This window comes from Nocardia sp. NPDC049220 (assembly GCF_040647855.1).
Taxonomy (GTDB): Bacteria; Actinomycetota; Actinomycetes; order Mycobacteriales; family Mycobacteriaceae; genus Nocardia.
Map to the genome: position 1 here is coordinate 1,124,250 of NZ_JBEZDA010000001.1, position 106,259 is coordinate 1,230,508.

At 66.7% G+C, this 106,259-nt stretch carries 89 protein-coding genes, 4 tRNA genes and 3 pseudogenes; 67 read left to right on the forward strand and 29 right to left on the reverse strand.

Going from position 1 to position 106,259, the window contains the following annotated elements:
- Together AB0C34_RS04970 and AB0C34_RS04975 are read right to left on the reverse strand one after the other, a co-directional pair.
- On the reverse strand, positions 1-1,449 hold a 1,449-nt coding region (locus AB0C34_RS04970; protein ID WP_357067513.1), incomplete at its 3' end, for an alpha/beta hydrolase.
- 31 nt (positions 1,450-1,480) lie between these two features.
- Positions 1,481-2,242, reverse strand: a complete 762-nt coding sequence (locus AB0C34_RS04975; RefSeq protein WP_357067515.1) for a pyrimidine reductase family protein — start codon at positions 2,240-2,242, stop codon at positions 1,481-1,483.
- 35 nt (positions 2,243-2,277) lie between these two features.
- On the opposite strand from AB0C34_RS04975, the gene zapE reads away from it, so the two are divergent.
- Positions 2,278-3,294, forward strand: a complete 1,017-nt coding sequence (gene zapE, locus AB0C34_RS04980; RefSeq protein ID WP_357067517.1) for a cell division protein ZapE — start codon at positions 2,278-2,280, stop codon at positions 3,292-3,294.
- A gap of 182 nt (positions 3,295-3,476) precedes the next feature.
- On the opposite strand, the gene AB0C34_RS04985 is transcribed toward zapE, so the two are convergent.
- Positions 3,477-4,016, reverse strand: coding sequence for a GNAT family N-acetyltransferase (locus tag AB0C34_RS04985; RefSeq protein ID WP_357067519.1), 540 nt, complete (start codon positions 4,014-4,016; stop codon positions 3,477-3,479).
- Between the two features lie 817 nt (positions 4,017-4,833).
- Here AB0C34_RS04985 and AB0C34_RS04990 point away from each other — a divergent pair.
- Positions 4,834-4,968 (forward strand): annotated as a pseudogene (locus tag AB0C34_RS04990) (RNA polymerase sigma factor); the annotation flags it as partial.
- A gap of 42 nt (positions 4,969-5,010) precedes the next feature.
- Here the strand turns inward: AB0C34_RS04990 and AB0C34_RS04995 are convergent.
- Positions 5,011-5,313 carry a hypothetical protein gene (locus AB0C34_RS04995; RefSeq protein WP_357067521.1) on the reverse strand — a complete coding sequence of 101 codons (303 nt, stop codon included), beginning with the start codon at positions 5,311-5,313 and terminating at the stop codon, positions 5,011-5,013.
- A 366-nt stretch (positions 5,314-5,679) separates the two neighbouring features.
- Between AB0C34_RS04995 and AB0C34_RS05000 the strand changes: the two genes are divergently transcribed.
- Entirely contained in the window at positions 5,680-7,236 is a 1,557-nt protein-coding gene (locus AB0C34_RS05000; RefSeq protein ID WP_357067523.1) for an NAD(P)/FAD-dependent oxidoreductase, read from the forward strand.
- A 404-nt stretch (positions 7,237-7,640) separates the two neighbouring features.
- The gene (locus tag AB0C34_RS05005) at positions 7,641-8,603 is read left to right on the forward strand and encodes a LysR family transcriptional regulator (protein ID WP_357068509.1); all 963 of its coding nucleotides are present in this window, start codon (positions 7,641-7,643) and stop codon (positions 8,601-8,603) included.
- Here AB0C34_RS05005 and AB0C34_RS05010 read toward each other — a convergent pair.
- A complete protein-coding gene (locus AB0C34_RS05010) occupies positions 8,570-9,568 on the reverse strand; it encodes a hypothetical protein (protein ID WP_357067525.1) in 999 nt (332 codons plus the stop codon). The two genes, AB0C34_RS05005 and AB0C34_RS05010, sit on opposite strands and share 34 nt — an antisense overlap.
- Before the next feature lie 475 nt (positions 9,569-10,043).
- Here AB0C34_RS05010 and AB0C34_RS05015 point away from each other — a divergent pair, with 475 nt between their 5' ends.
- Positions 10,044-10,988 carry a hypothetical protein gene (locus AB0C34_RS05015; RefSeq protein WP_357067527.1) on the forward strand — a complete coding sequence of 315 codons (945 nt, stop codon included), beginning with the start codon at positions 10,044-10,046 and terminating at the stop codon, positions 10,986-10,988.
- Here AB0C34_RS05015 and AB0C34_RS05020 read toward each other — a convergent pair.
- On the reverse strand, positions 10,954-12,183 hold the full coding sequence (locus AB0C34_RS05020) for a sigma factor-like helix-turn-helix DNA-binding protein (RefSeq protein ID WP_357067529.1): 1,230 nt from the start codon (positions 12,181-12,183) through the stop codon (positions 10,954-10,956). The genes AB0C34_RS05015 and AB0C34_RS05020 overlap by 35 nt on opposite strands.
- 240 nt (positions 12,184-12,423) lie before the next feature.
- Between AB0C34_RS05020 and AB0C34_RS05025 the strand changes: the two genes are divergently transcribed.
- On the forward strand, positions 12,424-13,842 hold the full coding sequence (locus tag AB0C34_RS05025; protein WP_357067531.1) for a cytosine permease: 1,419 nt from the start codon (positions 12,424-12,426) through the stop codon (positions 13,840-13,842).
- Positions 13,843-14,305: 463 nt separating this feature from the next.
- The gene (locus tag AB0C34_RS05030) at positions 14,306-14,512 is read left to right on the forward strand and encodes a hypothetical protein (protein ID WP_357067533.1); all 207 of its coding nucleotides are present in this window, start codon (positions 14,306-14,308) and stop codon (positions 14,510-14,512) included.
- Positions 14,513-15,199: 687 nt separating this feature from the next.
- Here AB0C34_RS05030 and AB0C34_RS05035 read toward each other — a convergent pair.
- The 3 genes from AB0C34_RS05035 to AB0C34_RS05045 all read right to left on the reverse strand — a co-directional run bounded on the left by AB0C34_RS05035 (position 15,200) and on the right by AB0C34_RS05045 (position 15,464).
- Positions 15,200-15,274: transfer RNA gene (locus AB0C34_RS05035), tRNA-Val, on the reverse strand.
- A 1-nt stretch (position 15,275) separates the two neighbouring features.
- A tRNA-Cys gene (locus tag AB0C34_RS05040) sits at positions 15,276-15,346 on the reverse strand.
- A 45-nt stretch (positions 15,347-15,391) separates the two neighbouring features.
- A tRNA-Gly gene (locus AB0C34_RS05045) sits at positions 15,392-15,464 on the reverse strand.
- 455 nt (positions 15,465-15,919) lie between these two features.
- Here AB0C34_RS05045 and AB0C34_RS05050 point away from each other — a divergent pair.
- The 12 genes from AB0C34_RS05050 to AB0C34_RS05105 all read left to right on the forward strand — a co-directional run bounded on the left by AB0C34_RS05050 (position 15,920) and on the right by AB0C34_RS05105 (position 29,503).
- Positions 15,920-15,991: transfer RNA gene (locus tag AB0C34_RS05050), tRNA-Val, on the forward strand.
- Between the two features lie 982 nt (positions 15,992-16,973).
- A complete protein-coding gene (locus AB0C34_RS05055) occupies positions 16,974-19,223 on the forward strand; it encodes a bifunctional SulP family inorganic anion transporter/carbonic anhydrase (protein ID WP_357067535.1) in 2,250 nt (749 codons plus the stop codon).
- Positions 19,224-19,329: 106 nt separating this feature from the next.
- Positions 19,330-19,761 (forward strand): TIGR02611 family protein, encoded by a 432-nt coding sequence (locus AB0C34_RS05060; RefSeq protein WP_357067537.1) that lies wholly within the window; start codon positions 19,330-19,332, stop codon positions 19,759-19,761.
- A complete protein-coding gene (locus tag AB0C34_RS05065; RefSeq protein ID WP_357067539.1) occupies positions 19,734-20,390 on the forward strand; it encodes a (2Fe-2S)-binding protein in 657 nt (218 codons plus the stop codon). Before AB0C34_RS05060 ends, AB0C34_RS05065 begins: the two co-directional genes overlap by 28 nt.
- 217 nt (positions 20,391-20,607) lie before the next feature.
- Positions 20,608-22,671: a threonine--tRNA ligase gene (gene thrS, locus AB0C34_RS05070; protein ID WP_357067541.1), complete on the forward strand. Its 2,064-nt coding sequence runs from the start codon at positions 20,608-20,610 to the stop codon at positions 22,669-22,671.
- Positions 22,668-23,270 (forward strand): HIT domain-containing protein, encoded by a 603-nt coding sequence (locus AB0C34_RS05075; RefSeq protein WP_357067543.1) that lies wholly within the window; start codon positions 22,668-22,670, stop codon positions 23,268-23,270. Before thrS ends, AB0C34_RS05075 begins: the two co-directional genes overlap by 4 nt.
- 20 nt (positions 23,271-23,290) lie before the next feature.
- Positions 23,291-23,986, forward strand: coding sequence for a phosphatidylinositol phosphate synthase (pgsA, locus tag AB0C34_RS05080; protein ID WP_357067545.1), 696 nt, complete (start codon positions 23,291-23,293; stop codon positions 23,984-23,986).
- A gap of 88 nt (positions 23,987-24,074) precedes the next feature.
- Positions 24,075-25,043 (forward strand): phosphatidylinositol mannoside acyltransferase, encoded by a 969-nt coding sequence (locus AB0C34_RS05085; RefSeq protein ID WP_357067547.1) that lies wholly within the window; start codon positions 24,075-24,077, stop codon positions 25,041-25,043.
- A complete protein-coding gene (locus AB0C34_RS05090; RefSeq protein ID WP_357067549.1) occupies positions 25,040-26,164 on the forward strand; it encodes a glycosyltransferase family 4 protein in 1,125 nt (374 codons plus the stop codon). Before AB0C34_RS05085 ends, AB0C34_RS05090 begins: the two co-directional genes overlap by 4 nt.
- Entirely contained in the window at positions 26,164-27,207 is a 1,044-nt protein-coding gene (locus AB0C34_RS05095) for an NUDIX domain-containing protein (RefSeq protein WP_357068511.1), read from the forward strand. The genes AB0C34_RS05090 and AB0C34_RS05095 overlap by 1 nt, the downstream gene beginning before the upstream one ends.
- A 419-nt stretch (positions 27,208-27,626) precedes the next feature.
- On the forward strand, positions 27,627-28,547 hold the full coding sequence (gene pdxS, locus AB0C34_RS05100) for a pyridoxal 5'-phosphate synthase lyase subunit PdxS (protein WP_357067550.1): 921 nt from the start codon (positions 27,627-27,629) through the stop codon (positions 28,545-28,547).
- Between the two features lie 464 nt (positions 28,548-29,011).
- Entirely contained in the window at positions 29,012-29,503 is a 492-nt protein-coding gene (locus AB0C34_RS05105) for a hypothetical protein (RefSeq protein WP_357067552.1), read from the forward strand.
- Between the two features lie 137 nt (positions 29,504-29,640).
- On the opposite strand, the gene AB0C34_RS05110 is transcribed toward AB0C34_RS05105, so the two are convergent.
- Positions 29,641-30,267, reverse strand: coding sequence for a hypothetical protein (locus AB0C34_RS05110; RefSeq protein WP_357067554.1), 627 nt, complete (start codon positions 30,265-30,267; stop codon positions 29,641-29,643).
- A gap of 135 nt (positions 30,268-30,402) precedes the next feature.
- On the opposite strand from AB0C34_RS05110, the gene AB0C34_RS05115 reads away from it, so the two are divergent.
- Positions 30,403-31,224: an acyl-CoA thioesterase II gene (locus AB0C34_RS05115; protein WP_357067556.1), complete on the forward strand. Its 822-nt coding sequence runs from the start codon at positions 30,403-30,405 to the stop codon at positions 31,222-31,224.
- A gap of 204 nt (positions 31,225-31,428) precedes the next feature.
- Here the strand turns inward: AB0C34_RS05115 and AB0C34_RS05120 are convergent, their stop codons facing one another.
- Positions 31,429-33,120, reverse strand: coding sequence for an APC family permease (locus AB0C34_RS05120; protein ID WP_357068513.1), 1,692 nt, complete (start codon positions 33,118-33,120; stop codon positions 31,429-31,431).
- Between the two features lie 219 nt (positions 33,121-33,339).
- Here AB0C34_RS05120 and pdxT point away from each other — a divergent pair, with 219 nt between their 5' ends.
- Both pdxT and AB0C34_RS05130 read left to right on the forward strand, forming a co-directional pair.
- The gene (gene pdxT / locus AB0C34_RS05125; protein ID WP_357067558.1) at positions 33,340-33,990 is read left to right on the forward strand and encodes a pyridoxal 5'-phosphate synthase glutaminase subunit PdxT; all 651 of its coding nucleotides are present in this window, start codon (positions 33,340-33,342) and stop codon (positions 33,988-33,990) included.
- 112 nt (positions 33,991-34,102) lie between these two features.
- Positions 34,103-34,855 carry a YebC/PmpR family DNA-binding transcriptional regulator gene (locus tag AB0C34_RS05130; protein WP_357067560.1) on the forward strand — a complete coding sequence of 251 codons (753 nt, stop codon included), beginning with the start codon at positions 34,103-34,105 and terminating at the stop codon, positions 34,853-34,855.
- Between the two features lie 200 nt (positions 34,856-35,055).
- Here AB0C34_RS05130 and AB0C34_RS05135 read toward each other — a convergent pair whose 3' ends face one another.
- Together AB0C34_RS05135 and AB0C34_RS05140 are read right to left on the reverse strand one after the other, a co-directional pair.
- The gene (locus AB0C34_RS05135) at positions 35,056-35,451 is read right to left on the reverse strand and encodes a metalloregulator ArsR/SmtB family transcription factor (protein ID WP_357067562.1); all 396 of its coding nucleotides are present in this window, start codon (positions 35,449-35,451) and stop codon (positions 35,056-35,058) included.
- Between the two features lie 110 nt (positions 35,452-35,561).
- Complete coding sequence (locus tag AB0C34_RS05140; RefSeq protein WP_357067564.1) at positions 35,562-35,768, reverse strand: DUF5988 family protein; 207 nt, start codon at positions 35,766-35,768, stop codon at positions 35,562-35,564.
- A 368-nt stretch (positions 35,769-36,136) separates the two neighbouring features.
- Between AB0C34_RS05140 and AB0C34_RS05145 the strand changes: the two genes are divergently transcribed.
- A complete protein-coding gene (locus AB0C34_RS05145; protein WP_357067566.1) occupies positions 36,137-37,153 on the forward strand; it encodes a helix-turn-helix domain-containing protein in 1,017 nt (338 codons plus the stop codon).
- Positions 37,154-37,246: 93 nt separating this feature from the next.
- Here AB0C34_RS05145 and AB0C34_RS05150 read toward each other — a convergent pair whose 3' ends face one another.
- Complete coding sequence (locus AB0C34_RS05150; protein WP_357067568.1) at positions 37,247-38,686, reverse strand: alpha/beta hydrolase-fold protein; 1,440 nt, start codon at positions 38,684-38,686, stop codon at positions 37,247-37,249.
- Between the two features lie 263 nt (positions 38,687-38,949).
- On the opposite strand from AB0C34_RS05150, the gene AB0C34_RS05155 reads away from it, so the two are divergent.
- From AB0C34_RS05155 to ruvB, 4 genes are all read left to right on the forward strand, one after another.
- Positions 38,950-39,465: an O-acetyl-ADP-ribose deacetylase gene (locus tag AB0C34_RS05155; protein ID WP_357067570.1), complete on the forward strand. Its 516-nt coding sequence runs from the start codon at positions 38,950-38,952 to the stop codon at positions 39,463-39,465.
- A 291-nt stretch (positions 39,466-39,756) separates the two neighbouring features.
- Positions 39,757-40,326 (forward strand): crossover junction endodeoxyribonuclease RuvC, encoded by a 570-nt coding sequence (gene ruvC / locus AB0C34_RS05160; RefSeq protein WP_357068515.1) that lies wholly within the window; start codon positions 39,757-39,759, stop codon positions 40,324-40,326.
- The gene (gene ruvA, locus AB0C34_RS05165; protein ID WP_357067572.1) at positions 40,323-40,928 is read left to right on the forward strand and encodes a Holliday junction branch migration protein RuvA; all 606 of its coding nucleotides are present in this window, start codon (positions 40,323-40,325) and stop codon (positions 40,926-40,928) included. Before ruvC ends, ruvA begins: the two co-directional genes overlap by 4 nt.
- Positions 40,929-40,933: 5 nt before the next feature.
- Positions 40,934-42,016 (forward strand): Holliday junction branch migration DNA helicase RuvB, encoded by a 1,083-nt coding sequence (ruvB, locus tag AB0C34_RS05170; RefSeq protein ID WP_357067574.1) that lies wholly within the window; start codon positions 40,934-40,936, stop codon positions 42,014-42,016.
- Between the two features lie 64 nt (positions 42,017-42,080).
- Here ruvB and AB0C34_RS05175 read toward each other — a convergent pair whose 3' ends face one another.
- Positions 42,081-42,674 (reverse strand): DivIVA domain-containing protein, encoded by a 594-nt coding sequence (locus AB0C34_RS05175; RefSeq protein WP_357067576.1) that lies wholly within the window; start codon positions 42,672-42,674, stop codon positions 42,081-42,083.
- A 130-nt stretch (positions 42,675-42,804) separates the two neighbouring features.
- Entirely contained in the window at positions 42,805-43,470 is a 666-nt protein-coding gene (locus AB0C34_RS05180; RefSeq protein ID WP_357067578.1) for a TetR/AcrR family transcriptional regulator, read from the reverse strand.
- 38 nt (positions 43,471-43,508) lie between these two features.
- Here AB0C34_RS05180 and AB0C34_RS05185 point away from each other — a divergent pair, with 38 nt between their 5' ends.
- The 7 genes from AB0C34_RS05185 (at position 43,509) to AB0C34_RS05215 (ending at position 52,906) form a co-directional block, all read left to right on the forward strand.
- A complete protein-coding gene (locus tag AB0C34_RS05185) occupies positions 43,509-44,999 on the forward strand; it encodes an NAD(P)/FAD-dependent oxidoreductase (RefSeq protein ID WP_357067580.1) in 1,491 nt (496 codons plus the stop codon).
- Positions 45,000-45,171: 172 nt separating this feature from the next.
- A complete protein-coding gene (gene yajC, locus AB0C34_RS05190; RefSeq protein ID WP_357067582.1) occupies positions 45,172-45,588 on the forward strand; it encodes a preprotein translocase subunit YajC in 417 nt (138 codons plus the stop codon).
- Positions 45,589-45,708: 120 nt separating this feature from the next.
- On the forward strand, positions 45,709-47,529 hold the full coding sequence (gene secD, locus AB0C34_RS05195; RefSeq protein ID WP_357067583.1) for a protein translocase subunit SecD: 1,821 nt from the start codon (positions 45,709-45,711) through the stop codon (positions 47,527-47,529).
- A 7-nt stretch (positions 47,530-47,536) separates the two neighbouring features.
- On the forward strand, positions 47,537-48,775 hold the full coding sequence (gene secF / locus AB0C34_RS05200) for a protein translocase subunit SecF (RefSeq protein WP_357067585.1): 1,239 nt from the start codon (positions 47,537-47,539) through the stop codon (positions 48,773-48,775).
- A gap of 19 nt (positions 48,776-48,794) precedes the next feature.
- Entirely contained in the window at positions 48,795-50,516 is a 1,722-nt protein-coding gene (locus tag AB0C34_RS05205) for an ABC transporter substrate-binding protein (protein ID WP_357067587.1), read from the forward strand.
- A gap of 41 nt (positions 50,517-50,557) precedes the next feature.
- On the forward strand, positions 50,558-51,130 hold the full coding sequence (locus tag AB0C34_RS05210) for an adenine phosphoribosyltransferase (RefSeq protein WP_357067589.1): 573 nt from the start codon (positions 50,558-50,560) through the stop codon (positions 51,128-51,130).
- A gap of 186 nt (positions 51,131-51,316) precedes the next feature.
- Positions 51,317-52,906 carry an ATP-binding cassette domain-containing protein gene (locus AB0C34_RS05215; RefSeq protein WP_357067591.1) on the forward strand — a complete coding sequence of 530 codons (1,590 nt, stop codon included), beginning with the start codon at positions 51,317-51,319 and terminating at the stop codon, positions 52,904-52,906.
- Between the two features lie 84 nt (positions 52,907-52,990).
- Here the strand turns inward: AB0C34_RS05215 and AB0C34_RS05220 are convergent, their stop codons facing one another.
- Positions 52,991-53,323 (reverse strand): YnfA family protein, encoded by a 333-nt coding sequence (locus AB0C34_RS05220; RefSeq protein ID WP_357067593.1) that lies wholly within the window; start codon positions 53,321-53,323, stop codon positions 52,991-52,993.
- Positions 53,324-53,869: 546 nt separating this feature from the next.
- On the opposite strand from AB0C34_RS05220, the gene AB0C34_RS05225 reads away from it, so the two are divergent.
- From AB0C34_RS05225 to AB0C34_RS05310, 18 genes are all read left to right on the forward strand, one after another.
- Positions 53,870-56,272, forward strand: a complete 2,403-nt coding sequence (locus AB0C34_RS05225) for a RelA/SpoT family protein (protein ID WP_357067595.1) — start codon at positions 53,870-53,872, stop codon at positions 56,270-56,272.
- 311 nt (positions 56,273-56,583) lie between these two features.
- A complete protein-coding gene (locus AB0C34_RS05230; RefSeq protein ID WP_357067597.1) occupies positions 56,584-58,179 on the forward strand; it encodes a cutinase family protein in 1,596 nt (531 codons plus the stop codon).
- A gap of 57 nt (positions 58,180-58,236) precedes the next feature.
- The gene (locus tag AB0C34_RS05235) at positions 58,237-59,193 is read left to right on the forward strand and encodes a hypothetical protein (RefSeq protein WP_357067599.1); all 957 of its coding nucleotides are present in this window, start codon (positions 58,237-58,239) and stop codon (positions 59,191-59,193) included.
- Positions 59,194-59,208: 15 nt separating this feature from the next.
- Positions 59,209-60,087 (forward strand): hypothetical protein, encoded by an 879-nt coding sequence (locus AB0C34_RS05240; RefSeq protein WP_357067601.1) that lies wholly within the window; start codon positions 59,209-59,211, stop codon positions 60,085-60,087.
- Entirely contained in the window at positions 60,084-60,743 is a 660-nt protein-coding gene (locus tag AB0C34_RS05245) for a hypothetical protein (protein ID WP_357067603.1), read from the forward strand. Before AB0C34_RS05240 ends, AB0C34_RS05245 begins: the two co-directional genes overlap by 4 nt.
- Before the next feature lie 55 nt (positions 60,744-60,798).
- Positions 60,799-61,095 (forward strand): hypothetical protein, encoded by a 297-nt coding sequence (locus tag AB0C34_RS05250; protein ID WP_040692318.1) that lies wholly within the window; start codon positions 60,799-60,801, stop codon positions 61,093-61,095.
- A gap of 8 nt (positions 61,096-61,103) precedes the next feature.
- A complete protein-coding gene (locus AB0C34_RS05255; protein ID WP_357067605.1) occupies positions 61,104-61,379 on the forward strand; it encodes a hypothetical protein in 276 nt (91 codons plus the stop codon).
- 31 nt (positions 61,380-61,410) lie between these two features.
- Positions 61,411-62,067: a hypothetical protein gene (locus AB0C34_RS05260; RefSeq protein WP_357067607.1), complete on the forward strand. Its 657-nt coding sequence runs from the start codon at positions 61,411-61,413 to the stop codon at positions 62,065-62,067.
- A complete protein-coding gene (locus AB0C34_RS05265) occupies positions 62,064-62,876 on the forward strand; it encodes a hypothetical protein (protein ID WP_357067609.1) in 813 nt (270 codons plus the stop codon). Before AB0C34_RS05260 ends, AB0C34_RS05265 begins: the two co-directional genes overlap by 4 nt.
- Positions 62,870-63,709, forward strand: coding sequence for a hypothetical protein (locus AB0C34_RS05270; protein WP_357067610.1), 840 nt, complete (start codon positions 62,870-62,872; stop codon positions 63,707-63,709). The genes AB0C34_RS05265 and AB0C34_RS05270 overlap by 7 nt, the downstream gene beginning before the upstream one ends.
- Positions 63,710-63,747: 38 nt before the next feature.
- Positions 63,748-65,172: a hypothetical protein gene (locus AB0C34_RS05275; protein ID WP_357067612.1), complete on the forward strand. Its 1,425-nt coding sequence runs from the start codon at positions 63,748-63,750 to the stop codon at positions 65,170-65,172.
- Positions 65,169-66,659: an SCO6880 family protein gene (locus AB0C34_RS05280; RefSeq protein ID WP_357067614.1), complete on the forward strand. Its 1,491-nt coding sequence runs from the start codon at positions 65,169-65,171 to the stop codon at positions 66,657-66,659. The genes AB0C34_RS05275 and AB0C34_RS05280 overlap by 4 nt, the downstream gene beginning before the upstream one ends.
- Positions 66,660-66,666: 7 nt before the next feature.
- Positions 66,667-68,874 carry a hypothetical protein gene (locus AB0C34_RS05285; protein WP_357067616.1) on the forward strand — a complete coding sequence of 736 codons (2,208 nt, stop codon included), beginning with the start codon at positions 66,667-66,669 and terminating at the stop codon, positions 68,872-68,874.
- A gap of 76 nt (positions 68,875-68,950) precedes the next feature.
- Positions 68,951-69,259: a transposase gene (locus tag AB0C34_RS05290; RefSeq protein ID WP_357067618.1), complete on the forward strand. Its 309-nt coding sequence runs from the start codon at positions 68,951-68,953 to the stop codon at positions 69,257-69,259.
- Between the two features lie 37 nt (positions 69,260-69,296).
- The gene (locus tag AB0C34_RS05295; protein ID WP_357067620.1) at positions 69,297-70,961 is read left to right on the forward strand and encodes a peptidoglycan DD-metalloendopeptidase family protein; all 1,665 of its coding nucleotides are present in this window, start codon (positions 69,297-69,299) and stop codon (positions 70,959-70,961) included.
- Positions 70,958-71,599, forward strand: a complete 642-nt coding sequence (locus tag AB0C34_RS05300; protein WP_357067622.1) for a hypothetical protein — start codon at positions 70,958-70,960, stop codon at positions 71,597-71,599. Before AB0C34_RS05295 ends, AB0C34_RS05300 begins: the two co-directional genes overlap by 4 nt.
- A gap of 42 nt (positions 71,600-71,641) precedes the next feature.
- Positions 71,642-73,477 carry a TraM recognition domain-containing protein gene (locus tag AB0C34_RS05305; protein WP_357067624.1) on the forward strand — a complete coding sequence of 612 codons (1,836 nt, stop codon included), beginning with the start codon at positions 71,642-71,644 and terminating at the stop codon, positions 73,475-73,477.
- The gene (locus AB0C34_RS05310; protein ID WP_357067626.1) at positions 73,474-73,860 is read left to right on the forward strand and encodes a DUF4913 domain-containing protein; all 387 of its coding nucleotides are present in this window, start codon (positions 73,474-73,476) and stop codon (positions 73,858-73,860) included. Before AB0C34_RS05305 ends, AB0C34_RS05310 begins: the two co-directional genes overlap by 4 nt.
- Positions 73,861-73,941: 81 nt before the next feature.
- Here AB0C34_RS05310 and AB0C34_RS05315 read toward each other — a convergent pair whose 3' ends face one another.
- A complete protein-coding gene (locus tag AB0C34_RS05315) occupies positions 73,942-74,493 on the reverse strand; it encodes a hypothetical protein (protein ID WP_357067628.1) in 552 nt (183 codons plus the stop codon).
- Positions 74,494-74,906: 413 nt separating this feature from the next.
- On the reverse strand, positions 74,907-75,800 hold the full coding sequence (locus tag AB0C34_RS05320) for a peptidylprolyl isomerase (protein ID WP_357067630.1): 894 nt from the start codon (positions 75,798-75,800) through the stop codon (positions 74,907-74,909).
- Between the two features lie 139 nt (positions 75,801-75,939).
- On the opposite strand from AB0C34_RS05320, the gene hisS reads away from it, so the two are divergent.
- From hisS to AB0C34_RS05335, 3 genes are all read left to right on the forward strand, one after another.
- Positions 75,940-77,211, forward strand: coding sequence for a histidine--tRNA ligase (hisS, locus tag AB0C34_RS05325; protein ID WP_357067631.1), 1,272 nt, complete (start codon positions 75,940-75,942; stop codon positions 77,209-77,211).
- Positions 77,212-77,360: 149 nt separating this feature from the next.
- Positions 77,361-78,008, forward strand: a complete 648-nt coding sequence (locus AB0C34_RS05330) for a hypothetical protein (protein ID WP_357067633.1) — start codon at positions 77,361-77,363, stop codon at positions 78,006-78,008.
- A gap of 191 nt (positions 78,009-78,199) precedes the next feature.
- Entirely contained in the window at positions 78,200-79,210 is a 1,011-nt protein-coding gene (locus tag AB0C34_RS05335) for a malate dehydrogenase (protein ID WP_357067635.1), read from the forward strand.
- A 71-nt stretch (positions 79,211-79,281) separates the two neighbouring features.
- On the opposite strand, the gene AB0C34_RS05340 is transcribed toward AB0C34_RS05335, so the two are convergent.
- From AB0C34_RS05340 to AB0C34_RS05355, 4 genes and pseudogenes are all read right to left on the reverse strand, one after another.
- Positions 79,282-80,361 carry a 2-oxoacid:ferredoxin oxidoreductase subunit beta gene (locus tag AB0C34_RS05340; RefSeq protein ID WP_357067637.1) on the reverse strand — a complete coding sequence of 360 codons (1,080 nt, stop codon included), beginning with the start codon at positions 80,359-80,361 and terminating at the stop codon, positions 79,282-79,284.
- Positions 80,358-82,331, reverse strand: a complete 1,974-nt coding sequence (locus AB0C34_RS05345) for a 2-oxoacid:acceptor oxidoreductase subunit alpha (protein ID WP_357067639.1) — start codon at positions 82,329-82,331, stop codon at positions 80,358-80,360. Before AB0C34_RS05345 ends, AB0C34_RS05340 begins: the two co-directional genes overlap by 4 nt.
- Before the next feature lie 118 nt (positions 82,332-82,449).
- A pseudogene (locus AB0C34_RS05350) lies at positions 82,450-83,467 on the reverse strand (Rv2578c family radical SAM protein).
- 31 nt (positions 83,468-83,498) lie between these two features.
- The gene (locus AB0C34_RS05355) at positions 83,499-84,500 is read right to left on the reverse strand and encodes an NAD-dependent epimerase/dehydratase family protein (RefSeq protein ID WP_357067641.1); all 1,002 of its coding nucleotides are present in this window, start codon (positions 84,498-84,500) and stop codon (positions 83,499-83,501) included.
- A 203-nt stretch (positions 84,501-84,703) separates the two neighbouring features.
- On the opposite strand from AB0C34_RS05355, the gene AB0C34_RS05360 reads away from it, so the two are divergent.
- Together AB0C34_RS05360 and AB0C34_RS05365 are read left to right on the forward strand one after the other, a co-directional pair.
- Positions 84,704-85,033, forward strand: a complete 330-nt coding sequence (locus AB0C34_RS05360; protein WP_357067643.1) for a type VII secretion target — start codon at positions 84,704-84,706, stop codon at positions 85,031-85,033.
- On the forward strand, positions 85,030-86,592 hold the full coding sequence (locus AB0C34_RS05365; RefSeq protein WP_357067645.1) for a hypothetical protein: 1,563 nt from the start codon (positions 85,030-85,032) through the stop codon (positions 86,590-86,592). The genes AB0C34_RS05360 and AB0C34_RS05365 overlap by 4 nt, the downstream gene beginning before the upstream one ends.
- A gap of 78 nt (positions 86,593-86,670) precedes the next feature.
- On the opposite strand, the gene AB0C34_RS05370 is transcribed toward AB0C34_RS05365, so the two are convergent.
- Both AB0C34_RS05370 and AB0C34_RS05375 read right to left on the reverse strand, forming a co-directional pair.
- Complete coding sequence (locus AB0C34_RS05370) at positions 86,671-87,216, reverse strand: hypothetical protein (RefSeq protein ID WP_357067647.1); 546 nt, start codon at positions 87,214-87,216, stop codon at positions 86,671-86,673.
- 118 nt (positions 87,217-87,334) lie between these two features.
- Positions 87,335-88,261, reverse strand: coding sequence for a neutral zinc metallopeptidase (locus AB0C34_RS05375; RefSeq protein ID WP_357067649.1), 927 nt, complete (start codon positions 88,259-88,261; stop codon positions 87,335-87,337).
- A gap of 170 nt (positions 88,262-88,431) precedes the next feature.
- Between AB0C34_RS05375 and aspS the strand changes: the two genes are divergently transcribed.
- Positions 88,432-90,225 (forward strand): aspartate--tRNA ligase, encoded by a 1,794-nt coding sequence (aspS, locus tag AB0C34_RS05380; RefSeq protein WP_357067651.1) that lies wholly within the window; start codon positions 88,432-88,434, stop codon positions 90,223-90,225.
- A 168-nt stretch (positions 90,226-90,393) separates the two neighbouring features.
- Here the strand turns inward: aspS and AB0C34_RS05385 are convergent, their stop codons facing one another.
- A complete protein-coding gene (locus AB0C34_RS05385; protein WP_357067652.1) occupies positions 90,394-91,401 on the reverse strand; it encodes a hypothetical protein in 1,008 nt (335 codons plus the stop codon).
- A 184-nt stretch (positions 91,402-91,585) separates the two neighbouring features.
- Between AB0C34_RS05385 and AB0C34_RS05390 the strand changes: the two genes are divergently transcribed.
- From AB0C34_RS05390 to AB0C34_RS05420, 7 genes are all read left to right on the forward strand, one after another.
- Positions 91,586-92,755: a kinase gene (locus AB0C34_RS05390; RefSeq protein WP_357067654.1), complete on the forward strand. Its 1,170-nt coding sequence runs from the start codon at positions 91,586-91,588 to the stop codon at positions 92,753-92,755.
- A 608-nt stretch (positions 92,756-93,363) separates the two neighbouring features.
- A complete protein-coding gene (locus AB0C34_RS05395) occupies positions 93,364-94,653 on the forward strand; it encodes a replication-associated recombination protein A (RefSeq protein WP_357068517.1) in 1,290 nt (429 codons plus the stop codon).
- A 107-nt stretch (positions 94,654-94,760) separates the two neighbouring features.
- Positions 94,761-97,427, forward strand: a complete 2,667-nt coding sequence (gene alaS / locus AB0C34_RS05400; RefSeq protein WP_357067656.1) for an alanine--tRNA ligase — start codon at positions 94,761-94,763, stop codon at positions 97,425-97,427.
- The gene (ruvX, locus tag AB0C34_RS05405; protein WP_357067658.1) at positions 97,427-97,993 is read left to right on the forward strand and encodes a Holliday junction resolvase RuvX; all 567 of its coding nucleotides are present in this window, start codon (positions 97,427-97,429) and stop codon (positions 97,991-97,993) included. Before alaS ends, ruvX begins: the two co-directional genes overlap by 1 nt.
- On the forward strand, positions 97,990-99,516 hold the full coding sequence (mltG, locus tag AB0C34_RS05410) for an endolytic transglycosylase MltG (RefSeq protein ID WP_357067660.1): 1,527 nt from the start codon (positions 97,990-97,992) through the stop codon (positions 99,514-99,516). The genes ruvX and mltG overlap by 4 nt, the downstream gene beginning before the upstream one ends.
- Positions 99,506-100,321 carry a shikimate dehydrogenase gene (locus AB0C34_RS05415; protein WP_357067662.1) on the forward strand — a complete coding sequence of 272 codons (816 nt, stop codon included), beginning with the start codon at positions 99,506-99,508 and terminating at the stop codon, positions 100,319-100,321. The genes mltG and AB0C34_RS05415 overlap by 11 nt, the downstream gene beginning before the upstream one ends.
- 91 nt (positions 100,322-100,412) lie before the next feature.
- Positions 100,413-100,883, forward strand: coding sequence for a B-4DMT family transporter (locus AB0C34_RS05420; RefSeq protein WP_357067664.1), 471 nt, complete (start codon positions 100,413-100,415; stop codon positions 100,881-100,883).
- Positions 100,884-100,968: 85 nt separating this feature from the next.
- Here AB0C34_RS05420 and aroB read toward each other — a convergent pair whose 3' ends face one another.
- The 3 genes and pseudogenes from aroB to aroC form a co-directional block, all read right to left on the reverse strand.
- Positions 100,969-102,093, reverse strand: a complete 1,125-nt coding sequence (gene aroB / locus AB0C34_RS05425; protein WP_357067666.1) for a 3-dehydroquinate synthase — start codon at positions 102,091-102,093, stop codon at positions 100,969-100,971.
- Between the two features lie 248 nt (positions 102,094-102,341).
- Positions 102,342-102,986, reverse strand: a pseudogene (locus AB0C34_RS05430) (shikimate kinase); the annotation flags it as partial.
- Positions 102,983-104,206, reverse strand: coding sequence for a chorismate synthase (gene aroC / locus AB0C34_RS05435; RefSeq protein ID WP_357068519.1), 1,224 nt, complete (start codon positions 104,204-104,206; stop codon positions 102,983-102,985). The gene aroC and the pseudogene AB0C34_RS05430, both read right to left, overlap by 4 nt.
- 292 nt (positions 104,207-104,498) lie before the next feature.
- Here aroC and AB0C34_RS05440 point away from each other — a divergent pair, with 292 nt between their 5' ends.
- The gene (locus AB0C34_RS05440) at positions 104,499-104,939 is read left to right on the forward strand and encodes a response regulator transcription factor (RefSeq protein ID WP_357067668.1); all 441 of its coding nucleotides are present in this window, start codon (positions 104,499-104,501) and stop codon (positions 104,937-104,939) included.
- A 12-nt stretch (positions 104,940-104,951) separates the two neighbouring features.
- The coding region (locus AB0C34_RS05445; RefSeq protein WP_357067670.1) for a HAMP domain-containing protein at positions 104,952-106,259 on the forward strand (1,308 nt) is incomplete at its 3' end.

A 106,259-nucleotide genomic window follows, 5' to 3' on the forward strand; every position in this document is an offset into this window, starting at 1 on the left:
ACCGGGGAGCGGTCCCGCCGGCGGGGCCCCCCCCGCGCCGCGCGCCCGGCACCCCGGCGCCCGCCCCCCCGCCCCCCCCCCGGGGGCGGCCACGGCGCCGAGCACGAGCACCGGGATTCCCAGCTTCTCCGGCATCGGCGGCGCGGTTGACACCGGCCAAGCCGTACACGCCATCAGCGCGATCGCCGCCGACTTGCCGAAGACGGGATACTTGCCCGCCCAGGTTCCCGCGAGCTCGGTGGCTTTCGTGGGAGTCGGCGGCAGTTGGGTGTCGCTGCATCGGTTGACGAACTGGCCATCGCCCGCGGTGGCGGCAGACTCGCGCAGGATCAGGTTGCTCAGCGCGCTGCGATCGCCGCGCCCGGCCGCGGCGAGCGCGTCGGCGAGTTCGCCGGTCCGGTTGACCTGATCGGCGCGCGGGCTGCCCAGAAACCCCGACAACGCCGTGCGCAACGCGTTCGCCGAGATATCGCCGAGATTGCCGGATCCAGCCTTGTTCACCAGGTCGGTGACCGCTGTGCGCGGATCGGGGCCGAGTGAGCAGCCGATGCCGACACAACGCTGGGCGAACGCGGTCAGCGCTGCCTCCGCGCCTTGCACGGCTTGTTCGGCACGGGTGACGGCGTCCGTGCCGACCGGCTCAGGAGAGTCGAGCACCAGCCGCGCGACATGGTCGCCGTATCTGCGGGCATAACTGAGCGCGACCTTCGCCCCGTTGCCCGTACCGAGCAGCGTGATGTGCTCGACCTGCCATTGCCTGCGTAGTTGCTCGATGTCGTCGGCGGCGTGTGGTACGTCGAAGGTGTTCTCGTAGGGCTGCAAGAAGTCGCGGCAGGCGATGGTGCCATCTTGACTGACCGTGGTCATCGCCGCAATCGGGTTGCCCGGCTCCGGACCGAACTGGGCGTTGTCGGCCAGGCCGCGACGGATCTCGGACGGCAGGCAGTCGATCGGCTGCGAGGTTCCCATCCCGCGCCGGTCGACGGCGACGATCGGACGGGCGGCCAGTAGCCCACCGGCTGGGCCGGCGGCCAGCCCCGCGAGGGTTGCGGTCGACGAGCGGTCCGAGCCGGAGGTGAGCACCAACGGCGGCACGTCGGCGGGGGTCTGCGCGAGCCGGGCCCGCATCGCGCCTGCGCGGAAATTGCCAATCACCGCTCCCGCCGCGTCGATCGGAGTCGAGTACTCGGCGCAGTCGAGCACCAGGCCCGCGGGCGCGGGACCGAGCCCGAGCAGATCCAGAGTCGGTTGGGTGCAGTCGCGCCAACTGAGATCGGTCTTGGGTAGTTCGGCGTCGACCGGTGGGGGCGGCGGTGCTGAGGTCACCGCGCCACCCGCGGCGGGCGGGCGCTGCACCGCGACTCCAGGGCGGTCCGACGGTCCCGCACCGCAACCGGCGATCATGATCGAGAGTGTCGAGGCAAGCACGGCGGCCCGAGTCCAGCGCATTGCTACAGCCTGCCAGGTTCGGGCGGTTGTTTCATCGACGGGCCCACCGGGTGAGCACCGTGCCATCGTCGCCCAGCACGACGTGTGCGCGAGTCATGCGGGTGCGGAACTCGTGCGTGGAGAGCGAGATTCGCCGTGCCGTACCGCCGACCAGCAGCGGAGCTGTGGTCAGGCAGAGTTCGTCGACCGCGTCGGCCGCGAGCAACTCGCCGAACAGGTGGGGGCCGCCCTCGGTGAGCACCCGCGGCAGACCACGCTCGCGCAGCACGCGTAACAGGTCCTCGGGGGTCACTGCGGCACCACCTGCCTCGATTACCTCGGCGCCGGCGTCGGCGAGCCGCTGCTTGCGCTCGTGGGGCGCAACGGTGGTGGTGATGATCAACGGCGGCACCTCGGTGTCGGTGAACAGGCGGGCGCTGGGCTCGATCGCGGCGCCGGCCGTCACCACCGCGATCGGGGGTGGCGAGCCGTCGGGATGGCCGCCGATTCCCTGGTCGTGCAGCGTCCGCCGGTGTCTCGGGTCGGTGCGTGCTCCGCCATAGTTCTCCGCGCGTACGGTGCCCGCACCGACCAGGATGACGTCCGACAGCTCGCGCAACAGCCCGAACACCGTCCGATCGGCGGGGGTGCCCAGTCCCTCGCTCAGGTTTCCGCTGGTCGCTGCACCGTCGATACTGGAGACGAAATTGGCGCGCACCCAAGGCTGGTCGAGCTCGGCCGGGTATGCGTACAACTGCGCGAGATCGGTCGGGCTCAGCTCTGTGAGCTGGATCGCATTGTGGCTACGCTGCATGAGACCAGATCACACCCCGTCTTTAGGCTTCGTTCATGCAAGCACGCCTCGTCGATCGCCACCCGGAGGTTCCGGCCGATCAGCTCGTCGCCCAAATGGTGCCTCCGCCGATGTTCGACGAGGTGAGCTTCAGCTCCTATATACCCGATCCGAAGGAACCGAGCCAGGCTGCTGCGGTCGCCAAGGCCGAGGCGTTCGCCGGGCAGGTCGCCACAATCCACAAGGCAGCGGGCAAGAAGAACCTGTTCGGCAAGAAAAAGCAGGTGACCGGCGCGGGTCTGTATCTCGATGGCGGCTTCGGCGTCGGCAAGACCCATCTACTCGCCTCGGTATTCCACCGCGCGCCCGCCCCGAAGTCCTTCGGCACCTTCGGTGAACTGACCAATCTGGTCGGTGCGCTGGGGTTCGCCAGTGCGGTCGAACGGCTCTCGGTCAACAGCGTGCTGTGCATCGACGAGTTCGAGCTGGACGATCCGGGCGACACCATGCTGGTCTCCCGGCTGCTGACCGAACTGTCCGCGGCCGGAGTCTCGATCGCGGCGACCTCCAACACGCTGCCCGGGCAGCTGGGCGAGGGACGTTTCGCCGCACAGGATTTCCTGCGCGAGATCAAGAAACTCGGCGCGATCTTCGACGCGGTGCGCGTCGACGGACCGGACTACCGCCACCGTGACCTGCCACCTGCGCCTGAGCCGACTTCGCCGCAGGACCTCGTCGAACGCGCCGCTCGCGCAACAGGTTCCACGCTGGACGAATTCGACGCGTTGCTCGAGCACCTGAGCACACTGCACCCGTCCAAGTTCGGCGCACTGATCGCCGGGGTGTCGTCGGTGTTCGTCTCGAACGTGCATCCGGTCACCGATCAGGCCGTGGCGTTGCGCATCGTGGTGCTGGCCGACCGGCTCTACGACGCGAGCATTCCGGTCACGGTGTCGGGCGCGAAGCTCGACGAGATCTTCCCGGCGGAGATGCTGGAGGGCGGCTACCGGAAGAAGTACCTGCGCGCCATCTCGCGCCTGCTCGCACTGTCGCGGTTCGAAATCACGGTCTAACGGTCACCGGTTCGAGTTACTCGGTTTTCGATTGGTTCGCCGACGGGGCCGAAACCACGCGGGGAGGGCTGTCGACCTGTGCGTGCGGCAGCCGCTGACCCGGACGGATCGTCGATCATGGTTGGTAGCCGCCAGGTCGTGACGGTGCGGACGCGTAGCTGTGTTCGTCCGGCGCGCCCGCCCTAGAAGACCAGTCGCATCACGTAGTCGTGGTGCAGCTGCGTGCCGATGGTGAACGTCCTGGTGCCGACGGTGGTGAAGCCGTATTTGGCGTAGAAGCGCTGGGCGCGGGCGTTCTTCTGATTGACGCCCAGCCACACCCCGGGATGACTATCCTCCCGCGCCCGATCGAGTGCGGTGCGCATGAGCGCGGTCGACACCCCGGTGCCGTGGTGACCGGGCAGTACATACATCTTGCTGATCTCTACCCCCGTGTGCAGGTCGACTGCGTCGGCCATCGCCGGATCGGCGGAAGCTCCGGCGACCAGCATCGCGTAGCCGACGATGTCGTCGCCCGCAATGGCCTTGAGCACGATCCGCGCCGGATCGCTCAGATACTCACCGAAGCGTTCGCCCGACAGCGCGTCGGCGATGAAGATCTCGATGTCGTCGGGCGAGGAACCAGGCGGGCAGGCAAGTGGAAAGGTTGCGGCCGCAACATCACTGAGGGCTTCCGCGTCCCATAGACCGGCCCGGTCGACGGTGACTGGGATGTTGCTCATTCGTTTATAAAAACACACTTTTCTGAGCGAAAACGCACAAGGCGCGGTGGCTCCGCTGCTCGATGCCTGCTCTCGGAGGTCGAATGTACCGCCAGGTTTCGACACGCTGGACCAGGTTCTGCCCGGAAAACGATTGCCAAGATCGAGGCGTCGGAAGTTCGGCGGAGACAGACATGGCCGAGATCGACGACCAGCCCGCGGTGAGACTTGTCGTGCATTGCCGTCGCTGTCGCGCGGTTGACTGGTGTCGCCGCACTCGGTGCCTCAGGGCATCGGACCGATCTGTGCGATCCGCGAGTGCGCCGAACTGCGCGGCACCGCTGCACGACGGTCGCGAGGGTTGACCTTGTTCGACATCGCGGCATGAAACGATCACGTATGCGGCTCAGGTCGACAGTGTCGTTGGGTGGGTGCTCGCAGTCCGGTGTAGCCGGCGGCGTGGGGACGACGCGGTAGAGGCGGGCCGGCGCGACCACCCGACCATCCCGTAGCCTCGACTTTCGCAGTTCCGACGAACGGGTGTTCGAGGCGCAGGGCAATGCTCTCAGCCGATATTGGGATAGTCGTCAGGATCGACCGGCCATGGTCTGTTCGTTTTCGGCGAGGGCTTCGCAATGTCACCAGGTGACACGCCGATATGGGGGCCACTGCCCGCACGCGGCGTGCGGTTGATTATTGCATCAGTTGGACGCGTGGTCGGGCGTGGTCGGGCAGACCCGGATAATCTGGTTGTCTCCGCGTGCGATGAGGATCTTGGTCACTCCATGGGGATGTCCACGGCTTCGACGCCGAGTGGCCCATTGTGTCAGCGTTCCACGACAGTCTCACCCTGCTCCTGCTGTGCTGCCACCCCGCGCTCGGCCACACCTCCCAGGTAGCACTCACGCTCCGTGCGGTCGGCGGCCTTACCACCGCCGAGATCGCCCACGCCTACGGCACCACCCAGGCCACCATGGGCACAGGTGGTCCGGCTCGGTGACAACAGCCAGGACCGCTACCAGCGCAGCCGCTGCAGCAGCGACTGCCGCAACAGCCGCGATCGGCCGCCGCGGCCTGTCCGGCGATTCGGCCGGTACCTCATCGGAGGTGAAGGACGCGCGAACGCCACCGCGGTGCCGGTGATCGCGACGAGCAGCAGGCCGATCCGCACGGTGGCGCGGCTGGACCATCGCAGTGCCAGTCGATCGGCCGCCACGCTGCCGCCACCGGCCAGCAGCGAGACCAGTACCACCGAGGCGACGATCAGCCCATCGGAGAGGTCGAAACGTTCCTTTTGCTGCGGCGAGGCGGTCAGCACGACGGCGAAGAAGAAGCCCTGGATGCCGACCGCAGACGAGTTCGCGATCCGAGCGTCCCGCAGGAGGGTGCGGTCGACCTCATCCGCGCAGGAAAGCGGTCACGCGCGACTACGCGGGGCGAATTGGGCCGAGAGGTGGCGGCGATCGTCGCGGAATCGGCAAGCCCACAGATCCGCATCGCGTCGACCTGAGGCGTGGCGCTGCCCGTGGCCGCGTTTGGTCGTGGACACTTTGGCGCGAGTGCGTCCTGATCCCGTGATTTGCGCGATCCACCGGCGGCCCGCGGGGTGCGCGGGCAGTATGCTGAACCGCGATTTCGGCCCACCGACTTTGCTGCGCGGCGCTGGCGACGTAGTCTCCTGCGCATGACAAGCGGAAACCGCGTCGGGATCGTCGGTGCGGGTATCGCAGGTCTTGCCTGCGCGAAAGTGCTGAAACAGGCGGGTTTTCCGGTCGAGATTTTCGACCGCGCACCCGATGTCGGTGGCGTGTGGAGTGTGACCCGGCGATACCCGGGCCTGCAAACGCAGAACTCCAAGGACACGTATCACTTCTCCGACTTCCCGATGCCCGCGGACTATCCGCGGGTCCTCGACGGACAGCAGATGCAGGCGTATCTGGCTGCCTATGCCGAACGCTTCGGGCTGATCGAACATCTGCGGCTGGAGACCGAGGTGGTTGCTGCGGACCCGGTGGACAGCGGATGGTTGCTGGAAATTCGCGATGAGAGTGGAATTCATCGGACCTCGTGTGATCACCTGGTGATCGCCAACGGCGTGTTCAGCGACCCGGCGATGCCGGACTATCGTGGTGCCGATGTGTTCGCCGCTGCGGGTGGACGACTGTGCCACGCGTCGGAATTCCACGATCTGGACGCAGTGCGCGGCAAGTCGGTCGTCGTAGTCGGCTACGGCAAGTCCGCCTGCGACATCGCCACCGCGGTGAGCGAGGTCGCGGCTTCCACGTCGGTGGTGGCCCGGCGGTTGTTCTGGAAGATGCCGCGCACGCTGGCCAAAGTGATCGACTACGAGCGGCTGATGCTGACGCGTTTCGGGGAAGCCCACTTCCACTACCTTCGGCCCGGCTGGATGGACCGGTTTCTGACCGGATCCGGCGAATCGGTGCGGATCAGCAATTTCGATCTGATCCAGGAGTTGGCCACCAAGCAGATGCGGCTGCGCGAACTCGGTCTCGTGCCGAGCGGCCGTTTCGAGGAGATCGCCGAGAGCACCATCAGTCTCGCCACCGAAGGCTTCGCTGAGCAGGTCGCCAACGGACGCATCATCGTGCACCGGGACACGACCATCGCCGAGATGGGCGGCGGCCCCAAGGCTGCTCCCGCGGTGCGCTTGTCCACCGGAGAGGTGCTGCGGGCCGATGTCGTGATCTGTGCCACCGGTTTCCACCAGCGGGTGCCCTTCCTCACCCCGTATGTGCAGCGCAGGCTGACCGATGAGCGCGGAAACTTCCGTCTGCACCGGCAGATCCTGCCGCTGGATGTGCCGAATCTGACTTTCGCCGGCTACAACTCATCGGTGATCAGCACACTCAATGCCGAGGTCGCCGCGCATTGGACCGCCGCGCTGCTCACCGGCAGACTCGCGCTGCCGCCCGCCGAGCAGCTGAATGAGCAGATCGACGCCCGCCTGAGCTGGATGGAGGAACGCACGCACGGCCACCATGCCCACGGCACCGCGATCACCCCGTTCTCCATCCAGAACATCGACGAGATGCTGGCCGACTTGCGGTTCCGGCTGCCGCGTCGGACCCGGCTGGCTCAATGGTTCCGGCGGGTCAAGCCGGAGTCCTATCGCGGCCTGGCCCGATCGAAACCGGACACCGCACCTGTTGTGCCGCACCGGGCTCCTATCGAGGCGGAGCTGCTGCCGTTGGACGAGGAAAGCGATCGGATCAGCCGATAGACGGCAGGTGTGGTGGTCCACGCATCGTTCTGGCGCGTACCTCACGGCCAGGGGGGAGCCGCCGATCACTGCGGGTTCACCGCGCGGCATTCGGCCGCTGATCGTGCGCGCGGTTGCCGGACCGGAGGTGTCGGAAACCGTCGCTGATCGGGGCGCACTGCCGGTTTCATCGACCGGCACGTAAGAGGGAGGGTGGTACTGCGCCTGTGCGACCGGCCGTCGCGAAAATGGCGGTCGTTGCGTTGTGTGCAGCCCATCACCGCGCGATCCGCGAGCGGTCGTTTCCCGTAATAGGCGCCGAGGTCGATGTACTTCACAGGGTCTCCCATGACTCGCCCGGGATTGTCACCAGAGCAATGTCAGGAAACACCCATTGCGTTGGTGATAATCCATGGGTGGAAGCGCTGGACATGAATCTGCTCGTGGCCCTCGACGCGCTGCTGGATAGCAACAGCGTTACGCTGGCCGCCGAGCGCCTGCACACCTCACCGCCCGCGATGAGCCGGACGCTGGCCCGGCTACGCCGAGTGCTCGGCGATCCGCTGCTGGTGCGAGCGGGCCGCTCTCTCGTGCCGACGCCGCGCGCGTTGGAACTGCGGTATGAGGTCAGCGCTCTGGTCGAACAGGGACGTACGTTGCTCGCTCCTCGCGAAACGAGCGATCTTGCGGCGCTGAAGCGGACCTTTGCGGTCCAAGCGGGCGACATGGTGCTCACCGAACTCGCCGCGCCCCTATTGTCGGCGGTGCGCGCCCAAGCGCCCCGCGTGGCGCTGCGCTTCCTGCCCGACGCCCTCGAAGGCACCGCCGCGCTGCGTGACGGACGCGTCGACCTCGAGGTCGGCGTGATCGATCACACTGATCCCGAGACCACGGTGCGCAGGGTGCTCGCCGACCAGATGATCGGGGTAGCCGCCGCCGACCACCCGCTGGTCACCGATCGCGTCACGGTCGCCGCCTACGCGGCGGCGCGGCATCTGAGCATCGCGCGCAACGGTCGCGCGCACGGACCGATCGATGACCGCCTGGCCCTGCACGGCCGCACCCGGCGCGTAGTGGCTACCGTGCCGAATCTGACCAGCGCCTTGTTCGCGGTGCGTGGCACCGATCTGGTCTGTCCGGTGCCCGCCCTGTTGAGCGCCTCCGCGCTCCCCGCGCTCGGGCTGTGCACGTTCGAGATTCCGCTACCGCTGCCGGAGGTCGCGATCGGGATGGCGTGGCATCCGCGGAACACGGCCGACAACGGTCATCGCTGGCTGCGCGATCTTGTTCAGGAAACCTTGCTGCGGTCGGCCGCCGTGATCCGGCCGCCGAAGCGGCGCCGCGGCACGGCCGTTCAGGACGCCGGGGGTGGGCTGGAAAGCCGGTAGCCGTTCGAGTTCGGCTCGCCGGCGGATGTTCCGAAGACGTCGGTGCGCCCGAGCGGGGCGGCCGCGGTTCTTTTTAGTTCGTCGAGCATGGCCTGCAGTTTGTCGACGTGCGAGTTGTCGACCGGCGTGTAATCGTGCTCGGTGGCGCGATGGGCGCCCGTGAGGCCGGTGGCGGTTTCGTCGGCAGCGTTCCCGTTCTGGCTGTGGCCGAGATGTGCTCCGGGGCCGGAGTTGTCGGCGGACGCGAAGATGCTCTCGAACGCGGTGTTCTCCTGCGCGGGGGAAAGGTGCGGCGTCGCGACGGTTTCGCGCGGTGTCGTGAGCGCCTCCTGGTTCGGATTGATCTGCTCGCGGGGTGTCGTCAGGTCGGATGCGGGCTCGCGGACCATCGGCGCGGTGAAGTTCGGCGTGGGCTCGCGAGGAGTGGGTGTGGTGAAACTCTGCCCGGAGTTGCTGCTCGGCTCCGGTGTGGCAGCGGCAGGTTCACGGGGCGGGGTGAAACCCGACGGCGCTGCGGGGTTCAGTTCGTGTGCCGCACGAACCATGTCCTGCCGCGACGTGCCGTTTCGGGAATCGCGCACGCTCTCGCGGGATTCGCTGTGCCCGGAAGCCGGGGCCGGTGCGACGTGCCGCTCCAGCGGGCCCGCGCTGCGGCGCCCGGTGCCCGCCCGGGGGAGTCGCGCCGCCGGAGTGTCGGTCTCGTCCTTGCGCTCGCCGGCGGGCGCTTCGCCGGATTCCAGGCGCTGAACCCGGGCATCGATGCCGGAGATGTTCTGTCCGGTATGGAAAGCCCACGCCTCCAACGCGGCCAACCGATCCTCGAACGTCGGCTCGCCCGACACCGGGCTGGCTCCGTCCATTCGGGCAGCCACCACATCCAGCTTGTCGCTGACCTCTCGGAGAGTCGACGCGATACTCGACAACATAGCGCCGATCGACTCGCCGGTCTGCTGACCGTGCTCCATCCAATACCCTCTTCCCCGTATCGGCCCAGCTCGCACTCGGCCGGTCGATTCTATCCGCCCCGTGGGACATTCGCGGCTCGCGAAGAACCGGCGTGCACCGATCCGTTGACCTGATCGTTGCAGCGTAGGCGCATCGACTTCGGCCTACGCAGGCGGACGGCGCCGCGATCCCGTTTGTCCGGAACAGCGCAGTCCCGTCGATCGGTCATTGTCCTGCAAGGCCCGCTGCCCTGCGACGGGCGGGGTAGATGATCCGAGTCGGCGCGGGGCGGATATGGCGATAACTGTCAATTCACCGATAAGGCCGACGTCGGGTTGCGTGGCGTGGTGAAATTCCTTGTGCCGCAGCGTACGACACCGACTCCACCGATCGGCCACGATGTGAACGGGGCTGGCGAGGGATGGATGTCTGACGCACTCTTGATCTACGGCGTGGGTCGCCAGGCCTGCGGTGGTTTGTGCAGGGAGTGGTCGCATGAGAACAAAGCAGCGGGTGGACATCGCCTGCGGGCGCAAAGCGATGCTCGCCGAATTGGGTATCGGGGACCCGTCGGGCCGCGCGCGTCGAGCATCGGACGGCTACGCGTGTAAGTGCCCGGAATGTTCCGCCGCGCAATGGGATATGCAGCGGCTGAAGTACTGGGTGTGCGGAAGGCTGCTGGCTTACGGCGCCGACGAGGCCGAGGTGGATCGGCGGATCGGGACGCTGCCGGTCGATGTCTACTGGCGTACCGGCGATCGGGAGTACGCGATCGAGGTGCGCAGCGGGCCGGTCCAGCGAGTGCCGGCACAGGAACACACCGAGCGACTGTACACCGCCGGCTGCACCGACGTGTTGTGGTTGTGCCCGCCCGGCTATTGGGTGCCGCATCTACACGCGTTGGGGATCGCGGACTTTGCGCCCGATGCCTGCGACTACCGCGCGACCACTGGAGTGCTGGACACCGAGCACGCGATGGCGGCGCCACGGCGCGAACCGTTCGAACTGCGCACCTTCATCGAGGGCTGGGTCCGCGGCGACATCGTCTGGGGATATCGGGATGAGAAGACAGGAGGCTGGGCCACCGTGACCGACTGGAAACATCACACCAGGACGCAAGCCGCCGTCATCGCCCGGCAACGTCAAGAGCTGGTCAACCAGCGCACCGCACTGGCGGTGACCAGGAAAACGTTGCGGGACAGGCAGAAGCACGTGGTGAAGCTCGCCGCGCGGTTGGAACGCCTGGAGCAGTCCGCGCAAGAGCAGGCCGTCGCATTGGCCGCAGCCCGCCGCAAGATCGCCGACCATCATCGGGTGGACAACGCCCTGCGCAACACCATCACCAACCTCGAACAGGACATCGGTCACTGGCAGCTGGTCACCTGCTGCGCGATGCTGCTGATCGTCACGTTCCTAGCCGGTGTGATGGTGTTGCGCTGAGCCGGAACGGCGCCCGGTCCCATCGCCAGCCGTGACGCAGGACGAGTGCGAGGAAGTCCAGCAGTTCCAGGTCGGTTTCCGCGCGCACCTCGCGCAGCGCGGACCACCGCACCGGTCCGTGCGCGAGCAGGTCGCGCAGCGTACGCTCGATCGCCGCGTCGACCGGGCGCGCGAGCAGATCGGATACGCCGATCCGGCTGCCCGTCCACACCAGCCACCCCCACCCGTTGGCGTGGGCGTATGCGCGTCCCGCAGCCGCCTTCACCCGGTTGACGTGGAAGCCGACGTGACCGAGCGGCTCGACATCGATGAGCACGATTCGACCGTCGACGAGTCGTGCGACGACGGTTGGATATCGGAAGCGCTCCGCTCCGTCGAGGTCGTGACCGACCGCGGCAGGCTGCTCCTGAAATGTCTCGACCAGCTTGCTGGCATTGAGGATCCATAGCAACCTGGCCTCCAGGCCGGAGTCGAACGGCACATCGCGTCCGACCTTGTCCAGGTAGAAGCGTCCGCGTCCGTTGTCGTCGCGGTCCACCGTGCGAGCGCTGGAAGTCGGCATCGCGGCGGGAGCGCCCCCGCGGGGCCAATCGGCCTGCGCCAACCAGGGACTCAGTTGACCAGTCGCGCGCGGCTCGGCGTCGTGCAACTTGGTCAGGCGTCGATTCGTCCTCTTCTGCCATGCCGCGATTCGTTGGGTGACGAATCCGGCGATCCGCTTGGCGTCCGTTGCCGCGTGCCCGGCCAGCCGCAATTTCAGGTACGACAGCTCGTTGGCGGCGAGGTCGGTGTCGGTGGCGTACGTCTCCACCAACAATGCCCGCACCAACTGGCGGTCCAGCGCGCCGAGCGGATACCGCAGGCCGAGTACCGCCGGAGCTCGATGCCCGGTCAGCTGCGCCATCCGGATCATTTGACCGACGGCCTTGGTGTGTAGTTGGCGGACCCGGTCGCGCGACAGGTCGTAGCGCGCGCCGATCCGCGCGTAGGTCTCGGGCTTCTCGCCGCCGATCCCGAGCCGAGAACTCAGCAGTTCTCCGTCCTTTGCTTTGCGGTCGGCCTGTAGCGCGATCAATTCGGACAGCACCTCGTTGACCTCTTCGAGCCCGAAAGAGATGTCGTTCTGCACATCGACCATCGCGGGATCGGTGTCGTCCGGTGTCTCTTCGTGCGAAACTCCCGCGCTGATCGTCACGCGAAAACCCCCTGGTTCGGCTCCGGCTGTGCGGCACAGCGTATCCCCATCCGCCGACATCCGATTCTCGAAGCGGCGCGATCCCACAACGGCGCGCACAGGGCGGTCGAAATCCGGTGCGCGGCAACCAGCCGCGCCGTCGCCCGCGCCAGCCCATGGACGAACTGCGCATTCGGGCGGACATCGAACGACAAACATACTTCTATTGAATGGGCCGTTATATGACGGTACATTAACTGCGTGGGAGAGCCTGGCGGCACTAACTCGTATTCGTGGCTGCGGCGAGTCGGCGGTGAGGTCGAGACGGTCGGCGTGGCGCCCGTGCCGGACAGTCAACGCACTGCGACCTCGGGAAAGTTGTTCGTCACCTGGGCCATGACTGCTGCGTCGGCCATGACACCGCTGATCGGCGCGATTTTGTACCCGTACGGGCTGTGGTACATGATCGGCGCGATAGCGCTGACCTGGCTGATCTGCCTGATTCCTTGCGGGTTGTTCTCCGAGATGGGGCGTGAACTGCCACTGACGGCGTTGGTTGTCGCCCGCCGTACCTATGGATGGGCGGCAACCTTTCTGCTGTCCGCGCTGTTCGCCTTCGTCAACATCGCCTTCTTCGGACTCAATGTCGCCGGCGGCGCGCAGATTCTCGCGGCGTTGAGCCATACCGGTGCGGCGCCGTGGTACTGGATCATCGGCGTGTCCAATATCGTGCTGGTGTTGTTCGGCTTCAAGTGGCTCGAGTACTTCTACCGATACACGGCAGGGTTGTTCATCCTCTGCTACGCCGCATTGACCGTCTACCTGGCGACGCATTTCGCACTGCACGTTCCGTCCCAGACCGTCCCGATGGCGTGGGGAACAGCGATCTCTGTGGTGGCGGGGTTCTCCATTCTGTCCTGGACGTACAAGACATCGACGGTATCTCGGTTCTGCCTGCCTGCCGATCGAACGGTTGGGCGGACCTGGTTCTTCTTGATGCCGAGTCTCGGGATCATGCTTCCCAACCTGGTCATGGGCGTCATGGGTGCCTACTCGAAGGATGCGACCGGTGAGTGGAACATCGCCGTCGTCGGCGCGCAAATCCCTGGCTGGGGTGCGGTAGCTGCGGTGGGCGTCGCGCTTGCCATATTGCATGTGAACGCAATGAATCTCTATCCCGCGACCGTCGATGTGCTGGTATCCCTGAATACGGTGCGTAAACCGCGCACGTGGGAGCAGCCGGTCGCCACCGTCGTTCTCGGCGTGCTCGGCGTCCTGCTCGCCCAAGCGGGCATCCTGGCGCACGCCGAGGCCTTCGTCACCGGTGCGGGCGAGTTGCTCGGCCCGTTCGCATTCGTGATGCTCGTCGACTGGTTGTGGGGGCTGACCGACAAGCGTGACGTCGACACCTACTTCCGCCCTGCGCGTGGCTTCGGCGACCGATGGCGGATACCGGCGATCACCTGCTTTCTCGCCGGTTTCATCGTGAGTTTTTGCGGAAAGAATTTTCTCCCCGCAAGTTTCTCCCACACCGTGCCCTTGGGCCTGCTCGGTTCCCTCGTTGCGGGCGGCGCGTATGGCGTCGTTCTGGTTTCGCGCCGTCGCCGCTCAGGGGGTGGCGTCTCGCCCCGGATCGGCGCGGCGCGCGGCCCAGGAGAACGGCTGATGGGGAAGGTCTAGGCGAACCGGGGCCGATTCGGATCCCGCGGCCGACGAGCCTCGGACGATCGTCGAGGCCGGTCGGTGGGTGGTGACCCATCGTAGCGACCGTCCTGGTCTCGAGACCGCCGCACGCAACGCACCGAATCCTCCTACTGTGGCATGACTTTCGCACCTGACGTAACCGCCGAACCAATTCCCCTTGTGTGGTGGGCGGATGGGCGCGAATCGGATTACCGTCGGTCTTCCTGAAGGCTGGCCGAACCCACGAGGCTGAATCCTTTTCCGGTCTCGCGAACCCCGGCATTCGGTGCCGCAATTGTATTGGCACCCCACGCCCGCGACCTACGTCGTGACTCCCGCCGGTCGCCTCGGTCCCGATTACGGTCCGCTTCAGCCGCCGTGTCTTCGTCGCGACGAAACTCGCGCTCAGCCAACGTATTTCAGACGCGGGACAGTAGTGTCACACGATAACCTTCCTGGCATGGTGAAGTATCTGGTTACTTGGGCTATGGTCGCGGCCTTCTCTTTCGGTGCGGCTGGTACGGCGTGGGCTGATTACACCGTCGGCCACTACTCCACTCACGGAGCTTGCGTCGCGAATGGGGTGGGTGAATTCGGTGATGAAGGGCTGGGTAAGACCTGGTTCTGCCGTAAGTCTGGTGAGCGGTACGAACTGCTTCATCGCTGAAGGGATACGGGATCGGGATGGTTTCGCACGCGACGAGATCGCCTCCTATCGCGCTGGGCTCGCGGCGACAGCACCGCGATGTTCGAGCTCCTGCGCGACGATGCCCCCCAGCAGCGCACCGCCGCGAACACCGCGGGTGATCTGCTCATCGGCCAACTTCGAACGCTCACAACGAAACTCGCCCGCTCGATCAGCTGCCTGCCGCCTCGCAGCCAGGTCGTTGTCTGCTTGATGTCGGCACAATGTGTACCTGTGGGTCGAACCCGACGCCCGGTTCTCCGTCGAACCGGTGGCACTTGTTCGCCGACCGCGATATCGCCGCCGACCTGGGCCGCTAGGTAGACGACCTCCTGGTCGCCAGCGGTCGGCCACGGGACCGACTGCGATCCGGGATGGTGGGTGTCACCCTGAGGTCGTGTGCCTGCTCGGCTATCGACCGCAGCCGGCAATCAGCCGGTCGAACCGCCCTGCTCGCCTGGTTGTTCTGACCAGACGAAATAGCGCCCGACTGTGCCGAGTGATCGACTGTAACGCGCCGCCTGTGCCACGAGTGCGGATGGCAAGTCGGGCCGGTCTGGACAGTTCGACTGTGTCCATCAGGGGCGCAAACGTCGCCTTCCATTGGGCGTGTGCTGGGCACAAACAAAATCAGACCCGGTAAATACCGGGTCTGACCTGGTGAAACGGTGGTGCGCGATACTGGGATTGAACCAGTGACCTCTTCCGTGTCAGGGAAGCGCTCTCCCGCTGAGCTAATCGCGCGAGGTGGAGACGGGAATCGAACCCGTGTGCACGGCTTTGCAGGCCGTTGCCTCACCACTCGGCCACTCCACCGCGCAAGGCGGACGGCATTTTACTATTGCCTTGCCCTACCTCTCGAGCGGATGACGGGATTCGAACCCGCGACCCTCACCTTGGCAAGGTGATGCGCTACCAGCTGCGCTACATCCGCATTCTGCACCTCAGTGGGCTAGTTTCGCCCTCTCCGGTGCGAGACAGAACATTAGCGGACGCCTGATGAAAGGTACAAATCCGCAGGTAGGGTGGGGTAAATTCCGAACATGACCTGCTGTGTCTGGGGTGGCGCGTGTGGTTGATGGGACGTTGGACTCGCACCTGGTCGGCGCACCTCCGTGGCCTTGACGATCGGAGTCGGACTCATGGCCACAGGATGTCGGTGCGCCTGAAAGGGGCGCCAGCCGCCGGATTCGCGCTGGGGTGCGGCAGATGCTGGCCGCCTCCTCGGCAGGCTCGCGAGAGGAGTACGTGTGTCCGTACTTCACTACACCCCTGTCGATGAGCTGGACCGCCGCTGCCGGGGTAGCGATTTGGTGAACCGCCGATGGCGCGTGCTATTGTTTCGTCTCGTCCGGAGGGCATCCCCGCGCCGCCCGGCACGAAGTATCAGGTCTCATAGCTCAGCGGGAGAGCGTCCGCCTCACACGCGGAAGGTCGCTGGTTCGATCCCAGCTGGGACCACCCACGAACAAGGCCGGAGCAAGTTGAGCCCGGTCTTTTTTTCTTGCCTTTCTCTTGATCGAACTCGATGGTTCGGTGTCTGGTCGTCCCGCATCCCGGCTAGTTCGCGCCCGGACAATCCGCCGCGAATCTGTGACCGAGGTCACAGTTTGATAGCACTTGCCTGGGTTCGCACCCAAAACCTTTCCTCAGGCTTTGGGAAGTCTTTACCATCAATGTGACCTCAGCGTCACGAGTCGTAGCTGCGCGAGCGGCCGAGCGTTTCGCCCGCAAGTGCTGCGATTCCAGAACATGTTCGACCGATGGACCGGATCGACTCGATCCGGCGAAGGAGAAATATGTCCACCGATCGGGGAGTCGAGCCGCTGCGATTCGAGCCGGCCACCACTGTCGCTGTCGCCGTCACGGAGGTTCGCGACCATGTCTAGTCGGGGCGGGTCGCAGTGGCTAAAACATGCGAATCATAGTGCTGTGCAATCTAAGTGGTGTTCGGAGAGCGGAGAGATTCGGCTTCGCGAACATGGTGGTGCGCCATGGGAGGTCGGACGCCCATGCGATCGTTCACCGGAGACTCGGGCGCCGATGCGGCGCGGCGTCGAGACCGCTCTTCGACATCCCGACACCTGAACGATCGACGTCGCTCTCCGTGCGATCGGGGAGTTCGTCGGCGTCACCGACCGTCAGACCGCGGCGATGTCGGTCCGACGATGGGAAAGCGCCGGTCAGACCACTTTTTCAGCGCCGTTGTGTGCTAGGTCATTGCTGATTACCACACGCGAACAGTGAGGAGTAACACACAACCCACGCATTTCTCAGGCTTTGCTAAGTCTTTACTAATAGACTTGTCCCGGTTTACATCTCGACTCATCGTCGAGTCGGGTTCTGCTCCACCGCGAGATGCCGGTTCGCGGTCTTATGCCCTGTTGGACATGTTGATCGTCAACCGACCTCGGCGAACCAGCCGAGTCGGCGAAGGAGAGTCATGGCTATCGATCACGATCTAGCCCCGCCGATGTCCCCGCCTGTCGAGGCGGGATCGGGCCGCAGTTCCGCACCGTGGTCCGATCGCCTCAATTCGATCCTGCGGCACGATGTGCCTGCCTCGATCGTGGTTTTCCTGGTCGCGTTGCCGCTGTCGCTAGGTATCGCCGTCGCTTCCGGGGCGCCGGTCGCCGCTGGTCTGATCGCGGCCGTGATCGGCGGCATCGTCGCCGGCCTGCTCGGCGGTTCTGTCCTGCAGGTGAGCGGACCCGCAGCGGGCCTCACCGTTGTCGTCTCCGAAACAATCAGTCAATTCGGCTGGCGAACAACGTGTTTCATTGTCGTCGCGGCCGGAATACTGCAGATCCTGTTCGGGCTCAGTCGCATTGCCAGGGCTGCGCTCGCGGTAGCTCCGGTCGTGGTACACGCGATGCTGGCTGGAATCGGCATCACCATTGCACTGCAACAGATCCACGTGCTGCTCGGAGGTTCCTCACACAGCACAGCGTGGAAGAACATCAAAGAGCTGCCCGGGCAACTGATGTCGTTGCACGGCGGCGGCGCTTTCATCGGCGTGACCGTCATCGTGATCCTGATCGGCTGGAAGTACCTGCCCGCCAAGGTTCGCTTGGTTCCGGGCCCACTGGTGGCGGTGCTCGCGGGCACCGTGCTGTCGCTGGTGCTGCCGCTCGGCGCCGAGCGAATCGTGTTGAACGGCTCATTGTTCGACGCGATCGCCCTGCCGCAGCTGCCGCGCGGCGATTGGTCGGCCGTGGTACTCACCATCATCACCGTCGCGTTGATCGCCAGCGTGGAGAGTCTGCTGTCGGCGGTGGCGGTGGACAAGATGCACACCGGTAAACGCGCGAACTTCGATCGTGAGTTGATCGGCCAGGGATCGGCGAATGTGCTGTCCGGTCTGCTCGGTGGTCTGCCGGTCACCGGTGTGATCGTGCGGAGCGCCACCAATGTCCAGGCGGGGGCGCGCAGCCGGGCCTCCGCGGTGCTGCACGGCGTGTGGGTGCTGGTGTTCTCGGTGGCGCTGGCCTCGATGGTGGAGCAGATCCCGAAGTCGGCGCTGGCCGGTCTGCTGATCGTGATCGGTTCCCAGCTGGTCAAGCTGGCGCACATCAAACTGGCCCGGCGAACGGGCGATCTGCTGGTGTATGCCGTCACGGTGCTCGGGGTGGTGTTCTCGAACTTGCTCGAGGGTGTTCTGATCGGTTTGGGTGTGGCCTTTGCGCTGCTGCTGTGGCGGGTGGTCCGGGTGAAGATCGCCGCCGAGCAGATGCAGAATTCGCAGCGTTGGCTGATCACCATCGATGGATCGGCCACCTTCCTCGCGTTGCCGAAGCTGTCGGCGGTGTTAGCGAAGGTGCCTGCCGACGCCGACGTGGCGGTCGAGATGACCGTCGACTTCCTCGACCACGCTGCCTTCGAGGCCATCGAGGCGTGGGCGAGTCAGCAAACGAGCAACGGCGGCACCGTCGAGTTCGTGGAGATCGGCGGCGCAAGGATGGCCCACGCTGCCGCAGGGCCGCCCGCGCGCAGTTTCGCTCGATCTGTCTGGGATGACGTCCTCGGCCCGTGGCGTCGTGACGGGGAGCACGAGAACCCGGTCGCGGCGGGGGTGGCGGCGTACCACCGCAGTCACGCACACGTGGTACGACCGCACCTGGACGAACTGCGGGACAAGCAGGATCCGCATTCGTTCTTCCTGACCTGCTCGGACTCGCGGATCGTGCCGAACGTCATCACCAACAGCGGCCCGGGTGACCTGTTCACCGTGCGGAACGTGGGCAATCTGGTGCCGGCCGCAGGCGACGCGTCGGTCGAAGCCGCGCTGGTCTTCGCGCTGGAGCAGCTGAATGTCCGGTCCGTCGTCGTGTGTGGACACTCCTCGTGCGGTGCGATGGCGGCGCTGCGCTCCGGCGCCGAGGTCCCCGGCGTCGACGCCTGGCTCGCACACGCCAAGCCGAGCGTGCAACGGTATCGAAGCGGTCATCCGGTGGCGGTCGCTGCGCAGGCGGCCGGATTCGGCGAGGTCGACCAGCTCGGCATGGTCAACGTCGCGGTGCAGTTGGAGGTGCTGCACCAGCACCCGGCGGTGCGCAAGGCGGTCGCCGAGCGCGGCGTGCGGGTGTCGGGGCTGTTCTTCGACATCGCCAGTGCGCGGGTCATCGAAGTGACCGTGGACGGACTGGCGCATATCGATGATGCCGGTCGCCGCGTGGCACCCGAACTCGTGTAATCGACGAGGACGTCGACCCCGTCCGAGCCGCGGTGCTCGGGCGGGCTCGGCGCATCCTGCTATCGAGGACGGAATCGTGCCGCCCGGTTTCTCGTACCCTGGGAACGTGACCGGCGACCTGCATACGAGCCCGCCCGCAGAGCAGACCGGCTGGCGCGCCCTTCGAGCCAGGCTCGCCGAGCGACCTAGGCTCTTCCTCGTCTACCGGATCGCGGTCGCGGTGGCCGGACTGGTCGTCCTCGCGGTCGGGATTCTGGCGATCCCCTATCCCGGTCCCGGTTGGGCGATCGTGTTCGCTGGACTCGGCATCCTCGCCACCGAATTCGCCTGGGCGCGCCGGGTACTCGGCTGGCTGCGGGAAAAGTACCGGCAGGGTATGGCGTGGTATCGAGCGCGGGGTCCGATGCTACGGGCGGTCACGGCGATGGCCACGGTTGTCGTGGTCGTCGCGACAGTGTGGGTATTGGGAACGTTCGGGATCGTGGGTAGCTGGATCGGAGTCGAATGGAAATGGCTGCGCAGTCCGCTGACGTGGTGAACCCCGTCCCGGGGCGGCGACTCACCGAGGCCGAGTGGCTGATCGGGCGGATCGGGCAGCTTGGCCACTCCTGGGGGACGACGTCGCTGCGCATTGCCGGCACCCTGTGGTGGTGCATGGTCGCGTCCGCGCTGGTGGAGCGGATCGCGCGGGCCTACGCACAGGGCGAGCAGGCGCAGACGGTCGCACTGGAGCGTCTGGACTTCGCGGTACGCCCGGACGGCGGCATCGACCAGGTGCACATTCGAGCGGACAGCCGCGAATCGGCCGGCGGTGCAGCGGAGCTACGCGCGACCCTCGCCGCGGTGATCGCGCCGGTGGCCGAGGTGTCCGGCGCGGGCGTGTCGTCGCTGTGGGCGATCGCGGCCGATGCGATCGGCAACCGTGCGTTGGACGCCGGTTCGCCGGACGCCGGAGCGCGGCTGGCCGCCGAGGTCGGAGGAAAACTCCCGGCGCCGCGGTTCGTCGAGATCGGCGGGCGTACGTTCGTACGGCGGATCTCCTGCTGCCTGGTGTTCGAGGTGCCCGGCTGTCAGATGTGCACCAGCTGCCCGAAACGACCGTCCGACGAACGCACGGCGTTGTTGGCAGCCCTGGCTGCCGAGAGCCGAGGAACTTTGATGACGTAACAACTGATCTCGCGAGGGCCGGGGTGGTTCGCCGGGTACCGCAGAACCAGCCGGTCCTCCGTCCGGCGGACCGCGAGAGAAGCCACTCTGATCTATCCCACCGGCACAAAACGTCAAGCGGCGGGACAGTAGCATGGTCGCGCCGGAGCGAACACGCGATCGGCCATGATCCTGCGGGGAGCCACCCGCACACGAGAACGCCAAGAGGAGCGCAGTCGTGACCACCTCAGCCCCCATCAGCCCAGTCGCCCTCGTCCGGGTGCCGGCCGGGACGACGGCGGGCGCCGCGGTGCGTGCGGCGGAACTGCCGACCAAAGGACCCGACACCGTGGTGGTCGTCCGCGTGGACGGCGAACTGAAGGACCTGTCCTGGACCCCGGACACGGACGTAGACGTGGAGCCGGTCGCAGCGAACACCGAAGACGGCCGCAGCGTCATCCGGCACTCCGCCGCGCATGTACTGGCCCAGGCCGTGCAGCAGGAATTCCCCGAGGCCAAGCTCGGTATCGGCCCTTACATCAAGGACGGCTTCTACTACGACTTCCGGGTCGAGCGACCGTTCACCCCAGAGGATCTGGCCAAACTGGAATCCCGGATGAAGAAGATCGTCAAAGGTGCGCAGCGGTTTTCGCGCCGAGTGGTCGAGGTCGAGGACGCCAGGGTCGAACTGGCCGACGAGCCGTTCAAATTGGAGCTGATCAGCGACAAGTCGGGCATCGATGACCCAGAGGTCATGGAGGTCGGCGGTTCCGAGTTGACCATCTACGACAATCTCGACCCGCGCACCGGCGAAAAGATCTGGGGCGACCTGTGCCGCGGTCCGCACATTCCGACCACCAAGTTCATCCCGGCGTTCAAGCTGACCCGCAGCTCAGCGGCCTATTGGCGCGGTGACCAGAGCCGCGAGGATCTACAGCGCATCTACGGCACCGCGTGGGAATCCCAAGAAGCGCTCGACGAGCATATGCACCTGCTGGCCGAGGCCGAGCGGCGCGACCACCGCAAGCTCGGCCTGGAGCTGGACCTGTTCAGCTTTCCCGATGAGCTCGGTTCCGGCCTCCCAGTGTTCCACCCCAAAGGCGGCATCATCCGCAAGGAATTGGAGGAGTACTCACGCCGCAGGCATGTGGCGGCGGGCTACGAGTTCGTCAACACCCCACACATCACCAAGGGCCACCTCTTCGAGGTCTCCGGCCACCTGGACTGGTACCGCGACGGCATGTTTCCCGCGATGCACCTGGACGCCGAGCTCAACGAGGACGGCACCGTCCGCAAGCCCGGCCAGGATTACTACGTCAAGCCGATGAACTGCCCGATGCACAACCTGATCTTCCGAGCCCGCGGTCGGTCGTATCGAGAACTACCACTGCGGCTGTTCGAATTCGGGTCGGTCTACCGCTACGAGAAGTCCGGCGTGGTACACGGCCTGACCAGGGTGCGCGGCATGACCCAGGACGACGCCCACATCTACTGCACCAAAGAGCAGATGCACAGCGAGCTGACCGGCACGCTGCGATTCGTGCTGGATCTGCTGAAGGACTACGGGCTCGACGATTTCTATCTCGAACTGTCCACCAAGGACCCGCAGAAGTTCGTCGGCTCCGACGAGATCTGGGCGGAAGCCACCGAGACCCTGGCCAAGGTGGCCTCGGCATCGGGTCTGGAATTGGTGCCCGATCCGGGCGGCGCCGCGTTCTACGGCCCCAAGATCTCGGTGCAGGCCAAGGATGCGCTCGGCCGTACCTGGCAGATGTCGACCATTCAGCTGGACTTCAACCTGCCGGAACGGTTCGACTTGGAGTACACCTCCTCCGACGGCACCAAACAGCGGCCGGTGATGATTCACCGAGCCCTTTTCGGTTCGATCGAGCGGTTCTTCGGTGTGCTCACCGAGCACTACGCGGGCGCGTTCCCTGCCTGGCTCTCGCCGGTGCAGGTCGTCGGCATCCCGGTCGCGGAAACTTTTGTCGCGCATCTCGATCGGGTGATCGAGCGCTTGCAGGACGAGGGTATACGCGCGCAGGTGGACCGCAGTGACGACCGGATGCAGAAGAAAATCTTCAACAACACCGCGCAGAAGGTGCCGTTCATGTTGCTGGCGGGTGAGCGCGACGTGAACGCGAATGCCGTCAGTTTCCGCTTCCGAGATGGAACCCAGGTCAATGGTGTGCCAGTGGACGACGCGGTGGCCACCATCGTCGCGTGGATCGCCCGCCGCGAGAACGCGTCGCCGACCGCGGCCGGTTTCGAGATTCGATCAGTGGACAAGGGCCGGGCATGAGCGAACGCACGGTGCCGGATGGGCTCGCCGACCTGGACGAGACCACGGCGTCGGCCGAGCAGGGGAGCATCGTGGACACAGGCGCCGGGGAACCGGATCGGCTGCAACGGTTGTGGACGCCGTATCGGATGTCCTATATCGCGGAGGCGGCCACGTCCGGTCTCAAGGATTCGACGGGCCACCCGTTCACGGATATTCCGAAGATGTCGGACGAGGACGGATTGGTCGTAGCCCGTGGCGAGCTGGTGTACGCGGTACTCAACCTGTATCCGTACAATCCTGGGCACATGATGGTCGTGCCCTACCGCAAGGTGGCCAATCTGGAGGACCTCACCGAGGCCGAGAGCGCCGAACTGATGGCTTTCACCCAGCAGGCCATCCGGGTGATGAAGAAGGTGTCCCGACCGCACGGCTTCAATGTCGGACTGAATCTCGGTGGGGTGGCGGGCGGTTCGCTGGCCGACCATCTGCACCAGCACATCGTGCCGCGCTGGGGTGGCGACGCGAACTTCATCACCGTCATCGGCGAAGCGAAGGTGATGCCGCAACTCTTACGTGAGACCAGGGCGCTGCTGTCGGCGGCCTGGAAGGAGGCTTAGATGAGCCGTGCGGATCAGCCGTGCTGAGCTTTTTCGGCCGCGACACGTTCGCCAAGGTGACGGCGCCGCTCGGTAAGGCGCTGGTCAGCACGGGTCTCACGCCCGATGCCGTGACACTCATCGGTACGACAGCCACGATCGTCGCCGCGGCCACGTTGTTCCCGACCGGACATCTGTTCTGGGGAACCATCGTGATCTGGCTGTTCGTCATGTTCGACATGCTCGACGGCGCGATGGCCAGGGCGCGCGGCGGCGGCACGAAATACGGCGCGGTGTTGGACGCCACCTGCGACCGCGTGGCCGACGGCGCTATTTTCGCCGGCCTGGCCTGGTGGTCGGTCTTCCACGAGCACCACAGGCCGTTGTTCTTCGCGACACTCGTCGTCCTGGTCACCTCGCAGGTGATCTCGTACGCCAAGGCGCGTGCCGAGGCCAGTGGCCTGTCTGCGGACGGCGGCCTCATCGAACGACCCGACCGACTGGTCATCGTCCTGGTCGGGGCGGGACTCACCGGCATCGGTGGACACTGGGAGGTCGGCTGGCTCACCTATGCCGTCCATGTGGCGATGTGGATTCTCGCGGTGCTCAGCATTGTCACCGTGTTCCAGCGGGTGCTCGCGGTCCGGAACTCACCGGGAGCGCGGGATGTGCTCCCGTCCCGGTCTCCGCGGAATCCGAGCACGGGTTCCGCCGACGCCACAGAACTCCCGTCGTGACAACCCCTTGTGCCGTACGTCGATACATCGACGACGGTGCCGCGACAACGTCGGCGCCCGACCATGGACGAGAACTGGTGGAGATCGAATGAGCATCGGGGAGCAGCTCGGCGCCGCCGGATACCTGGCGGGCTGGCGGCTGGTGCGCGCACTGCCGGAGAAGACGGCGCGGCGGTTGTTCGACTGGGGCGCTGACCGGGTCGCTCGGCGTGCCAACCGGGAATTCCACGCGGGCGGCCCACCGAATTACTTGCGCCGGAACCTGGCCCGTGTGCTCGGGGTGCTGCCCGCCGACGTGCCGGACGAGCTGATCCGCGCGAGCGCGCGATCGTATGCCAGGTATTGGCGTGAGGCGTTCCGGCTACCCACGATGGATCACGCGGCGATCGATTATCAGGTCGACGGGTTGTCGTTCCTCGATGCCGCGCTGGCCGCGCGGCAGGGTGTGATCTTGGTGCTTCCGCACTCCGGTAACTGGGACATCGCCGGCGTTTGGCTAGTGCACCACTATGGCAACCCGACGACCGTCAATGAACGTCTCAAACCGGAAACGCTGTTCAAGCGGTTCGTGGCCTATCGTGAGCACCTCGGCTTCGAGGTGTTTCCGCTGACCGGTGGTGAGCAGCCACCTTTCGCCCGACTGGCGGCGCGTCTGCGCGAGAATCGGATCGTGTGCCTGCTGGGTGAGCGCGACCTCACCGGTAGGGGAGTCCCGGTCCAGTTTTTCGGCGAACGCACCTGGATGCCAGGAGGCGGCGCGAAACTGGCCATCGAGACCGGCGCCGCGCTGCTGCCGGTGCACGCGTGGTTCGAGGTCGACACCGAAGGGCGTGAGAGCTGGGGTCTGAAAGTCGAAGCGCCCCTTGACGTTTCCGGTGGAGTGGCAGCGGCTACCCAGCAACTCGCGGACCGTTTCGCCGCGAATATCGCCGAGCATCCGGCGGATTGGCACATGCTGCAACCGCTGTGGGACAGCGACCTGTCCCCGGAACGGCGCGCCGCCATCGCCGCGACGCAGGCGAGTATCCGGGTCGAGCAGGGGGATGAATCGCCATGAAGATCGGCATGGTCTGTCCCTATTCGTTCGACGTCCCCGGTGGGGTGCAGGCGCATGTGGTCGAGTTGGCGCGGGTGTTCATCGAACGTGGGCACAAGGTGAGCGTGCTCGCGCCCGCGGGGGACGACACGCCGCTGCCCGAGTTCGTGGTGTCGGCCGGACGCGCGGTCGCGATCCCATACAACGGATCGGTGGCCCGACTGTCCTTCGGCCCGCTGTCCTACGCCAGGATTCGCCGCTGGATCGACGCCAACGATTTCGATGTGCTGCACATTCACGAGCCCAACGCGCCGAGCCTGTCCATGCTCGCGCTCAAGATCGCCGAGGGTCCGATCGTCGCGACTTTCCACACCTCGACGACCAAGTCGCTGGTGCTGAGTACCTTTCAAGGGGTGCTGCGGCCCTACCATGAGAAGATCTCCGGCCGCATCGCGGTGTCCGAACTGGCCCGGCGATGGCAGGTGGAGGCACTCGGGTCGGACGCGGTGGAGATTCCCAACGGAGTCGACGTTCCCGCCTTCGCCAGAGCCCCGATGCTGCCCGGTTATCCGCGCGCGGGTGGGTCGGTGCTGTTCCTCGGCCGTTACGACGAACCGCGCAAGGGCATGGAGGTGTTGCTCGGCGCGCTGCCCGAGGTGGTGCGCAGACATCCGGAGGTGGAGATCCTCATCGTCGGGCGCGGTGACGAGGACCGGTTGCGCCGCGAGGCGGGTTCACTCGCCCGGCATCTGCGCTTCCTCGGCCAGGTGTCGGACGAGGACAAAGCCTCGGCGATGCGTAGTGCGGACGTCTACGTGGCGCCCAACCTCGGCGGGGAGAGCTTCGGCATCATCCTGATCGAGGCGATGGCCGCCGGGACCGCGGTCGTGGCCAGCGAACTGGACGCCTTCCGTCGGGTGCTGCGCGACGGCACGGCGGGCATGCTCGTTCCGGTGGGTGATTCGGCCGCCCTTGCCGCCGCGCTGCACGCTGTGCTCACCGACGAAGTGCGCAGGGAGGCGCTGGTGCGCACCGCCACGCAAGTGGTGGGTGAGTACGACTGGCCGGTGGTGGCCGAACAGATCCTGCGGGTGTACGAGACGGTGACCGTCGGCGACGCGCGGGTGCGGGCCGCCGGATGATCACCTTCTCCGCGACGACCGTTCTCGTTCTCGCGCTGATCGCGGCGGTGGTGATCGCGATCGGCCTCTGGGCGTACTCGACCGCCAACCGGCTCGACCGGCTGCACGTGCGCTCCGATCAGTCCTGGCAGGCGCTGGACTCGGCGTTGGCCCGGCGGGCCGTGGTCGCCAGATCGGTTGCCATGGCGATCGGCGGCCCGGTCTCCGATCCCGCACTGTCGGAGCGGGCCAGACACTTGTCCGCGCTGGGGGCGGCGGCCGAACGGGCTGGGCGTGGCGATCGCGAGACGGTGGAGAACCAACTGTCCTCGGCGCTGTCAGCCATCGATATCGGCATGCTGCGCCCGCAGCTGGTCGCCGAACTCGCCGACGCGGAGGCTCGCGTGCTCATCGCGCGCCGCTTCCACAACGACGCGGTGCGCGACACGCTGGCGCTGCGGACTCGGCGCCCTGTCCGTCTCCTGCACTTGGGCGGCACCGCCCCACTGCCGACCTACTTCGAGATCACCGAACGCGCTACGCCCGCCGCGTCGACCGGCTTGTCCGTCGACACCATCCGTACCACCGCGCGCATCGTGCTCTTCGATGAGAACGATCGGACGCTGCTGATGCGCGGCAATGATCCGAAAACGCCGGAGGTGTCGTTCTGGTTCACCGTCGGCGGGGGTGTGGAGCCGGGGGAGAGCCTCCGTGTTGCCGCCGTGCGCGAGCTCTATGAGGAGACCGGGCACCGCGCGGACCCCGCGAGTTTACGCGGCCCGATCTGGCGCCGGGTCGCGGTGTTTCCGTTCAACGGCGACCTGATCCGGTCCGAAGAGCTGTTCTTCGCGCTGCGTGTGCGTGGTTTCGAACCGCACGCGGCGAATCAGACCACGATCGAGCGCCGTTCCATCACCGGCCACAAATGGTGTACGGCCGCGGACATCGTCGCGCTGGACCAGTCGTGCGAAACTGTCTACCCGTACCACCTGGACGAACTGCTCGCCGAGGCCGCCGAGGCTGCCACGGGGTCCGGCGATCCCGAGGTCCGCTCCATCCGCTGACCGGCTCATGACCTGTGATGTGTTTCACGATCGTGATAGCGTCGTGATGAATTATCGACGCGGAGGGTAGTGCTGTCAGGGACGCATTCGAATCCGGCGTCGTGGTCCCGGTCACGATGGGGCCGAGTTCCTGCTCGGTGTGGAGGTAATTGGTTTCATGTCATACCTGCTGTTCGATTTCTTGTTGCCGTACTTGGGGCCGACGGCCGCGGAGTACTGGGCACAGTTGCTGGTGGTCGGCCCGCTCTGACGCGGTGTCCCGGCAGCGCCGGGTAACCGAGTGGATTGCCGGGACGGCAGGGCACCTTCCCGGCGACCTCCGAGATCACCAGACCAGTGCACGTCAACTGGCTATCAGGTGGCGTTTTGTGGACGCCTAGAATCAGGTCGTTCGAATCCGAGCGACTTGATTGGCGCACATGACTCAGGAGTTTGCCGTGACCACGCCCGAGACCACCCAAACCGTCGGCACCGCCCGTGTGAAGCGCGGCATGGCCGAGATGCTCAAGGGTGGTGTGATCATGGATGTCGTCACCCCCGAGCAGGCCAAGATCGCCGAGGACGCGGGCGCGGTCGCGGTGATGGCGCTGGAGCGAGTTCCGGCCGATATCCGTGCGCAGGGCGGTGTGTCCCGGATGAGTGATCCGGACATGATCGAGGGCATCATCGCCGCCGTCTCCATCCCGGTCATGGCGAAGGCCCGCATCGGCCATTTCGTGGAGGCGCAGATCCTGCAGAGCCTCGGCGTCGACTACATCGACGAGTCGGAGGTGCTCACTCCCGCCGACTACGCCAACCACATCGACAAGTGGAACTTCACCGTGCCCTTCGTCTGCGGCGCGACCAACCTCGGTGAGGCGCTGCGCCGGATCACCGAGGGCGCGGCCATGATTCGGTCCAAAGGCGAGGCGGGTACCGGCGACGTGTCCAACGCCACGACGCACATGCGCAAGATTCGCCAGGAGATTCGCAGGCTGTCGTCGCTGCCGGAGGACGAACTGTTCGTCGCGGCCAAGGAACTGCAGGCACCCTATGAGCTGGTCCGCGAGATCGCCGAGACCGGCAAGCTGCCCGTCGTGCTGTTCACTGCGGGCGGTATCGCCACCCCGGCCGACGCGGCGATGATGATGCAGCTCGGCGCCGAGGGTGTGTTCGTCGGCTCCGGCATCTTCAAGTCCGGCAACCCGTCACAGCGTGCGGCCGCGATCGTCAAGGCAACCACCTTCTACGACGACCCGGACGTGCTGGCCAAGGTGTCGCGCGGTCTGGGTGAGGCCATGGTCGGCATCAATGTCGAGGAGATCGCGCAACCGCACCGGCTTGCCGAGCGCGGCTGGTGATCGCTCACCGGTAGCGCCTGCCGCGGTGCAGTCGCGGTGATTCGTGGATTAGGCGGCGAACCGCACTTCTGTTGAGCCGCGCTTTCCGGTCGCAGCTCGCTCCGTCGGCAGATCGGAATCCAGGACCGTGAGTTAGGCGGTCCGCTGCTGGTTCGGGAGGCAGGGTCGAGTCGTTGCCCGGCCTGGTGATGGTCGCGACGCGCCGCTGGTTACCGATTCGGGCGCATTGCGCGCGGCCGGTGCCATCCGCCGGTGGCGGCGGTGGTCGTCGCAGCGGCGTGCGCCCGCTCGACGTATCAACGCACCGTGGACGGTGGCGTTGCGCAGGTTCAACTCTCACGACGCCTAGAATGCTGTCTCAGAGTTCTCACAATCACGCTCAGTAGCTTCGCAATCCATGGCTTCTACCAGCCATGTCGTGCCCTCTCATCGTCGGGATAGATCCGAACGCAAAGGACGAACAGTTGAAGCTTCGCAAGACTGGACGCATCGTCGTCGCCGGTGTGGCTGTGGCGGCCACCCTGAGCCTGGCGGCCTGTGGTGGCGACGACAAGAGTGACTCGGCCAAGGCGACGACTCACGTGACGACCAGCGCCTCCGCGAACGTGCCTGCCGCACCCACCGCTGCCGAACTCAACGGCCTGCTGCAGCGTGCCCTCGATCCCGCGGTGCCGAATCAGGAAAAGGCAGATCTCGTCCAAGGCATCGAGGCTGATCCTGACCTGCCGAACCGGCTGGCCGACGCGTTCAAGCAGGCAAACGCCTCGGCGGTGGTCACTGGTGTGACCGCGTTCGGCGACAGCGTGACCGCGCAAGCCAAGTTCACCGTCAATGGTCAGGAGAACCAGGTCGAGGTCCCCTACGTCCTGGACGGGGGCAAGTGGAAGGTGCAGAAGGCGTGGGCGTGTCAGGCGCTGTCCAACCTCAACCAGCAGTCGCCGGCCTGCGCCGCCTGACGGTCGCGGGGGAGTAAGCCGAACTCGGCCGCCGATCGGACGATGATCGCGCAGTCGTGTGCGGGCAGCGCCCGGCGACCGAATGCAAGCTGGGTCGTTGCCGCACGGTGTTGTCGAGGTCGGAAGCGGTGCGGGTCCTATCCCGCACTGTCCTCGTCGATACGGAGCGCAGGGCGGCCGGGATGGTCCCATCTGACGAAAAATGTTGGACTGTAAGGGTTCTCGCGGTCATGCCGCAGCAGTGCGGCGATGGTCCATTCCGTCTCGGGTGGGGTGGTGCGCCGGAGGGCGGCATCGGACATGTCCAGACGGAGGGTCAGGTCCGCGTCGAGGTGACGGCCCGCGAGCATCGGGCCCGCGATGAGGATGGTGGTCACGGGTAGCGCTGTCCGGATCGGCACGCGGGCGGAGCGGTCGGTGGCCTCGTCCCAGAGGGCCGGTAGCCACCGATCATGGTGGCGCAGGGCATCGACCACCTCACGGCGTAGTGCGGCATAGTCGAACCACGCGGTGCGATACGACATTTCGTCGGTGCGGCCGAACTCCATCCGCAGTGCGGCAGGCCGCACGTAATCATGCAGCGAGACCACATCGGCGGATCGGCCGATGTGCCGCAGGGCTGTGGCGACCTCGGCGGCGAGCGTGGCGGGCTCGGCGGCGTCCGCGCCTTCGACGGCAATCACCGTATGGGTGTGCGAGACCAGAACGCGGCGGACCACCTGGTCGACGAGTCCGTCGCGGGTGATCGGCAGAAAACGGGGCACTGGTACATCTCAGCAAATCCGCGGTCTCGGCGACCTGTCGGTTGCCGTCCGGAATGTGCGATCTATGTCTCGTTGCCCGGGCGGGCACCGGCAGCCAAAAGGCGACACGGCGGGGCGTCGGGATAATCTCAGCGCATGGCGACAATCGAAGAGGCGCTGGAGATAGAGCGGCTCGAGCGGGATATCTTCCGTGGCGCGTCCACCAAGACCCAGCTTCCGCGCACGTTCGGCGGACAGGTTGCCGGCCAGGCGCTGGTGGCGGCAGTCCGGACAGTGGAGCCGCGATACCAGGTGCATTCGCTGCACGGGTACTTCCTGCGTCCGGGTAACCCGCAGGAGCCGACGGTCTATCAGGTCGAGCGGATCCGTGACGGCCGCTCGTTCTGCACCCGGCGGGTCACCGGCATCCAGGACGGTGCCGCGATCTTCACCATGTCGGCTTCGTTTCACGTCGGCGACGAGGGGCCCGAGCACCAGGATGTGATGCCTGAGGTGCGGTTGCCGGAGGATCTGCCCGACGCCAGCACCACCATGGCACCCGAACGTCTGTGGGCGATGCGGGAATGGGAGCACTGGGACATCCGCATGGTGCCGCCGGAGAATGTGTCGCGCCGCGACGGCATGGTCTCCCAGCAGCAGGTGTGGTTCCGCTACCGGCACCCGCTGCCCGATGACCCGCTGGTCCACGTCTGCACCCTCGCGTATATGAGCGATATGACATTGCTCGGCTCCTCGAAGGTCATCCACCCGGACGAGCCGACTCAGAACGCCTCGCTCGACCACGCGATGTGGTTCCTGCGGCCGTTCCGCGCCGACGACTGGCTGCTCTACGATCAGTCCTCCCCGTCGGCAGGCTTCGGGCGGGCGCTGACCGGCGGCAAGATCTTCAACCGGGAGGGCCAGTTGGTCGCCGCGGTGGTTCAAGAGGGCCTCATCCGTACCCCGCGCGAGACCTGACCGGCCCCCCTGGATCGCCGATGCGACGCCGGTCGCGGACGTGGTTCGCCCGCCGATGAGGCGTTCGCTCTATGGGTGCCAAGGAACGGGCGAACGCAAGGCCGTGGTGGCGTGGGGCATCGGTGTGTACCCGCGACGGTGGCGCCGAGGATCGCCGACCGCAGCGGGATGAGTGGCCGACGCCCGCCTGGACACGGTCCGGCATCAGCTCACCTGGACACGCAGGTGGCAGACCACGGTGTCGCTCGACCGCCGCAGTTCGCGCTCGAGCTCGTCGCTGCGGTGGCTGGGCAGCACGCGATGCCAACCCGCGGGTGGGTCGACCTCTGCGACGACCACAACCTTGCGCCGGTTGGGGAAGTTCTCCCGGAGGTACCGGGCGACCGGGCCGCCGACGGTCGAGTCGCTGTTCTCCAGCAGCACCAGCCGGACCTCGGGATGCCACGCTTCCCAGGTGCGGGTGAACGCCCTGGCCGACGCACCGGGCAGACAGACGTGCACGGCGACGATGTCGTCGCCGATGGACATGGCCGCGGACAACGCCTCTCGGCTCAACTCGGAGACCTCCGATACCGGCACGACGATCACTGTCCCGGTCGCCCGTGGCTGCCGGGGAACCATGCCTGCGCCACGACAGTCACCGATCCGGTGGTAGGCGTGGCGAATCCGCTCCATGCCGAGGACGAGGACAGGAAGAACGAGCACGATCAGCCAGGCGCCCGAAGTGAATTTCATAGCGGTCGTGACGATTGCCGCGAGCGAAGTCAGTACCGCACCGAATCCGTTGAGCATTAGCCGCCACCGCCAGCCGTCGGTGCGGATGAGCCACCAGTGCCGCACCATGCCGACCTGGGCGAGGGTGAACCCCACGAAGACGCCGATCGCGAATAGCGGCACCAGCGCGTTCATGTTCCCGCGTGCGCCGATCAGCAGCACACCCGCACTCAACCCCAGCGCACACACGCCGAATCGGTACACCTGCCGCGGTGAGGCCACCGCGAACCTATGGGGCAGACAGTTGTCGTCGGCCAGGATCCTGGTGAGCGTCGGCAGGCCGCCGTAGGACGTGTTCGCGGCTAGCGCCAGCAGCAGCACGGTGGCGAATTGCACGACGTAATATCCGATTCCGTGCCCGAGCGCCGCCTCGGTGAGTTGGGAGAGCACGGTAATTCCCTGGACCGGTCGCAGGGAGAACTTTTCGATCAGCACAGCGAGGCCGATCAGCATGGCGCCGAGCAATAGACCGAGAGCGATTTCGGCATGCTGCGCACGTTTCACCCGAGGAGCCTCGAAGCTGGGAACGGCGTTCGCGATCGCCTCTACACCGGTCAATGCCGCGCATCCGCTGGAAAATGCTTTGAGCAGCAACAGGATTCCTACCGTGTGCACGTCGGTGATCGCCGCGGATCCGCTCGTCACGGCGGCGGGCTCCGAGCGCAGTAGGCCACCGATGATCACGATGAAGATGCCGACGACGAACACGATGGTCGGCACCATGAATGCTCGCGCGCTCTTGGTGATCCCGAGCAGGTTGAGCGCCGTGATGCCGGCGAGAACCGCGAGACAGATCCAGACAGTGCACCCGTGTAGTACCGGAAACGCCGAGGTCAGTGCCGCGACTCCGGCAGCGATCGAGACCGCGACGTTGAGTACGTAGTCCACGATCAGCGAGGCCGCGGCGACCAGACTGGTGCGATGGCTCAGCCGTGCCTTCGCGACCGCGTACGCGCCGCCGCCGTCGGCGAACGCCGCGATCACTTGACGATATGACGCGATCAGCACCGCCAGCAGTGCGGTGATCATTAGGGTCACCGGCAGCGTCATGCCGAGTCCGATGCCGCCCGCGGTGGCCAGGACCAGCACGATGGCTTCCGGACCGTAGGACACCGAGGCCAGAGCGTCCAGCGACAGCCCAGCCAGCCCGGTCGGCACAGTGAGTCCCCGCCGGGTGGTGGCGGCTGTCCCGGCTCCACGTGGCCGGTGCACCTTGCTCGGCGACACAGCTATCACTCGTCCGAGTGTCGACCCTCGAGCCGTGCGCGGACCCCGGCGTTGACGAAACTCTGACGGCGACCGTGAGCACGGCCACACCCGCACGACTCGTAAGCTTTCGGCGTGAACGCTTCTTCGGTCGCCGTACCCTCCGCCGACGCCGGACGGACGCGGTCGTTTCCCACCATCGGTGTGCTCGCGCTACAGGGGGACGTCCGCGAGCATGTCGCCGCTCTCGCGCACTGTGGCGCGGAACCGGTGCTGGTCCGTCGCGAATCCGAGCTCGCCGAGATAGACGCGCTGGTGCTGCCCGGCGGCGAGTCGACCACGATCAGCAAGCTGCTGGCTGCCTTCGAACTGCTCGAGCCGCTGCGCGCCCGGCTGCGCGCGGGGATGCCGGCGTTCGGTTCCTGCGCGGGCATGATCCTGCTCGCCTCCGAGGTGCTCGACACCCGTCCGGACGCCGAGCACCTGTCCGGCATAGATATGACGGTGCGCCGCAACGCATTCGGCCGTCAAGTCGATTCTTTCGAGACCGATCTGTCGTTCGCGGGGCTGGATGACGGTCCGGTGCGCGCGGTGTTCATCCGGGCGCCGTGGGTCGAGCGCGTCGGCGACGGCGTCGACGTGCTGGCCACCGTGCCCAGCGGCCCGGCCGCCGGTCGAATCGTGGCAGTGCGACAGGGCAACGTCGTCGCGACGTCGTTCCACCCCGAGGTGACCGGCGATCTGCGGGTGCACCGGATGTTTGTCGAGCTGGTCCGGGCGGCGTAGCCGAACCGCTTTGCACGACGACCGCGCACGCCCGAGTAGGCTGGGGGAGTTGTCCGTCCGGCCGTGCCGGTACGGTACACACGACCTGCCATCGACCTGAAGGAAGTAGGGAATGAGCGGCCACTCCAAATGGGCCACCACCAAGCACAAGAAGGCGGCGATCGACGCGAAGCGCGGCAAGCTGTTCGCGAAGTTGATCAAGAACATCGAGGTGGCGGCCCGGACCGGTGGCGGTGACCCGGATGGCAATCCGACGCTGTACGACGCCATCCAGAAGGCGAAGAAGTCGTCGGTCCCCAATGACAACATCGAGCGCGCTCGTAAGCGCGGTGGTGGCGAAGAGGCGGGCGGCGCCGACTGGCAGACGATCATGTACGAGGGCTACGGTCCCAACGGCGTCGCCGTGCTCATCGAGTGCCTCACCGACAACCGCAACCGTGCCGCAGGCGAAGTACGGGTCGCGATGACCCGCAACGGCGGGAATATGGCCGACCCTGGCTCGGTGGCCTATCTGTTCCACCGCAAGGGTGTCGTCACCTTGGAGAAGAACGGCCTGTCCGAGGACGACGTGCTGATGGCGGTGCTCGACGCGGGCGCGGAAGAAGTCAACGACCTCGGTGATTCGTTCGAAATCATCAGCGAACCCAGCGATTTGATCGCCGTGCGTACTTCTCTACAGGGCGCGGGAATCGATTACGACTCCGCGGAGTCCGGCTTCCAGCCATCGGTGTCGGTCGCGGTCGACGCGGATGGCGCCCGCAAGGTGATCAAACTGGTCGACGCCCTGGAGGACAGCGACGACGTGCAGAACGTCTACACCAACGTCGACATCCCCGACGAGGTCCTCGCCCAGCTGGACGATTAGTCGGCCGGCCGTCATCCAGTCTGCTCTGGCGGGGTAGTACTTGCCGAAATCGGGGCGGTCCGTGCTGGGCGGACCGCCTCGGACATATTCAGGTAGTTTCCCCGCCGGCGCCGGCCTGGGGAATCTGAGCGATCTCGGTGTCGCTGCGCGGATGGGTGAACCGCAGTCCGCAAGGTCCTTCCCGGCGTCCGGGGGAACAGTCAACAGTCATCCGGTGGGTCGCTGTGGGGTCGCTGTGCCATTCCGGGTTCCCGTGTCGCGTCTTGGTCGGCGCAGTGCTGCTGGCTCCTCGCTCGGTTCATCTCGGTTCCGAGTGCGTCGGGGTCGTGTTCCCACGTGGTGGGGCTGCGGATTCGGTGGAGCCAGCCGATGAGCGCGGTCAACGGTTCGGTGTCGAGCAGGTAGAACCGCTGTCTGCCGACCAGTTCGTCGCGCACCAGACCGCTAGCGCGCAGCACACGCAAATGCCTGCTGACGGCGGGGCGGCTGATCGCGAAATGCTCAGCGATCGAGCCGGCGGTGAGCCGGGTTCCGTACAGCATTTCCATGATCTCACGCCGAACCGGATCGGCGATCGCACCTGTCACCTGGTCCACGATAAAAGCGTAATCAATTGGTTACGCTTTTATCGTGGCGCTCGGGGGAATTCGGACAGGAATTCGCGACCGGTCGGTGCGTCAGCGCCGATGCCGGTGAGGAAGGCGCATCACTCGGCGATGGTGGTGCGGTCGCACCACTCGTACACCGGCAGCCGCCCCTCGGGCGTGTCCTGCTCTCGTTGGGTGACCTTGAAGTGCTCGTATCCGCCGCGGAATGGGACTTTCAGTTCGATCCCCGGCGGAGTGATCGGGACGATGCGTGCGGGCAAGTCTTGCGGCCCGCCCTCGAGGACAGCCTTCACAACATTGCTCATGCTCGGATGGTAGAAGCGCCAACGCCCTGATCGTGGGAGATTCAGGGCACGGTGAGTTTTAATTTGCCCATGAGGTGAACGGCGCCGGTCATGGCGTGCGTTGTGGCTGCCGGGGAGCCGACGAACGAACCCGGCTGTCTGTCGTCGGCGCGGCAGACCTCTCGTCGCCGGTGCGATGTGTCGAACGCTGACGGACGACTCGAGCCGCAGCACACTTCCCTGGATAGCGACGCATGCCCCTCGGCAGGTGCCGAGGGGCGCACTGCTGGTCGCGCGTATGACGTTGGTGGCGTTCGGGGATTCCCGTCTGTCGCGAAGCGTTTCCCGAACGAAGTGGCCGGATGAATATCATTCGATATGATCGCGCCATGACGGAAGGGCGCACGGTCGCACCACACAGGGTTACGGTGCTGGCACTGGACGGTGTACATCCGTTCGAACTCGGGATCGCGAATCGCGTGTTGGGTAGCGCTGGAGGTCGGTACGAAATCCGCACGTGTTCGACAGATGGCCGTCCGGTGCGCAGTGCGGCTGACTACGAGATCGCGGTCGCGCACGACAGCGCGGTGCTGGAAACTACCGACACGGTCGTTCTGCCCGCCTGTGACATCGCCACATCCCTCGGGGGTCAGCTACCGGACTCGGTGCGTGCGGCGTTCGCCCGCATCCGGCCGGGCGCCAGGATCGTCGCCATCTGCACCGGGGCTTTCGTCGCCGCGGCCGCCGGTTTGCTCGACGGTCGCCCGGCGACCACGCACTGGAAACAGGCCGCACTGTTTCGCAGCACGTTCCCGCGCGTGCACCTGGACCCCAACGTGCTCTACGTCGACGACGGCGACATCCTCACCTCGGCCGGGGCCGCTGCGGGTATCGACGTGTGCCTGCATCTGGTCCGCCGCGACCACGGCAGCGCCGTCGCGAACGCGGTCGCGCGCCACTGCGTCATCCCGCCGTGGCGTGACGGCGGCCAAGCTCAGTACATCGAGCAGCCGGTCCCTCCCGAGGCCTCCGCGGGAACCGCCGTCGCCCGGCAATGGGCGTTGGAGAACCTGCGACACCCGGTGACGGTCGACGAACTGGCCGTTCGGGCCCGGATGAGCAAACGCACCTTCGCCCGTCGGTTCCGCGACGAGGTCGGATTGAGCCCGGGGCGCTGGCTTATCCAGCAGCGCGTCTTCCACGCTCGTCATCTGCTCGAAACGACCGACCTGACGGTCGACCGCATCGCGGGTCAAGTCGGCTTCGCCACCGGAACCTCTTTGCGTCAGCACCTGTACGACGCCATCGGCGTGTCACCCCAGGCCTATCGGCGCACCTTCCGGACCGAGGCGGTGCCGCTTTCGCCGCGAGTGAGCGCGCCGAGGCCTGCGTCAGCGTTCGGTTGACGGGCTCCTCCGCTATCGGCGGACTCGGGCCACCGCCCGGTCACCCGAGAGTTCGACGATCCGTTCGTCGGTATGCGTCGTCGCGCCGATCGTTCATGCCGCCGGAATCGGCAGACCCGTCCTGGTGACAATCCACGGCAGTGCGGAGGTGAAAGCGGCAGACGCGAATTGCCAGGTGTGGCCGCCCTGGGTGGTGTGGACGGTGCAGTCGATACCGACCTGGCGGCCGCGGTCACAGAGTTGCTCGGCGGCGCCGACCTCGCCGGTATCGAGGACGCCGTCGTGGCCACCTATCCCGACGACGTCGTCGTCGGAGGTGGGATCCGTGCGGTGCGTGCCGCCCGGCCCTGGACGCTGTGGTGGGGTGAGGTCGTCGAAGAGGCCAGCGGTGCCGGTGTAGGAGCCGTGTTTCGTCATGACGGTGAGCGGGTCGAAGGCCGCCCACTGCTCGGCGTCGCCGCCGAAGAGGCGGGCGATGCTCTGGTCTTTGTTCCCGGAGGCCGGGCCGAGATCTCCAGCGATGTCGACAAACGTGCGGAGCAACTCGGGATGCATGACCGCGAGGTCGACCGCGCAGGTGCCGCCCATCGACCAGCCCACCGCTGCCCAGTGGGCCGGGTTGGTGGAGGCGCCGAAGGTGGATTCGACGTAGTGCGGCACATCTCTGGTCAGATGGTCCGCGGCATTCCCGCGCGGGCCGTTCACGCACTCGGTGTCGTTGTTGAAGCTGCCACTGGAATCGACGAAGACCATGATCGGGGCGCTGCCGCCATTGGCCGTGGTGAACTTGTCCACGGCGGGCATGATCTGGCCGCTGCGGATCCAGTCGGCCGGGGTGTTGAACTCTCCACCGATCATCATCACCACCGGCAAAGCGGGCGGGGTCGGTCCAGTGAACCAGGCAGGCGGCAGGTAGACGTATTCGGCGCGATGCGGAAAGCCGCTGCCGGTGTCGGGAATCCGGATCGGCACGATCCGGCCCGCGGTCGGGTTGGTGCCGCGCAGAGCGGGCAGCGCCGATTGCTCGGTCTGGTTCGGTAGCGGGCCCGCGGTCAGCGCGCTCCACGCCGACTGTGCGGTGGGGTAGTAGCCGACCCATTGGTTGAGTACGAGGCTGGTGCTCGACAGTGCCAGCGGAATCGCAAGGATCGCGACGGCTCGCCGCCACCGGCGCGTTCCCGGCCAGCCCAGAATGGCCACCGCCACCGCCGCCGCGGTGCCTCCAACGCACCCCCAGAGCAGAGCAGGTGCCGGATCGGAGGCCAGCCCTCGGTCGGCCACATACCACCGGGCTGCCGCCGTGGCGATGAATCCGACCAGCACGCACACCGGGAGCTGGATCTGCCACCACCTCCTTGTGCCTCTGGCGACGGCAACCACCAAGAACATCACGGCGAGTATTTCGACCGTCGTCGGCAGCCAGCCGTGCAACAGCGAGATCCCGTGATGAAAGGTGTTCTGATAGTTCGGGTTCGGATTCGCCGGCGGGAACTGCGGAGGAGCCGGAGTCGGCGGAGCGGCGAGAACGGGCACCACGGCATTGTCGGGACCGTTCCTCGAGTCGAGCTGTGAATGCGCTCCAGCGAACCTGAGTGCCCGGGTGCTCCCGGTTCGTGTCCGGCTGTCGACCGCTCGCGTGCAGCTGGAGCACTGCTGTTACCGGCGTGTGCGCCGGGTGAACCGGCGATCGTCGATGCTGAGGGGTATGGAGCGCTCGTGTAACCGGGTCCGAAGCGCGTTCGCCCGCGTCGGTGATTCAGTGGCATCCGCGGTTGGCATCGAGCGAGAATGCGGGCATGGTCGAAGTGGTGCTGGTGTGCGGTGACATCACCGAACAGGACGTCGACGCCGTGGTGAACGCGGCGAACTCGTCGCTGCTGGGGGGTGGCGGTGTCGACGGTGCGATCCACCGCAGGGGCGGCCCCGACATACTCGCCGAATGCCGTCGATTGCGTGCGTCGCACTTTGGCACCGGACTTCCGACCGGCAAGGCGGTCGCCACCACGGCGGGCCGACTGCGCGCTCGGTGGGTGATCCACACAGTCGGGCCGGTGTGGTCCGCGACCGAGGACCGCTCCGTGCTGCTCGCTTCCTGTTATCGCGAATCCTTACGTGTGGCGGACGAATTGGGCGCGCGAATCGTGGCGTTCCCGGCTATCTCCACCGGCGTCTTCGGCTGGCCGATGGATGACGGTGCGCGCATCGCTGTCGAAACGGTGTGTGCGGCACGTACTTCCGTGCGGGAAGTTCGGTTCGTTCTGTTCGATGACACCACCTACTCCGCCTTCGCGACGCAGGTTCCCGACAGCTAGCCGGGGCGCTGGTGCGGATGCGGTGCGGGTCTGGCAGGGGACCGGCCCCGCTGTCCAGCCGGTCCGGATATCGGCCGGCATCTGGCGGACGTGTCCTGCATCTGGGCAGGGGGCGAGGGCACGACCTGCCGCGTCGAACACGCGCTGACTCGTTCGGACGTTGTCGGCGCGCCTACAGCAGCCGCCGATCTCCCACCGCGGTCTGTGGTCACGGCTGTGTCGCTGGTCGGCGAAAGAACGTGGCTCCGCTAGACTCTCGAACAGTTGTTCGTTTCACTGAGAGGGGTCTCCGTGCGGGTGATGGGCGTCGACCCAGGGCTCACCCGCTGCGGCCTCAGCGTCGTCGAGGGCGGGCTGGGGCGGAAAGTCACCGCCCTGGACGTCGACGTGGTCCGCACACCCTCGGATATGGATCTGGCCCAGCGCCTGCTGCGGGTCGCCGATGCCGCCGAGCATTGGATGGACACCCATCAGCCCGGAGCTGTCGCGATCGAACGCGTCTTCGCCCAGCACAATGTGCGTACCGCCATGGGTACCGCACAGGCGGGCGGGGTGATCGCGCTCGCTGCGGCACGCCGGAACATCCCGGTCGCGTTCCACACACCCAGTGAAGTGAAGGCCGCGGTCACCGGCAACGGCACCGCGGACAAGAAGCAGGTGACCGCCATGGTCACCCGCATCCTCGGCCTTCAGGTGGCGCCGAAGCCCGCCGACGCGGCGGATGCGCTCGCACTGGCCATCTGTCATTGTTGGCGGGCGCCGCTGCTGGAACGGATGGCGGCGGCCGAGGCCAAGGCGGCCGCGGCGCAGCGACGGTATCGGGAACGGCTTGCCGAACAACGGAAGGCGGTGCACGGGTGATCGCGTCGGTACGCGGTGAGGTGCTGGAGATCGCACTCGACCACACAGTGATCGAGGCGGCGGGCGTCGGCTACCGCCTCAACGCCACGCCGGCCACCTTGGCCGGGCTCACTCGCGGTGCCGAGACCCGGCTCTATACCGCGATGATCGTCCGTGAAGATTCGATGACGCTCTACGGTTTCGCCGACACCGAGGCCCGTGACCTGTTCGGCCTGCTGCAGACCGTCTCCGGCGTCGGACCACGGCTAGCGATGGCTGTGCTGGCCGTGCTGGAACCCGAGGCGCTGCGCAAGGCGCTCGCCGAGAGCAATGTGGTCGCGCTGACCAGGGTGCCCGGCGTCGGCAAGCGCGGTGCCGAGCGTATGGTGGTCGAACTGCGGGACAAGGTGAATCTCGTTCCGGTGCAGTCCGGTCCGCCGGGTTCCACGCCAATTCCGGTCGTCACGCCGGTGCGCGACCAGGTCATCGACGCGCTTGTCGGCCTCGGCTTTGCCGCCAAACAGGCCGAACAGACAGTCGACGCTGTGCTGGCCGACCAGCCCGCCGCCAACACCTCGGCCACGCTTCGAGCCGCGCTCGGCCTACTCGGCAAGAATCGGTGAGCCCCGTGCAGTCCGAAGAGGAATCCACCGAATCGCAGGTCAGCGCGGCTTTTCTGAAGTCCGACGGCGAGGTCGAGGCGAGCCTGCGCCCGAAATCTCTGGACGATTTCATCGGCCAGCCCAGAGTGCGCGAACAGCTCGCACTGGTGCTTCGTGGCGCCAAACAGCGTGGCAGCACGCCGGATCACGTCCTGCTGTCCGGCCCGCCCGGCCTCGGCAAGACCAGCATGGCGATGATCATCGCGGCGGAACTCGGCACTGCCCTGCGGATCACGTCGGGTCCCGCGCTGGAGCGGGCGGGTGATCTCGCCGCCATGCTCAGCAATCTGGTCGAAGGTGATGTGCTGTTCATCGATGAGATCCACCGCGTGGCCCGCCCCGCCGAAGAGATGCTCTACCTGGCGATGGAGGACTTCCGCGTCGACGTGGTCGTCGGCAAGGGCCCCGGCGCGACCTCGATTCCGTTGGACATCGCGCCGTTCACCCTGGTCGGAGCGACCACCAGGTCCGGAGCGCTGACCGGCCCGCTGCGCGACCGGTTCGGTTTCACCGGACACATGGACTTCTACGAGGCCGACGAGTTGTTGCGGATCCTGCGGCGTTCGGCGCATATTCTCGGCGTTGGCATCGATCATGACGCGGCGGCCGAGATCGCGGGCCGTTCCCGCGGCACCCCCCGAATCGCCAACCGGCTACTGCGCCGGGTCCGTGACTACGCGGAGGTCCGCGCCGACGGACGGATCACACGGCCCATCGCCCACGCCGCACTGGACGTCTACGACGTCGACGTCCTCGGCTTGGACCGCCTCGATCGGGCCGTCCTCGGCGCCTTGGTCCGCAGTTTCGGCGGCGGCCCGGTCGGCGTGTCCACCCTCGCCGTCGCGGTCGGCGAGGAAGCCGCCACCGTCGAAGAGGTCTGCGAGCCCTTCCTGGTCCGTGCGGGCATGATCGCCCGAACCCCTCGCGGTCGCGTCGCCACCGCCGCCGCCTGGGAACATCTCGGCCTGATTGCCCCGCCCGACCTGATCTTCAACGCCATCGAGGTCCGCGGCCGCGAGCCGCATCCCACCCTCGATCTTTTCGACTGACCCGCTTTCGTGGCATCGCGTGACCTCGGTGTCGAGCGCGTTGGGTAGGTGCGGTCGGCGAAGGTCAGTTGTTGCGGTGGGTCCAACGATGGTTCTGTTCGGCGTTGCCGAAGGCGGTGACCACCAGGTCGAGAAAGGCGTCGACCTCGTCGCGTTGGTAGCCGCGGCTGCCCACTCTGGCCTCGGTGAAGCGGATGGAACGGACGTCGGCGACGGTCAGGCTTCCGGGTCCGTCGTGCGCCAGGCTCGCGGCGACCAGGTCCAGGAAGGCGGTGACCTCTTCTTCGTGGTACCCACGCTGTCCAGCCTGCGCCTGGGTGAACCGGATCCGGTGCACGTCGTCGGGGGTGAGCAGCGCCTGCCCGCAGCCATTCGCGGCAGGCACCGGCTGGTTGCCGCGCTGGCGGAACTCGAGTTCTACCCGGACCTGGTCCAGGTATTCGTCGACCTGGTCGGCCTGATAGCTTCGCCCGCCGGGGCGTGCCGCGTCGAAGGTGACGTTGCGCAAGTCGTCAGCGGCGAGAGCGCCCCGTCCGGCCAAGGTCGCGACGACCAAGTCGAGGTAGGCGTCCACCTCGTCGGCGTGGTAGCCGCGATGCCCGACCGGTGGGCTCGCGAAACTGATCCGGCTCACATGCTCGGGTCTCACGGGCGACATTCTGTCAGGCTGGGTGCGCCGGCCCGCACGAAAGTGCGCTTTTCGAATCCCTGCCCATTCGCGGATGAGGCCGTCGCCCTGGCGGACCCGTCAGATCTCGGTCCCGTCCTAGGCGGGGGCTGGCGAACGCTCAGTCTTTACGGACCCCGTCGACGAGCACACGGCGGATTGCCAGGTTCAGCGCGACGATCGCGCTCTCGTCCGGGTCGCGCAGCGCGTGCACAATCCCGGCGATCAGCATTCCGGTCACTGCTCGCGCGGTGTTCACGGTATCCAGGTCGGCACGCAGATAGCCGCGTTCGACGCCGTGGTCGAGATAGCCCGCGGTCAGTGCGTCGGCGGTGTCGAGCAGCCCGTACAGCCGTTGGGTGAGTTCGTCGTCGATGCCGGTGGCGTGGAACAGCAGTAACTGGGCTACTCGGCGATCGGCGATCAGGATTCTTGTGAGGGCTGTGCCGATCCGGTCGATCTGCCCGCGGTAATCGTCGAGGGTCACGGCGGCGTCGGGGGCGTTCTCGGTACCGAGTGCCTCGATGATCCGCGCGGCCAGGTCGTCGATGACGTGGTCGATGATGTCGCGCTTGTTGCTGAAGTAGCGGTAGAAGGTGCCGTGCCCGATACCGAGGCGGCCCGCGATGTCGGCGATCCCGGTGGCGTGATATCCCTCCTCCGCGAAGCAGGCGAACGCGGTGTCGATGATCTCTTGGCGCAGTTCGGCTTTGCGTCGTTCGGCACGGGTGGATGGCTTCGTCACGCCCACGATGATACAGTCGTCGCAAACGGAATGATGTGTCATTCCGTGTTTCGGTATGGTTCAGCTGCAGGAGGTTCGGCGTGGCGCCTCAGTACGACGCGGTCGTGGTCGGTGCGGGATTCGGCGGTATGGGAGCGGGGATCGAGCTCGACCGGCTCGGTCTGAGCAACTATGTGATTCTCGAGCGCGAAGATGATCTCGGCGGCACCTGGCACGTCAACCGGTATCCGGGTCTGGCAGTCGATATCGCCTCGGTCACCTACTCGTATTCGTTCGAGCCGAACCCATACTGGTCACGGCTGTTCGCGCCGGGCACGGAACTGAAGAAATACGCCGAGCACGTCGCCGCCAAGTACGGCTTACGGCGGCGGATGCGGTTCGGCACCGTAGTGGACGGCGCCCGCTGGGACGAGGAGCACGAGCAGTGGGTGGTGTCCGTCACCGGCGGCGAGACGATCACCGGCCGGTATCTGCTCACCGCGACGGGGTTCCTCTCCCAGCCCTACACCCCGCCGTTTCCGGGTATCGACGGGTTCGCGGGCAAGATCATCCACACCACCGCATGGGACGACGACTTCGACCTCGCCGGCCGTAGAGCCGCGATCATCGGCACCGGCGCCACTGCCGTGCAATTGGTGCCCGAGGTCGCCAAAAAGGCGGAGGCGCTCACGGTCTTCCAGCGCACCCCGATCTGGGTGGTGCCGAAGATCGACGCGGCGATCCCTGCCCCCATCCGGATGCTGTTCGCGCGCGTCCCCGCCACGCAGAAGGTTGCGCGGCTGATCAACACGAGCATGCTCGAGGCGCTGATGGTGGCCGGTGTACTGCACTTCAAACAGGTCAAGCTGATGAACAAGGGTGCGGGCGTGCTGGCCAAGGCGCACCTGCGCGTATCGGTACGTGACAAGCAGACGCGTGCGCAGCTCACACCGCACTACGATTTCGGCTGCAAGCGGCCCACGTTCTCCAACCAGTACTTCACGACGTTCAATCAGCCGCACGTGCGACTGGAGACGACCCCGATCGACCATATCGAGGCCGACGGCATCGTCACCGTCGACGGGCACAAAACCGAGATCGATACGCTGATCCTGGCCACCGGCTTCAACCTGTGGGACGTGAACTTTCCGGCTATCGAGATCATCGGCCGCGGCGGGATGAACCTCGGAAAGTTCTGGCGCGATAACCGGTTCCAGGCCTACGAGGGCATCACCGTGCCGAAGTTCCCGAACTTCCTCAGCCTCAACAGCCCGTACTCCTACAGCGGGCTGTCTTACTTCACCACCATCGAAGCGCAGATGAAGCACATGGGCAGACTGTTCGGCGAGTTACGGCGCCGCGGCGAGACCACCTTCGAGGTGACCGAGCGGGCCAACGCCGATTTTCTGGACCGCGTGACCACCAAGCTCGGCTCCTCGGTCTTCTACGGTGGCGACTGCGCCACCGCACGCAGCTATTACTTCAACCCGCACGGCGAGGCCGCCCTGCTGCGTCCCACCAGCACCCTCAACGCGCACCGAGAGGCGGTCAGCTTCCCCCTGGACGATTATGCCTACGGTACGACCGGTTGAACTTCGCCACCGATCGGCGGCACACACGGTCCCGCCGATCGGTGGCGAGTCGGTGTGTGAAGAGCGTCGTAGCTGCCCAGCGGGTGTGCGGGTGTGGCGCCGACGCAACGAACTGGCAGACTGTGTGGGTACTTGTCCATCCCACCCACGAAACTAGGGACTGACTTCGACGATGGAACTTCTGTTTCCACTGCTACTGGTAGCCCTGCTCGTGCCGATGTTCCTCGGTGTCCGCCGTCAGAAGCGGGAGACCGAGAAGGTCTCGAACATGCAGGACAGCCTGAAGGTCGGCGATCAGGTGATCACGACATCGGGGCTCTACGGCACCGTGGTCGAACTCGATGACACCACGGTCGACCTCGAGATCGCCGAGGACGTGGTCACCACGTGGCTGCGCCAGGCTGTCCGTGAGGTGCGCCAAGACGAGGTGAGCGCCGATCCGGCGGACTCGGACGCGACCGGCTCGGATGTCACGGGCTCGGACGCGACCGACTCGGAGCCGACCAGCGCCGATGCCACGGGCCCGTCCGCGACCGACGCCCTCGAGGAATCCGCCGAGCAGACCGAGACCCGGCTGACCAAGGACTGATTCTTCTACTGGTTTGTGCCCCGCGCGCCGGAAGTCGCCGCGGCCCCGTCCGCGCACCCGGCGGCGTTGGTGCATGTCCGCCTGTTCCATCCTCGAATTCCGCCTAGGAGATGACGTACTGTGCCACCTTCCCAGGGATCGGCGCACCCGCTCCGGCTGCTCGGTGTCTTCGCCGGGCTGCTGGCCGTGGTCTATGCGCTGGTGTTCTTCACCGGTGACAAGTCCTTTACACCCAAACTCGGCATCGACCTGCAAGGTGGCACCCGGGTCACGCTATCGGCCCGGACACCGGACGGCAGCAAACCGAGCCAGGACAGCCTGAAGAAGGCACAGGACATCATCGAGAACCGGGTGAACGGCCTCGGCGTATCCGGGTCCGAGGTCGTCATCGACGGCAGCAACATCGTCATCACCGTGCCCGGTGACGATGGGCAACAAGCGCGTGCGCTGGCAACCACCGCCAAACTCTACATTCGACCCGTTTTGCAAGCGGTGCCCGCCGCGGGGCGCGGTGCGACCCCGCAAACCACTCCGGGTGCGCAGCCTGCGCCCGGTGCAGAGTCGGTGCCCGGCGCACAGCCCACACCCGGTGGACAGTCTGTCCCGGGTGCGCAGCTCGCCCCCGGCGCGCAGCCGGTGCCCGGTGCGCAGCCGGTGCCCGGTGCGCAGCTCGCCCCTGGTGCGCAGTCGGTGCCCAGCGCTACGCAGCTCGTGCCCGGCGCCCAGTCGGGTTCGCCGGAGGCGACGCATTCCGAGCAGACGCCGGCTCCGCAGCAGCGTGTGTTCCCCGCGCAGGCCCCGCCGTCGCCGAATCCCGGCCTCAATCCCACCGAGGAGGCCACCCGGGAGATCCAGGCGGCCAAGGCGCAGCGTCAGAGCACCGATCCGTCCGTGCAACAGGCCGCGTTGGGCTCGCTGGATTGCGCCAAGCCGGATCCGCTGACCGGCAACGACGACCCCGCCCTGCCGTTGGTGAGCTGCTCTACCGACGGCACCGAGGTGTTCTTGCTCGACAAGAGTCGCATCGACGGCCAGGAGATCAAGGACGCCAGTGCGGGACTGAACCAGCAGCAGGCTCGGCATGAGGTCTCCCTCGAGTTCAAGTCCGCCGGCAGTGACGCGTGGGCAACGCTGACCGGTGAGTATGTCTACAAGCGGGTCGCGTTCGTGCTCGACTCCAAGGTGGTAAGTGCGCCGGTTGTGCAGCAGGGTCCGCAGCAGGGCGGCCGCACGCAGATCTCGGGCAACTTCACCGCTTCGACAGCGAAGGAACTGGCGAACACCCTGAAGTACGGTTCGCTGCCATTGTCGTTCCAAACCTCCGAGGCCGAGACGGTGTCCGCGACGCTGGGTCTGTCTTCACTGAAAGCGGGCCTGATCGCGGGTGCGGTTGGTCTGGTCGTGGTGCTGCTCTACTGCCTGCTCTACTATCGAATGCTCGGCTTCCTCACCGGATTGTCCCTGGTGGCGTCCGGATTCGCGGTCTACGGCATCATGGTGCTACTGGGGCGATGGATCGGCTTCACCCTCGACCTCGCCGGTATCGCCGGTTTGATCATCGGTATCGGCATGACCGCCGACTCGTTCGTCGTCTTCTTCGAACGCATCAAGGACGAGATGCGAGAGGGCCGCAGCTTCCGCTCCGCGGCGCCGCGCGGCTGGCAGCGTGCCCGCCGTACCATTCTGTCGGGCAACGCGGTCAGCTTCATCGCCGCGGCGGTGCTCTATATCCTCGCGGTCGGCCAGGTGAAGGGTTTCGCGTTCACCCTCGGCCTCACCACGATCTTGGACGTGGTCGTGGTGTTCCTGGTGACGTGGCCACTGGTGCTGATCGCCTCGCGGACTGCGTTCTGGTCCAAGCCGTCGGTGAACGGACTCGGCGCGATCCAGCAGGTAGCCCGTGAGCGGAAGGCGGCCGAGGCCGCCCTCGGGAAGGCGTGAGGACGCGATGACCAACAGCCACACCACCCCGTCACTCGGCAAGGTGAGTCCGACCGAGATCACCGATGTCTTCGCGGCGGTCGTCGACGAGCCATCTTCGCCGAAGCACGGCTTTTTGAACCGGCTCTACACCGGAACCGGCGCCATCGATGTCATCGGCAAGCGACGGATGTGGTACCTCATCACCGCCGTGATCGTGCTGATTTCGTTGGGCAGCATGATCTTCCGCGGATTCAACTTCGGTATCGATTTCGAGGGCGGTTCGCGGATCCAGTTCCCGGCTGGGACCGCGACCACCGGCCAGGTCGAGGAGATCTACCGCGGCACGATCGGCACCGATCCGGTGTCCGTACAGACCGTCGGCACCGGTGGATCGGCCACGATGCTGATCCGTTCGAAGGCGCTGAACCAGAGCCAGGTGGAGGCGCTGAACAACTCGCTGTTCGGCAAGTTCCAGCCGAAGGACAAGAACGGCAATCCGAGTCGGGCCGCGATCAGCACCTCGGACGTCAGCGAGACCTGGGGCGGTCAGATCACCAAGAAGGCGCTCATCGCCCTCGCGGTATTCCTCGTGTTGGTCGCGGTATACATCGCGGTCCGATTCGAGTTCCACATGGCGATAGCGGCACTCGCCGCGCTGGCCTTCGATGTGACCGTGACCGCCGGCGTGTACTCGATTGTCGGATTCGAGGTCACCCCGGCGACGGTCATCGGCATCCTGACCATTCTCGGCTTCTCGCTCTACGACTCGGTGGTGGTCTTCGACAAGGTCGACGAGAACACCCACGGCATCCTGCACCTGACCCGGCGCACCTACGGCGAGCAGGCCAACCTCGCGATCAACCAGACGCTGATGCGCTCGATCAACACCGCACTGATCGGTATCCTGCCGATCGTCGGCCTGATGGTGATCGCGGTCTGGATGCTGGGCGTCGGCACCCTCAAGGACCTGGCGTTGGTCCAGTTGGTCGGCCTGCTGGTCGGCACCTATTCCTCGATATTCTTCGCGACGCCGCTACTGGTGTCGATCAAAGAGCGCTGGGGACCGGTCGCGGCGCACACCAAGCGGGTGCTGGCCAAGCGGGCAAACGCGGCCGGAGCCCGCGCCGGTGTCGCGGCCGAGCGCAGGGCCACCATGGCGGCGGGCCGGGACTTCGACGAGTCGCCGAGCAGACAGCGCTCCGCTGGATCGGCGCCCCGGCCAGGCGCCAGGCCGAGCGGGAAACGACACAAAAGGCGGAACTGACAACAGGCGGAGGGGTTCCATGCGACAGCCACGCACAGCAGGACGACTGATCGGAGCGCTTGTTGCGGGCACCCTGGCCGCCGGGCCGGTGGTCGGCTGCTCCAGCACGAACCACGTGCCGTCGATCGGATACGCGACCGACGCCACCATCGCCAGCTACAACGGCGGCAGCACGCTCGGGGCCGCTTCCGGCTCTCGTGCGATATTCGCCCGAGTGCTCACCGGTTTCTTCTACACCGGGCCGGATGGCCAGCAGGTCGCCGACACCGACCTGGGCACCGCGAAGGAGGTGCCCGGGGAGGCGCAGACCATCCAGTACCGGCTCAATCCGGACGGTGTGTATTCCGACGGCGTGCCCACTTCGTGTGACGACCTGGTACTCGCCTGGGCCGCTCGAAGCGGGCGATTCACCAAACCGGGTGATCGCGGGCCGCTTCCGCTCTTCGACGCCGCCAGCACCGCGGGCTACTCCGATATCGAGCGGATCGACTGCCAGACCGGTTCGCGCGATGCCACCGTGGTCTTCCGGCCCGGTCGGCGTTACCTGCCCTGGCGCAACCTGTTCACCGCGGGCGAGCTGATGCCCGCGCACGTCGCGGCGCGGGTGGCGAATGTGCCCACTGTGGTGTCCGCCGTGCAAACCGGTGATTCGAACGCCCTCGGCAGGCTCGCCGAATTCTGGAATACCGGCTGGACTATTCCCGCCAGCGGCGATCTGGATCTGTCCCGGTTCCCCTCCTCGGGGCCCTACCGGATCGAATCGTTCAGCAAGGAAGACGGGTTGGTGCTGGTCGCCAACGAGCGCTGGTGGGGAAACAAGGCCGAGACCGGGCGCATCGTGGTCTTGCCCAAGACCATCGATCTGAAGGAGAAAATCGCGGAAAACGCCGTCGGTGTCGTCGATGTCGGCGCGGGCTCGGTGAAAGACCTCAGCCTGGACGGGTTTTCGATGCGCACCGTGGCCGGACGTGGCGCCGAACAGTTGGTGCTGGCGACCGGGGGAGTGTTCGCCTCGCTCGATGCCCGCCGGGCGTTCGCGCTGTGTCTGCCGCGCCAGGCGCTGTTCGATAAGCTCGGCAAGGTGCCGGACGCGCCGAAGACCGGACTCGGCTCGGGCCCGCTGAACGCCCATCTCGTACAGCAGGATTCGCTGCTGTATCCGGCGGTCATCGGTGCGGCCGACCGGTTCTCCGGCGGCGACGTGACCGGCGCGACCAAGGCGGTCGCCGCGTCGGGTGCGGCGAACCCGACCATCCGCATCGGTTACCTCCGTCCGGACGATCGCCGGGCGCAGACCGTCGCCATGATCGCCACGGCGTGCAAACCGGCAGGCATCACGGTGATAGATGCGGGATCGCCCGATTTCACCTCCGCTCAGCTCGCCGAGGGAAGGGTCGATGCCGTTCTGGGCAGCACCGCGGCCGTGCCCGGTCCGGCCGGATCGATCGCCGGGGTTGCCGCGACCAGCTCGTTGCGTACCGGTAGCGGGCTCAATGTCGGGCGGTTCGGCAATGGCCGTTACGATGCGATCACCGATCAGCTTGCGGCCGACGACAACTCGACCGCGCAGCTGAATCTGCTCACGGATGCCGAGAACCTGCTGTGGGCGGAACTGCCGAGTATCCCGTTGTTCGCCACCCCGCGCACCATCGCCTTCGGCAAGGGGCTGCGCAACGGTATCGCGGGTCCCACCCAGGCCGGGTCCGGCTGGAATATGGATCGGTGGGTGCTCGAGCGGTGATAGACGGTGTGGGTGATGTTCATGGAGAGGTGTCGATGAGGATGAGCAAACATGCGGCGATCGAGTCCGAAGACGTTGCCGCCGAACGGTCCACCAGGGCCGCCGAGATGGTCGACCAGCTGACCCGGTGGCGTGACGACTTCCCCACACCTGGTGTACGTTTCGCGGATCTCACTCCCGTCTTCGCCGATGCCGAGGGTTTCCGGGCGGTCGTGGACTGTCTTGCCGGCTGTGCGCCCGACGCCGATCTCGTCGCGGGCATCGACGCGCGCGGCTTCCTGCTCGGGGCAGGTGTCGCCGCGACTCTCGGCACCGGCGTGCTCGCGGTCCGCAAGGCGGGCAAGCTTCCGCCGCCGGTGATCAATCGGGAATACAGCCTCGAATACGGCACCGCCGCGCTGGAGATCCCGGCGGATGGTGTCGATCTGCGGGGCCGCAGGATATTGCTGCTGGACGACGTGCTGGCCACCGGCGGCACCCTCGCCGCCGCTGCCGGGCTCTTCCACCAGGCAGGCGCCGAAGTCGTCGCCGCAGCGGTGGTGCTGGAACTGACCTTCCTCAACGGCCGGGACCGGCAGGGGGACTATCCGCTCACCTCGATCGTGCGGATCTGACAGGTCCCACGAGCGCGCCACGATGTCGGTGTGATCGGAATATCGCTGGCGCGCGTGGCGCAACTGTGCTTAAGCTGTACGGGTCTCGTTCCCGTTGATCGGAGTCATGCCGTTGCTCTTCTGAGGTAGCCCTTCGGACGGCCCGCATTCGCGCGCCGTGTATCCGTTGCCATCTCGGGAGCCACGATGCCCAATCTTTCTCTTTCCGATCTCACTTTCTCCTGGCCGGATGGCACCTCGGTGTTCGACGGACTCGACGCCGTCCTCGGCGTCGGTCATATCGGCTTGGTCGGCGGCAACGGTGCGGGCAAGTCGACGCTGCTCCGGTTGATCGCCCGGGATCTGAAGCCCGCGCGCGGGTCGATCACGGTCGCCGGTCAGTTGGGGTATCTGCGGCAGGACCTGGGTCTCGCCCCGGGACAGCGCGTCGATGCCGTGCTCGGCATCGACGAGGTCCGAAAGGCGTTGCACCGAATAGAATCCGGGACCGTCGCCGAGGCGGATTTCGATACCGTCGGCAATCACTGGGATGTCGAAGAGCGGGCAGTCGCGTTATTGGGCAGGCTCGGATTGCAGTACCTCGCCGATTCGGTCGCGCAACTCGATCGCACGCTGGACACCCTGTCCGGCGGCGAGACGGTGCTGCTCGGATTGGTTGCCGAGTTGCTTGCCGAACCAGATGTGCTGCTGCTGGACGAGCCGACGAACAATCTGGATCGGGTTGCCCGCGAACGACTTTACGAGGTGATCACGCAGTTCTCCGGCACGGTCCTCACGGTCAGCCACGACCGCGAACTGCTGGAGCGGATGTCGGCCATCGCGGAGTTGCGGCACGGCGAACTGCGGCTGTTCGGCGGCAGATTCAGCGAGTACGAGCGGATTATCGAGGCCGAGCAGGAGGCTGCCCGCGCAATGATCCGGGATGCGCGTGGCGACGTGCGCAAGCAGGCGCGCGAGCTCGCGGATACACGCATCAAACTCGATCGCAGGCAGCGCTATGGGCAGAAGATGTGGAATCAGAAGCGGGAGCCGAAAATCGTTATGGGCGAACGCAAAAGGCAGGCGCAGGTTTCGGCGGGCAAACTGCGCAACAACCACATCGAGAAACTCGACACCGCTAAGGAGCAACTCGAGCAGGCGAAGGAACGTTTGCGCGACGATCGGGAGATCAGGGTCGATCTGCCTGGCACCCGGCTCTATCCCGGCCAGGACGTGATCGCACTGGATCAGCGGGAACTGGAATGCGGGCCGACCGTGACGTTACGGGTGTCCGGACCGGAGCGCATCGCGCTGACCGGGCGCAACGGGGTCGGAAAGACCACGCTGCTGCGTTGCCTCGCGGCGGAAGGACCGAAGGTGCCGTGGCGAATGCTGCCGCAGCGCTTGGACGTGTTCGACGAGCAGCGGTCGGTGTTCGAGAATGTGGCCTCGACGGCGCCGCACGCCTCGGCGGAGCGGATCAGAACCCAACTCGCCCGCTTCTTGTTCCGTGGCGCGGACGCCGACGTCGCAGCCTCGGCTTTGTCCGGTGGTGAACGTCTGCGGGCTGCGCTGGCGATGCTGCTTCTCGCCGAACCCGCACCGAAGTTGCTGCTGTTGGACGAGCCGACCAACAATCTCGACCTGTCCAGTCTGCGGCACCTCACGGAGGCGCTGGCCGGTTTCGAGGGTGCGCTGATCGTGGTCAGCCATGATCCGCGCTTTTTCGACGACATCGGGGTGACCCGGCGGCTGCAGCTCACCACGGACGGGCTGGCCGAGACATGGGCGAGCTAGTGGGCGATCTCGGCGACATCGTCCCAGCCCGCGTCCGTTCGAGTGTCCCCACCTGCCGACCTGGTGCCGGTCGGGACGACATAGTCAGTGGCGCGGCGCATACATGATGACCGCGACGCCGACCAGGCAGATGGCGGCACCGAGGTAGTCCCAGCGGTCGGGGTGGAATGCGTCGACGAGCATGCCCCACGCCAGCGAGCCCGCGACGAACACACCGCCGTAGGCGGCCAGGATCCGGCCAAAGTTCGGGTCGGGCTGAAAGGTGGCGACGAATCCGTAGGCGCCGAGGGCCACGACTCCCGCGGCGATCCAGGCGACGCCACGCTGCTCCCGCCAGCCCTGCCAGACCAGCCAAGCGCCGCCGATCTCCGCGAGCGCAGCGAGGAGGAACAGCAGCAGAGAGCGGGCGACGGTCATAGGGCGACGGTACCCAGCCCGTAGCCGGTGCCACATCCGACGGGACGAAGTTCAGTGAACGGGCAATGTGCGCTCGCGCACATCGGGGCCGGCGGAAGTCCGTTTCGCCACCGGTATGTCCGTGGGCGGCTGGTTCGGCCCAGCCTGCGTCCAGCAACCCTCGGCCGGATCCGAACGCCGCTGTAGATGCCGTCTGTCCCGGCCGGGTCCAGATCGCCACCGTCGCGGACTCTTGTAGTCGCAGCTGGAGACACGACGCACGTCTGTGTTGTCGGTCGTCGTTCGGCCCGGGAACGTCGGGGCTGTTGCCGGTCGGCCGGGCCACGTTCCGGTGACACATTCCCGGTCCGGCGGCCGCAACTGCGTCCGATATGTCACGGTTGCTGTGGTGATCGGACTCTCCGCCGGGTGCTCGTCCGTTGCCGCCCGCGCGCGTTCGGTGTCGGCTGATCGGACATGCGCGTTCAGGCCGGACTAAAGTTGGTGGTCCGGGCGGCTGCAGCGGTCGGATAGGGTGGTTCGATCGAGGCGCGGAGAGTAGGTGGCATGACTCAGCATCTGGGCGAGGCGAAGGTCGAGCAAGCGGCAGCGACCCCGAAGTCGAATGGCGCCGCCACTGATGCTGCACAGCAGAATCCGCTGGCGGCGGAGAGTGCGGCGCCCCCGCGGCAGCCCGGCGCCCCCGCTGCCGTCCCGACCTCGGCCTCGCGCCGTGTACGCGCGCGGCTGGCGCGCCGGATGACCGGTCAGCGCGGCATCGCGGCGGTCAAACCGGTGCTCGAGCCGCTGGCCACCGTGCACCGTGAGCTGTATCCGAAGGCGAACCTGACGTTGCTGCAACGCGCGTTCGACGTCGCCGACGATCGGCACAAGCATCAATTCCGCAAGTCCGGTGACCCGTACATCACCCACCCGCTCGCCGTCGCCAACATCCTGGCCGAACTCGGTATGGACACCACCACGCTGGTGGCCGCGCTCCTGCACGACACGGTCGAGGACACCGGTTACAGCCTCGAGCAGCTCACCGAGGACTTCGGCACCGAGGTCGCGCACCTGGTCGACGGCGTCACCAAACTGGACAAGGTCAACCTCGGCGCGGCCGCCGAGGCGGAGACGATCCGCAAGATGATCATCGCGATGGCGCGCGACCCGCGCGTGCTGGTGATCAAGGTGGCCGACCGGTTGCACAATATGCGGACCATGCGCTTCCTGCCGCCGGAGAAGCAAGCCAAGAAAGCCAAGGAAACCCTGGAAGTCATTGCACCCCTTGCTCATCGTCTCGGAATGGCGACCGTCAAGTGGGAACTGGAGGACCTCGCCTTCGCAATTTTGCATCCGAAGAAGTACGACGAGATCGTTCGGTTGGTGGCAGACCGTGCGCCCTCACGCGACACCTATCTGGCGAAGGTGCGGGCCGAGATCGTCAACACGCTGGCCGCCTCGCGGATCAGCGCGATCGTGGAAGGTCGCCCCAAGCATTACTGGTCGATCTACCAGAAGATGATCGTCAAGGGTAAGGACTTCGACGACATTCACGACCTGGTCGGTATCCGCATCCTCTGCGACGAGGTGCGCGACTGCTACGCCGCGGTCGGTGTGGTGCATTCGCTGTGGCAGCCGATGGCGGGCCGGTTCAAGGACTACATCGCCCAGCCGCGCTATGGCGTCTACCAGTCGCTGCACACGACCGTGGTCGGTCCGGACGGCAAGCCGCTGGAGGTGCAGATCCGCACGCAGGACATGCACCGTACCGCCGAGTTCGGCATCGCCGCGCACTGGCGCTACAAGGAGACCCGCGGCAAGCACTCCACCGACACCGCCGAGGTCGACGATATGGCGTGGATGCGCCAGTTGCTCGACTGGCAGCGTGAGGCGGCGGATCCGGCCGAGTTCCTGGAATCGCTGCGCTTCGACCTGAAATCGCCGGAGATCTTCGTGTTCACTCCGAAGGGCGATGTGATCACGCTGCCGCAGAAGTCGACGCCGGTCGACTTCGCCTATGCCGTGCACACCGAGGTCGGTCACCGCTGCATCGGCGCCAGAGTGAACGGGCGCTTGGTCGCGCTGGAGCGTCAGCTGGAGAACGGTGAGGTCGTCGAGGTGTTCACCTCGAAGGCGCAGAACGCGGGACCGAGTCGCGATTGGCAGAACTTCGTGGTGTCGCCGCGGGCCAAGGCAAAGATTCGGCAATGGTTCGCCAAGGAGCGGCGCGAGGAGGCCCTGGAGAGCGGTAAGGAGCAGATCTCCAAGGAGGTCCGTCGCGTCGGACTACCGTTGCAGCGGCTGATGAGCGTCGATGCGATGACCGCGGTCGCGCACGAACTGCACTACACCGACATCTCCACGCTCTACACCGCCGTCGGTGAGCACCAAGTGTCCGCGCACCACGTGGTGCAGCGGTTGATGGCCCAGCTCGGCGGCATCGGCGACGTGGAAAACGAGCTGGCCGAGCGTTCCACGCCGTCGACGACGCCGAGCAGGCAGCGGGTCACCGGCGACGCGGGAGTGCTGATTCCCGGGGCGCCCGGCACCGTCGCCAAGCTGGCGAAGTGCTGCACCCCGGTACCCGGCGACGAGATCATGGGTTTCGTGACCCGTGGTGGCGCGGTGAGTGTGCACCGCACCGATTGCACCAACGCGGGCTCCCTGCGTGACCAAGCCGAACGGATCATCGAGGTGTCCTGGGCGCCCTCACCATCCTCGGTGTTCCTGGTCGCCATCCAGATCGAGGCGTTGGACCGTACCCGGCTGCTGTCGGACGTGACGAAGGTGCTGGCCGACGAGAAGGTGAACATCTTGTCCGCGTCGGTCGCCACGCACGGCGACCGGGTGGCGATCAGCAAGTTCACCTTCGAGATGGGCGACCCGAAACACCTGGGGCACTTGTTGAATGTGGTGCGCAACGTCGAAGGCGTCTACGACGTCTACCGTGTCACCTCCGCGGCCTGACCGGCGGACATCTACCGCCCTTGCGGGTAGCTGTGAACTAGCCATCAGCTCGAGGGCCTTCGCGTGATCAAGTGGCGCGCCGACGAAATCGGTCGCCGCCCGAGCCTGTCGGAAACTTGTCGGACCGTATCCCGCGGCGTGCCATGGCATGTCGCGTGTGAGCTGATGTTTCATGGAAGATTTCCGCCGATGCGGCAGCTAGGGCTGGAATCTGTTACGGTCTATTGCGTTTCATGGTGTTGAGGGTAGTTGCGGCAAACACGACTTGATTGCGGATTGCTATGACTGGATGTTCGGCAGGGTTCCCGGGGATGCTGGTCGCACTCGCCGTAACTGTGGCGACCGCCGGAACTGCGATAGCGGAACCGCCGAATCCCGTGGGCCCCTCGATGAAGATCGAACTCGCCACGTGTCCTGCGCTGTACGCGTTGGGGGTTCAGGGAACAGGTGAGTCGTCGCCGGACGCCGCCCCCACCACGGACACCGGCATGCTCTCGACGGTGTTCCGGCCGATGATGGCCAGGGCTGCCGATCCGGGCCTGGTCGATCGGGCTTATGTGCCCTATGAATCCGGCTTCGGTGGCGCTACGGCAGGAAGCGCGGTGCCGTACTCCGAGTCGGTGACCGGCGGCCTCGCCCGTCTGCGGACCATGGCCGACACTGTTGCCGACACGTGCCCGAACACGCGCTTCGCGGTGGTCGGTTACTCGCAGGGCGCCCACGTCGCGTCGGTGTTCGCGCAGGAGGTCGGCCAGGGTAACGGCGTGCTACCCGCTGAGAAGGTAGCGGCGGTAGCGCTGTTCGCCGACCCGACCCGCAATTCCGGTGCGCCACTGTTTCCCGGCGCACCCGGCAAGGCGACACCGGATGCCGCGCCGGGCACGTCGGGCGGGCGGCTCGCATCCATCGTCGCGCTACAGCAGGTGCCGGCCAGAGGCGGAGGCATCGGCCCGGAACGCGACAGAGCAGTCGATTTCGGCGCGCTCACCGGACGTGTGGCCAGCTTCTGCGCGGCGGGCGATCTCGCATGTGATGCTCCGGCTGGCGCTCCGATCCTGGGAGCGGTCGCCAACCTGGTCGGCCAGTCCAGACTCAGCGGCGGTGACCCGATCGCCTCGCTGATGTCGATCGCGCAGGCGCTGGCGTTCACCTCGATCAAGACCGCGACCGAGGTCGTCGACGAGGACATCCAGGGCAATTCGCTGGCCACCCTATCGATCTCGCCGCGCAAGTCGATCTCACAACGTCTCGCCGACGCGTCCGACCCGCGCACTCCGCTCGATCTGCCCGGCGCGCTGCAAGCCCTGCTGAAGGTCGGCATGATCGGTCTGAACGCGGTGGCAACGGTGGTCAAGACGATCATCGACCCGGCCGCTGTCTCGGCGCTGGCGACTGCCGGCTTGTCGAATCCACCTGCCGCGCTGCTGCGGCTCAGCACGGAACTGTCCGACGCGACGCCGCAGCTGATTCCGCCGACGACGGGCGTCCGGCTGGTCACCGAGGCGTTCGATGCGGTCGTGCAGAACATCACCGACAACAGCGAGTTGCTGAACACGACCACCTGGGTGCGGTACTGGGACACTATCCGCCGCCACGGCGCCTATGCCAGCGCGACCGTCGCGGCGAACGGCGAATCGCCCACCCAGTTCGTCGCCGACTGGTTCGCCGCCGTAGCCCGCGATGTGGCCGACCGGTTCGGCGGCAACACCGAGCCACGAGGCGCGGCGGCCAGGCGACCGAGCGGATTCTTCGGGGAGAGTTCCGGCGCGTCGCCGACGCCGACTTCGTCCGGTACGGGACAATTTCCGTTTGGGACAGGAGCCGATGGCGCCTCATCCGGAGGCGTGACATCGATTCCGCCCACCGATCGATCCGGCACATCCCGCACCTACCCGTTCTCCAACTGATCGCCGAGAGGGTCCGACGATGCGACACCACGTACCCGGCTCTGCGGGAATGGGGGAATGTTGAAGTCGTACAAACAACTTTCCCGCTGGTACGGCGCCCTCGAGCCGGACAAGGGCGCGCCGGAATCAGTGCACCCGGATGCAGCGAGCTCCGGGAAGGAAGACGACGAGCCCGCGCGCGGTCGGCGTTATCTCCGCGAAGACGACGAGCCGCGGCGCAGCCCATCCGACGACATTCCGGCAGATCTCCCCGCGCAGCGCAGCGAGTTCATCGGCGGCTGGTCGGATTGGGTGGCCGGTCGCGCCCCTGGCCCGGACGACCATTACGTCGTCCCGCGGCAGGTTGGTTTCGCACAGTTCCCGTGGGCCGACGACGAGCACGGCCAAGTAGATCGGGCCCGTCCGCCGGCATCCCGCGCGCCGCGCCGCGCCGTCCGCGAGCGTGCTCCCGCGCGCCGGGCCCGCGCGGTTGTCGTCCTGATCGTCGCGGTGGTGCTGTTCGGCGCGGCCGGTCTGTGCGTCCTGTTCTTGATGCATTCCTCCGGCAACCGCGCCGCGGCGCCGAAGGATTCGCTCGTGCCCGCCTCGGTGCAGTTCACCGTCGGTAGCGCGCGGGCCGGCGTCGGTGCGCGCCCGGTCGCCGGCGGTGCCTGCCCGACCGAACGTGGCGACGCGATCGTACGCAGTGCGGAGGCGGGTGGTACAGGCTCGGGGCCGGACGCGGTGCTGTCGTTCCAGTACGCCTATTACGTCGAGCGTTCCGGTGCGAGAGCCAGAGAGGTCGTCGCCCCGGATGCCGCTGTTCAGCCGGCCTGGGTCATCCAGCGCGGCATCGACACAGTGCCGGCGGGGACCGCGCATTGCGTGCGGATCGTGGAGATCGGCGACAACCGGTATTCGGTGGAGGTCACCGAGTACCGGTCAGGCGGCGTTCCCTCGACGTACAACAAGCAAACGGTCACCACAGCGGTGATCGGCGGCCGCACATTGATCACGGGCATCGTGGCCGGATAAAGGAGAGCAGAAGCGATGGGAGAGGACTGGAGCCGCTGGCTCGACGAGGCGCCCGAGGAGGGCGAATCGTCGGGTCGGCCGGTGCGCTCCAAGGCTCCGGTGGTGCGATTGCGGCGCGGTAAAGACGACGGTTCCGGGGCGGTACATCCACTACAGCGCCCGATTCTGGTGGTTGGCGGATGCGGTGGTGCGGGTACCACCACAACGGTGCTGGGAATCGCGGGCGAGCTCGGTATGGACGGCACGCCGACGGTCGCGGTGGACGCGACGGCGGCGGGTAGTGATCTCGCGCTGCGCGGTGCGGATGAGCATCTGCACCCGATCAGCCTACAGTCGTGGTTGTACGGACGCGGGGGGGATGAACCCGCGCCGTTGAAAGAATGTCTGTCGCGTGCCACCTCGGGTATCGGCCTGCTGTGGCGCGACGCTGAGCCACTGCGCAGACGTGCGACATACCTCACGGTGGCCCGTGCCGTGCGCGACGCGGGGTATACGGCGGTGTACGACGGAGGGACTCCGATTGCGGGCAGGCAACTGCGTCCGTTGCTCGACGATGCGGATGTTGCTCTGGTGCTGGTGATTCCGGCGCGCAACGACGCGGCCAACCGGCTCCGCGTCGCCTTGGAGTGGCTCGACGACCAGTTCGGTGATACCGCAGTGGGGCAGGGGAGCGGCATTGTCGGTGATACGACAATCGTTGTCTCACACCAGTATCCAGACGACGATTCGCGGGTAGCCGATCATTTGCGTGAGCATCTGTCCGGCTGGGTCCGCGACATCGAGGAAGTTCCGTACGATCCGCATCTGGCCCGCGGTGAACTCGTCCGGCACGAGGCACTGGCCGCCGAGACGCGACGGGCATATGGGCGGCTGCTCGTCGGGGTGGCATCATGACCGCCGCCATGATGTATCCACGCCAGCCCGAACCCGCGCCCGCCGGTGTGATCGCGCCACCGGAGTCCCGGCGCGCCGCCATCTGGGATCGTCCGGTGCCTGGTGTCGGCCGTGCTCCGCTGGTGTGGCTGCTGGGTGTGCACGGTGGTGCCGGAGCCAGTACCCTCGCGCATGTGCTTGCGCCCGCGGCGGATTCGGGCCGCCGCTGGCCCGGCGTCTTCGACCGCGAAAGTCCGTTCGTCGTCCTGGTCGCCAGGGAGACCATAGCCGGGCTGACTCGCGCCCATGACCTTCTGCGCCAGCATCTTTCCGGCTTGGCCGGTCCCTCCGACGTGCTCGGGTTGATCACCATCGCGGCGCGACCCGGAAGGATCGCCCCAGAGATCCGACGCTACCGCGACGTGGTCGGCTCGCTGTCCGGACAGCTGTGGCAGGTGCCCTGGTACGAGGAGTGGACGCTGGTCGAACCGGAGCAGTTGCCGGTGTGGTCGCCCGGTGACCCGCTGCCGCAGAAGAAACGCAAGCTCGATCCACTGGAGGAAGTACCGCTCGATGTCCGGTTGCTCGGCGCCGACATCGTGGCGGCGGCTCGAACGGCGCTGGAGGAGGCGACATTCGACTATCAGGCACCGGACCTCGGGAGGCGGGCCGATTAGTGAACGTACGCATCGAATCGGCCACAACCACACCACTATTCGAGAAAGGCATCCGATGAGCATGATCCTCCTCGCCGTGCAGGACACGTACGGCACCGTTCTCGCGCAAGTCGGTAACCCGACGCCTGAGGCACCTCCCGGATCGGAGAAGATCCTGCAGCTGGTGCGTTATCTGACCTGGTTCGTCCTGCTGTCCGGAATCTGCGGCATCACCTACGCGGGCGGCAAGTTCGCCTGGGAGAAGTGGACCGGCGGCGGTCTGGAGTCACCGAAGATGGTGGCGGGAGCCATGATCGGTGGTGTTGTCGCGACCAGCGCGGGCACCATCATGAACGCGGTCATCGGCACCTGATGTTCGCGATGCGTAGCGTGCGTGTGCCCGCAGCCGAGCTGCTGGCCTACAAGCAGATGCCCGCCGACGTCCTAGCGCCGCTCATGCAGCTGTTGAACTGGCTGCTGTGGTTCGTGCTGTTGGTGTGCCTGGCCTGGATGATCGTTTCGGCAGGCAAGCTGTGGATCGCGTTCCGTAGCGACCTGGCCATGAACGACTCCTCGCACGGCGTGCTGATGAGCTTGCTCGGTGCCACGGTGGCGAGTACTGCGTCGGGAATTGCCCTGGCGTTCCTGCCTGCGTGAGCCATCGGAACGGGACGAGGACGACGCGGGAATGAATTCCACAGTGATGCGGTCGAACGACGCCATAGCGCCGTCACAGCTCTGTCGCCGCCCGACGGCCGGAGTGGTCGGCGTCGCGTTGCTGCTGGCAGCGGTCGGGTGTGGCGGTGACGACGACCCGTCGGGTCCTGACCTGACCGCGGCGCCGACCGACGTGCGGTGGCAGCCGTTTCAGGGCGTGCCGCTGCCGCAGACCGGCCAGGGGCCTGCGTCGATGGCCGAGGGCGCCGCAACCGGTTTCGAGCACTCGCCGCGGGGCGCGGGCGTTGCCGCACTGATCCATTCGGTGCGGTTGGCGGTGTCCACGGACTCGCAATGGGCGAAAGTGGCTGCGCAGGAACTTGTTCCGGGGCCAGCGAAGGACGAGTGGGCGGTGAACCGGATGCAACTGTCGATCACGGGTCCGGCCGGGCCCGAGTTCGCACCGCGCCTGCTCGGCTACCAGATCACCGGCTATACCGATCAGCGATCCACCGTCGATGTGTTCACCGAGTACTCCGACAGTTCGAAGGCGGTGAACCACACGACCGTCGAATGGTTCGCCGGCGACTGGAGATTACAGCTGCCCGAACCGAATTCGATCGCCCGACCTATCGATTCGATCGACGCATTACCCACCGACATCGTGAAACTGGAGGCACCGACGTGAGCGACAAGGAGTCGTACGCGAACGACCGCGTCTCCTTCGGTGTCGTCGCGTCCGCCGCCGTGCTGGCGCTCATCGTGATCGTGGGCATTTTCGTCTTTGTCGGTCGCGATGATGACAGCGTGGATGGCCCCCCCGCGGCCTCAGGTGGTTCCGGCGGCGTCGGGTTCGCCTCGCCCGAGGTAGATATTCTCGGCAGGCGCGTGGATATTCCGAACAATGCTGCCGGACAAACACTTCCGCAGGCGCCGTCGCGGGAACGCAAGCCGGCCGACTCGGACTGGCTGACCGCTGCCCCGGAAGGGACCACGGCGCAATACGGCTGGCAGCGGGTATACGGCGCCTCCGTGCCGTTCTCCACCTCGGACGGGCCGACCCGTATCGAAGACGACCTGGCCGTCGGGTACTCGCACACGCCGCAGGGCGCGGTGCTGGCTGCCGCGCAGATCACCTATCGGCTCAACGCTCGCCCGGCCGACCGCGATCTGTATGTACGACAAGTCCGGGTTTCCGCCCAGCAGATCGCCGCGTACGACAAGGCGCTGGCCGACGATCGCCTGCCCGATCAGCAACCCGAGAAGGTGACCCGCTATTTCGTCGCCTCCGACGCGTTCAAAGTGGACGACTACGCCGACGATCTCGCCATCGTCCGCCTGGCCACCAGGGGGCCGGTGGTGGACGGTAAGCAGCTGTGGGCCGCGACGCGCCTGGTCATGGTGTGGGACGCGGGAGATTGGCGGTTGAAGCCGGCAACCACCAACAACGCCCAGACCGCATACATCGAGTCGTTGCAGGGGTGGACGAAATGGTAAGCGGAAAGAAATATTCTGGTCGCGCCTCGCTCGCGCTCATGGGCGGCGGTGCGGTGTTGGCCGTGGCGGTCATCGTGATCGTCACCGTGGCCGTTGTGGGGGATGGGGCTTCTCGGAGTGATCAGGCGTCGGCGGCGGGGCCGGTCTCACAGCCTGTGCCGATTGCGCCGACCGTCGCAGCGGGCTTTGCCGGGACCGACAAGGACTCGTTCGGCCATCCCTTCGATATCCCGAAAGAACCTGCTGGACAGGTACTTTCGCAGTTCGGAGGACCGCGTACGCCGACCGATCCGGAATGGCAGACCGCTGCCCCCGGGGGAATGGATCAGCAGGGTGGCTGGCAGCGAGTGTATGGCGGCCCGGTGATCCCGTTCTCGACTACCGATGGTCCGGCGCGCATAGCTGACGGTGTGCCACTGGGATTCACGAAGACTCCGCAGGGCGCCGTGCTCGCCGCAGAACAGATCTACTGGCGAACAGTGGCGCGTCCGACCGACCGGACGCTGTGGCAGCAATTGGTGATCCTCACGCCGGAGGAGTTCGCCGATCGGGAGCGGAAGATCGCCGAGGGCAAGGTGCCCAACGTACTGCCGGAAAGTGCCAAGCCCTTGTTGTTCGCGTCCGACGCATTCCGAATCGAAAGTTATGGTGACGATTTCGCTGTTGTTCGAATCGCCCGTAAGACCCGTGACTTTTTGCACGGCGGGCGAAGTTGGGTGGCCATGAGACTCAACGTGGTCTGGCGCGACGGTGCCTGGAAACTCAAGTCGTCCGCGAGCGACGCGCAGCCGCTCGAGACGATCGGCTCGATCGATGGGTGGACACAATGGTGAGGCGACTAGTCACAATCTTCGCGGTCATCTTTACGGTGATGATCGCTACGCCAACTGTGGCCTACGGCCAGACCTACGGCTTCGACGAGACGTGTAACGACATCCACGACACCCTGGACAACGTCGGACTGCCGGGGTTCTCCCTCGGTGATGCCGCATCGGCCGCATGCAAGGCGGGTAACGCCGCCTCGCACCCCGGCCAGGCGGCAACCGCGGTCAAGGACAAGGCATGGGACTCGACCTTCGGCAAGGTGGTCGACTCGCTGATGAACGGTCTCGGCGAGGCCATCATCCTGGCCTTGACTTTTTGGATGAAAGTACCCAACGAGGCGGTCAGCGACTCGGGTTCACTGTTCACCAAGATCAATGACTACACCTATCAAGCGCAGATCTTATTGCTGATAGCGTCGGTGATCCTGTCGGGCGCGCGATTGGCCGAGGCCAGACGGGGTGCCACGATGAACGAGGCGGCCGAGTCGTTTCGAATGTTCGCGCGGGTGGTGTTCAGCTCGTGGATGCTCGGCGCGGTGATCGTCGCGGGCACCCAGGCCTCGGATCGCTTTTCGGAGTGGATCATCAACGACTCGACCAATGGCAATGCCAAAGACCTCGCCGAGCTGATGGTGAAAACCAGTAAGTTGCAGGCGTTCTCGCCGGGTTTGGTGCTGATCATCGCGATCGTCGGCGTGCTCGGCGCACTGGCGCAGATCGTCCTGGCCATCGTCCGCCAGGGTCTGCTGGTGATCGCCGCCGGTGTCCTGCCGCTGGCGGCCGCCGCGTCGGGCATGAATGTGGGTAAGCAGTCGTATCAGAAGCTGATCGGTTGGATCATCGCGTTCATGCTGTGGAAACCGGTGGCGGCGATCGTGTACATGATCGCGTTCACCACGGCGGGCCATGTGGATGCGCTCACCGAGACCGGTGGTCTGCCCGACGGCGAGCAGGCGCAGCGCATGCTGGTCGCGATAGTGCTGCTGTGCAGCGTGGCGTTCGTGCTGCCCGCGCTGATGCGGCTGGTCACGCCTGCCGTCGCGATTGTGGGCAGCGGTGGTTCCGGTCTCACCGCGACCGGTGGCACCTTGATTGCTGTGGCGGGTCTCGGTGCCATGGGAACCAAGGCCGTCGGCGTCAAAAGCACCGCGGCGCCGGGTGCGGCGGGCTACGTGAGTGGCAGCGGAACGGGTCCGCGTCCCGGTGGGGCGGGCGGACCGCGCGGCGGCGCGCCACGGCCGACCCCCCCGCGGGGTGGTGGCGGTGGGCAGGGCGGCGCGGCACCGCGCGCCTCCGGGCCCGAGGGCGCCGCCGGAGTACCGTCCGGAGCGGGGCGGGCGGCAGGCCGGATCGGCGCGGCGCGTGCCGCTAGCGGCGGCCTGAACCGGGCCGACCAAGCCATGGGTGACGTCGCGGGCGACCGCTGGGCGAACCGTTCACCCGACCTCGGGAGGAGCACCATTCCGCGATGACATTCACCGACACCTACGAGCGGCGCTCGTACGGACTCTGGCAGAAGCCCCGCAGCGCAGGTCTTTTCGGCCTGCGGTGGGAGGAGACCGTGCTCGGCTTCGCGGTCGTGATCACGGCGCTGATCACGGCGATGGTCGGTGGCTTCCAATGGGGGGTGATCGTCGGCGGCACAGGCGTCGTCGTGATGGTGCCACTGGTGTGGCGGACGGGGGGCCGTTCGGGCTACGAGACGGGATTGATGATGTTCAACTGGATGCGCTCGCGCAGTCGCGGCGAGCACGTGTACCGGGGTGGCAGGTTCTCCCGAATCCCGGGCGGTGTCACCCGATTGCCTGGTCTGCTCGCGCCCTCCAAACTCTACGAGGGCATCGACGCGGGCGGCTACAGCTTCGGCATGATCCACCTCCCGCAGTTCGCGCAGTACACGGTGGTGTTGCGCGCGTGGCCGCAGGGTCATGAGGCGGTGGACCAGCCGGTCATCGACCGGTGGGTCTCGGCATGGGGCACTTTTCTCGCCTCGGTCGGTCAGACCAGTGACATCATCGCCGTCGTTCCGGTCATCGACACGGTGCCCGAAACCGGAAACCGTTTGCTTACCGAGGTTTCCACGATCACCCGGCCGGAGGCTCCGGAGCTGGCTCAGCAGGTGATGTACGAGCTGGCGACCGAGTTGCCGCAGGAACGGGTGCAGTTGCTGCCGCGCGTGGCGATCACCTTCAAGGCCACTACCGCCGAGCGGCGGAAGAACCCGGCCGAGGAGGCCGTCGAGATCGGCCGGAGGCTGCCGGGCATCTGTGCCGCGCTGGCGGAGGCGGGCGTGCGCGCGCAACCGATGTCGGCCGACGAGGTGATCTCGTTCATTCGGCGCAGTTACGACCCTGCCTCGCAGGCCGATCTGGAAGTCGCGGCGAGCGCACCCGAGGGCCACGGGTTGGACTGGGCGGACGCCGGGCCGGTCTCGCACGACGAGAAGTGGGACCACCTGCTGCACGACGGTGGCCGCTCGGTCACCTGGGAGATGGACGCCGCGCCGGAGGGCGCGGTCGACGAGCGGGTGCTGCAGCGACTGCTCGCGCCGAATCCTGAAGTGCCGCGCAAACGTATCGCCATTGTGTACCGTCCGCACTCGGCCGCCGACGCCGCCGAAATCGTGGACGACGACTTCAAGAACGCACTGGTGGCCCAGCAGAGCGAACGTGGTGTGGTGTCCGCGGCGGCGACTCTGCGGGTGGGCGCCACCCAGCAGGCCCGCGAGGAGCAGGCCAGGGGTCACGGTGTGACCCGCTTCGGGGCGTTGGTGACCATCACCGAGCCCCTGCGCGGCGACCTGCCGCGTATCGAAGCCATCACGCGCGACCTGTCGACTCAGGCGCGTTTGAAGATTCGGCGGTGTTACCGCTACCAAGCGGCGGCCTTCGCGGCTTCGCTGGGTTGCGGGGTGATCCTGCCGGAACACGCGACAATTCCCAAGGCACTGGCGGGGTGAGCGATAGATGGCACGGGATTACGAGCCACCCGTACGGGACCGGGACGAGGCCGAACGCCGCAGGCGGCTCGAGCAGGCCGGACGGGACGAATGGGGACAGCGGCTGGAGCGGCCGCGACGCCCAACGCGGGAATCGGCGCGGGTGAGCGGCGAGGATCGGTCGGGCGTCGAGCCGTCCGACCGGGATCGGCGGGCCGCGCGAGAGGCCGCCGAGCGGCGTGCGCGCGCAGGCACTGGCCGATCCGACGGCGCGCGCTCCGAACGGACGCACGTCGACCGTTCCCGCGGTGAGCGCCCGTCCGCGGATCGCTCCCGTGCCGACGGCACCCGGACTCCCCGTCCGTCCCGCGACGCGGTCACCGAGCGGATGGCGCGGCCGGGACGTCCGGAACGAAACGGCGCCGGAACCGGCCGCGTGGCGCGGCCCGCGAAGGTCGACTACACGGCCGACCGCGCCATGGGCGCGGCGTATCCGGACAAGGCGGCCCGCCGCGCGAAGGCCCGGGCGGACCGGCGCAAACAGTCGGGTCCTCCGCTGCTCGATGACGCCACCCGCGCCAAGCTGGAGATGATCGCCCGGGAGGGCAGCGGCCTGCGAGCGGCGTGGGCACAGTTCCGGGTCCGTACCGACGACATCCGCCGCCGCAACTACGCCGCACGTGCCGAGCAGACGATTGAGGACGGATTCGACCGCAGCACAGCGCAACTCACCGACCGAGGCTATGCGGGCGCGGGGGGTGGCCGGATGAACGTGGTCGGACGTCCCGTCGAATACCGTGCTACCACCGCGCAAGTCGCGGGCCTGTGGCCGTGGTCGGTCGGTGCCGGCGCGCCGCTGATCGGTACGCCGCTCGGCTCGCACCTGCACACCGGCGCGCCGGTCTGCTTCGATCCGATGAACTGGTTCATGCGCGGCAGTTTCATCACCGCACCCAGCCTGTTCGTGCTCGGTCTCAATGGTTTCGGCAAGTCATCGCTGGTCCGCCGGATCGTGCTCGGCGGCATCGCGCAAGGCATTACGCCGCTGATCCTGGCGGATGTCAAACCGGATTACCGCAAGATGGTCGAGCTGGTCGGCGGCCAGGTGATCGACCTGGGGTATGGGCACGGCAAGCTCAATCCGCTCGCCGCGGGGGTGCTGGGCGCGGTCGTACCGCGCCTGGAAGACCATCCTGCCCTGCAACTTCAGGTATTGCAGGACCTGCGGGCCCGGCAGGTGACGCTCATCGCCGGTCTGGTCGAACTGGTTCGTGGCGACCGCGTCCGCGACTATGAGGAGACGCTGATCTCGACCGCGCTGCGCATCCTCTACAAACCGGGCAGCGGGTTCGCGCCGGACCAGCCGCCGATCATGGACAACCTGCTCGAGGTGATCGTCGGCGGTGGCGATGAGCTGATGTTGGACGCGGGCGCCGACAACCCGGGCGAGTATCAGAATGCGATCAAAGGCTTGCGGCGTTCGCTGCGTGCGCTCACCCAGGGCCCGTTCGGCGCGGTGTTCAACGGCCAGACCACCGTGCCGATCGACACCAGCGCCGTCGCGGTGTGCATGGACGTCTCGCATATCCCGACCGGTGACAAGAAGCTCAAGGCCGCCGTCATGTTGGCCTGTTGGGCGGACGGCTTCGCCTCCGTCGAGGCCGCACACGTTCTGTCGGATGCGAATCTGGGCCCGCAGCGCTATTTCCAAGTGGTGATGGACGAGCTGTGGCAGGTGCTCGGTCTCGGCGACTTCATGGTCGACCGCGTCGACGAGCTCACTCGACTGCAGCGTGGCATCGCCACCGCGCTGATCATGATCAGCCATACGATCAAGGACCTGCAAGCGCTGGGATCGGAAGCCGCCATCGCCAAGGCGCTCGGCTTCCTCGAGCGCGCGCGCGCGAAGATCTTCGGCGCCCTGCCCGCCGAGGAGATCAAACGCCTCGACAGCACGATTCCGTTCACGTCCGCCGAGGAGGAGATGGTGACCGGATGGTCCGCGCCGCAGGCATTGACCGGAGAGGCGCTGAAACCGGGCCAGCAGCGGCCTTCGCCGCCGGGAACAGGTAAGTTCCTGCTGAAGATCGGTGAGGACCGCCGGCCCGGCATCCCGTTCCACATGGAATTCACGCTGTCGGAGAAGGAAAGCGGAATCCACGACACCAACCAGCGGTTCAGCGAATTCACCGAATCGACGTCGCGGGGAACGGATTCGCCAGGGAGTGCCGCATGAGATATCAGTGGAGACGTGATGCGGGATCCGGTCGCGGCGGGACGCGGCGTGTGACCGCCGGTGGGGGGTGCGCCGCATGATGCCGCACCGGTCCTATCGCCGCGTCTCGCCAGAGGTACGCGAGGCCGCTGTCCAGCAGGCGATGGCGCTCACGGCCAAACTACGCAGCGAATCGGAGGCCTGTCGCGTGGTCGCCGAACAGATCGGTGTGCACACGAATTCGGTACGGAATTGGGTGCGCGCGGCCGAAGGTCCCAGTCTGGAACGTTTGGACGCGACCGCACTGCGGCGAAAGGTCGCACTGCTACAACAGCAGTTGGCGGCCGCCGCCGAGATGAACCGCACCCTGGCCGACACGCTCAACGAAGCCCGGCGCCGGACGTGACGCACGCCTGCCCGCGGCACGGCGCCGAGGTGCGGCGGTGAGTGGTAAGACGGTGCTGTGGTCCGCGCTCGGAGCGGTGCTCGGTCTCCTGACCATCGTGCTCGTCATCATCATGCCCGCGGTGGACGACGCGTGTGAAGGAGCCCCGGTGCTGGGTTCGCAGTCGGTACTGCCGCCGCTCGGCGGATACGCTCCCGGTGACTCGCGGGTCGCCGCGACGGGCAAGCCTACTGTCACACAGACCAATCCGACCGCGACCGCGACACCGTTGCTTGCCGCGGGGAGCGGTCCACTGCGTCGTACGCTGCCGCTGGCCGTCGGAACCTTCAGCGTGTCGGATACTTTCGGCTCGCGGGGCGGCGTGCACAGGGGCGTCGACCTGGCCGCGGTCGACGGGACCCCGATCTACTCCGTGTCCGATGGTCGCGTCGTCGCCGCCGGTCCCGCGTCGGGTTTCGGAAACTGGATCGTCATCGACTCGACGGACACCAACGGCCGCTCGTACTCGGCGGTCTACGGGCATATGTGGAGTTCGGGTGTACTGGTCCGGGTCGGCGACACGGTGCGGGCGGCGCAGCTCATCGGCGCGGTCGGCTCCGCGGGCGAATCCAGCGGTCCGCACCTGCATTTCGAGATCGTCCCGGGCGGCCGGTTCACCGGGGGCCGCCAGATCGACCCGCTGCCCTGGCTGGGCGGAGCCCCCACGCCGGATGTCGGCGGCGCGCATGCTTTCTCCAGCGATCCGCGGTGCAGTCTCGGGTTCGGCACCGCCGGGGGCGCGCTCGCGGCGGGAAAGGTTCCGCCGGAACTGGAGATCTGGTATCGCCGTGCCGGTTCGATCTGCCCGCAGATCACGCCGTCGTTGCTCGCCGCGCAGGGTAGGCAGGAGTCGGGTTTCCGGCGCGGTGCGATCTCACCCGCTGGTGCGCAGGGGCTGGCGCAGTTCCTGCCCAGTACCGCGGTGAGCACCAATCCGGACGATGGACGGCCCTATGTGATCGACGCCGACGGCAATGGCATGGCCAGCCTGTGGGACGACGGCGACGCGATCATCGGCCAGGGCCGCTACATGTGCGCGATCGCGCACAAAATCCTGGGGTGGCAATCCGAGGGAAAGGTACAGGGCGATGTCGTCGCGCTGACCTTGGCCGCCTACAACGCGGGCGAAGGGGCGGTGCTCGCCTCGGGCGGCATGCCGAATCAGGTTGCGGCACACTACGCTGAGACCCAGCCATACGTCAAGAACATCCTGGCGATGGAAGCCCAGTACCGTGCGCCTGGGTCGCTCGGCCGATTCACACCGGGGGAGGGCTCGAACGGTGACCAGATCGTCGAGGCCGCGCACGAGTGGCTCGGCACGCCGTATGTATGGGGCGGTGGCGGGCCGCAGGGGCCCAGCGGTGGCGGTCTGGACGGTCCCGGGCTGACCTCGGCGGCGGTGTTCGCGGCCTCCGCAGGCACGGTGACACTGCCGCGCACGGCCGAGCAACAGTGGGAGACCGGTGTTGAGGTGTCGATGAGCAGAGTGCGGCCGGGTGACCTGGTGTTCAGCTCATTCGGGCCACGTGGGCCCGCGCAGGTCGGCATCTACGCCGGAGACGGACGCATGATCCAATCAGTGCCCGGCGCGGATGTGCGGTCGCGTGGCGGTGTCTCGGACATCGCGGTCCCTGGGGACGGACGGGCGAGGAGGGTGCTGTGAATGGTCATGGTCACGTCGCGCCGGAACACACGGCGGCGACACTGCCGCAGTGCCCCCCGATGCCGCTAGCCTGGACAGACAAGGCAAATGCCCGCACGAAACTGGTGGTGATGCTGGTGCTGAGCGTCGCGATGCTCGGCGCGGCCTGCGGTCGTGGAGACCGTGCGGACGCGGAACCCGATGGGGCGCACCCGGCTACGTCGACAACCCGATTGCTCGAGGGTGTCCCCGCCCCCGACCCGGTGACGCCCGATGGCGTCGCCGTCGCGGCGCTGCGGGAGATCTACACCTGGGAACCGGCCATCGAAAATCCGGGTGCTTCCTTGAATCGCGCACGGAAGTTTCTCGGCCCCAGCCTGATTCGTATGCTGGATGGCGCGCCGACCGGGTTGGAGACGCCGAAGGCGACATTGCAGTGGGCGGACTGGGGGAAGGCAGGGGCGCGCGTGGAGGCGTTCACCTTCGCCTCCGGCGAAAAGGCGCCGAACACCACCGACCCGAACATCCAGCAATTCAAAATCGGGATCGAGCAGACCGTCGCCCTCCCCAACGGGCGCAAGGAGTCGTTGCCGCCGGCGACGGTGATCGCCACCGTCGTTCGCACGCCCGACGGCTGGCGGCTCGACGCGTTCCGCTGACCACACGCATTCCCACCGGACGGCTCGACCCAGGAGGCAAACATGGCGAAGAAGAAAAAGGTCACAGATCCGGCCGTGCCCGATCCGGATGCCGTCCTGATTCTGACCTACGCCGGCTTCGCTATCTTCGGAACCCTGTGGCTCGCGGTGCATCTGGGTAACCTGCTCGCGGGCAGTCCACAGCACATCCCGATCAACCCGATCGCCATCGTCGCCGGCCTCGCCAGGGGCAAGCTGCAATGGCCCGGGGCGGCCACGGTGATCGTGCTGCTGGTGATCCTGAGCGTGGTCGCCTACCTCGTGATCGGCAAAGAGCTGAAGAAGCGGCGCAGCAAGGGCAGGCTGCCGGTCGACGACAAGGCAGACGTGATGGGCTACGGTGGCGCGATCTCGATGCTCACCGAGGCGGGGGTCCGGGCGAAGGCCGAACAGCTCGGCGTGCGACTCGGATACGACGACATACCCGGCGTCCCGATCGGGATGGGTGTCGCTGACGGGGTGATGCTGTATGGCTCCTACGAAGATCTGCATCTGGACATCTGGGGCCCGCGTCAGGGCAAATCGACCTCCCGGGTGATCCCGGCGATCCTCACCGCGATCGGACCGGTGCTGGCGACCTCGAACAAGCGCGACGTGGTGGACGCCACCCGGGACGTCCGGGAGGCCAAAGGAAGTCCCACTTTCGTCTTCGACCCGCAGGGCGTCGCCGGCGAGGCGCCGACCTGGTTCTGGGATCCGCTGTCCTGGGTGGATGCCCGCCGCGAGGGCTGCGAGATGCGCGCGGCGCGGCTGGCCGGGCACTTCGCCGACGGCGACGACGGCAGCGACAGCAAGACCGACGCGTTCTTCGATCCGGAGGCCGAGGACCTGCTCGCCGGACTATTCCTCGCCGCCGCCGTCGGCGACGGCAATGGCAGCAGACCGATTGTCCAGGTGTGGGAGTGGGTGACCAACCCGCAGGACACCGAGCCCATCGAACTCCTCCGCGCCGCGCGCCACCACTACACGGCCTCCGGTCTGTCCTCCCAGTACAACAGCGATCCGCGCACCCGTAGCGGCATCTTCGGCACCGCGAAGAAGATGGTCCGCTGCCTCAAGTTGTCGAACGTGCATCCGTGGATCACCCAGGGCGGAGATCGCCGGGAGTTCGACGAGTTGGAGTTCCTGGAGCACAACGGAACTCTCTACAGTCTCTCGCTCGAGGGCCGCGGCTCGGCTGCCCCGCTGGTGAGCGCGCTCACCGAAGCAGTGGTGGATGTCGCGATGCGCAAGGCCTCGCAGTCGGCGGGCGGGCGACTGGCGATTCCGTTGCTCGCGGTACTGGACGAGGCCGCGAACGTCGTGCGCTGGAAGGATCTGCCGAAACAGTACAGCCACTTCGGTTCGCGCGGCATCGTGGTGATGACAGTGTTGCAGTCCTGGGCGCAAGGGGTTCGCTGTTGGGGTGAAAGCGGCATGAACGCCTTGTGGGCGGCGGCGAACATCAAGGTGCTCGGCAGCGGCGTCGACGACACCAAGTTTCTGCAGGAGCGATCCGACGTCCTCGGCGAATACGACTCGATCTCCCAGTCGATGTCGGAATCCAAAGGAGGCAAGAGTTATTCGCGTTCGCTCGGCTCCTCCAAGACCTTCTCGGTCAACGGCCTCGCCACGCTGCCGCGCGGCCGGATCATCGTGTTCCCGTCCGGTGCGCCGCCAGTGCTCGTCCGGACCGTGCCCTGGTGGGAAGGCGAGTACGCTGCCGAGGTGAAGAAGTCCATCTCACACCATGATCCGCAGCGTAAGACGGAAATCACGGACCTGATCGGTGCCCCCTCGTTGAGCAAAGGGACACCACCGCCCGAGTACGGACAGATCGAGGAGGCTCGGCCGCTGTGACCGAACAGCAGCAACAACCGATGATCTACGCGAGTGTGGTGGAGTTCGTCGAAAACTATCTCAGCGTGGTCTACCGGCGTCAGGTCACCGATCTCAGCGACACGGTGTGGTGCCCGGAGTGGTGGCAACACGCCGAGGCGGTCGCGCGTCTGGACGCGTTGTGGCGGGCATGGGAGCACTACCGTCTGGACCCACGGACCGGATTGAGTGTCTGGTTCCTGGATCACGCGGACCAGCACATGTCGAAGCTCTTCGACCCCAAGGGGCCGTTCAAATACTGCAGTGTGCGCAATGGTCACAAGGACATGCTCAGTCCGCTGCCGTTGAAATCGCCGCAACACGGCATGTTCGGTGATCCTACGGTCGGTGACTTCGGTCTGTGACCGTCTGCTAGGCAGCGGTTCGCGCAGCTGCCCACCAAGGCGAACGCCCGCTGGGAAACCAGCGGGCGTTGTGTTGTTCTGTTATTGTCTCGAGCGCTCCAGACCGCGGCCTTCCTGGTCCTTGGCCCTTGTCACCGAGGGCGCCTCGTCTGCCCGGGCGCGTACGGCCTCGCCCGGCGGCTGCGCCTGGCCCACCTCGATCAGCATCCGGACCGCGGCAAGTTCCGGCGCGACGCCCATCTTGGCGAGATGGGCGGCGATCGCCATGCGGCGTTCCGGGGAGTCGTACCGCAGCGCGGGTTTAGCGTTCGCGGCGGCGTTCGCAGCCATGCGGGTGGCCTCGGCTTGCGCGGAGAAGCGGTCTTTCTCCAGTGACACGCCCTTCTCCGCGAGCGGCTTCTCGATCAGCCGAGACAGTTCCGCATTGCGCGGATCCTTGGCTTTCGCGTCGCGCGCCTCGCGGATCTGCATCTCCCTGGCCTCTTTGGCGCGGGCTTCGGTGAGCTTCGCTCGCGCTTCGGCTTCTTTCTGACCACGCTCGCGGGTCCGCAGCGCGACGAGCGTCGCAAGCTGCAACATAGTCCTCATCATGGCCGCAGTTTCACGGCCGATGTCATCCAGTTCCTCGGACATGGCTGCTCCCCGATGCTGCAGTGATCACTGTGGATGATTGTGGTGCTTCGTCACGGACACCGCCATGCGAACTGTAGTCCGTAGGCGGTGCCCCATCTGCAAACGCGGACACCAGGAGGACTTGTGGCGCGGACTCCCCCAGGGGATTGCCTGCTAGGGAAGGCTGCGCTATGGGAACTCCTTGGTTCGAGATTACCTGACAAAGGTCGACATAATCGCACGAGCGCGCCAGCGTATCGGCATATATCGCACAATTCCGGCACACCTCCGAACTCCCCGGATGATCTTCTGATTTAGGGCATGCTTACCGCAGAGAGTGGCCGATCCGTGCGGCGTGGCATCGATCGGCCACAGGCCCGGTACGACGCGGGCCCGCCGCCGAATTCTCGGCGGCGGGCCCGCGTGTTCGACGATCAGCGGTCGATTCGTACCGACTGGATCGTGACCGGCTGTTTCGGCTTGCCGTCGTCGGGGCCATTCGAATCGTCCTGGCCGATCTGGGCGATCTTGTCGAGGGTGCCGAGGCTGTTCTCGTCCACCGTGCCGAAGATCGTGTACTGCGGCGGCAGTTGGGAATCTCCATAGACGATGAAGAACTGGCTGCCATTGGTGCCGGGGCCGGCGTTGGCCATGGCGAGCACACCGCGCTTGTAGGCGATCGGTGTACTGGTCGCCGGATCGTCCTGCGCGTACTGATCGGTCGGGTACTCGTTGTCGAATTCATAACCGGGACCGCCGGATCCGGTGCCGGTCGGGTCGCCGCACTGCAACACCTTCAGCATCTCGCTCGCGGTCATCCGATGGCAGGCGGTGCCGTCGAAGAAGTTCTGCGAAGCCAGGCTGACGAAACTGTTCACGGTGCAGGGCGCCGCGGCGTTGTTCAGCATCAGCCCGACCGGGCCCTGGCTGGTCTCCATACTGACGCTTACCTCGGCGTCGACGCCGGTGGTCGGGATACCGTCACCCTTCGGCTTGGCCACCTGCTTGCCCGCGGCCTTGGCGCCATCGCGGTAGACGCAGTCGACCTTCGCCGGCTTCGCCTTCGCGGCAGGCGGCGCCGCGGGGGCCGGGGAATTGGACAGTGACGCGGAATCGGACAGTGCAGCGTCGGTGGCTGTGGAGTTGTTGCCGTCTTCCCCGCGAGTCAGGAAATACACCCCGGTGACGGCGGCGACTACCACGACTACACCGAGCACCGAGCCGGCGATCGTGAGTTGCTTGCGCCGTTGCGCCCGTTGCGCCCGATGGGAGAGCTGGCGCTCCAGCTTGCGTTTCGCCGCTGCTCGTCGCTGTTCGTTGCTCGGCACTACCACGTTCCTCCCGTATCCGATGACATCGGGATAAGAGTGTGCCATTTCTTCCTGAGACTGCTCCGCATCCTTCCTGAGAGTCGGTTCGGTAAACCGGTTGGACTTCGCGGGGCGTGGTGGTGGAAACTGGAGCATCGTGACCAAGACCAGCAGCTTCTCCGCCCCGAAGGGGGTACCGGACTACGTGCCACCCGGCTCGGCCGAGTTCGTCGCGGTGCGCGACGGCCTCATCCGTGCCGCCCGACTGGCCGGGTACGGGCATATCGAGCTGCCGGTCTTCGAGGACACCGCGTTGTTCGCCCGCGGCGTCGGCGAGTCGACCGACGTGGTCACCAAGGAGATGTACACCTTCCCTGACCGGGGCGATCGCAGCGTCACCCTGCGACCCGAGGGCACCGCAGGGGTGATGCGCGCGGTCATCGAACACGGACTCGACCGTGGTCAGCTCCCGGTGAAGCTGGTCTATTCCGGTCCGTTCTTTCGCTACGAGCGGCCACAGGCGGGCCGCTACCGGCAGTTGCAGCAGGTCGGTATCGAGGCGATCGGCATCGATGACCCGGCATTGGACGCCGAGGTGATCGCCATCGCCGACAGTGGATTCCGTGGACTCGGGCTAGAGGGGTTCCGGCTCGAGATCACTTCACTCGGCGATGAGACATGTCGTCCGCAGTACCGGGAGCTGCTGCAAGAGTTCTTGTTCGGTCTGCCGCTCGACGAGGAGACCACACGCCGCGCCCAGCTCAATCCGCTACGCGTCCTCGATGACAAGCGGCCCGAGGTGCGTGCGATGACAGCGGATGCTCCGCTGATGATCGATCACCTCTCGGAGTCGGCCAAGGCGCAGTTCGAGCAGGTGCTCGGGCACCTGGACGCGCTCGGGGTGCCGTATGTGGTGAACCCACGCATGGTGCGCGGTCTCGACTACTACACGAAGACCACCTTCGAGTTCGTGCACGACGGTCTCGGCGCGCAATCCGGCATCGGTGGCGGCGGTCGCTACGACGGGCTGATGGCCGAACTCGGCGGTCAGCCGCTGTCTGGTATCGGTTTCGGCCTCGGTGTCGACCGCACGATGCTCGCGCTGCGGGCAGAGGGCAAGTCGGTGGGTAGCCCGGCGCGCTGCGATGTGTTCGGTGTGCCACTGGGCGATGCCGCCAAACATCAGTTGGTCGTGCTGGCCGGGCAGTTGCGGGCCGCGGGCGTCCGAGTCGATCTCGCCTACGGCGGTCGTGGCGTGAAGGGCGCGATGAAGGCGGCCGACCGGTCCGGCGCGAAGCTCACCCTGGTGCTGGGCGACCGCGATCTCGCGGAGAACACCATCGGGCTCAAGGACATGGTGACCGGCGAGCAACGGCAGGTTCCGCTGGACGAGGCGGTCGGGGTGATCCGCGAGTCGCTTGCCGGCTAGCCGCGGCATCGACACCGGCGACACCACCGAATTCGGGGTTCTGGTGACGGTGTGCGGGGTACCCGTGACAACGAACGCACCGCTCGCCAGTCGGTCGGCACGGTAGCGTAACCGCAAACGACCGGCGCCTCGGTCGGGAAGGCGGAGCAGTGTCGACGAATTCTGGTGACCAGCACGCGGTTGCGCCGGTAGGACTCGATCTGGTCGCGCCCGAGCTGTACGCACCGATGCTACGCAAACTTGCGCTGGCCGCGTGGGGCATCGGGATCGGGGCGGCGTTGCTGGCTGCCACCGTGGTGAACTGGCCGATCGCCGCTGCCATCGGTATCGCCGTCGGCGCACCGACCGTGCTCTACGCCATCGCTGTGCGCCGGCGGCGAATGTGGTTGACGGGAACGACAATTCATGCGCGCAAGCTGCTCGGTGAACGCCAGCTGGAGATCTCGGCGGCGACCGGCGTCGAGGTGCTGGTGTTCCCGGCCCGGGTGAGTCGCATCGTCCTCCGGGTCACCGTGGGGGAGGTCTCGCAGATAATCCCGCTGGCCATGTATACCGATGCAGGCAGCGGGCGTGAGCTGCACCTGCTCGGTCTACGCCGACTGGCCGACGCACTCGCCGCCAGTCACTTGGCCACGGCGGTAGCGGTTGCTGCGATGCTGACGCACCAATTGCGGGCCGAGGCGCGCGACGCCGGACTGGAAGAACGGCCGCTGTATCGCGCCGTGCAGCTCGCGCGTGCCAAAGACATGGTGTCGCCGATCGTGCTGACCGACACCGAGGTCGCCACGCTCGGCTGACCGGATGCCCGTCAGCAGTATGGACTTGCTCGGTCGGGTCGGTTGTTTCCGGCCAAGTAGGCCGACGACACCGCACATTCGGGTCTGGCGCTGCACGATCGGATTACTGTCGTGTCACTCACCACCCGGTTCGTGAGCTCTTCGAGTCGATAGGGTGGGCACCGAGAGTCCGCCTACCGCAGGGAGTTGTCGTGAGCACCGCCGCTGGGACCGCGCCCGTGACTGTCGCCGTGACCGGAGGCGCCGGCCAGATCGCGTACAGTCTGCTGTTCCGTATCGCGGCCGGCGCGATGCTCGGCGCCGACACGCCGGTGCGGCTGCGGCTGGTCGAGATCCCCGCCGCGGTGGCCTCGCTGGAGGGTGTCGCGATGGAGCTGGCGGACGGTGCGTTCCCACTGCTGGAGTCCATTGAGATCAGCGATGATCCGTGGACCGGTTTCGCGGGTGTCGACATCGCGGTACTGGTCGGGGCGCGTCCGCGGACCGCGGGGATGGAGCGCTCGGATCTACTCGCCGCCAATGGCACGATCTTCGCGGAGCAGGGCGCGGCGATCAACGCCAGCGCCGCTGACGACGTGCGGGTGCTGGTGGTCGGAAACCCGGCCAATACGAACGCATTCATCGCGATGAGCAACGCTCCCGATGTACCCGCCGAGCGTTTCACCGCATTGACCCGTCTCGACCACAACCGCGCCATCGCCCAGTTGGCCATGCGGACCGGCGCGCCCGTCGCCGATATCGCCCGCGTCGCAATCTGGGGCAACCACTCCGCGACCCAGTATCCGGACATCGCGCACGCCACTGTCGCGGGCGGTCGCGCCCTCGACCGCGTCGGCGATCGCGCCTGGCTGACCGACGACTTCATCCCCACGGTGCAGCAGCGCGGCACTGCCATCATCCGAGCTCGCGGCGCGTCATCGGCGGCCAGCGCGGCCGGCGCGGCTATCGACCACATCCACGACTGGGTGCGTGGCACCAAGGAGGGCGATTGGGTGTCCATGGCCGTCCCGTCGGACGGGTCCTACGGCGTGCCGGAGGGACTGATCAGTTCCTTCCCGGTGACGTGTAGGAACGGTGACTACACGATCGTGCCGGAACTGAGCATCGACGATCTCGCCCGTGCCCGCATCGACGCCTCGATCGCGGAGTTGGCGCAGGAGCGCGACGCCGTCATCGACCTCGGATTCGCCAAGCGCGTCTGACACATCGTCGAGCTGGCGCGAATCCGCGCGCGCCCCGCGCCGCGCGGATCCATTCGCTCCGGCCGGCGTGCCTAGTCGATCGTCCAGGTTTCGCGTCCGCTGAGCAGCGACTGCAGTGATATCGGACCGATCGGGTCGCGGTCGCGGGCCACCTCGGTCTGGGCACGCACCGCGTCATCGTAGGTGGGCCGTGCGACGCGGCGGAAGATACCGGTGACCACGTGCCCGAGATCCTGGTCGGACAGCCGCGACAGCGCGTAGGCGTACTCCGGGTTTTCGGCGTAGGCATCGTGTATCACGATGTCGCACTCCGCGACGCTGTCTGCGCGGGCCACCTGCAGCCCGAACCCTTTTCGTACGACCGCGTATTGGTCCCCGGTGCCGAAGCGGATGGGCTCGGCGTGCCGCAACGGGATGAGGTGGTCCGCGGCGCTCTCGCGCCGAAGCACGTCGAACGAGCCGTCATTGAAGATCGGGCAGTCTTGCAGGATCTCTACGAACGAGGTGCCACGATGTTCGGCGGCCGCGCGCAGCACTTCGGTGAGTCCCGCGCGGTCGGAATCCAGGGCGCGGGCCGCGAAAGTCGCCTCGGCGCCCAGCGCGACCGACAGGGTGTTGAACGGGTGGTCCACCGAGCCCATCGGCGTGGACTTGGTGACTTTGCCCTGCTCCGAGGTCGGAGAGTACTGGCCCTTCGTCAGCCCATAGATCCGGTTGTTGAACAGCAGAATCGTCATGTTCACGTTGCGACGCAACGCGTGGATGAGATGGTTGCCTCCGATCGACAGCGCGTCGCCGTCTCCGGTCACCACCCAGACCGACAGATCGGGGCGGCTGACCGCGAGCCCGGTGGCGATCGCGGGCGCGCGACCGTGGATGGAGTGGATTCCGTAGGCCTCCAAGTAGTACGGGAAGCGGCTCGAGCAGCCGATCCCGGAGACGAACATCAGGTTTTCCCTGCGCAACCCGAGTTCGGCGAGGAAACCGCGCACGGTCGCCAGGATCACGTAGTCACCGCACCCGGGGCACCAGCGCACCTCCTGATCAGAGGTGTAGTCCTTCGCTTTCTGCGGTCCGTCTGCCGACGGCACCCCGGATACCCCGGTCAGGCCAAGGTCGCTGCCGACAAGCGAGGTTTCGACGATGGTCATTCGGTACCCCCGATGTTCGGCTCGGCGCACGGTTGTGGACGGACCTTGTCCGACCCCGTTCGATAGGTGGCCTGCGCCCGCGCGGCGAAGGCCTTGTGCTGTTCCATCTCCGCGATCGATCCGTCGCGTGCGGCATCGATCACTCCGACCAGCTCCTGGGCGGAGAACGCTGTGCCCGCGATCTTCGTCCACGGCTGCACGTCGACCAGGTATTTCCCGCGTAGCAGCAGAGCCAGCTGGCCGCCGTTCATCTCCGGCGCGACCACGGTGCGGTAGCGTCGGAGCACGTCACCGAGGTTTGCCGGCAACGGATTCAAATACCGTAGGTGCGCTTGGGCGACCGGTACGCCCCGGCGGCGTACGCGGCGGCACGCCTCACCGATCGGACCGTAAGAGCTGCCCCAACCGATCAGGAGCAGTTCGGCCTGAGCCTCCGGGTCGTCCACCTCGAGATCGGGGACTCCTATCGTGTCGATTTTGGCCTGCCGCAACCGCACCATGAGTTCATGGTTGGCCGGGTCGTAGGAGATGTTGCCGCTGCCGTCCGCCTTCTCCAGTCCGCCGATACGGTGTGCCCGGCCCCTGGTGCCCGGGACGGCGAGCGGACGCGCCAGCGTTTCCGGGTCGCGGGCATAGGGCTGGAATGGATCGGCGTCATCGCCTTCCGGCTCGAACGCGGGGTCGATCGGTGCCAGTTCGTCGACACGGGGAATCGACCACGGTTCCGAACCGTTCGCGATCGCGCCGTCGGACAGCAGCAGGACCGGCGTGCGATAGGTGAGCGCGATCCGCGCCGCCTCCACCGCGGTGGCGAAACAGTCGGCGGGGGAGCGGGGCGCGAGCACCGCCACCGGGGACTCGCCATTGCGGCCGTAAAGTGCCTGCAAGAGGTCGGCCTGCTCGGTCTTGGTCGGCAGGCCGGTGGACGGTCCGCCGCGCTGCACGTCGATCACCACCAGCGGCAACTCCGTCATCACCGCGAGGCCGATGGTTTCGCTTTTGAGTGCGAGGCCGGGCCCGGAGGTGGTGGTGACACCGAGCCCGCCGCCCAGGGCAGCGCCGAGGGCGGCCCCGATTCCGGCGATCTCGTCCTCGGCCTGGAAGGTCGTGACGCCGAAGTTTTTGTGCTTGCTCAGCTCGTGCAGGATGTCCGAGGCGGGGGTGATCGGGTATGTCCCGAGGAAAACCGGCAGCCCCGCGAGCTGCCCTGCCGCGACCAGGCCGTAGGCGAGCGCGGTATTGCCGGTGATCTGGCGGTAGGTTCCCGGCGGGAGCCTGGCGGGCGCGATCTCGTAGGTGGTGGCGAAGGTCTCGGTGGTCTCGCCGTAGTTCCAGCCCGCGCGGAAAGCCAACACGTTCGCCTCGGCGATCTCCGGTTTGGCGGCGAACTTCTCGCGCATGAACTGCTCGGTGCCGCCAATCGGGCGCCCGTACATCCAGGACAACAGACCGAGCGCGAACATGTTCTTCGCGCGTTGGCCGTCCTTCTTGCCGACGCCGGTCGATTCGGTGGCGCCCAGGGTGAGCGAGGTCATAGGTACCCGGTGCAGCACGAAATCCGACAGCGTGTCGTCCTCGAGCGGATCGGCGGCGTAGCCGACCTTCGAGAGAGTGCGCTTGGTGAACTCGTCGGTGTTGACGATGACGGTGGCGCCGCGTGGCAGATCCCCCAGGTTCGCCTTCAGTGCGGCGGGATTCATCGCCACCAGCACGTCGGGCTGGTCACCCGCGGTGAGGATGTCGTAGTCGGCGATCTGGATCTGGAACGACGAGACACCCGGCAACGTGCCCTGCGGCGCTCTGATCTCGGCCGGAAAGTTGGGCTGGGTTGCCAGATCGTTGCCGAACGCCGCGGCCTCGTGGGTGAAGCGATCGCCGGTCAGCTGCATGCCATCGCCGGAGTCTCCGGCGAACCGTATGACGACCTTTTCCAATTTCGCTGTGCCGACATCACTTTGGTGCGAAACCATGTACCTGCTTCACTTCCTCGTTGATGAGAGGTGCCATCGCCAAACTACTCCGTCGAGCATGGTGTGTGCCCCCAGAGCGAGTGGACCGACGAGAATCGGAAAACCGATGGTGGGGGCGTCAAGCGAACAATGCCAGCTGTAGGCCGTCCGTGTGTGCAGTTTCGGATTGTGTCTCGGGTTCTGCGGTTTTGCGTGGCGTCAGGCCGTGCGCGGCCAGTAGCGGATCGACGCGCTCGCGTAGCCAGGTCGAGTATTCCGGCGTTACGTACGCGCCGCGGCCGTAGAGCCGGCGATAGCGGGGCAGCAGGTCCGGGTGGTGTTCGGCCAGCCAAGTCAGGAACCAGCCCCTGGTGCTGCCGCGCAGATGCATCGGAAACGCGAACGGCCGAGCCGGCCCCGGCCGCGGCGATGGCGCCGAAGAGCGCGTCCAAGTGTGCGTGGCTGTCGGTGAGCAAGGGAATCACCGGCGCGACCATGACATGCACCGCGAATCCCGCGTCGGTGAGCGCGCGCACCAGATCAAGCCGGGCCCGGGGCGAGGGCGTGCCGGACTCCAGGCCGAGGTGCAGGTCCTGGTCGAGGATCGCGATGGACACGGCGAGGCCGACTCGCACCTCGCGGGCGGCCTGCGTGAGCAACGGCAGATCGCGGCGCAGCAGCGTGCCCTTGGTCAGGATCGAGAACGGGGTGCCAGAGTTTGTCAGCGCGTGAATGATGCCCGGCATGACCCGATATCTTCCCTCTGCGCGCTGATACGGGTCGGTATTGGTGCCCAGCGCGACCGGCTCACGATGCCAGGATGGCTTGTTCAACTCTGTGCGCAGTACCGCCGCGATATTCGTCTTCACGATGATCTGCGCGTCGAAGTCCCGCCCCGCGTCCAGGTCCAGATACTCGTGGGTGCTGCGTGCGAAACAGTATCGGCATGCGTGCGAACAGCCGCGCATCGGATTGACCGTCCAGCGGAACGGCAGGTTTGCGCCCTCGGGTATCCGGTTCAGCGCGCTCTTGCACAGCACCTCGTGAAACGTGATGCCGTCGAACTCGGGTGTCCTGACGGTGCGGACGAAACCTGCCCGGGACAGCCCGGGCAGCGCGCCGTCCTCGGCGTTCACGGTTTGGCTTTGCCATCGCACTCGTTCAGTCGAACATGTGTTCTAGTTGCTGTCAAGTAATTCGGGACGGCCCAGGCATCGTCCGGGTCGGATCGGCGAAGAAGGTGACCAGGTCGCGGACGGTCTCGTTGAGGTGACGTGGACGGTAGCCCAGTTCGAGTTCGGCTTTGCTGTGGTCCACGATCGGTGCCGATATCAGCGCGCCGACCGCGGCCTTGGAGACGATGTCGGAATCGAACAACTTGCCGATCGGTGCGAGCATCGGGATGATTCCAGCCACCACTTTGGCGGGAATGGCGAACTTTGGCCCTTTTCTGCCGCCGTGGCGTGCGGCGAGCCTGCACAAGTCGAGCATCGAGATCATTGATCCGCCGAGTAGATAGTTCTCGCCGGTGCGGCCCAGTTCCCCGGCCAGCAGCAGGCCGTTGGCCACATCGCGGACGTCGACCAGATCGAAGCCTCCGCCGATGATGGCAGGAACCCTGCCCTGGGCCGCGTCGTAGAGGGTGCGGTTGATTCTGGACAGTGGCTTGCTGTAGTCCACGGGGCCGAACACGCCGGAGGGGTTGCACAGCACAGCGTCCAGGCCTCGGTCGATCGTCTTGCGTAGCGCCTCCTCGCCCGCCCACTTCGAGCGGTCGTACACCGGAAGTGTCGGGTCGGTCGACCGGGGTGAACTCTCGTCGATCCGGCCGCCGCAGCTGTACTGGTCGAACGCGTGAATCGAGCTGGCATGCACCATCCGGCGCACGCCGACGGTCAACGCGGCCTCGGCGACCACGCGCACGCCTTCGGTGTTCACTCGCCACGCCAGGTCGTTCTTCTCGGCGAGGGTGATCACCGCGACCAGGTGATACACGATCTCGGCCTCGGCCAATGCGGCGTGCATCGACGCTGGATCGAGCACGTCGCCGTGTACCCAGGTCACATTTGGTGGCATTGCCGTGTCGGGGACTGTTCGGTCGATGGCGGTGACCTCGTGGCCGCGCTCTGTGACGAGGCGAATCAGATTCGTGCCAAGGTAGCCGGCTGCGCCGGTCACTGCGACCTTCATGACACCGAGAATATAGAACTTGTTCTAATTTGCAACACGTTCCAATTTTGCGCGGACGTCCTGCGTTAGGGCTCGAAACCTGGCGCTGACGTCCGCTATATTGGGCCGAACCGTAGCGGCCCAGCCGATTCGGCAGGGAACAAGCAGGTCGCGACGAAGTTCATGACACAGCTGTTCACAACAATTTTTTGGGGGGCAACTCGATGAGTGATCTCTCGGTGGAGACCGAAGCGGTCCGGGCGTTCGCTGCCACCAACGCGGGCATCGCCGACGATCTCGCGGGGGCCGGAAATTTCGATGCGGTACGCAACGTCTCCGCGCTGGTTCCCGTGTTCGGTCTGATCGGCGCCGACTATCTTGCCATGTTCGCTGCTGCCCAGGTGCTGCAAGCCGAGGACATCAACGATCTGTCGGCCAAATACGCCAAGCTCTCCCAGTCGGCGTTCAGCGCTGCCAGTGCCTACGAGGTTACCGACTGGTCCACCGCCGGCGCGCTCGGATCCGCTACCGGCCAGATCGGTGGCGTGCTATGAGACCACTGGACAGCGGCGTCATCGCGCCGGCGGACGAGGCCGTCGCGCACGCGGCCGAGCAGAACAGCGATATGGGTCGGCAGACCGTGCTCGACGCACTGCAGCACTCGCCCGCGCACGCGGTGCTCGACCTTCCGCTACCACAACTGCCCGACGATCTGCCGCCTATCGAACCACCCGCATTCGTGTTGTCGCGCAAGATCTCCGAGGATCAGACCTCGGTCGGCGCCGTTCCTGCGAGCCTGCCTGGCGGGAACGGTCCGGACGGTCCAGGTGTTCCGGACGAGATCTCCACGCTGCTCGGCGACACGGGCGCGGCGATCGGCCAGGTCGCTGCCCCGGTGGTCGAGGCTGCCCAGGGTGTATTGAGCGGTACGTTCGCCGACGCGCCGAGCGCGGTCTCCGCCGCGGCGAGCCAGGCCGCGAACTCGGGACAGGCGGTGTTGCCGCCGCTGCCCGCCGACCCGGTCACCGCGCTGATGCAGGGCATCGCGCTGCCCGCGCTGCCGGGCGTGGATGTGCTCATGAAGCCGCTCCTCGATCTGCTCGGCAGCTTCGGCACCGGTGTCATCGGCGTGTTCGATCCGACGGCGATCCTCAGTCAGTCATCCCAGGTCATCGAGATGGCCATGCAGGTGGGCAAGGGCAGTATGGCCACCGTCGACCAGGTCTGGCAGAGCCAGGCCGCCCGCAACGCGCAGGTCGCGGGTCAGCAGGCGAACGCCGAAGGTCACGAGACCAGTCGGCGTGGCATCGATATCGCCGAGCTCACCCAACGTGCCGCCACCGTCGTACAGCAGGGCAATGCGCAGCTGCTGGGCATCGCCGCGGCATTCGCCACCCAGGCGACCGCGCTGGCACCAGTGATCCTGACCCCGCCGGCGCAGGCAACGCTGATCGCCGCGGCCACCGAGCACCTCGGCCATGCCGTGGGCGTTGTCAATGCCACCCGCGGTGATTTGGCGGGCAAGACCGCCGAACTCGGCAATGCGGTGCAGCAACTGGTCGGATCCGGGGGCGGCCCGGCGCCGCAGGAAGTCGCGCAGGCGCTGGCACAGAACGTCGGCCAACCGATCCTGGAACAGGCCCAGTCGACCGCGGATACCGTCACCCAGGCGGCCGGCCTGAATTCGTCCGCACCGGGAACCCCGAGCCATCCCTCGACCACACCGTCGTCGGTGCACACGCCGCACAGCCCGAGCATCGGTCACGGCGGGCCGACAGGTATCCCCGGTCGGGCAGGAACATCGCGCGCACCGTCGGCGCCCAAGCCCACCGGCCTGCCGGGCACCACGGTTTCGTCGACCAAACCGGTTGCCGCCGCATCGTTCGGTCCCGGAGCCACCCCTGCCGGCGCCAACAGTTTCCTGGGCGGCCCCGCCGCCGCGGCCGGGCAGCGGAGCACTGAAGACGAGCATTCGCGCACAGTGCAGCCATATCTGAGCCCGACCGGCAATGACGACCTCACCGGTCCCCTCGGGGAGTCCACGCCGAACGTCATCGGCGCGACACACGCTGACGAGATCATCAGTTTCGACTACGAGCAGGATCAGTTCTAGCTCGGCACAACAGTCAACCGCGCGATTCGGTCCGAACGGTTGATGCCGTTCGGACCGAATCACGCTCAGCTGTGCGTGTCAGTCGCCCTGAATGAATGCGTCGAGCAGCTTCGTGTAGAGGTCGGTGAAGCGCTTGCGCGAGGCCACCTGTTCGGCGCCGAGCCCGTCGGTCGCCTCGGGTGCGTAGACAATGAGGTGCACATCCTCATTCGGCGACTGCGACATGTAGTCGATGATTCGGCTGGTTCGGTCGGTGACATTCGCCATGCCGAGGTCCGCGGCCGCCAGCGATCTGGTCTCCGCCAGCGCCGCGGTCAGCACCTCCGGGGGAATGCGGCCGTCGACCCGCTTCGGCGGGGCATCGGGCCCGCGATCGGCGGCAACGGCGTCGGGACTCTTGACCGCCTTCCCGTCGGCGAATACCTCCAGCTGTGGACGCAGATCCATCCGGTCCTCCCAGCCGTCCGGGATTGTCGTCAGGGTGAGCAGTGCCAGTGACGCGGCCACCGAAGGCAACGCACTGGGTAGCGGCGGCCGGTCAGGGTTCGGCTCGGCCGCGGCGGTGCCTACGCCCACCGCGAGCGCCAGCATCGCAACCAGGACAACCGCTGTCGTTTTTCGCATCAATCCAATCTTCCGGTATGACCCGTGTTCGCGTGTGGCACAGGTGAACTGTCGTCGATCATGACAGAGTCAGGCGGGTGCACTGTGCAGTCGAGACGAATTGTGCCGTCGATCGAAATCACCGCAGGGCGGGTGGATTGTTCAGGTCCTGGGCCGAATAGGTGTCACAGGCGCGCACTTCGCCGGTTTTATAGCCGGTGAGGAACCACTTCTGCCGCTGCTCGGACGACCCATGCGTCCATCCTTCGGGATTGACCCTGCCGCGGGCCGCGCGCTGAATCCGGTCGTCGCCGACCGCCGATGCCGCCGAGAGCGCGTCGCGAATGTCCTTGTCCGACAGCGGTTTCAGGAACGGCTGGCCACCACCGGGCGCGGGCAGCTTGTCCGCGAAGTGCGCCCAGAGTCCCGCGTAACAGTCGGCCTGCAGTTCGGTGCGCACCGCGCCGGATTCCGGGCCGCGCGGATCCCGTTGTGCGCGGCCGATATCGCCGAGTTGGTTCTGGATGTGATGACCGATCTCGTGCGCCACCACGTATTCCTGTGCGAGCGGACCGCCGCTGGAACCGAAACGGTCCACCAGTTCCTGAAAGAAGCTCGTGTCGAAGTAGGCGGTCCGATCCGCCGGGCAGTAGAACGGGCCGATGGAACTGGTGGCGTTACCGCAGCCGGTCGAGGTGGCGCCGGAGAACAGTACGACTTTCGGTTGCGCGTACCGCTTGCCGGTCTGCTTCGGCAGTTCGGTGGACCACACGGCGTCCAGGCTCTGCGCGGTGAGCACGACCCGACAGTCGAGGTATTTGTTGGCGTCCGCGCCGGTCTTGCAGTGGCTCGGCGTGCCTGCCGTGCCCGGTTGCGTCTGACTCTGGTCTTGTGCGCCGGTGAAGTTGCCGAGGACCGAACCGGGGTCACCACCCAGCAGCAGGGTCAGCACCAGAACGATGAGACCGCCGGCGCCGCCGCCCAGCGCGATCTTGCCGCCCATACCGGGGCCACCGCCGGACGACACCCGATCAGGGTCGATCTGCATGCCCTCGTTGAAGGTCATCGTTGTCGCTTTCTCGTTGGTGGTCGCGCACAGCGTTCGGTTCCGGCCCTCGCCGATACAGCTTGGCACGCTCGTGGCGACATCGGTTTCCACTCGGCGAATGTGTCTCACTACGATGGACCCGCACCTGGTCACACCGCGCCGGTGCCGGAGTCGTCGAAAGGAACACCGTGCTGCGCACCCACTTGGCTGGTTCGCTGCGAAGCGAGCATGCCGGTCAGACCGTCACCCTCACCGGCTGGGTGGCCAGGCGTCGTGACCACGGTGGTGTGATCTTCATCGATCTGCGCGACGCGTCGGGAGTCGCCCAGGCTGTGTTCCGCGAAGGCGAGCCGGCCGAGCAAGCACATCGGCTGCGCGCCGAATACTGCGTGCGCGTCAGCGGCGTCGTGGAGCTGCGTCCGGACGGCAACGAGAACCCGGAGTTGCCCACCGGCGGCATCGAGGTCAACGTCACCGAACTCGAGGTATTGAACGAGAGCGCACCGCTGCCGTTCCAGCTGGATGAGCAGCCGGGTGAGGAGGCGCGCCTGAAGCATCGCTATCTGGATCTGCGTCGCGAGGGGCCGGCGCATGCCATCCGGCTGCGGTCCAAGGTCAACGCGGCCGCCCGCGAGGTGCTGGCCCGCCACGAGTTCGTCGAGGTGGAGACGCCCACGTTGACCCGATCCACCCCGGAAGGCGCGCGCGACTTCCTGGTGCCCGCCCGTCTGCAGCCGGGCAGCTTCTACGCATTGCCGCAGAGCCCGCAGTTGTTCAAGCAATTGCTCATGGTCGGTGGGATCGAGCGGTACTACCAGATCGCCCGCTGCTACCGCGACGAGGACTTCCGCGCCGACCGCCAGCCCGAGTTCACCCAGCTCGACATCGAGATGAGCTTCGTCCGCCAGGACGACGTCATCCTGCTGGCCGAGCAGGTTCTCGCCGCGTTGTGGAAACTGATCGGCTATGAGATCCCGACGCCGATCCCGCATATGACCTATGCGGAGGCCATGCGGCGCTTCGGTTCCGACAAGCCGGATCTGCGTTTCGGTGTCGAGATCACCGAGTGCACCGAGTACTTCAAGGACACGCCGTTCCGGGTGTTCCAGGCGCCCTATGTCGGCGCGGTGGTCATGCCGGGTGGCGCGGGCCAGCCGCGTCGTCAGCTCGACGCCTGGCAGGAGTGGGCCAAGCAGCGTGGTGCGAAGGGCCTGGCGTACGTCCTGGTGAACGAGGATGGCACGCTTGGTGGTCCGGTCGCCAAGAACCTCAGCGATGCCGAGCGTGAGGGATTGGCCAAACATGTCGGTGCGGTGCCTGGTGACTGCGTGTTCTTCGCGGCCGGCCCGGCCAAGGCGCAGCGTGCCCTCCTCGGCGCCGCGCGCGGGGAGATCGCTCGCAAGGTCGGTTTGCTCGACGAGAGCGCCTGGTCGTTCGTGTGGATCGTGGACGCGCCACTGTTCGAGTCGACCGCCGAGGCGACGGCGAGCGGTGATGTGGCACTGGGGCATTCCGCATGGACCGCGGTGCACCACGCGTTCACCTCCCCGAAGCCGGAGTCGCTGGCCACTTTCGACACCGACCCGGACTCGGCGCTGGCCTACGCCTACGACATCGTCTGTAATGGCAACGAGATCGGCGGCGGCTCGATCCGTATCCACCGCCGCGATGTGCAGGAACGCGTGTTCAAAGTGATGGGGATCAGCCACGACGAGGCGCAGGAGAAGTTCGGATTCCTGTTGGACGCCTTCGCCTTCGGCGCCCCGCCGCATGGCGGTATCGCCTTCGGCTGGGACCGGATCACCGCGCTGCTGGCCGGGCTCGATTCGATCCGCGATGTGATCGCGTTCCCGAAGACCGGCGGCGGCGTCGACCCGCTGACCGACGCACCCGCGCCGATCACCGCGCAACAGCGTAAAGAGGCAGGTCTGGATGCCAAGCCGGAGCAGAAGAAGGGCGAGGCCGACAAGCCCGCGCACTAGAACTCGTCGCCATGGAGCGGTACCTTCCGGTCGGCATGGCGAACGTCGCCGGGCCTCGTGTGGTCGGGAGAATGGTCGAGTTCCGGCCTCGCGCGGGCAGCGAGGCCGGGCCGTCGACGGTTGGTGCGCTGGATCGGGATGCGGCCACCGATCGATAGATGATCGTCGCTACCGCGTGGGGTAGCCGCCTCCGTCGAGTATGCGGTAGGAGTAGGTCACCGCGATGATAGTGACCGGGCCTGCGACCAGCAGGCCGATACCGCACAGCAGCAACCCGAGGAAGGTCACCACCGTGACCGCGAGCACGAGCAGCAGCACCTGCCAGATATTGGCGATCACCAGGGTGAAACTGGACTTCAGCGCCTCGAACGGTCCCTGGTCCTGATCGAGGACGTAGTGCAGTGAGAATATGCAGAGCACGCCGGCGACGAGTCCGGGCACGAAGCACAGCGCGGAGCCGAGGACGGTCAGGCTGAACGCCAGCAGCGCGGTGAGCAGGACGTTGCCCGCATTCAGGAAACGGAAGTACGAGCCGAAAGACGGTGGAGTGTCATTGGTTTCGTACAGAGCGCCGCGGACCATGGCTGCCTGCAGCAACCAGACGCCGGCCAGCACCGCGAGGCAGATCAACAGCAAGGGCAACATCGTCGTGGGGTCGGCGATCTGTACGACGAGCAGGAACGCCAGGTAGATGAGTACGCCCACGGCGGTTACGCCGACCCATGGCCCAGGGTTGGCGCGAAATTTCGCCCAGCCGTAGCTCAGTGCCTGACCTACGTCGAGCGTGCCGGGGCCCACGGGGACCTGCTGGTAGCCGTAGACCGGTCGCGGTGCTGGTGCGGCACCGGGCGGAGGCATCATGCCCGGCTGCGGCATGCCGCCGGGTGGCGCCGGGCTGGGACCAGCCACCTGCGGCCCGTAGCCGGGGCGCGGCGGTGCCAGCACCGGCGGCGGTTCCAGCGATTCGTTCCCGTATTGCGCCGCGCCTGGGCCCTCGAGCTGCGGATATCCGGCCGAACCAGCCATCTCGTTGCGCCCGTGGCTGGTGTCGGGGCCCGGAGCCGGCGAGGCCTGGCTTTCGTGCTGCCCCGGCCGCGCCGTGAAGCCCCGCGCGTAGCTCGGGTCGGCGGCACCGGCGGCTGATTCCTTCGGCACGGGGGGCGGTGTTTCGGTCATGCGTAGACCTTTCCACTCATTTGCGGTGTGGCGCAGAGCAGTTGACGATGAGAAACCTGACCGGCGCAATAGTGTCAAGCAACCGGTAACCGTTGTTCCACCTTGGCGTAGACACGCCGAGCGACGCGGAAAGGTTGTGTAACCGCTCGCTAGAAGTGACCCGATGCGAGTAGCTTGAAAGGCGATGACCGCACTATTGGCCGAACGCGCCACCGAAGTCGTGTCCGCAGCGCAACAGTTGCTCACAAAGCGAATGGGTGCTCCGGTAAAGCTGAGTGATCCGATCGAACTCAGTGGTAGTGGACGAACGACCGTCCTCCGTGTGCGTGTAGCGGAGAACGCTTTCTCACTGCCGCGGACCTTGATCGTGAAGCAGGTACGCGGTGCTGCTCGGGACCGCCGGACCGGTGGTCTGGCGCCGGGCGTCGTCAGCATCGATTCCGCGTTTCTCCGCGAGGCCGTCTCTTATCAGTTCACCACCGCCCTGAGTCGGGAGCATCGGCCAGGTGCGTATCTCATTGCCCACAGTCTGCCGGACCGGTTGCTGATTCTCAGCGATCTCGGCGAGAACTCCTTGTTGACGGCCGTGCTGCGGACCGGAGCCGAGCCTGCCTCCCGCAACGCGCTGATGGCGTTCGCGCAGGCGCTCGGTCGGATGCACGCGGCCACGGTCGGGCGCGAGGCCGACTTCGTCGCACTGCTGCGTCGGGTGGACGTCGTGCATCGAGTCGACGGTATCGCGCAGCAGGCCGAGTCGGCGATCGCCGAGGTGCCGAGGCTGCTACAGCGTGAGTTGGGCGTCGAGGTGCCCGGCGAGATCGCTGAGCGTATCGTGCGCGGCAACCGGCTGTACTCCGCAGGGCGTTTCCGCGCGTTCAGTCCGTCGGACCTGTGCCCGGACAATGTGATCCTGAACGAGGAGGGCGCGCGCTTCCTCGACTACGAGTGGGGTGGGTTCCGCGACGCGACGCTGGACATCGCCTACGCGCTGGTCTCCTTCCCCGGCTGCCTGTGCGATGTCGAACTTTCGCGGGAACGCGCCAGCCAGATGGTGGAGGCGTGGCGTTCCGAGGTCGTGGGCGTGTGGCCCGCACTGGCCGATGACGACCTGCTCGCCGAGCGAATCCTCGAGGCCCGGCTGATTTGGGTGTGGCTGTCCACCTTCTGGTTCCTGCCCGCCGACCACGGCCGCATCGCCTCGGCGCGCGAGCATGGATTGTCGGTGCCACGCTCCGCTGCGCTGATCAATCGCTGGGCCGCGCTCGCCGAAGACGCCCGGTGCACGGGCGACGACATCGTCGGCGATTTCGCCGAGGACGTTTCGGCGATGCTGGAAGAGCGCTGGTCGGAATAGCTATCTGCCTCTGCTTGGCGGGAACGCCGTGCGCCGATTACGCGGTGAGCGTCTTCGGGTAGGCGTCCTGGACGCATTCCTCGGCGGGGGCGAAATCGCGAACATCGGTCGTAGTGCGGTTCCGCCGCGTACCGTGCCCTTCGCGATCTTCTGGAAGGCGAGATGGTCCTGTAGATCTCTCGCCCATCCCCTTCAGCGCCGCCGCGTAGGCGGCCTCGTCTTCGTACAGCACAACGTGTTGGCCATCGTCTTGCTCTTTCGGTTCCGGCCCGCGGGATCGGGCCGCCGGCCGCATTCCGACGCGCGGAACTCACGCCAGATCGACACCCTGTCGAAGAAATTCTGCTCCGAGATCCCCGGTATTTCGATGTCGTGCGATGTCGAACCGCGGCCGTCATGGGGGACCGCAGGGGGTGGGATGGGCGCAGGTTCTGCGTGTGGTGGAGCCGGAGCACGGATCCGGGAGGTCTGGCCGCGTTCGGCCGAGGCGGTACCTGAGATGTCGGGGACCACGGCCCGCAGCGCTGTCGGTGCGGCTCGGTAACGTTGCCTCGGTGAGCGATGGCTTGTTCGATGTGCCCGGTCCGGCGGTCCCGGTCGGGCACACGATCGACAACGTGGTGCGTCGGGATGCGGGCGCGCCACTGGCGGTGCGGATGCGCCCTGCCGCGTTGGACGAGGTGGTCGGACAGCAGCATCTACTAGGTCCCGGGTCGCCGCTACGCAGGCTGATCGAAGGCTCCGGAGCAGCGTCGGTGCTGTTGTACGGTCCGCCGGGCACGGGTAAGACGACTCTCGCCGCACTCATCTCGCAGGCGACCGGCCGCCGCTTCGAGGCGCTGTCCGCGCTCTCCGCGGGGGTGAAGGAGGTGCGTGCGGTGATCGATGTGGCGCGTCGCAGGCTATCGGGCGGTGAGCAGACCGTGCTGTTCATCGATGAGGTGCACCGCTTCTCCAAGACCCAGCAGGATGCGCTGCTCGCGGCGGTGGAGAACCGAATCGTGCTGCTGGTCGGCGCGACCACCGAGAATCCGTCGTTCTCCGTCGTGTCGCCGCTGTTGTCGCGCTCGCTGGTGTTGCAGTTGCAGTCGCTGACCGAATCGGACCTCCGTCAGGTGCTGACTCGCGCCGTCACCGATCCACGCGGGCTCGACGGCGAGTACGTCGTCACCGACGGTGCGCTCGACCACATCATCCGCATCGCGGGCGGCGACGCGCGGCGCGCGCTCACCGCACTGGAGGCCTCCGCCGAATCGTCTCTGGATGGCACCGTCGATGTCGAACTCGTCGAGGCGAGCGTAGACAAGGCAGCAGTCCGCTACGACCGTGCCGGCGACCAGCATTACGACGTGATCAGCGCGTTCATCAAGTCCATCCGTGGCTCGGACGTCGACGCCGCGCTGCACTACCTGGCCCGTATGCTCAGCGCCGGCGAGGATCCGCGCTTCATCGCCCGCAGGCTGATGATCCATGCCAGCGAGGACATCGGGATGGCCGATCCGACGGCGTTGCAGACGGCGACGGCCGCGGCGCAGGTGGTGCAGCTCGTCGGCCTGCCGGAGGGGCGGCTGGCGCTAGCTCAGGCCACCATTCATCTGGCCACCGCACCCAAGTCCGGCGCGGTGATCACCGCGATCGGCGCCGCCATGGCCGATGTCGCCGCGGGCAAGGCGGGCGCCGTGCCGCCGCATCTTCGAGACGGCCACTACGCGGGCGCGGCACAACTCGGAAACGCCCAGGGCTACCGGTACCCGCACGACAACAAGGACGGCGTCCTCGCTCAGCAGTACCCACCCGACGAGCTGGTCGGCGTCGACTATTACCGACCGACCGAGCACGGCCATGAACGCGAGATCGGCTCGCGCGTCGACAAGCTGCGGCGGATCGTGCGCGGGTGACGTCACACTCGGACCCGGTGGACGGGTTCGCGGGCGGTCGCCGGGCTGCCGGACACTGTCCCGGTCGATGAATAATCGCGTGCGCGGCACCGGTAGGCTGGATATCTGTGCAGACCCACGAGATCCGACGGCGCTTTCTGGACCATTTTCTCCGTGCCGGCCACACCGAGGTGCCGAGTGCCTCGCTGATCCTGGCCGACCCGAACCTGCTGTTCGTCAATGCAGGCATGGTTCAGTTCAAGCCGTACTTCCTGGGTCAGGAGGCGCCGCCCTACGCGCGGGCGACGAGCGTGCAGAAGTGCGTCCGCACCGGCGACATCGAAGAGGTCGGTGTCACCACACGGCACAACACCTTCTTCCAGATGGCGGGGAACTTCGCCTTCGGTGACTACTTCAAGGAGGGGGCGATCACCCTCGCCTGGGAGTTGATCAGCAAACCTCAGGACGAAGGCGGCTACGGATTCGATCCGGAGCGGATCTGGGTGACCGTGTACCAGGATGACCCGGATGCGGCCGAGATCTGGCGCCGGGTCGCCGGTATCCCCGAGGAGCGGATCCAATTCCGCGACGGCAAGGACAACTACTGGGACATGGGGGTGCCCGGACCGGGTGGCCCGTGCTCGGAGATCTACTACGACCGCGGCCCGGAGCACGGCCGAGACGGTGGACCGGTCGCCGATGAGGACCGCTACCTGGAAATCTGGAATCTGGTGTTCATGCAGGACATCCGTGGTGAGTTGAGCCCGAAGCAGGGGCACTCGCCGGTCGGGTCGCTGCCGAAGAAGAATATCGACACCGGCATGGGCGTCGAGCGGATCGCGCTGCTGTTGCAGGGCGTGGACAACGTCTACGAGACCGACCTGCTGCGCCCGATCATCGACAAAGCCGAGGAACTCACCGGCCGCTCCTACGGCGTGCAGCACGAGGACGACGTGCGCTTCCGCGTGATCGCCGACCACGCCCGCACCGCCGCGATGCTGATCGCCGACGGTGTGAACCCCGGCAACGATGGCCGCGGCTACGTGCTGCGCCGTCTGCTGCGCCGCATCGTGCGCTCGGCCCGCCTGCTCGGCGCGGAGAAGCCGGTGATGAGCGAGTTCATGAACGTGGTGAGCGACCTCATGGCGCCGGCCTACCCCGAGTTGTCCACCGACCTCCGCCGTATCGAGACTGTCGCGGTCGGTGAGGAAACGGCGTTTCTGAAGACGCTGAACACCGGCTCCACCCTGTTCGACAACACCGCGGCCACCGTGAAGGCCAAGGGCGGCAAGACGATCGCCGGTTCGGATGCCTTCACCCTGCACGACACCTACGGCTTCCCGATCGATCTGACCTTGGAGATGGCCGCCGAGGCGGGCCTCTCGGTGGACGAAGACGGCTTCCGCGCGCTCATGGCGGAGCAACGTCAGCGCGCGAAGGAGGACGCGCAGGCCCGCAAGCACGCCCACGCCGACCTGACGATCTACAAGGAACTGGTCGATCGTGGCGCCACCGAATTCACCGGCTTCGACGAGCTGACTTCGGAGGCCACCGTGCTCGCCCTGATCGCCGACGGTGTACGGGTGCCGACCGTGACCGCCGGGCGCGACGTCGAGGTGATTCTGGACCGCAGCCCGCTGTACGCCGAGTCCGGCGGTCAGATCGCCGACCGCGGCAGCATAACCGCCGCGGGCCTGAAGCTGCGCGTCAATGATGTGCAGAAGATCGCCAAGAAGTTGTGGGTGCACAAGACCACGGTCGAGCAGGGCCAGATCACCGAGGGTGATGTGGTGCTGGCCCAAGCCGACCCGGCATGGCGGCGCGGCGCGACCCAGGGACACTCCGGCACGCACATGGTGCATGCCGCTCTGCGTCAGGTGCTCGGCCCGAACGCTGTGCAAGCGGGATCGCTGAACAAGCCAGGCTACCTGCGCTTCGACTTCAACTGGCAGGGCCAGCTGTCCGAGCAGCAGCGGGCCGACATCGAAGCCGTGTCCAACGACGCGGTCGGCGCCGACTTCCCGGTCAACACTTTTGTCACCGACCTGCCGAAGGCCAAGCAGATGGGTGCGCTCGCGCTGTTCGGCGAGAATTACGGCAACGAGGTCCGCGTCGTCGAGATCGGCGGCCCGTTCTCGACGGAGCTGTGCGGTGGCACGCACGTGCAGCATTCCTCGCAGATCGGCCCGATCACGGTTCTCGGTGAATCGTCGGTCGGCTCCGGCGTACGACGCGTCGAGGCGTTCGTCGGTTTGGATTCCTACCAGTACCTGGCCAAAGAGCGGGCGCTGCTGGCGGGTGTCGCGTCGTCGCTGAAGGTGCCTTCCGACGAGGTGCCCGCACGGGTTGAGCAGCTGGTGGAGCGGCTCAAGGCCGCCGAGAAGGAGCTCGAGCGGACCAAAATGGCTGCCGTGCTGTCCTCGGCGAGCGCCTATGTCGAGCAGGCCGAGCGGATCGGCCGCTTACTGCTGGTCGCTGTAGCTGCACCCGAGGGCATTCCCGCGGGCGATCTGCGGACGCTGGCCACCGATATCCGTGGCCGGTTCGGTAGTGAGCCCGCAGTGGTGGTGCTGCTCGGGAACGCTGAGGGCAAGGTGCCGTTCGTGGTGACCGTGAACAAGCCCGCCCAGGAACTCGGCGTCAAGGCGGGGGATCTGGTCGGTAGTTTCGGTTCGAGCATCGCGGGGCGCGGTGGTGGTAAGCCGGAGATGGCGCAGGGCGCCGGTTCGGATCCGTCCGGTATTCCGGCGGGGCTGGCCGCGGTCCGCCTCCGGGTGGCTGAACTAGCCGGGTGATGGGCGACCCTGGAAGTCCGCAGAGGTCGGCGTCACCCGACGCCGATCGGCCGCAGCCCGGCGCCGATCCAGGTCGGGGCAGACGGATCGGCGTCGACGTCGGCAGCGTCCGGATCGGCGTCGCTGCCTGCGATCCTGACGGTATCCTCGCCACCCCGGTGGAGACCGTGCCGCGCGCGAAGCGGAATCAGCGCGCGGACGCGGTTGCTCCCGATATCGGGAGGATTGCCGAAATTGTGCGGGAGTATGAAGCTGTCGAGGTCATCGTGGGATTGCCACGAACATTGCGCGGGGAGAAGGGGGCTGCCGCTACGCTGACGACCGCGTTCGCCGATAGGTTGCGGGCTGCCATCGCTCCGGTGCCTGTGCGGCTTTCCGACGAACGTTTGACTACGGTGTCAGCTGCACGTGCATTGCGGGACAGCGGAGTTCGCGCGCGTGGCCAGCGGCAGGTGATCGACCAGGCGGCGGCCGTGTCGATCCTGCAGGGATGGTTGGACGAACGGAGTGCGGTGTTGAGGTCGGTGGAAGCGGGACGTTCTGTGTCGTCGGGGGACGATGCATGACCGATCGGTGGGCGCGGGCCGAGGAACTGTTTCGACAGCGCGAAGCTGATCGGCGTTACCGAAGAGACGAGCAGGCCTGGGCTGAGCACGAGGACGAGGCCGCGCATGCGCACAGTCGCACCGGCGGCCGCGACTACGACGAATACGACACGTCCGTCATCCCGCGTTACGTCGAGGATGAGTACGAGGACGAGTACGAAGACGAATACGACGAGCCGCAGCCGCCGCGACGCCCTGCCCGGCGGCCCGAAACCCAGGGTCCGCGGAGAGTGGGTCGTCAGGAGTCGCCACGCCGCCCGAAAGGGGCGCAGCAGGAGCGCGCCGGGCGCTCACAGCGCGGCAAGCGTTCCCGGGCTTCCTCGCGCAAGGCGGCCGAGCGCAAGAAGCGTCGTAGGAACCTGTGGGTCATCACCGGTGTCTTCGTGCTGCTGTTCACCGGCGCCGCGGTGTTCGCGGGGATGAAGTTGGTCGACGGACTCGGCGGCCCAGAGGACTATGCGGGGCCCGCGGGCCCGCTCGTGGTGGTGCACGTGCAGCCGGGTGACACCTCACAGCAGATCGCCGCGACCATGGTCGAGAAGGGTGTCGTCGCGAGCACGGGCGCGTTCTTTCAAGCGGCCGTGCGCAATTCGAATATGAGCGCGGTGCAGCCCGGGTACTACGCGATCCCCAGTCGCAGTTCGGCCGCGGAGGCGGTGATCGCGCTGATCGCCAAGACCTCACGAGTCGGCAACCTGGTGGTGTCCGAGGGGCGCCAGCTGCATGACCAACAGGATGTGAACACCGGCTCGCGCAAGGAAGGCATCTATCGCAAGATCGCGGACGCCAGCTGTATCGGGACCGGGCCGACCCAGAAGTGCGTGACCTACGAGCAGCTCGACGCCGCCGGCGCGAAGATGGATCCGGCAGCGCTCGGAGTGCCGAGCTGGGCGGCGCAGGACCTGCGCGACGTCCCGGACCACAGCAGGCAGCTCGAGGGCCTGATCGCGGCCGGCACCTGGGATTTCGATCCGAGCGGCACGCCGGAGCAGATCCTCGCGCAGGTGGTCACCGCCAGCGCCCGCAGTTACGAGGGCACCGGATTGCTGCAGTCCGGCTCCGAGACCAAGCTGAGCCCCTACGAGACGCTGGTCGCGGCCTCGTTGGTCGAGCGGGAAGCGCTGCCGCAGGACATGTCCAAGGTGGCGCGCGTGATCCTGAACCGGTTGCGGGTCGATCAGCCGTTGCAGTTCGACTCGACGGTCAACTACACCCTGGACCGCACCGAGGTCGCGACTACCGACTCCGACCGAGCCACGCGTAATCCCTGGAACACGTACGCCATGGCGGGCCTGCCCGCCACGCCGATCTCGGCGCCCTCGCTCAACGCGTTGCGCGCCGTGGAGAATCCGGAGCCCGGCCCCTGGCTATATTTCGTCACTGTCGATAAGCAGGGCACCACCCTGTTCACCGACAGCTATCAGGAGCACCTGCGCAATATCGAGAAGGCAAGGCAGAGTGGGATTCTGGACAGTGGCAGGTAATCGGAAGGCGGCGGTGCTCGGCACACCGATCAAGCATTCCCGTTCCCCGCAGCTGCACCTGGCTGCCTACCGTGCGCTCGGGCTGGACTGGACTTACGACCGCGTCGAGTGCTCGGCCGAGCAGCTGCCCGGGCTGGTCGACGGGCTCGGTCCGGAGTGGGTCGGGCTCTCGGTGACCATGCCGGGCAAGGAAGTCGCGCTCGCCTACGCCAGCGAGCGAACCGAACGGGCAGTGCTGGTCGGGTCGGCCAATACGCTTGTCCGCATCGCGGACGGCTGGCGGGCGGATTGCACCGACGTGGACGGGGTGCTCGGCGCTCTCCGCAGTGGTGGGATCACCGAACTGGCCGAGGGTGTGGTGCTCGGCGCGGGCGGTACCGCTCGGCCCGCGCTGCTGGCGATATCGGAGCTGGGTGGTGAGGCGGTCACAGTGATCGCGCGGGATGCTGGGCGGGCGCGTGGCGCACTGGAACTCGCGGAGCGCCTCGGGATGGCCGCCACCCTGATCGGCTTCGATGCTGCGGCGATCGGCGCGGCCTGCGCCGCGGCGGGCGCCGTGGTGAGCACGGTCCCCGCGACCGCTGCCGCGGCGGTCGCGGACGCGGTGGCAGCTGCCCCCGTCGTGCTGGACGCGATCTACGCCCCATGGCCGACCCCGCTGGCCGAAGCGGTCGAGCGCGCCGAGCACACCGTGGTCAGCGGACTGCAGATGTTGCTGAACCAGGCCTTCGGGCAGGTCGAGCAATTCACTGGTCAACCGGCTCCGCGCGCTGCGATGGCCGCCGCGCTGGCGGGTGTGGCGTAGCGCAGGAGCCGGTGCCGACCAGGCTGAACAGCCACATAACTGGTACGGGTTCTAGTGAGGAACCAGGTAGTGCGGGGTTATGGTGGTCGGCATGAACGGTTGGGTGCTGCGGGCCGTCGTGCTGGGCGCGCTGGTGGTTGCGCTGCGTGCCGCGCTGGGTTTCGCGATGGTGTATTGGCCGACGCACGGCGCGTGGATGCGAATCGTGTGCCTGATCGTGCTGGTCGCGACCATTGTGTCCTGGGGTGTGCTCGATGGCCGTGCGAACCGGGTCACCGGCTCACGCCTGGAGCACGGTTCCGATCTGACCCTGCTGTGGTTGAAGGCCGCCGTCGCGGGCGGTGTCGGCAGCGGGCTGGGCGCCTGGGTGCTGGACTGGGCACCCCGCTTCGACCTCGGTGACAACGGCCTGCTTTTCGAACTGACCGCCAGCGCGTCCTTCATCATCCTGCTGATCTTCGTGCCCGCGCTGGTCGGCGTCGGTACCGGCCGGATGCTGGCCGGTCGACAGGGCTCGAAACGACGGCCCGTTGCGCCGCCGCACGAATCCGCGGCCTTCTGACTCGACGAGAAACGGCGTGCCCCAGTGCGGGGCGCGCCGTTTGTTGGGTGTGCGGACCGTTGGTGCGGTGGCTGGGCCGTGCGCGCTACAACAGGACCGAACCGCCGCTCGACGGGCTGTCCTCGCGAGCGATCGCCGAGTACGCCGCGGCAAGTAGGGCCGGGTCCGGTCCCTCCAGGCGGCCGGGCTTGGCCAGACCGTCGAGTACCACGAAGCGCAACACACCCGAACGGGTCTTCTTGTCGGTCTGCATGGCATCGAGCAATTGCGGAAGGGCCTCGGCGTCGTAGCTGGTCGGCAACCCGACGGAGGCCAGGATCGCGCGGTGCCGATCAGCGGTGGCATCATCGAGACGGCCCGCGAGGCGTCCGAGTTCGGCGGCGAAAACCAGTCCGACGGCCACCGCGGCCCCGTGCCGCCAGCGGTACCGCTCCCGCCGCTCGATCGCATGGGCGAGGGTGTGGCCGTAGTTGAGGATCTCGCGCAGACTTGCCTCTTTCAGATCGGCCGCGACCACGTCGGCCTTCACCTGGATCGCGCGGCGGATCAGTTCGGGCAGCACATCGCCGGCCGGGTCCAGCGCGGCCTCCGGATCGCGCTCCACCAGGTCGAGGATCACCGGATCGGCGATGAAACCGGCCTTGATGATCTCGGCCATGCCCGCCACGATCTCGTTGCGCGGCACTGTTTCCAGCGTGGCCAAGTCGACGAGTACGGCGGCGGGCTCGTGGAAGCAACCGACCAGGTTCTTACCCGCTTCGGTGTTGATGCCGGTCTTGCCGCCGATAGCTGCGTCGACCATGGCCAGCAGCGTGGTCGGGACGTGCACGATGCGCACCCCGCGCATCCAGGTGGCGGCGACGAAACCGGCGAGGTCGGTCGCCGCGCCGCCACCCAGACTGACCACGACGTCGTTGCGGGTCAGGCCGATTCGCCCGAGCACTTCCCAGCAGTACCCGGCGACGGGAAGGTCCTTGCCTGCCTCGGCATCCGGAATCTCGATGCGGTGTGCGTCGATATCGTTGTCGGCCAAGGCCTTCCGCACGACTTCGGCGGTTTCGGTGAGCGGCGGCTGGTGCAGGATCGCTACGGTACGCACGCCCGCGGACGCACCGCTGACCGACTCGACGAGTTCGCCGAGCAACCCGCGGCCGATGATCACCGGGTACGGGTCGGCGGTCCGGACTTCGAGACGACTCGGCTCTGTCACGTGGCTTGCTCCGATTCTGTTGCTACTGGTGCTGACTGTGCTGCTGACGCCGACTGTTGGCGTGCCCGGGCACGGGCGCGTCTGGTGCGGCTGCCGGATGCCGTTCTGTCGCGGGAACCGGCTCCGTCCGCGGCGTTCGGGTCGCCGGTGTCGGCGCTGCCTCCACGGGTCCGAGGTCGGACGGTCGCACCGGGTTCCGCTGCCGGGTTTGTCGCGGTGTCGGTGGGCTTGCCCTGTTCGGCGGCCTTGCGCTGGGCGGCCGCTCGGGCTCTGGCTCGCCGCCGAGCCCGGGATCGACTGCTGCCCTGCGGTATTCCGGCCGGCTGCTGCTTGTGGTCCAGCCCGGACGCGGTCGACTCGACCGGCTCCATCCCGAGCTTGGTCATGATCATTCGGACGACCCGCCCCGGGCTGCGGCCGTCGGTGCGCAGCCGAGTAGTCGCCACCTCGCGGTAGAGCGGGCGGCGGGTGCGCATCAACTCTCGATACTTGGCGCTGGGATCCGCGTCGTTGAGCAGCGGACGCTGCATGCTCGCCCCGGTGCGCCTAAGCCCTTCGGCCACGCTGATTTCCAGGTAGACGACAGTACGGTTGCGCAACAGCGCCCTGGTGTTCGCGGACAGTACGGCACCGCCACCGAGCGAGACGACTCCGCGTTCGGCCAGGATGGCGCGGCGCACCACCTGCTCTTCGATCCTGCGGAACTCGGGTTCACCGTCCTCGGCGAAGATCTCCGGGATAGTGCGACCGGTCTCGCGCTCGATCCCGGCATCGGTGTCGTACAGCTCGACACCGAGTTCCCTGGCGAGTTTGCGGCCGATCGTGGATTTCCCCGCCCCGGGCGGTCCGACCAGCACCACGCGCGGGGCGCGCGGGTCGGTCTGCACGATCATTGTGACCGACTGTCCATGGTTATCTGCGGAGCGCCGACGTGCGGGCGGGTGCTGATCCGCTTGACGTAGCTGGTGATGTTCTCGGTGGTCTCGGTGAGCGAATCGCCGCCGAACTTCTCCAGCGCGGCCTGCGCGACGACCAGCGCCACCATGGATTCGGCGACCACGCCCGCGGCGGGCACGGCGCAAACGTCCGAGCGCTGGTGGATGGCAACCGCTTCGTCGCCGGTGGTCATGTCGACGGTGGACAGTGCCCGCGGCACGGTGGAGATCGGCTTCATCGCGGCGCGTACCCGCAGCGCCTCGCCGTTGGTCATGCCACCTTCGAGCCCGCCCGCGCGGTTGGTGGAGCGCAGCACACCGTCGGGGCCGGGACGCATTTCGTCGTGCGCCTGGCTGCCGCGCCGCCGCGCGGTCTCGAAGCCATCGCCGACCTCGACACCCTTGATGGCCTGGATACCCATGAGCGCGGCGGCGAGCCGCGAGTCCAGACGGTTCTCGCCACTGATGAACGAACCGAGGCCGACCGGGAGACCCTCGACGACCACCTCGACTACGCCGCCGAGGGTGTCGCCGTCCTTCTTGGCTGCCTCGATCTCCGCGATCATCGCTGCTTCGGCGGTCTTGTCGAATGCGCGCACCGGGCTCGCGTCGACCGTGGTGAGGTCGGCGGCCGACGGCACGATGCCGGTGCTGTTCTGCGCGCCGCCGATCGAGACGACGTGCGAAACGACCTCGACGCCGAATGCCTGGCGTAGGAAGTTGCGCGCGACGGTGCCCGCCGCCACGCGTGCGGCGGTCTCCCTGGCGCTGGCGCGCTCCAGGACATTGCGGGCGTCGTCGAAGTTGTACTTGAGCATGCCGGAGTAGTCGGCGTGACCGGGGCGCGGCCGGGTCAGCGGCGCATTGCGGGCCAGTTCGGCGAGTTCGGCCGGATCGACCGGATCGGCCGACATCACCGTCGTCCACTTCGGCCACTCGGAGTTGGCGATCTCGATGGCCACCGGACCGCCCATCGTGTGACCGTGCCGCACACCACCGACGACGGTCACCTTGTCGGCCTCGAACTTCATCCGCGCGCCGCGCCCGTACCCCAGCCTGCGCCGGGCCAGCTGCGCGGAGATCTCGTCGGACGTCACCTCGACGCCGGCCACCATCCCCTCGAGGATGGTGACGAGGGCGGGACCATGGGATTCTCCGGCAGTTATCCAGCGCAGCACATCCTCCATCTTCCCATGTCGGCGTGCGTGCTTCGGCAGGCGGTCCGCGGACGGTGGGCACTGCCGCCGGACCGGCGCCCGCTGCCACCGCCGGCCCGCCGCAGATCAGCAGCTGGCCGCGGCCCACCATCCCCACCCGTATCGCGATTGTCGGTGCGAGCTCGAAGAAACTCGACCTGGATCACCGAGCGAACCAAATATTGCACAATGAAATTCGATCGAAGAATGGCGCTCAGACATATAACTCGGGCAATTCGGTAGCAACGGGACGGCATCGACGTAACATGGGTCCATGTCGGCTGATGTCGACCCCGGCCGTACACGGCTGTTGGTGGCGGAAGATCACCCTATGGTGGTGATGGCGTTGGACTCCGCCTTCGAACTCGTCGACGACATCGATGTCATCGAAATAGCCAGGTCGATCGAGGACGTGATCGGCGCTGCCGGCCGTTACCACCCGCATGTGATTCTGCTCGACCGTCGGCTGCCCGACGGCGACGGAATCGACGCGATCGGGCAGCTGCGCAGAGCGTCCCCGCAGACCCGGGTGCTGGTTTTCACCGGAGACGCCAACCAGGCGATGGTCGACAGGGTGATGGCCGCGGGTGGTGCCGGATTGGTGCTCAAGACCGGAATGTTCGACGACTTGCTCGACGTCATCCGTCGAGTCGCCGCCGGCGAGAATTGCTTCGACGTCGACCTCGGATATGACCGGCCACGCAGACGAAGTTAGGCAGGTACACCGATGGTCCAGAACACCGCGACCACGGACCGGGTAAGCGACGAGCGACTGCAGCCTTTGTTGGACGGGCTCAAGGCGGTGCGCGACGGTGACTTCCGGCGGTACCTGCCCGAGGTTGGTGATCCGCTTCTGGACGAGATCGCCACCGTGTTCAACGGCATGGTGGACCAGCTTTCCCTATTCACCACGGAAGTTACGCGGGTCGCGAGGGAGGTGGGCACCGAGGGCAAGCTCGGTGGTCAGGCTTCGGTTCCCGGGGTGTCGGGCACGTGGAAGGATCTTACCGAGTCGGTGAACGCGATGGCGGACAACCTGACCGCTCAGGTCCGTGACATCGCGGGTGTGGCCACCGCCGTGGCGCAGGGCGACCTGTCGCAGAAGATCACGGTGGATGTCAAAGGAGAGTTGCTGGAGCTGAAGATCACCATCAACACGATGGTGGACCAGCTCTCGGCGTTCGCCGACGAGGTGACGCGGGTCGCCCGGGAGGTGGGCAACGAGGGACGGCTCGGGGGCCAGGCACAGGTGCCAGGGGTGTCGGGAACATGGCGGGACCTCACCGAATCGGTGAACATCATGGCGGGCAACCTCACGGCACAGGTTCGGTCTATCGCGGAGGTGACGACCGCGGTGGCGAAGGGTGACCTGTCGCAGAAGATCACCGTGGACGCCCGTGGCGAGATCTTGGAACTGAAGTCGACGATCAACACGATGGTCGACACCTTGTCCTCGTTCGCCGATGAGGTGACCCGTGTCGCGCGCGAGGTCGGTACCGAGGGGCGGCTCGGTGGCCAAGCTCAGGTGCTCGGCGTCTCGGGCACCTGGAAGGGGTTGACCGAGTCGGTGAACTTCATGGCGGACAATCTGACCGACCAGGTGCGTTCGATCGCGCAGGTCGCGACCGCGGTCGCGCAGGGGGATTTGTCGCAGAAGATCCGTGTGGATGCTCGTGGGGAGATCCTGGAACTGAAGGACACCATCAATACGATGGTCGACACGTTGTCCTCGTTCGCCGATGAGGTGACCCGCGTGGCTCGTGAGGTCGGTACCGAGGGGCGGCTGGGTGGCCAGGCCGATGTGAAGGGTGTGTCCGGTACTTGGAAGGGCTTGACCGAGTCGGTCAATGTCATGGCGGACAATCTGACCGACCAGGTGCGTTCGATCGCGCAGGTCACCACCGCGGTCGCGCAGGGGGATTTGTCGCAGAAGATCCGGGTGGATGCTCGTGGGGAGATCCTGGAACTGAAGGACACCATCAATACGATGGTCGACACGTTGTCCTCGTTCGCCGATGAGGTGACCCGCGTGGCT

Excerpts from the sequence above, each read along its gene's own strand:
- AB0C34_RS04975 (WP_357067515.1), bottom strand. The coding sequence starts at position 2,242 with ATGCAGCGTAGCCACAATGCGATCCAGCTCACAGAGCTGAGCCCGACC.
- zapE (WP_357067517.1), top strand. The coding sequence starts at position 2,278 with ATGCAAGCACGCCTCGTCGATCGCCACCCGGAGGTTCCGGCCGATCAG.
- AB0C34_RS04985 (WP_357067519.1), bottom strand. The coding sequence starts at position 4,016 with ATGAGCAACATCCCAGTCACCGTCGACCGGGCCGGTCTATGGGACGCG.
- AB0C34_RS05000 (WP_357067523.1), top strand. The coding sequence starts at position 5,680 with ATGACAAGCGGAAACCGCGTCGGGATCGTCGGTGCGGGTATCGCAGGT.
- AB0C34_RS05010 (WP_357067525.1), bottom strand. The coding sequence starts at position 9,568 with ATGGAGCACGGTCAGCAGACCGGCGAGTCGATCGGCGCTATGTTGTCG.
- AB0C34_RS05015 (WP_357067527.1), top strand. The coding sequence starts at position 10,044 with ATGAGAACAAAGCAGCGGGTGGACATCGCCTGCGGGCGCAAAGCGATG.
- AB0C34_RS05030 (WP_357067533.1), top strand. The coding sequence starts at position 14,306 with ATGGTGAAGTATCTGGTTACTTGGGCTATGGTCGCGGCCTTCTCTTTC.
- AB0C34_RS05055 (WP_357067535.1), top strand. The coding sequence starts at position 16,974 with ATGGCTATCGATCACGATCTAGCCCCGCCGATGTCCCCGCCTGTCGAG.
- AB0C34_RS05065 (WP_357067539.1), top strand. The coding sequence starts at position 19,734 with ATGGCTGCGCAGTCCGCTGACGTGGTGAACCCCGTCCCGGGGCGGCGA.
- AB0C34_RS05075 (WP_357067543.1), top strand. The coding sequence starts at position 22,668 with ATGAGCGAACGCACGGTGCCGGATGGGCTCGCCGACCTGGACGAGACC.
- AB0C34_RS05085 (WP_357067547.1), top strand. The coding sequence starts at position 24,075 with ATGAGCATCGGGGAGCAGCTCGGCGCCGCCGGATACCTGGCGGGCTGG.
- AB0C34_RS05090 (WP_357067549.1), top strand. The coding sequence starts at position 25,040 with ATGAAGATCGGCATGGTCTGTCCCTATTCGTTCGACGTCCCCGGTGGG.
- pdxS (WP_357067550.1), top strand. The coding sequence starts at position 27,627 with ATGACTCAGGAGTTTGCCGTGACCACGCCCGAGACCACCCAAACCGTC.
- AB0C34_RS05115 (WP_357067556.1), top strand. The coding sequence starts at position 30,403 with ATGGCGACAATCGAAGAGGCGCTGGAGATAGAGCGGCTCGAGCGGGAT.
- AB0C34_RS05130 (WP_357067560.1), top strand. The coding sequence starts at position 34,103 with ATGAGCGGCCACTCCAAATGGGCCACCACCAAGCACAAGAAGGCGGCG.
- AB0C34_RS05140 (WP_357067564.1), bottom strand. The coding sequence starts at position 35,768 with ATGAGCAATGTTGTGAAGGCTGTCCTCGAGGGCGGGCCGCAAGACTTG.
- AB0C34_RS05145 (WP_357067566.1), top strand. The coding sequence starts at position 36,137 with ATGACGGAAGGGCGCACGGTCGCACCACACAGGGTTACGGTGCTGGCA.
- AB0C34_RS05155 (WP_357067570.1), top strand. The coding sequence starts at position 38,950 with ATGGTCGAAGTGGTGCTGGTGTGCGGTGACATCACCGAACAGGACGTC.
- AB0C34_RS05175 (WP_357067576.1), bottom strand. The coding sequence starts at position 42,674 with ATGTCGCCCGTGAGACCCGAGCATGTGAGCCGGATCAGTTTCGCGAGC.
- AB0C34_RS05180 (WP_357067578.1), bottom strand. The coding sequence starts at position 43,470 with ATGACACATCATTCCGTTTGCGACGACTGTATCATCGTGGGCGTGACG.
- yajC (WP_357067582.1), top strand. The coding sequence starts at position 45,172 with ATGGAACTTCTGTTTCCACTGCTACTGGTAGCCCTGCTCGTGCCGATG.
- secF (WP_357067585.1), top strand. The coding sequence starts at position 47,537 with ATGACCAACAGCCACACCACCCCGTCACTCGGCAAGGTGAGTCCGACC.
- AB0C34_RS05205 (WP_357067587.1), top strand. The coding sequence starts at position 48,795 with ATGCGACAGCCACGCACAGCAGGACGACTGATCGGAGCGCTTGTTGCG.
- AB0C34_RS05210 (WP_357067589.1), top strand. The coding sequence starts at position 50,558 with ATGAGCAAACATGCGGCGATCGAGTCCGAAGACGTTGCCGCCGAACGG.
- AB0C34_RS05215 (WP_357067591.1), top strand. The coding sequence starts at position 51,317 with ATGCCCAATCTTTCTCTTTCCGATCTCACTTTCTCCTGGCCGGATGGC.
- AB0C34_RS05220 (WP_357067593.1), bottom strand. The coding sequence starts at position 53,323 with ATGACCGTCGCCCGCTCTCTGCTGCTGTTCCTCCTCGCTGCGCTCGCG.
- AB0C34_RS05225 (WP_357067595.1), top strand. The coding sequence starts at position 53,870 with ATGACTCAGCATCTGGGCGAGGCGAAGGTCGAGCAAGCGGCAGCGACC.
- AB0C34_RS05230 (WP_357067597.1), top strand. The coding sequence starts at position 56,584 with ATGCTGGTCGCACTCGCCGTAACTGTGGCGACCGCCGGAACTGCGATA.
- AB0C34_RS05235 (WP_357067599.1), top strand. The coding sequence starts at position 58,237 with ATGTTGAAGTCGTACAAACAACTTTCCCGCTGGTACGGCGCCCTCGAG.
- AB0C34_RS05240 (WP_357067601.1), top strand. The coding sequence starts at position 59,209 with ATGGGAGAGGACTGGAGCCGCTGGCTCGACGAGGCGCCCGAGGAGGGC.
- AB0C34_RS05245 (WP_357067603.1), top strand. The coding sequence starts at position 60,084 with ATGACCGCCGCCATGATGTATCCACGCCAGCCCGAACCCGCGCCCGCC.
- AB0C34_RS05250 (WP_040692318.1), top strand. The coding sequence starts at position 60,799 with ATGAGCATGATCCTCCTCGCCGTGCAGGACACGTACGGCACCGTTCTC.
- AB0C34_RS05255 (WP_357067605.1), top strand. The coding sequence starts at position 61,104 with ATGCGTAGCGTGCGTGTGCCCGCAGCCGAGCTGCTGGCCTACAAGCAG.
- AB0C34_RS05260 (WP_357067607.1), top strand. The coding sequence starts at position 61,411 with ATGAATTCCACAGTGATGCGGTCGAACGACGCCATAGCGCCGTCACAG.
- AB0C34_RS05270 (WP_357067610.1), top strand. The coding sequence starts at position 62,870 with ATGGTAAGCGGAAAGAAATATTCTGGTCGCGCCTCGCTCGCGCTCATG.
- AB0C34_RS05275 (WP_357067612.1), top strand. The coding sequence starts at position 63,748 with ATGATCGCTACGCCAACTGTGGCCTACGGCCAGACCTACGGCTTCGAC.
- AB0C34_RS05280 (WP_357067614.1), top strand. The coding sequence starts at position 65,169 with ATGACATTCACCGACACCTACGAGCGGCGCTCGTACGGACTCTGGCAG.
- AB0C34_RS05285 (WP_357067616.1), top strand. The coding sequence starts at position 66,667 with ATGGCACGGGATTACGAGCCACCCGTACGGGACCGGGACGAGGCCGAA.
- AB0C34_RS05290 (WP_357067618.1), top strand. The coding sequence starts at position 68,951 with ATGATGCCGCACCGGTCCTATCGCCGCGTCTCGCCAGAGGTACGCGAG.
- AB0C34_RS05305 (WP_357067624.1), top strand. The coding sequence starts at position 71,642 with ATGGCGAAGAAGAAAAAGGTCACAGATCCGGCCGTGCCCGATCCGGAT.
- AB0C34_RS05315 (WP_357067628.1), bottom strand. The coding sequence starts at position 74,493 with ATGTCCGAGGAACTGGATGACATCGGCCGTGAAACTGCGGCCATGATG.
- AB0C34_RS05340 (WP_357067637.1), bottom strand. The coding sequence starts at position 80,361 with ATGACCATCGTCGAAACCTCGCTTGTCGGCAGCGACCTTGGCCTGACC.
- AB0C34_RS05345 (WP_357067639.1), bottom strand. The coding sequence starts at position 82,331 with ATGGTTTCGCACCAAAGTGATGTCGGCACAGCGAAATTGGAAAAGGTC.
- AB0C34_RS05355 (WP_357067641.1), bottom strand. The coding sequence starts at position 84,500 with ATGAAGGTCGCAGTGACCGGCGCAGCCGGCTACCTTGGCACGAATCTG.
- AB0C34_RS05360 (WP_357067643.1), top strand. The coding sequence starts at position 84,704 with ATGAGTGATCTCTCGGTGGAGACCGAAGCGGTCCGGGCGTTCGCTGCC.
- AB0C34_RS05365 (WP_357067645.1), top strand. The coding sequence starts at position 85,030 with ATGAGACCACTGGACAGCGGCGTCATCGCGCCGGCGGACGAGGCCGTC.
- AB0C34_RS05370 (WP_357067647.1), bottom strand. The coding sequence starts at position 87,216 with ATGCGAAAAACGACAGCGGTTGTCCTGGTTGCGATGCTGGCGCTCGCG.
- AB0C34_RS05375 (WP_357067649.1), bottom strand. The coding sequence starts at position 88,261 with ATGACCTTCAACGAGGGCATGCAGATCGACCCTGATCGGGTGTCGTCC.
- AB0C34_RS05385 (WP_357067652.1), bottom strand. The coding sequence starts at position 91,401 with ATGACCGAAACACCGCCCCCCGTGCCGAAGGAATCAGCCGCCGGTGCC.
- AB0C34_RS05390 (WP_357067654.1), top strand. The coding sequence starts at position 91,586 with ATGACCGCACTATTGGCCGAACGCGCCACCGAAGTCGTGTCCGCAGCG.
- ruvX (WP_357067658.1), top strand. The coding sequence starts at position 97,427 with ATGGGCGACCCTGGAAGTCCGCAGAGGTCGGCGTCACCCGACGCCGAT.
- mltG (WP_357067660.1), top strand. The coding sequence starts at position 97,990 with ATGACCGATCGGTGGGCGCGGGCCGAGGAACTGTTTCGACAGCGCGAA.
- AB0C34_RS05420 (WP_357067664.1), top strand. The coding sequence starts at position 100,413 with ATGAACGGTTGGGTGCTGCGGGCCGTCGTGCTGGGCGCGCTGGTGGTT.
- AB0C34_RS05440 (WP_357067668.1), top strand. The coding sequence starts at position 104,499 with ATGTCGGCTGATGTCGACCCCGGCCGTACACGGCTGTTGGTGGCGGAA.